The following is a 114,846-nucleotide window of genomic DNA, read 5'->3' as shown; positions in this document are numbered from 1 at the left end:
GAGCACCAGCAGGACCGTCGCGGCCCCGACGTACAGGGCCTGCCCGGCGGCGAAGGCGGACGAGAAGGCGGGGCCCCCGGGGACGGCCAGCGCGGCGGCGCTGCCCAGCAGGGCGCCCGCCGGGGCGCCGACGAGCAGGGTCCGCCCGGCGGCGGCCCGGTCGCCCAGGCCCAGCCAGGAGTAGGCACGGTGGGACAGGGTCTGGTCCCACACCCAGCCGATCAGCGCCCCGGCGAGCAGGGTCAGGGTGCCGGCGGGCAGCCCGAGCCGGTCGGGCGGCCCCTCCAGCAGGGGCGCGCCCAGGATGTAGGCGAGCCCCGGCAGCGCGAAGATCACCCCGCGCAGCAGGCAGCCGGTGAGGGAGACCTTCCACGGGTCGGGGGCCTCGGCCGGTTCGGGGAACGAGCGGGGCACCCGGGCGTACAGCTCCTCGGCCAGCGCGAAGGAGTCGTGGCGGCCGTAGGCGAGCCGGATGTGCTCGTCCGTCATGCCGTCGGATTCGAGGACCGCGGCGATCTCGTCGGGGTGCACGGCGGCGGCGACGAAGGGACCGAACCGCTCGGCGAGTTCGTCCATCGGGTCGGCGGCGGACGCCCCCGGCCCGGCGCGCCGGGGCCGGGGGACGGCGGGCAGCGTGTCGCCGCCGGGGATCTTGAGCCAGAGGGAACCGCTCACCACAGGCTCCCGTCGGCGGCGAGTTCGCGGTACCAGGGGTCGGCGAGGCGCTGGGTCCAGTCGTCACCCGCGTGGACGGGCAGCAGGGGCTGCCCCGCGAGTTCGCGGTAGATGTGCCGGAAGCCGTCCACGGACTGGTGGAGGGTGAACTTCTCCACCACGCGCCGGCGCGAGAGCCGCCCGAGTTCCGCGCGGCGGGCGTCGTCGCGCAGCAGGGCCAGGGTGGCCTTCGCCATCAGTTCGGGTTCGCGGGGCGGCACGACGAGACCGGTGTCGCCGACGGCTTCGCGGACCCCGCCGACGTCGGTGGAGACGGTGGTGCGCCCGCAGGACATGGCCTCGATGATGCTGAAGGGGAAGCCCTCGCTGATGCTGGAGAGCATCACGATGCTGCCCGCCGCGTAGGCCTTCGCGACCTCCTCGATGCGGCCCTCGTAAGAGATCCCGTCGCTCACGCCCAGTTCGGCGGCGAGCTTCTCCAGCCGCAGCCGGTAGTCCTCGCAGCCCGCGGGGACGGGGCCGAAGAGCCGCAGCCGCAGGGCGGGCAGCTCCGCGCGCATGAACGCGTAGGCGCGGATGAGGGTTTCGAGGTCCTTGATCGGGTCGATGCGGCCGCACCAGCTGAGGGTGGGGACCTCGGGTTCGGGCCCGGCGTCGGGGAAGGCGTGCGGATCGACGCCGTTGTAGACCGTGCGGATCTTCTCGGAGGGCGCCCCGCCGCGCTCCTCCCAGCGCCGGTTGTACTGGTTGCACGGGGTGATCAGGTCGGACTCCCGGTACCCCTCGGAGTTCAGCTCGCGGTAGAAGCCGAGCATGAGCGCCTTGACGGGCCAGCGCTGCGCGGCGGTGCGGTAGCCGAGGTAGCGCTCCCGCAGGTAGATGCCGTGCTCGGTGAGCAGGAACGGGACCCCGTCGAGGCGTTTGGCAGCGAGCGCCGGGAGGGTGGCGAGGCCGCTGCTGACGGCGTGCGCGACGCTGTCGGGCGGGATCCGCACCGCGAGCGGGCGCAGCGCGTGCTCCAGCAGGTCGGTGGCGGTGAGCGCGTCGTGGATGGTGGGGGCCGCGCCCGCGGTGGGCAGCTCCGGGCGGGTCCACACGGCCATGAGGGTGCGCAGGACGGTCTCGGAGCGCAGGGCGGTGGCGAGGAGGCCGTTGCGGGCGTGCAGGGCGAGTTCGTGCAGCGCGGCGGAGAAGGCGGCGTTGCCGGGGCCGGGCGCCGGGGCGAGCAGCGAGAGCAGGAACTGCTCGTAGGTCTCGGTGAAGCGGCGGTGGGCCCTGCCCCGCAGGGTCCGGCGGCGGCCGCGGCCGGGGGCCGGTCCCCAGAGGGGCACGGCGGTGTGCCGGTAGACGTTGCGCGGCAGTTCCCAGGTGACCGGCTCGCGACCCGAGCCGGTGAGGGCTATGACGTTGAAGTCGACCTCCGGCATGCCGCGGACGAGCTGGTCGCACCAGGTGCTGACGCCGCCGTGGACGTGCGGGTAGGTGCCTTCGGTGAGCATGGTGACATGACGCCCATGGCTCATGCGGTGTGTCCCCCCAGGACGGAAAAGGGGCCGGCGTCCGTGGGTTCGCGGAGCGCCGGCGCTGTGGTGCTGCGTGTGGGCGGGTGGTGCGAGGCGCTGCCCGCGCCTCGTCGTACGGCCGTGCGGCCGGCGGCCGGGCGGTCCGGCCGGGCAGCGCGGGCGGGTCGGGCGGGACGGGTCAGCTGGGCAGCTTGAGCGTCACGGCGGACTGGAGGACCTCCGGTGAGGTCCAGGCGGAGCGGTTGCCCGCGTAGGCCGTGCCGAAGACGGAGGTGCCGAGCAGCATCTGCTTCCTGGTGCCCTCCGGGGCGGTGACCGGCGCGAGGACCCCGCCGGGGGCCTTGACCGTGACGTCGGTGCCGATGCGGTAGGCGGTGACCTGGCCCGCGGCGAGCGCCCTGTCCCAGGCGGCCCGGCGGCTCAGCTCGACTCCGGAGTCCTTCTGGCTCTGGTTCACGATCGGGGCGCTGGGCGCGTACAGGGTCCGGTAGGTGTCGAGGACCTGGTCGAGGACGGGGTAGAGGGTGCGGTCCTCGGCGAGGTTGGCCTGGTGCACGTAGTGCGGCCGGGGGTCGTTGGAGAGCACGTGCCGCAGGGCGGTGCGGGCCTCCTGGGGGACGATGTAGCTCAGGAACCCGGTGTTCGTGTCGAGGGCGGCGGGCAGGCAGGTGGAGGTCGCCGGGTTGTCCTCGCACGCCCCGCTGCCGCCGTCGGCGCGGCTGGTGTAGATCCAGTTGTACTCGTCGGCCATCTCCGCGTTGGTGCCCGTGTTGTAGTACACGTTCATCGGGTACCGGGGCACGGTCTGGGCGGCGCCGACCGCCCGCATGGCCGGCTCGCGGGAGTTGTCGCTCGCGGTCCACTTCACGCCGTTGTCGGCGAGCGCCGGGGCCAGGTTGGGGTTGTCGACGGGCTGCTGGGGCGCCACCTTGAGGCCCGAGTGCTCGCCGGTGACCAGTTCGGAGCGGTCGGTGGTGATCCCCTTGGACGCGGCCCAGTTGTTGTTGTCGCTGATCTGCTTCGAGATGTCGGCCCTGCTGGTCCACTGGACTGCGCCCAGGGAGTTGGTCTGGCAGGTCCAGGGGTTGGTGGCGACGTTCTGCAGGCACCCGAGGAACAGGTGCGTGTAGGTGTGGTTGACCCAGCGGTACTTCGCCTTGTCCGCGAGGAGCTGGGCGGTGAGCGCGTCGGTGTTGCCGTGCTCGGCCTTCCACTCCTCCCCCGCGCCGGCGTTGAAGACGATGTCGAGCTTGAAGTTCCTGCCCGTCTGCCACTGCGCGAGGTACTGCGCGTCGGCGGCGGTCATCCGGATCTCGCTCTCCTGGCCCTCGCCGCCCGCGCAGGCGTAGTCGCCCGGCGTGCAGTTGAGGTCCTTGCTCCAGCGCGCGTCCGGGGCCAGCACGTCGTCGACGTGGACCGCGAAGTAGCTGCGGCTCTGGCCGAGGTGGACGCCCTGGGTGAGCCACTCGACGATGCCGCGGGCCAGCAGCCGGAACTGCTGCTGGTACTGGTTGTAGCCGAAGGTGACCACCAGTTCCTTGCGGCCGTCGTGGGCGTACTCGCCGACGAGGGAGGCCCGCCCGGCGCCGACCGGGGCGTCCAGGTAGCTGGTGTAGCCCGTCCGCGGCTTGGCCATGAAGCCGTAACTCTCCGGAATCAGCGGCGAGTTGTCCTCGAAGGCGACCTGGCCCCCCAGGTAGCCGAAGGGACCGGCCCTGCCCGCCGCCGTGACGGCCGCCTGCGTGCCGTCGAGCGTGCCGCCGTACCCCCCGTTGTCCGTGTACTCCAGGCCGACCTCCGGGTGCGCCCAGGTGTAGGCGTCGACCTGGCGGATGCCGTACGTCGTCTCGTAGGCGCCGAGCGCGGCCATCTCGGCCGAGCCCGCTCCGAACGGGTTCTCGTTCGGCAGCACGACGCCCTGGAACTTGGCGCGCGGACGGCCGTCGACCGTGTCCGCGAGGTACGCCGCGTCGATCACCGGGCGGCTGCCGCTGCCCAGGTCGACACGGGTGAACGGAACCCCGCTGCTCGCGAGTTCCGCCGTGATCGCCTGGACGGAGCTGCCGCCGTCGTCGACGACCAGCACCTTCAGGTCGATCCGTGGCGCCGTGACCGCCTGCGCGGTCGCGGCGGGTACCGCGACGGACGTGATGGCAGCCGCTGCACACACGGCGGCGAGCCTGTACATCCTGCTCTTACTGACCATTTCGGCCTTCCCCCCGCAGGCATCCCCCGGCTGCGGCCTTGTGGCGGTCGGCCGGTCCGAGGAGGCTCTGTGGAAATCATGCAAAGGGACCCCGCGTCCCCTTGCGAGAGTGGCTCGAGTCTCTCGGACCTGCTCAGGTGTAAACGGGAAACCTGGAACGGAGACCACGGATGGGTGAACCTCCCGGCCTCCGGATCGAACAACTTGACAAACCTTCGAGTGCCGTACGGACGAGCCCGTACGCGTAGGCTCATTTCTGGCGGCCGCCGAGCCGGAATACGATCGCTGCCGGAACGGCCGGCGATCCCGACCCGACCGCAGCCTCACACCACATAGACGGAAGCGAGACTTCACCACCGTGACTGCTCTGACTCTCAGCACTGCCGGCGCTGCGACGCTGCGCGCCGACGCCCTCGTGGTCGGCGTGGCGAAGGGCCCCAAGGGTCCCGTAGTCGCCGCCGGCGCCGAGGCCGCGGACAAGGCGTTCGACGGAAAGCTGGGCGCCGTGCTCGAAGCCCTCGGTGCCTCCGGCGCCGAAGGCGAGATCACCAAGCTGCCCGCCCCGGCCGGCCTGAAGGTCCCGGTCGTGCTGGCGGTCGGGCTCGGCCCGGTTCCGGACACCGACGAGTCGTACGACGAGGAAGCCCTGCGCCGCGCCGCGGGCGCCGCCTCGCGCGCGCTGCACGGCACCAAGAAGGCCGCCTTCGCGCTGCCGCTGGACGACGCCTCCGCCGTGACCGCGGTCGCCGAGGGCGCGCTGCTGGGCGCGTACGCCTTCACCGCCTACCAGGGCGGCGAGAAGAAGGGCGCGAAGAACGGCGGCCCGAAGCTGCCCCTCGCCGAGGTGGCCCTGCTCGGCGCCAAGCCGCGCGACAAGGAGCACAAGGCCGCGGCCGAGCGCGCCGTGATCGTCGCCGCCGAGGTGAACATCGCCCGCGACCTGATCAACACCCCGCCGAACGACCTCACCCCCGAGGCCTTCGCCGCCGTCGCCTCCGCGACCGCGAAGGAGAACGGCATCAAGGTCCAGGTGCTGGACGAGAAGGCGCTCGTCAAGGGTGGCTACGGCGGCATCATGGGCGTCGGCAAGGGCTCCGAGAACCCGCCGCGCCTGGTGAAGCTCTCCTACACCCACGCCAAGGCCGAGAAGACCCTCGCCTTCGTCGGCAAGGGCATCACCTACGACTCGGGCGGCATCTCGCTCAAGCCGGCCGGCCACAACGAGACGATGAAGTGCGACATGTCCGGCGCCGCCGCCGTGTTCGCCGCCGTCGTCGCGGCCGCCAAGCTGGGCCTCCAGGTCAACGTCACCGGCTGGCTCGTGCTCGCCGAGAACATGCCCTCCGGTTCCGCCACCCGCCCGGGCGACGTGCTGCGCATGTACAGCGGCAAGACCGTCGAGGTCCTCAACACGGACGCCGAGGGCCGCCTGGTCCTGGGCGACGCGCTGACCCGCGCCTCGGAGGAGAACCCGGACGCGATCGTCGACGTCGCGACGCTGACCGGCGCGATGGTGCTGGCCCTCGGCAACCGGACCTTCGGCATCATGGCCAACGACGACGCCTTCCGCACCTCGATCCACGAGATCGCCGAGGAGGTCGGCGAGGCCTCCTGGCCGATGCCGCTCCCCGCCGACCTGCGCAAGGGCATGGACTCCCCCACGGCCGACATCGCGAACATGGGCGAGCGCATGGGCGGCGGCCTGGTGGCCGGCCTCTTCCTCCAGGAGTTCGTGGGCGAGGGCATCACCTGGGCGCACCTGGACATCGCGGGTCCCGCCTTCCACGAGGGCGCCCCGTACGGCTACACCCCGAAGGGCGGCACCGGCTCGGCCGTGCGCACCCTGGTGCGGCTGGCCGAGCGGACGGCCACGGGCGACCTGGGCTGACGTACCGCTGCGCGGCGGTGAACCGAGAGTGAGGGGGCGCCCCCGGGACCCGGCCGAGGTCCCGGGGGCGCTGACTTTCGGCGCTGTGTTCACTCTCGACGAAAATCCACGGCTCCGTAGGTTTCTACGCCCGGGTAACCGTCGGTTCGGGCGGAACGACCCGTCGCAGGCCGGGCCCGGCGTCCCGCGTTCCCCCGACAAATGCGAAGATGGGTTCTCGGCAGGACAGGGCCCCCACCACAGGGCCGAAGAAAAGCGGCCGTTACCAGCCGCCGCCCGGTCCCAGAGGGCCGGCGCCCGGCGCACATGCATGGAGGACGTGACGTGGCGAACGACGCCAGCACCGTTTTCGACCTAGTGATCCTCGGCGGTGGCAGTGGCGGTTACGCCGCGGCGCTGCGGGCCTCCCAGCTGGGTCTCGACGTTGCCCTGATCGAGAAGAACAAGCTCGGTGGCACCTGCCTGCACAACGGATGCATCCCCACGAAGGCTCTGCTGCACGCCGGCGAGATCGCCGACCAGGCTCGCGAAGCGGGCCAGTTCGGTGTAAAGGCCACCTTCGAGGGCATCGACATCGCCGGTGTCCACAAGTACAAGGACGAGGTCATCTCGGGCCTGTACAAGGGTCTGCAGGGCCTGGTCGCCTCCCGCAAGGTGACCTACATCGAGGGAGAGGGCCGCCTCTCCTCCCCGACTTCCGTCGACGTCAACGGCCGCCGTGTCCAGGGCCGCCACGTCCTGCTGGCGACCGGCTCCGTGCCGAAGTCGCTGCCGGGCCTGGAGATCGACGGCAACCGCATCATCTCCTCGGACCACGCGCTGGTCCTGGACCGCGTTCCGCAGTCCGCGATCATCCTGGGCGGCGGCGTCATCGGCGTCGAGTTCGCCTCGGCGTGGAAGTCCTTCGGCACCGACGTCACCGTCGTCGAGGGCCTCAAGCACCTCGTCCCGGTCGAGGACGAGAACAGCTCGAAGATCCTGGAGCGCGCGTTCCGCAAGCGCGGCATCAAGTTCAACCTGGGCACCTTCTTCGACAAGGCCGAGTACACCGAGAACGGCGTACGGGTCACCCTCGCCGACGGCAAGACCTTCGAAGCCGAGGTGCTGCTGGTCGCCATCGGCCGCGGCCCGGTCTCGCAGGGTCTGGGCTACGAGGAGCAGGGCGTCGCGATGGACCGCGGCTACGTCCTGGTCGACGAGTACATGCAGACCAACGTGCCGACCATCTCGGCCGTCGGCGACCTCGTCCCGACCCTCCAGCTCGCGCACGTCGGCTTCGCCGAGGGCATCCTGGTGGCGGAGCGTCTGGCCGGTCTCAAGACCGTCCCGATCGACTACGACGGTGTGCCGCGCGTCACGTACTGCCACCCCGAGGTCGCGTCCGTCGGCATCACCGAGGCGAAGGCCAAGGAGCTGTACGGCTCCGACAAGGTCGTGGTGCTCAAGTACAACCTCGCGGGCAACGGCAAGAGCAAGATCCTGAAGACCGCGGGCGAGATCAAGCTCGTCCAGGTCAAGGACGGTGCCGTGGTCGGCGTCCACATGGTCGGCGACCGGATGGGCGAGCAGGTCGGCGAGGCCCAGCTGATCTACAACTGGGAAGCCCTGCCGGCCGAGGTCGCGCAGCTCATCCACGCGCACCCGACCCAGAATGAAGCGCTCGGCGAGGCCCACCTGGCCCTGGCCGGCAAGCCGCTTCACTCCCACGACTAATCCGCAGTCACGGGCGCGACGACCACTTCCGCACTTCCCCAAGCTCTCGACTTCGCTCGAGCTGGGGGAGACCCCACCGTTAGGAGCAACTGAAACCATGTCGGTTTCCGTAACCCTTCCGGCGCTCGGTGAGAGCGTCACTGAGGGCACCGTCACCCGCTGGCTGAAGGCCGAGGGCGAGCGCGTCGAGGCCGACGAGCCGTTGCTCGAGGTCTCGACCGACAAGGTCGACACCGAGATCCCCTCTCCCGTCGCCGGCATCCTCGCGTCCATCAAGGTCGCCGAGGACGAGACCGTCGAGGTCGGCGCCGAGCTGGCCGTCATCGACGACGGCAGCGGCGCCGAGGCCCCGGCCGCGGCCCCCGCCGCCGAGGCCCCCGCGGCTCCGGCCCAGGAGGCCCCGCAGGCTCCCGAGGCCGCTCCGTCCACCGAGGTCGAGACCCCGGCTCCCGCTCCGACGGCCGAAGCGGCCGCCGGCGGCGGTTCCGCCGAGGGCACGGACGTCGTGCTCCCCGCCCTGGGCGAGTCCGTCACCGAGGGCACCGTCACCCGCTGGCTGAAGCAGGTCGGCGAGTCGGTCGAGGCCGACGAGCCGCTGCTGGAGGTGTCGACCGACAAGGTCGACACCGAGATCCCGGCGCCGGTGTCCGGCACCCTGCTGGAGATCCTGGTCGCCGAGGACGAGAACGCCGAGGTCGGCGCGCGTCTGGCCGTCATCGGCGTGGCGGGCGCGGCTCCCGCGGCCGCTCCGGCCGCCCCGGCCCCGGCTCCCGCCGCCCCGGCCCCGGCTGCTCCGGCCCCGGCCGCCCCGGCTCCGGTCGCGGCGCAGGCTCCGGCCGCCGCTCCGGCGCCGCAGGCCGCTCCGGCCGCCCAGGCTCCGGCTCCCGCCGCTCCGGCCCCGGCCGCCCCGGCGCCCGTGGCCGCCGCTCCGGCTCCGGCCGCCCCGGCTCCGGCTCCGGTCGCCGCCGCCGCGCCGGTCACCCCCGCCCCCGCCGCGCCGGCCCCCGCCGGTGACGAGGGCGCGTACGTGACCCCGCTGGTGCGCAAGCTCGCCTCGGAGTCCGGCGTGGACCTGTCCACGGTCTCGGGCACCGGCGTTGGTGGCCGCATCCGCAAGCAGGACGTCCAGGCCGCCGCCGAGGCCGCCAAGGCCGCCGCCGCCGCTCCGGCGCCGGCTGCCGCTCCCGCCGCGAAGGCCCCGGCCGCCGCGGTGTCCGAGCTGCGCGGCCAGACGGTCAAGATGACCCGCATGCGCAAGGTCATCGGCGACAACATGATGAAGGCGCTGCACTCGCAGGCGCAGCTCAGCTCCGTGGTCGAGGTGGACATCACCAAGATCATGAAGCTGCGCGGCCAGGCCAAGGACTCGTTCCTGGCCCGTGAGGGCGTCAAGCTGTCGCCGATGCCGTTCTTCGTCAAGGCCGCGGCCCAGGCGCTGAAGGCCCACGCGGTCGTCAACGCCCGGATCAACGAGGACGAGGGCACCATCACCTACTTCGACTCGGAGAACATCGGCATCGCCGTGGACTCCGAGAAGGGCCTGATGACCCCGGTCATCAAGGGTGCCGGTGACCTCAACCTGGCGGGCATCGCCAAGGCGACCGCCTCGCTGGCCGCCAAGGTCCGCGGCAACAAGATCACGCCGGACGAGCTGTCGGGCGCGACCTTCACCATCAGCAACACCGGCTCGCGCGGTGCGCTGTTCGACACGGTCATCGTGCCGCCGAACCAGGTCGCCATCCTGGGCATCGGTGCCACGGTCAAGCGCCCGGTGGTCATCGAGACCCCCGAGGGCACGAACATCGGCATCCGCGACATGACGTACCTGACCCTGTCCTACGACCACCGCCTGGTGGACGGCGCGGACGCGGCCCGGTACCTCTCGGCCGTCAAGGCGATCCTGGAAGCCGGCGAGTTCGAGGTCGAACTCGGCCTCTAGCAGTGCCGTTGCTGTAACGAGCCTCACCGTCGGCGCCCCCGTCCGGAATACTTCCGGGCGGGGGCGCCGCCGTATTGTCTAGGCACGGCTCCCGCTCCTCCCCACCGCCCGAGTCCGGTCCGCACGGCCCTGTACACCCATCAGGAGATGAAGACCCGATGATCACGCCACCCGTGGTGCACTCGCTGCGCGAGCAGATCCGCGAGCACATCGTGGAGGGCATCGTCAGCGGGCGCTGGAAGCCCGGCGAGCGCATCGTGGAGCGCCGGATCGCCGTCGAGCTGGAGGTCAGCCAGACGCCGGTCCGCGAGGCCCTGCGCGAGCTGGAGACCCTGCGGCTGATCGAGTCGGCGCCCAACAAGGGCGTGCGCGTGCGCAACCTCTCGGCGGCCGACCTGGAGGAGATCTACCCGGTCCGCGCGGGCCTGGAGCAGATCGCCGCGGAGCTGGCGGCGCCGCGCCTGGCGGCCGACTGCACGGCCCTGGAGCCGCACGTGGCGGCCCTGTGGGAGGCCGACCGCAGCGAGGACGGCACCGCGCAGGTGCGGCACACGGTGGGCTTCCACCGGGAGCTGGTGCGGGCCGCGGGGAACAGCGTGCTGCTGCACACCTGGGAGAGCCTGGGCATCGAGGTGTTCACGGCGCTGTCGATCCGGTGGCTGGGGACCGTGCAGAAGTCGTACGCCGAGGAGCACGCGGCGCTGGTGGAGGCCTTCCGCAACCAGGATCCGGAGATCGGTCTCCTGGTGAAGCGGCACGTCCTGGGGTGCGCTCCGCGCGCCTGAGTCAGGCCTCCGCGCGCCTGGGTCAGACCTCCCACAGACCCGCTCCCGCGCCCGGTTCGGCCCGTTTTGCCCGGCACTGCGTGCCCTGAGCATTGGCACGCAGTGCCGACTTTTGCCCTGTGGCCATTTTTTCGCCACTTTCGTTTGATCGATCATCGATCAGCGCTTTACAGTCATCGCGGACCCCAACAGGGTCCGACGACCCTGTCCTGCCCGTCAGGGATTATCTCCACCACCTCTCCTTGTCCGGAAGGCGGCGCACACCGATGTCCGACCCCGTAGGAAAGCTTCCGAGCGAGCTCGACCAGCTCCCGGACCGCGACACCGAGGAGACCGCCGAATGGGCGGCCTCCCTCGACGCCGTCGCCCAGGCCGCCGGTACGCGCCGCGCCGAATACCTGCTCCGCCGCACCCTCCAGCACGCCGAGGCCGCCGGCCTCGCGCTGCCGAAGCTGCTGGAGACGGACTACGTCAACACCATCCCCACCGCCGCGGAACCCGAGTTCCCCGGTGACGAGGCGATGGAAGCCCGGATCACCGCCTGGAACCGCTGGAACGCGGCGGCCATGGTCACCCGCGGCTCCAAGTACGGCGTCGGCGGCCACATCGCCACCTTCGCCTCCGCGGCCTGGCTCTACGAGACCGGCTTCCAGCACTTCTTCCGCGGGAAGGAGGCCGACGGATCGGGCGACCAGCTCTACATCCAGGGCCACGCCTCCCCCGGCATCTACGCCCGCGCCTTCCTCGACGGCCGGATCTCCGAGCAGCAGCTCGACCTCTTCCGCCAGGAGTCCGGCGGCAACGGCCTGCCGTCCTACCCGCACCCGCGGCGCCTGCCGTGGCTGTGGGAGTTCCCGACGGTCTCCATGGGCCTCGGCCCGCTCTCCGCGATCTACCAGGCGCGCTTCAACCGCTACCTGCAGAACCGGAGCATCAAGGACACCGCCAACTCGCACGTCTGGGCCTTCCTGGGCGACGGTGAGATGGACGAGCCCGAGTCGACCGCCGCCCTGGCCCTGGCCTCGCGCGAGCAGCTCGACAACCTGACCTTCGTCATCAACTGCAACCTGCAGCGCCTCGACGGTCCGGTCCGCGCCAACTTCCGCGTGGTGCAGGAGCTGGAAGCCCAGTTCCGCGGCGCCGGCTGGAACGTCATCAAGTCCCTGTGGGGCTCCGCCTGGGACGAGCTGTTCCAGCTGGACACCACGGGCGCCCTGGTGCGCCGCCTGCGCGAGGTGCCCGACGCGCAGTTCCAGACGTACGCGACCCGCGACGTGGCGTACATCCGCCAGCACTTCTTCGGCGCGAACGCCGAGCTGACGCAGCTCGCCGCGGTCCTCACCGACGCGAAGATCGCCGAGTGCTTCCACAGCTCCCGCGGCGGCCACGAGCCCCGCAAGGTCTACGCCGCGTACAAGGCCGCCCTGGAGCACAAGGGCGCGCCGACCGTCATCCTCGCGCAGACCGTCAAGGGCTACACGCTGGGCGCCGGGTTCGAGTCGAAGAACGCGAACCACCAGATGAAGAAGCTGACGGTCGACGAGTTCAAGGACATGCGCGACCTGCTCGGCCTCCCGATCCCGGACAGCGCCTTCGCCGACGGCCAGGTCCCGTACGGCCACCCGGGCGCGAACAGCCCGGAGGTCCAGTACCTGAACGAGCGCCGCGCGGCGCTCGGCGGCCCGGCCCCGGCCCGCAAGGTCAGGCACGTGGCCCTGCCCGCCCCGGCGGACCGTTCCTTCGCCCCGCTGCTCAAGGGCTCCGGCAAGCAGGAGATGGCCACCACCATGGCCTTCGTCCGGCTCGTCAAGGACCTGATGCGGGACAAGGAGACCGGCAAGCGCTGGGTGCCGATCGTCCCCGACGAGGCCCGCACCTTCGGCATGGAATCCCTCTTCCCGTCGGCCGGCATCTACTCGCCGCTGGGCCAGACGTACGAGCCGGTCGACCGCGACCAGCTCATGTACTACAAGGAAGCCAAGGACGGCCAGATCCTCAACGAGGGGATCACCGAGGCCGGCGCCATGGCCGACTTCATCGCCGCCTGTACGTCGTACGCGACGCACGGCGAGCCGATGATCCCCTTCTACATCTTCTACTCGATGTTCGGCTGGCAGCGCACCGCCGACCAGATGTGGCAGCTCGCCGACCAGCTCGGCAAGGGCTTCATCGTCGGCGCCACCGCCGGCCGCACCACGCTGACCGGTGAGGGCCTCCAGCACGCGGACGGCCACTCGCACCTGATCGCGTCCACGAACCCGGCGTCGCTGAACTACGACCCGGCCTTCGCGTACGAGATCGCGGTAATCGTCAAGGACGGTCTGCGCCGGATGTACGGCGAGAAGCCGGAAGACGTCTTCTACTACCTGACGGTCTACAACGAGCCGAAGGTGCAGCCCGCGATGCCCGAGGGCGTCGAGGAGGGCATCCTCAAGGGTCTGTACCGCTTCAACACCGCGGCCGACCTGGCGGAGGCGGCCCCGGCCGCCGACGCGCCCAAGATCCAGCTCATGGCCTCGGGCACGGCGATCCACTGGATCCTCGAGGCGCAGAAGCTGCTCGCCGCCGACTGGAACGTCTCCGCCGACGTCTGGTCCGCCACCTCGTGGGGCGAGCTGCGCCGCGAGGCGCTGGAGTGCGACGAGGCGCTGCTGCGCGGCGAGGTGCGCACCCCGTACGTGACCCGCGCGCTGGAGGGCGCCCAGGGCCCGGTGCTGGCCGTTTCCGACTGGATGCGCCAGGTCCCGGACCAGATCAGCCAGTGGGTCGAGCAGGACTACACCTCGCTGGGCACGGACGGCTTCGGCCTCTCCGACACCCGCGAGGGCGCGCGCCGCCACTTCGGGGTTGACGCCCAGTCGATCGTGGTCGCGTCGCTGGCCCAGCTGGCCCGCCGCGGCGAGGTCCCGGCCTCGTCCGTCAAGGAGGCCCGCGAGCGCTACGGCCTCTGAGCCGTACCGCACGAGCCGCACGCGCGCTGAGCCATAAGGCCGGTGTCCGGCCCCGGAAGGGGCGGACACCGGCCTTTCGCCGTACGCGCGGTGGCGGGTGGGGGGCGCAGCCGTGATGCTGGAGCCGTGATGGACGAGACGGAGTTCTGGGAGATTGTCGACAGCACCCGCGCGGCCGCCGGAGGCGACCCCGAGGAACACGCCGACCTGCTGGTCGAGCGGCTGGTGCGGCTCGACCCGGATTCCGTCCTGGACTTCGCCCGGCACTTCGAGGCCCGGTACAACCGCGCCTACACCTGGGAACTGTGGGGCGCGGCCGCGATCCTGCTGAACGGGGCGAGCGACGACGCCTTCGACTACTTCCGCTGCTGGCTGATCGGCCAGGGCCGGGAGGTCTTCGAAGGCGCCGTGCACGATCCGGACCACCTCGCCGAGCTGCTGGACGAGTTCGACGAGGAGATCGACGGGGACGGCGAGGAGCTGGGGTACGCGGCGGACGAGGCGTACGAGCAGCTGACCGGCGCGGAGCCGCCGGACCTGGGCGTCCCGCAGCAGGCCGCGGAGCCGGAGGGCACCGTGCTCGACCTGGAGGACGAGGCCGCGCTGGCGGAGCACTTCCCCCGGCTGTGGGACCGCTTCGGCGACTGATCCGCCGCGGACGCTCCTTAAGCCGTGCGTGTCGCTTAGTAGTGCGTGCCGCCGTCGATGCGGATCTCCGTACCGGTGATGAAGGCGCCGTCCTCGGAGCCGAGCATCGCGACGACGCCCGCGACGGTCTGCGGTCCGGCGAAGCCCTGGCCGAGGGCCGGGGCGAGCTTCGCGAACAGGCTCCAGTCGGTGTCCTCGGGCAGGCCCGGGCCGTTGCCGGTGGTCATCCCGCTCTCGATGGAGCCTGGGGCGACGGCGACGAAGCGCACGCCCTGCTTGCTGTACTCGGCGGCGAGGGCGTGGGTCATCGACTGGATGCCGCCCTTGCTCGCCGCGTAGGCGGCCATGTAGGGGTGGGCGAAGGACGCCGAGGTGGAGCTGAAGTTGACGACGACCGGCTGGTCGCCCTCGATCAGCGCCGGGATGGCCTCGCGGATCATCAGGAAGGTGCCGGTCAGGTTGACCGTGATGACCTTGTTCCAGAAGTCCAGCGTGGTCTGGTGGGTGTGCGCGGAGCGCAGGATCCCGGCGGCGTTGACGAGTACGTCGAGCCCCCCGAGTTCCGTGACGGCCGCGGCCACGCCCGCCCGTACGGCGGCTTCGTCGGATATGTCGAGGACGGCGGTGGTGAGCGCCGCCGCGTGTCCGTCGGCCGCGGCCTGCTCGGCGGTGGCCTTCAGACCGGCTTCGCTGACGTCCACGGTGTGGACGCGGCCGCCCTCCGAGAGGATGCGGTGGACAGTGGCCCGGCCGATGCCGGAGCCACCGCCGGTGATGAGGACGCGACGTCCTGCGTAACGGTTCATGGGTGCGAGCGTACGACCCCATGACACGTTTTGCCAGAGCGACAATGGATGCACTCCTTCTCCGCGCCCAGGGGTAGGCTTCAGGGGTGAGATCTCCACGCCCGTACGCGCCCCAGCCCGGCCCCGGAGCGCGGTCACTGACCGAACGGCGCAAGGCGGCCACCCAGCTGGACATCGCCCGCGCCGCCTGCGAACTCTTCGCCGAACACGGCCCCGACGGGACCACCGCCGAGGACATCGCGCACCGGGCGGGCGTGGCGTTGCGCACGTTCTACCGCTACTTCCGCAACAAGCAGGAGGCCGTGGCGCCGCTGCTGGCGGGCGGCGGCGACGCGTGGCGGGCCCTGCTCGCCGAGGAGCGGCCCGGCACCCCCCTGGCCGAGGCCCTGGAACGCGCCGTCACCCGCTCCCTCACCGACCTGCTCGCCGTCGGCGAGGGCCTGGCCGTGACCCGGGGCCTGCTGCGCGCCGCGGCGCACGACCCGGCCCTGCGGGCCGTCTGGTACCGGGTCAACCAGGAGTCGGAGGAACAGCTCGTCCCCCTGCTGGCCCGCCTGGCCGGCCCGGAAGCGGACGCCCTGTCGGTCCGCCTCCTCGCCGCGGCGGCCACCGACGCGATCCGCATCGCCCTGGAGGTCTGGTCCACCACGGACGCCCCCACGACGGGCCCCACCTCCCCCGCCTCCCTGGCCCTCCAGTGCCTCCACGACCTGACGAGCGGCATGCCACTGCTCCGCTGACGCGGACCGAGGGCAGCCGGTGGCGCCGGAACGCACGGAGGCCCCCACCCCCTGGATGGCGGGGGTTGGGGGCCTCGGCGGAGACGTCCGTACGTCGGCGGTCGGCGCGACCAGCCGCCCGGGAACGCGTTTCCCGACGCCGTCGCTCCCGTTCCGGGCGACCTCAGCGTTGCGGGTCCTCGCGCACCGCGCCTCCGTCACCCTCCAGCTCGTCGATCGACGCGAGCAGGCGATGGGCGTTCGCACGGCTCCGCAGCAGATGGACGGTTTCCTTCAGCGATTGGTAGTCCTCAAGGGAGACCATGACGACGGGAGCATGTCCGGCGCGGGTGATGACGACCTCCTCACGGTCGTCGATGACGGAATTGAGCACCTCGGCGTACCGGGCTCGGGACTCGGAGTACGTGATCGTCTTCAGGGCTGCGCCACCTTTCTCCGTACAGGAAACTCCAAGAAGACGCGCAGGCGCCACAAGCACCAACGAAAGGCCGCCGCCCGCGGCCCCTTGGCGGGGGCGCGGGCGGCGGCCTTCGGTACAGCCTCGGCGGGCGGTGGCGGGTCGAGCCCGCGGCGCGGCTTAGAGGTCGAAGTACAGCTCGAACTCGTGCGGGTGCGGGCGCAGGGCGATCGGGGCGATCTCGTGCGTGCGCTTGTAGTCGATCCAGGTCTCGATCAGGTCGGAGGTGAAGACGCCACCGGCCTGGAGGTACTCGTTGTCGTCCTCGAGCGCGCGCAGGACGGCGTCGAGCGAGGTCGGGACCTGCGGGACGCTCGCGTGCTCGTCGGGCGAGAGCTCGTAGAGGTCCTTGTCGATCGGCTCCATCGGCTCGATCTTGTTCTTCACGCCGTCGAGGCCCGCGAGCAGCAGCGCCGAGAAGGCGAGGTACGGGTTGGACGACGGGTCCGGGGCGCGGAACTCGACGCGCTTGGCCTTCGGGTTCGAGCCCGTGATCGGGATGCGCATGGCCGCGGAGCGGTTGCGCTGCGAGTAGACCATGTTGACCGGGGCCTCGAAGCCGGGCACCAGACGGTGGTAGGAGTTCACCGTCGGGTTGGTGAACGCCAGCAGCGACGGCGCGTGCTTGAGGATGCCGCCGATGTAGTAGCGGGCGGTGTCCGAGAGGCCCGCGTAGCCGGCCTCGTCGTAGAACAGCGGGTCGCCGTTCGCCCACAGCGACTGGTGCACGTGCATGCCCGAGCCGTTGTCGCCGAAGATCGGCTTCGGCATGAAGGTCGCGGTCTTGCCGTTGCGCCAGGCGACGTTCTTCACGATGTACTTGAAGAGCATCAGGTCGTCGGCCGCGGCGAGCAGCGTGTTGAACTTGTAGTTGATCTCGGCCTGGCCACCGGTGCCGACCTCGTGGTGCTGGCGCTCGACCTGGAGGCCCTGGCGGTCCAGTTCGAGGGAGATCTCGGCGCGCAGGTCGGCGAAGTGGTCGACCGGGGCGACGGGGAAGTAGCCGCCCTTGTAGCGGACCTTGTAGCCGCGGTTGTTCTCGGTCGAGCCCGTGTTCCAGGCGCCGGCCTCGGAGTCGATGTGGTAGAAGCTCTCGTTCGCGCTGGTCGCGAAGCGCACGTTGTCGAACACGTAGAACTCGGCCTCGGGGCCGAAGTACGCGGTGTCGGCGATGCCGGTGGAGGCGAGGTACGCCTCGGCCTTCTTCGCGATGTTGCGCGGGTCGCGGCTGTACGCCTCGCCCGTGATCGGGTCGTGGATGAAGAAGTTGATGTTCAGCGTCTTGTCGCGGCGGAACGGGTCCACACGGGCCGTGGACAGGTCCGCGCGCAGCGCCATGTCCGACTCGTGGATCGCCTGGAAGCCGCGGATCGAGGAGCCGTCGAACGCCAGTTCATCGTCCGGGTTGAAGACGCCTGCCGGGATCGTGAAGTGCTGCATCACTCCGGGCAGGTCGCAGAAGCGGACGTCGACCATCTTGACGTCGTTGTCTGCGATGTACTTCTTCACTTCGTCGGCGTTCTGGAACATCCAACTCCTCCTACTCCCGACCCCCCGGGCGGGGGCGGGCTGCATAGCGCGTGGTGCGTCCAGTGCGGTGGCGCACGCTGACCCGACCATAAGCAGACGGGATTTCTCAAGCATGACCCATTTGTTTCGCACAAGTTAACCAGGGTCCCGGCGAAGGCGCCGGGAACACCACGGGTACCGTGGTCGGGTGGACAACAGGCAAGCAATCGGATCGTGGCTCTCCGGCCCGCGCGCGGCCGCCGAGGAGATGGGCGCCGACTTCGGTTACCCGGGCCAGCGGCTCGGCCTCCCCCAGGAGGGACCGGGCTCCGTGGCGCGGTTCGGCCGCCGGCTGGGAGCCGTGGCCATCGACTGGATCGGCTGCCAGATCATCGCGTACGGCCTGATCACGCGGGGCGGCGCGAGCGCGACGGGCAACTGGACGCTGGCGCTCTTCGTCACCCTGGCCGTCCTCACGGTGGGCACCGTGGGCTTCACCCCCGGCAAGCGGATCCTCGGCCTCCGGGTGATCTCGGAGGACGGCGGCCGCCTCGGCCTCGGGCGCGTGGTGCTCCGTACCCTGCTGCTGGCCCTGGTCATCCCGGCGGTCATCTGGGACCGCGACGCCCGCGGCCTGCACGACCGCCTCTCCCGCGCGGTCCAGGTCCGCATCTGAAGAGAAGCAGGACGAGCACGTGGGGCGCCCCCGGTCATCGACCGGGGGCGCCCCACGTGGCGTGTGTCGTCTTGTATGCAATGCGCGCGGATCAGCCGCGCGGCGGCCGCTGACCGCCCCGGGCGCCGCGGCCGGGGAGCGGACCCTTCGGGATGGGCATGTTGCTCATCAGGTCGCCCATGGCGCGGAGCTTGTCGTTCACCGCGGTGATCTGCGGGCCCTGCAGGACGCGCGGGAGCTTGAGGAGCGTCGTGCGCACCTTCTTCAGCGGCACCTCGCCCTCGCCCGTGCCGACGATCACGGTGTGCACCGGGATGTCCGGCATGATGCGCGCCAGTTTCTTCTTCTCGGCGGCGAGCAGGCTCTTCACCCGGTTCGGGTTGCCCTCGGCCACCAGCACGACGCCCGCCTTGCCGACGGCGCGGTGCACGATGTCCTGCTGGCGGCTCATCGCGATGGCGGGGGTGGTGGTCCAGCCCCGTCCCACGTTGTCCAGTACCGCCGCGGCCGCGCCGGGCTGGCCCTCCATCTGTCCGAAGGCGGCGGCCTCGGCACGCCGTCCGAAGATGATCGCCATCGCCAGGAACGCCACCAGGAGACCCAGGATGCCCAGATAGACCGGGTGACCGATCAGGAAGCCGATCCCGAGGAAGACACCAAAGGTGACGATTCCCACGCCCGCGACGATGAGGCCGACCTTGGGGTCGGCCTTACGGGTCATCTTGTACGTCAGGGCGATCTGCTTCAGTCGCCCGGGGTTCGCAGCAGTCTCTGCGTTTGACTTCCTCGCCATGCAGCGAAGTTTACGTGGCCTGCGGGGTCCGGGTCGCCGCGGCCTCGAGTACGTGCTCGGTTTCGACCCGGTCCTTGGCCCTGCGGCGGTCTTCCAGGACCGCCGTCCAGGCGTTGCGACGCGCGCCGCTCATGAGCAGCGACTCGATGCCCCGGAAGGCATCGGTGAACGACGGGATGGCGATGGCGCGAACGGGCGCGGCCTGCATGTCGATCCCTCTCTGGTGCTCTCGTCGATGGAGCTGCGTGGTTCCGCGGTGCGGAACGGGGTGGTGCGCGGTGGTGCGGGGGTGGTGCTCGTGCGCCGGGGCGTGCGCCGCACGCGCTCGCCGCGTACGGCGCGTGTGCGGTGCGTGGATCCAGCGTCACTGATTGGTGTTACCAGGGCATGACCGACTGGTCAAACGGTGATGAAACATTGACGCGGCCCACCAGGTGTCTCCCTTGAGAGAGCCTAGGGGCCGCGTCGCCGTGGTGTTACTGCCTGGTAAGACTTTGTGCGCGAATTCACACAGTCGTGCGGTGGTCCATCGCCTGCTGGTACAGCCGGCCGGCGCGGTACGAGGACCGCACCAGCGGACCCGACATGACGCCGGAGAAACCGATGTCCTCGGCCTCCTTGGCCAGCTCCACGAACTCGGCCGGCTTCACCCAGCGCTCCACGGGGTGGTGCCGCGGCGAGGGCCGCAGGTACTGGGTGATCGTGATGAGTTCGCAACCCGCGCCGTGCAGGTCCTTGAGCGCCTGGGTGACTTCCTCGCGCTCCTCGCCCATGCCGAGGATCAGGTTCGACTTGGTGACCAGGCCGTACTCGCGCGCCTTGGTGATCACGTCCAGCGAGCGCTCGTAGCGGAAGCCGGGGCGGATCCGCTTGAAGATCCGCGGGACCGTCTCGACGTTGTGCGCGAAGACCTCGGGGCGGGAGGCGAAGACCTCCTCCAGCAGCTCCGGGACGGCGTTGAAGTCCGGGGCGAGCAGCTCGACCTTGGTGTGGCCGCCTTCGCGGCCCGCCGTCTGCTGGTGGATCTGGCGCACCGTCTCGGCGTACAGCCAGGCACCGCCGTCCGGCAGGTCGTCGCGGGCGACGCCGGTGATGGTCGCGTAGTTCAGGTCCATGGTGACCACGGACTCGCCCACACGACGCGGCTCGTCGCGGTCCAGGGCCTCGGGCTTGCCCGTGTCGATCTGGCAGAAGTCGCAGCGCCGGGTGCACTGGTCGCCGCCGATGAGGAAGGTGGCCTCGCGGTCCTCCCAGCATTCGTAGATGTTCGGACAGCCCGCTTCCTGGCACACCGTGTGCAGTCCTTCGCCCTTCACCAGGGCCTGCATCTTGGTGTACTCGGGGCCCATCTTCGCCCGGGTCTTGATCCACTCGGGCTTGCGCTCGATGGGCGTCTGGGCGTTACGGACCTCAAGGCGCAGCATCTTGCGTCCGTCGGGTGCGACTGCGGACACGACCGGCTCCCTGTGACTTCGATTCTTCGGCGCCCACCAGGGTACGCCCGTAATTTCATACGTTCTTACGTCGGCCAACCTGCGGGCGGCCGGGCTCATTCCCCGCGGCTACGGCGCCGCGGGCTCGATGACGCGGGGCCGCGGCTCCGCGCCCGTGAGGACGTCCCTGAGATGGCCCTCGACGACCGGCAGCACCTCGGCGATGGTGATCTCGCGGCCCAGTTCGCAGGAGAGCGAGGTCACACCGGCGTCGCGGATGCCGCAGGGGACGATCCGGTCGAACCAGGTGTTGTCGGGGTTCACGTTGATCGCGAAGCCGTGCATCGTGACGCCCTTGGCGACGCGGATGCCGATGGCGGCGAGCTTGCGGTCCTCGCGTCGCTGGCCGGCGTTGGACGGCGCGTACTCGGGCCCGTTCAGCCGGGGGTCGAACTCCTCGTCCGCCAGCCGCGGGTCGAAGTCCAGCGACAGGCCGCCGGTCTTCGGCCGGTCCTCGACGGGGTCGCCGAGCACCCAGACGCCGGAGCGGCCCTCGACCCGCGTGGTCTCCAGACCGAAGTCGGCGGCGGTGCGGATCAGCGCGTCCTCCAGCCGCCGGACGTGGGCGACCACGTCCACCGGGCGGGGCAGCTTCATGATCGGGTAGCCGACGAGCTGGCCGGGTCCGTGCCAGGTGATCTTGCCGCCGCGGTCCACGTCGACCACCGGGGTGCCGTCCAGGGGGCGCTCGCTGTCGGCCGTGCGCCGTCCCGCCGTGTAGACGGGCGGGTGCTCCAGCAGCAGGCAGGTGTCCTCGGTCTCGTCGGCGAAGCGCGCGGCGTGGACCCGCCGCTGCTCTTCCCAGGCCTCCGTGTACTCGACGGCATCCGGCCCGAAGCCCAGATGGACAAACCGCAGCTCAGCCACCGCAGCGCCTCCTCGTTGAACCCGCTGTGCGTGCATATCGCACCCATATCGCACCCACCCAGCGTACGGCGCTCCCGCCACCGCTCGGCAGGCCCCCTACGCGGGCCCCGCGGCCGGGCCCTGCGGCGGCCCGGGCGGCGGGCCCAGCGGCCCGGGCGGCGCCGCCGGCGGCCGGCGGGTCCTGCGGCGGCCCCGGGACGGGCGGTCCGGGTCCTCGTCGGCCCGCGGCAGCCGCCGGTGCCCCTCGGAGTGGTCGTTCACCCAGCCGCACACCCCGCAGGCGTAGCGCCCGTCGAGCCCGGCGATCAGCGTGCCGCACCGCCGGCACTCGGCTTCGGTTATCTCGGGCGCGGGAAGCGGTGCGGTCGATTCCGGCGCGGCGTCCGGGGCGGTGTCCGGGGCGGCATCCGCGACGGCTTCCGGTACGGAACGCCGCTCCTGGGGCGAGCGGGTCATACCGGCAGCTTATGCGCGGGGGTGGCGGAGGCGTCCGTAAAGCGCCTGCCCGGTTCTTCGCACGATCGGATGAATGTGGGATAGAAGGGGCGGTCCGGGCGGAGCCGACCGCTACATTCACGCCGTTCACAGGGCCGGGACACCGGTCCGTCACGTCAGGAGACCGTGGAGCCGATGACGGAACGACCTGCCCAGCGCGTCCCCAACCGGCAGCTCGCGGCACTGATCGCCGAGGCCGGGTTCTCCAATGCCGGGCTCGCCCGCCGCGTCGACCAGCTAGGGCTGGAGCACGGTCTCGATCTGCGGTACGACAAAACCTCCGTCACCCGGTGGCTGCGCGGCCAGCAACCGCGCGGGACCACCCCCGCGCTGATCGCCGAGGTGTTCACCCGGCGGCTCGGCCGGCGGCTCTCGGCGCAGGACCTCGGGCTGGACGCCTGCGCTCCGGTCTACGCCGGGCTGGAGTTCGCGGCCACCCCCGAGGAGGCGGTGGACATCGCGAGCGGCCTGTGGCGCAAGGACTCCGGTTCGCACGCCGAGCTGCGGAAGATCGCCTTCACCCCGGCCGGGCTCGTCGTGCCCAGCCGGGACTGGCTGATCGGCCGGGCCGACGAGCGGGTCGGCCGCGGCGCGGACGCGGACGCCTCCCGGATCCCGGCCCAGGGCCGGTCCACCGTGCCCCGCCAGCGCCAGACCGACCGGGGACCCGGCCAACGGGTCACCTCCGGGGACATCGCGGCGCTCAGATCGGTCGGCGACCTCTTCCGGGCCCTGGACCACGCCTACGGCGGCGGCCACGCCCGCCAGGCCCTGGTGCGCTACCTGGAGCACGAGGCCGAACCGATGCTGCGCGGCACCTACAGCGAGAACTCCGGCCGGCGGCTCTTCGCGGCCGCCGCCGACCTGACCCGGCTGGCGGGCTGGACCTCGTACGACATCGCCGCCCACGGGCTGGCCCAGCGCTACTTCGTGCAGGCCCTGCGCCTCGCCCAGGCCGCCGGGGACCGGCCCTACGGCGCCTACGTCCTGGTCACCATGAGCCGCCAGGCGGTCTACCTCGGCCACGGGCGCGAGGCCGTCCAGCTGGCCCGGGTCGCCCAGCAGGGCGTCGGCTCGGGCCCGCCCCAGGTGGTCCAGGGGCTGCTGCACGCGGCGGAGGCCCGGGGGCACGCGGTGCTGGGCGAGGTACGGGCGGCCACCGCCTCCCTCGTCCGGGCGGAGCGGGCGCTCGGCGCGGCGCGCCCCGGGGACGACGTGCCGCACTGGGCGCGCACCTTCGACGAGGGGGAGCTGGCCGACGAGTTCGGGCACTGCCACCGCGACCTCCAGCAGTACCGGGCCTCGGCGCAGCACGCCGAGCGCGCGCTCCAGCTGCGGGCGCCGGCCTTCGCGCGCTCGCGGCTGTTCTGCCGCGTGGTGCTGGCCACGGCCCGGCTGGGGCTGGGCGAGCTGGACCAGGCCTGCGCGCTGGGCGCGGAGGCGGCGCAGCAGGCGACGGAGATGCGCTCGGCGCGCGCGGTGGAGTACGTACGGGACTTCGAGCGGCGGCTGGAGCCCTACCGGGACGCGGCGGCCGTACGGACCTACCGGGACCGGGTGGCGTCGCTGGCGTAGGCGTCGCTCGCGTAGGCGCCCCCGGCCCGGGGCGCACCGGGGGCCCGGCTCCCGGGAGGGAACCGGGCCCCGCACCGGGTGGTTTCAGGCCGCCGCCGGGACGGCGGGCGTGGCGGCCGGCACCGGGATGCCGAAGTCGCGCAGGACGGCGGTCGTCGCGCGGCGCGCCGAATGCAGTGCGCCCTGGACCGTGTTGGTGTCCCGGTGGTCGCCGCACACGTACAGCCCGGCCAGCACCCGGACCGTGCGCCGCGTGTCGTAGGGCGCGGGCATGGCCGGAACGGCCTCGGGCGTGTGGTGGACGGCGAGCAGCTCCCAGTCCCGGGTGGAGGTCTCGTAGAGCCGGGCGAGGCGGGAGGCCACCGTCCGGGCGGGCGGCGGCGGACCGAGGACGGTGGTGCTGACGAGCGACCGCCCGGCCGGGGCGCGGCTCGGGTCGACGGCGCTCATCACGGTGGTGTGGGCGACCGGCCACCGGGGATCGCCGTCGAGCAGGAGCGAGCCGTCCCAGGGCAGTACGGCGGCGGTCGCGTGGTGGATGACGGTGACCTGGTGGAAGCGGGGCACCCGCAGGCCGGGCAGCAGCTCGGCCGCGGCGCGGGCGCCGGTGGCGAGCAGGACGGAGCGGCAGGCGAAGTCGCCGTGCTCCTCGGTGGTCACCAGGTTGGTGGCCACCGAGCGCACGCGCACGCCGGTGCGCACGGTGCCGGGCGGCAGGCCGGCCGCGAGGAGCGCGGGCAGCGCGGCGGCGCCGCCCTGGGGCACCGCGAGGCGGCCGCGGGCGAAGCGGCGCAACGCGAGGTCGGCGACGCGGCTGGAGGTGGTGAGGTCCGGGTCGCAGAGCAGGGTGGCGAGCAGCGGCCGCAGGACTCCGGCGACCGTGCGCGGGGGCAGGGTCCGGGTGCGCAGCGCGGCGAGCGCGGTGCGCTCGGGCCGGGCCAGGATCCGTTCCTCGGGCAGTGCGGCGAGACGGCCGAGCGCGGCGCTGAGCCGGGCCTGGTCGAACGAGCCGCTGGCGAGGGCGCGGGCCGGGGTGAGGGCTCCGGCCCGGACCTGTTTGCCATCGGTGTGGACGAGGACGCCGGGCGCGAAGGGCCGCAGGACCAGGTCCTCCAGGGCGGGTGTGCGGGCGAGTTCCGGGTACGAGGTGTTGAGGAGCTGACCGACCCGGTCCAGCCGGAATCCGTCGGTCCGCTCGGTGGCCATCCGGCCGCCGGGATCGTCGGCGGCCTCCAGGACGGTGACGCTGACCCCCGCTGCGATCAGATGGTGTGCCGCCGTGAGTCCTGAGACTCCGGCTCCTACGATGACTACGTCCGCATGGTGTGCGCTGCTGAGCACGTGCCCCTCCCCGAGGTCGGCGCGGCTTGTCTGGTCCTCCTTCCCCCAACCGGCTCCAGCAGAACCCGAGTTGGACGCGCTTTTTCGAACAGTTCCCGTTGCGTACCGGTCGCACTGCGGACACATCCGGGTCGCATGGGGGTCACGAACGGTCGCACGGGCAGGGGCGGCCGCCCGGCGGTGCGCCCCGGGTCCGCCCGGGCCCGTGCGAGGGGAGGGCCTACGCCAGCGCGGCCCGGATCGCGTCCTCGATCCCGGGGTGGCGGAAGACGAATCCGGACTCCAGCAGCCGTGCGGGGCGCACCCGCTGACTGCCCAGCACGTCCTCGGCGAACTCCCCCAGCGCGAGCCGCATCGCCGCGGCCGGTACGGCGCAGACGGTCGGCCGCCGCAGTACGCGCCCCATCGCCGCGGTCACCTCGCGGTTGGTCAGGGGCTCCGGAGCGGTCAGGTTCACCGGGCCGGACAGGGCGGGGGTGTCGATCAGGTGGCGCAGGGCCGCGATCTCGTCGTGCAGGGAGATGTACGACCAGTACTGGCGGCCGTCGCCGAGGCGGCCGCCGAGGCCGGCCCGGAACACCGGGAAGAGCTTGCCCCAGGCGCCGCCCTCGGCCGCGACGACCAGGCCCGTACGGGCGAAGACGGTCCGTACGCCGGCGGCGTGGGCGGGGGCGGCGGCCGCCTCCCACTCGACGCAGACGGAGGGCAGGAAGCCGGTGCCCGCCGGGGCGCTCTCGTCCACGGCCCGCTGCCCGGTGTCGCCGTAGTAGCCGATGGCGGAGCCGCAGACCAGTACGGCGGGGGGCCGCTCCGCTGCCGCGACGGCCGTGGCGATCGCGGTGGTGCCGAGCACGCGGCTCTCCCGGATCTCCCGCTTGTACGCCGCGGACCAGCGGTGGTCCCCGACGCCCGCCCCGGCGAGGTGCACGACGGCGTCGGCGCCGACGAGGGCGCCGGGGGCGACGTGTCCGCGGCGCGGGTCCCATTCGGCCTCGTCCGCGGCGGCGGGGGCGCGGCGGACGAGGCGCACGATGTCGTGGCCGTCCGTGCGGAGCGAACGGACGAGGGCCGACCCGATGAGACCGGCCGAGCCGGTGACCACGATGCGCATCCCCCCATCCTGCCCCGCCTTCCCCGGGGGCACCGCCACCAAGCCCCCCGGGCCCCGTCACCCAACCCCCTCAGCCCCACGGCCGACCCCCTCAGCCCCGCCGGCGTTTGAGGCGCGGGTCCGGGCGGAGCCCGGGGCGGCCCGCCAGGGCCGTTGTCCCCTGCGGGGCCCCTGGGGCTCCGCCCCAGACCCCGCGCCTCAAACGCCGGCGAGGCTGAAGGCGGGGGCGACCCCGGGATGGGCCCGGGACCCGCGCCTCAAACGCCGGCGAGGCTGAGAGGTACCCGGCAAGGGTGGGTGGGGCCGGACCAAGGCGGGGTACGCCCGGCCCGGAGGGCCCGAGGCGGGCACGGGCCCACGGGGCCGCGGAGGCCGGAATCGGACGGGCGCCCCCCGCCAGGGGTTACGTGGAGCCCAGCCAGGTGCCCACCGCGTAGGTGACGGCCATGGCCACGGCGCCGCCGGCCACGTTCCGCAGGACCGCCCGCCCCACGGCGGCCGCCCCCAGCCGCGCACTCACCCACCCGCACAGCGCCAGCGCACACAGCACCGCCCCCGCCGTCACCGGCACCCGCGACCCCGCCCCCGGCAACACGATCGCCAGCAGCGGCAGCACCGCCCCGACCGTGAACGCGACCAGGCTCGCCAGCGCCGCGTGCCACGGGTTCGCCAGCTCGTCGGGGTTGATCCCGAGCTCCACCCGGGCATGGGCCCGCAGCGCGTCCCGCTCCGTCAGCTGCTGCGCGGCCTCCCGCGCCACCGCCTCGCTCAGCCCCCGCGCCTCCAGCAGCCCCGCCAGCTCGGCCAGCTCCGCTTCGGGGTCCTCAGCCAGTTCCCGCCGCTCCAGCTCCAGCGCGGCCCGCTCCGAGTCCCGCTGGGAGCTGACGGACACGTACTCCCCCGCCGCCATCGACAGCGAGCCCGCCAGCAGCCCGGCGATCCCGGCCGTCAGGATCTCCGGGCGGCTCGTCGTCGCCCCGGCGACGCCCACCACCAGTCCGGCGGTGGAAATGATCCCGTCGTTGGCGCCGAGCACCCCGGCCCGCAGCCAATTGAGCCGGGTGCTCATGGCCCCGCTCTGCGTTTCCTCGTCGTTGTACGTCACCGGTCCACTCTCGGTCACGCGACGGCCCGGCGTGCGCGTCCACGCCCCGTCGACCAGGGTGGAGTGGTGAGACGCGGACGCGAGGAACCGGGCTGGCTGCGCGGGGCACCACCACCGCGCTGGGCCCGGTTCGCGCCCGCGGTGGCCCTGGTGGTGCTCGTCGCCGCCCAGGGCCTGACCCCGGGCAACGTGGAGCTGGGCTTCTTCCTGGCCGGACTGCCCCCGGTCGCGGCGTTCTCGTACGGAGCCGCCGGCACCGCGTTCTTCGCCGCCCTGGTCCTCGGCCTGCTCGGCCTGCCGGGCCTCGGCGTCGGCCACGCCAAGGGCGCCGACCTCGCGACGGTGGCCGCGATCGGCCTGCTCAGCGTGGTCATCGCCTGGGTGCGCAAGCGCCGGGACGCCCAGCTGGTCAGCGTACGGACGGTCGCGGAGGCGGCCCAGCTCGCCGTGCTCCCGCCGGTACCGCCCGAGGTGGGGCCGGTGCGGTGCGCCGGGCTGTACCGGGCGGCCCAGCGCGGCACCCTGGTCGGAGGCGATTTGTACGACGTACGGGCGGGCCCGCACGGCATCCGCGCCCTCGTCGGGGACGTCCAGGGGCACGGCCTGGCCGCGGTCGCCACGGTGGCGGCGCTGCTCGGCGCGTTCCGCGAGGGCGTGCTGGACGACGGCGGCCTGACGGCGGTCGCGGCCCGCCTGGACCGCCGGCTGCGCACGGACGCCGAGAACGCGGTCTACGCCGAAGTGTTCGCGACCGCCCTGCTGCTGGAGTTCACGCCCGCGCTGGACCTCGTACGGGTCGTGTCCTGCGGCCATCCCTCGGCGCTGCTGCTGCGCCACGGCTCGGTGACGGAACTGGAGGTGGAGCCGGGCCCTCCGCTGGGGCTGGGGCTCGCGGGCCTGGCGCCGCCGCCGGTCGCCGTCACGCCGCTGCGGCCCGGAGACCGGTTGCTGCTGTACACCGACGGGGTGACCGAGGCCCGGGACGCGATCGGGGCGTTCTACCCGCTGGCCGACCGCGTCCCCGCGCTGCTGGCGGGGGGCCCGGCGGACCTCTCGGGGCTCGCGGACGCGGTGTGGCGGGACCTCGTCCGGTTCACCGACGGTGGCCCCAGGGACGACGTGGCCCTGCTCGTCCTCTCCGCCCCCGGGTCCGCGGACCCGGCGATCCGCGGGGGAAGTGCAGCCCCCGCGGACCGCCGGTGAGGCTCAGCCGGCCTGGCGGATGAACGTCCGGACCATCTTGCAGGTGACGTTGGACGGCCGGTGGATCCCGACGCGCGCCGCCATGCTCCGGATCTTCCGGTTCGTCGCGCGCTGTGCGTCATACGTCCCCGTGTCGAGCAGGGATATCGCCAGCCGCATCGCCTTGAGACGGCGGTTGTGGCTCTCGTACCACTCACGGGGCAGACCCGCGGGCAGTGGCTTCTTCTTGGGCATCGAAATGATCGCGGCAGCGGCCATCTACAGCCTCCCAAACGGTAGTTGGCTTCCTGTCGTGCTCCCTCGATTTTACCGGGGACCACTGACAAAAGCCCCTGGCCAGACAGGCTCGGTAGGCTTCCGCCCATGGAGATCTGGATCAATCCCGCCTGCTCGAAGTGCCGCAGCGCGCTCACCCTCCTCGACGCCGAGGGGGCCGACTACACGGTGCGGCGCTACCTGGACGACGTACCGTCCGAGGACGAGATCCGCGCGGTGCTCGGCCGCCTCGGCCTGGAGCCCTGGGACATCACGCGTACGTCCGACCCGCTCGCCAAGGAAACCGGCGTACGGGAGCTGCCGCGCGAGGCGACGGACGCCGCGCGGGCCCGCTGGATCACCCATCTGGCCGCGCACCCCCAGCTCATCCAGCGCCCGATCATCACGGCCGACGACGGCACGGCGGTCGTGGCCCGCACGGACGAGGCCGTCCGCGACGCGCTCTCCCGCCAGGCGTAATCCCCTGGCCCGGCGCCCCGGCCGGCACGTAGCGTCGGCGGGCGTGACTCCTTCGCTGCGCACCGCCCGCCTCGCCCTGGATCCGTACACGCCGGAGGACGAAGAGGACTTCGTCGCGCTCTTCCAGGACGAGCGCGTCTCACGGTGGATGGGCGACGGCGGACCGGTGCCGGAGCCGCAGGACCGCGCGCTGTTCGGCCGGATCTTCACGAAGGTCTACGCCGACGGCCTCTTCGACGTCTGGGCCGTCCGCCGCGCAGGCCGCTTCATCGGGCACGCGGAGATCAAACCGACCACCGAGACCGGTGGCCACGAAATCATCTACGCCCTGTCCCCCGCAGCCTGGGGCGAGGGCCTCGGCACGGAACTCGCCGAAGCCCTCGTCGCCTACGGCTTCACCACCCTCGCCCTCCCCGAAGTCCACGCCACGGTGGCCGCCGAAAACAAAGCGTCCCTGACCCTCCTGACCCGCATCGGCTTCACCCACACCGCAGACGTCCAAGAACCGGACGGCAGCGTGACGCGGGTGCTGGGGAGGGTGCGTTGAGGTGGGGGCCCGGCTGCGCCGGTCATGGGTAGGTTTCGCGCTTCGGGGTCGGTGATGCTCCGGGGGCTGCCCGTCAGTTCCACTGTCTTCCCGTGCCGGGGCGTCCTGTCAAGAGCGCTCCTTCGTCGCGTCGCTTCGCGATGGCCTGCGGCCACCCTTGACAGGACACCCCGTCCCGAAAAGCCAAGAACTGTCGGGCCGCCCCCGGGGGAGGCAGGGGGGAGGGTGCCCGTTCCTGCCGGTCTGCGCCCGGCCGCAGGCCGAGTGGGGCCGATACGCCGCCCTTTGGGCGGAAAGAGCGCCCCTAATCGCTACGCGCTCCTCCGAGAGAAGCGTCAGCGGGCTGCGTGGGGCTGAGACTTCGCTCAGATGGATGTTGGTGCGGGTCTGGCAGCCGTCCGCCCCAAGAGTGGCGTTCCAAACCGCAACAAAAGGGGCGTCTTGAGAGGCTGTTGAGTGTCGACGGCTGCTTGACCCGAGTGGACTCTCGTCTGGCCGAGCTTTGAGCCCCGCCGCGCCCCTCACCAGCCCAGAACAGGCCGCAGACGCTTCTCTCGGAGAAGCGCGTAGCGATTGAGTGCGTTCTTGCCGCCCGCAGGGCGGGGCATCGGGCCCACTCGGGCTGCGGCCGGGCGCCGGACCGCAACGAATCGATCCCCTCCCCCCTGCCTCCCCCCGGGGGCGGCCCGACAGTTCTTGGCTTTCCGGGACGGGGTGGCATGTCAAGAGTGGCCGCAGGCCATCGCGCAGCGACGCGACGAAGGAGCGCTCTTGACAGGACGCCCCGGCACGGGAAGACAGTTGAACTGACGGGCAGCCCCCGGAACCACCCCGACCCCGACGCTCGAAACCTACCCACGAGCGGCGAAGCCGCGCCCCGGCGCAGCCGGGGTCACCAGCACCCCCAACCCCCCACCACCTCCCCCGCCCCCACCAACAGCAGCGAGTGGTGGGAGAGGCCCGGGAGTACGCGGACCACCGCGTCCGGGACCGCCGCGGTGGCGGCGCGGGCGGCTCGGGCGGGGTCGTGGCAGCGGGCGTTTCCGGCGAAGAGTGCGAGCAGCGGCAGTCCCCGCGCCGCCCCCGCACCCAGGACCGGCCGGGCGCCGGTCACCGGGCGGGCGGTCGGGAGTGCGGCGGCGGCCGTGCGGACCCGCATCCAGGCCGGGTCCAGGACGGCGCCCCCGGTCTCCCAGGCCAGGAAGGAACGGACCCGATCGGGCGTGGGCCGCAGCAGCATCGGCAGGGCCCGCACCACGTAGGCCGGGCGCAGCCCGGCGAACACCTGGGTGGGGTCCAGCAGCACCAGCCGCCGCAGGCGTTCCGGCCGCCGGGCGGCGTAGTGCGCGGCGATCCACCCGCCGTAGGAATACCCGGCCAGCTCCACCACCCCTCCCCCCACACCCTGGCCGTCGAGAACCCCGTCGACTACCCCGTCGAGGACCGCGTCCAGCCACTCCGTCAGGTCGTCGACCGTGCGGAGCGGCCGCCCCGCGGCCGGGACGCTCATCCCCGGTTCCCCCACGAGGTCCACGGCGTGCACCCGCCGTTCCCGCGCGAGCCCGGCCCGCAGGCACTCCCCCCACACCAGCGACGTCGTTCCACCGCCGGGGAGCAGCACGAGCGGCGGGGCGCCCCGCGGACCGGTGCTGTTGATCCGGGTGGCACCGAAAGGAGTGTCGACCACGCGGGCGTCGACCGGCCCCGGGCCGGCCCACCGGCCGAGGGCGTCGTCGTAAGCGGCGCGGAATGCCTCGTAAGCGATGTCGTAAGCGATGTCGTGAGCGATGTCGTGAGCGATGTCGTGAGCGATGTCGTGAGCGGTGCGGACGGCCTCCACCGGGTCCCTCCTCAGCTGCCGAGCTGCCGAGCTGCCGGGCATTCCCCGGCCTCTTCCACAGCGATAATCTCGCTGAGCGAGATATCCTCGCCCTACCGGATCCTAGGTGGAGTCCCCATGCCCCACAACCCACCCCCCGCCCCCCAACCGGCCCCTCAACCCGACCCCCTGGAGCTGGTCCACCTGCTCCGTGCCACCTCCGTCGAATTCGGTTTGCGGCAAGCGGAGTTCGGGGCGGCTCACGGCATGCACCCCACCGATGTGCGCGCCCTGGTCTGCCTGCTGGACGCGGCGCGGGCGGGCGAGAGTGCCACGGCGGGGCTGCTGGGCGCGCGGCTCGGTCTCAACTCGGCCGGTACGACCGCCGTGATCGACCGGCTGGAGCGCCTCGGCCACGTCCTGCGGACCCGGGACGCCGCCGACCGGCGCCGGGTGGTGCTCCAGGTCTCGCCCGAGGCCGTGCGGCTGGGCCAGGCCTTCTTCGGCCCGCTGATCGACGGCCTGGTCGGCGTGCTCGGCACCTTCGGGCCGGCCGAAGTGGCCGCCGTCCGCACCTTCCTGACCTGCGCACGTACGGCCCTCACCCCGTGACCGCCCACCCGGCCCAGGACTCGGCCCCCGCCCCCGCCCCCGACGACAGCCCGCCCGACGGCCCCGCACCCCACGACTCCACACCCGGCGCCCACCCGGCCTCCCGCGGCAGCGACCTGCACCTCGACCTGCCCTCCCAAGGCTCCCGCCGCGCCGCGCTCGCGCAGGCGCTGCGCGAGGCCGTCCGCGGCGGTCGCCTCGCGGCCGGGACCCGGCTGCCGCCCTACCGTTCGCTCGCCGAAGACCTCGGGGTGGCCCGCGGCACGGTCGCCGACGCCTACGCCGAGCTGGTCGCCGAGGGGTGGTTCACCGCCCGCCAGGGGTCCGGCACCCGGGTCGCGGAGGGGGTGCCGGTGCGTCCGGAGCGGGCCGCGCCGGGACCGGCGCCCGCGCGCCCGGCGCACCGGTTCGACCTGACCCAGGGCAAGCCCGACCCGGCGTCCTTCCCGCGCGGCGCCTGGTCCGCGAGCGTCCGGCGGGCCCTGGCCACCGCCCCCGCCGACGCCTTCGGGCCCGGGGATCCGCGCGGACGCCCCGAGCTGCGGCGGGCGTTGGCCCAGTACCTGGCCCGGGCCCGGGGGGTGCGTACCGACGCCGAGCACATCGTCGTCTGCGCGGGTTTCGCCAACGGCCTGCGCCTGCTGGCGGGGCTGCGACCCCGGGACTGGGCGGTGGAGGCCTACGGCCTGCCCTTCCACCAGGGGATCCTGGCCGCCGCGGGCGTGCGCCCGTACGCCGTCCCCATCGACGCGGACGGCGTCCGCACCGACGCCCTGCCCGCCCGGGCGCGGACGGCCCTGCTGACCCCGGCCCACCAGTTCCCCACCGGCGGGCCGCTGCTCCCGGCCCGCCGGACGGCCGCCGTGGAGTGGGCCCGCTCCACCGGCGGCGTGATCCTGGAGGACGACTACGACGGGGAGTTCCGCTACGACCGCAAGCCGGTCGGCGCCCTCCAGGGGCTGGCTCCGGACCTGGTGGTCTACGCGGGCTCGCTGAGCAAGAGCCTCTCCCCCGCCCTCCGGCTGGGCTGGCTGGTGCTGCCCGACGCGCTGACCGGCCAGGTCGTGGCGGCGAAGGGGCTGCGGGAGTCCTGGACGAGCGCGGTGGACCAGCTGACCTTCGCCGACTTCCTGGAGTCGGGCGCGTACGACCGTCACGTCCGCCGCATGCGCCACCGCTACCGCGCGCGCCGCGACCTGCTGGCCGCCGCCCTGGCGGAGCGCGTCCCGGGCGTGCGGGTGACGGGCATCTCGGCGGGGCTCCACGCGGTCCTGGAACTCCCCCCGGGGACCGAGTCCGCGGCCCTGGCGGCGGCGCGGCGGGCGGGGCTGCTGCTGGACGGGCTGTCGGAGTACCGCCACCCCGCGGCCGGGGCGGCGCACGGGGGCCGGACCGGCGCCGACCGCCAGGGGCTGGTCGTGGGGTACGCGGGTCTGGGCGAGCGGCAGTTCAAGGAGGCGGTGGGGGTGTTGACGGGGGCGCTGCGGTCGGCTCTCGGGGCGACTGCACCGCCCGCCCCTTCCGGCCGGGATGCCGTGCCGTCCACCACTTCTCATCTGGATTGATCTTGCGTGTACCAGATTTCATCCGGCATGCTTGCCTTCATGCCGAAGAATGTTCGGCGCGCGCCGAAGGGAAGGACGCCCCATGGCCAGCGAGCAGCCCGCGCTGTACGAGATGTTCGACGAGCGGTTCCGCACCGGGCGGTGCATGAACGGCGACGACGGTCTCGAAGTCCTCCACACCGGCTGCCGCTGGGCCGAGGGGCCCGTCTACGTGCCCGCCTGGCGGCAGCTGGTCTGGAGCGACATCCCCAACGACCGGATGCTCCGCTGGGACGAGGAGACCGGCGCCGTCAGCGTCTTCCGGCGCTCCGCCGGGCACACCAACGGCAACACCCTCGACCGCCAGGGCCGGCTGATCACCTGCGAGCAGGGCAACCGCCGGGTGACCCGGACCGAACACGACGGCACCGTCACGGTGCTGGCCGACCGCTGGCAGGGCAAGCGCCTGAACAGCCCGAACGACGCGGCGGTGCGCTCCGACGGCTCGGTCTGGTTCTCCGACCCCAACTTCGGCATCACCAGCGACTACGAGGGCCACCGCGCCGAGAGCGAGATCGGCGCCAACAACGTCTACCGCATCGACCCGGTCAGCGGCGAAGTCCGCCTGGTGGCCGATGGTTTCGGCGCCCCGAACGGCCTGGTCTTCTCCGCCGACGAGCGGCAGCTCTTCGTCTCCGACACGCGCGCGGGCTGCATCCGGGTCTTCGACGTCCGCGAGGACGGCACCCTCTCGGACGGTGCGCTCTTCGCCGAGGCGGGCGCCCGCGGCGCGGCCCGTTTCGACAACCTGCGCTTCGACGACGGCGGCCGGCTCTGGGCGGCCGCGATGGCCGACGGCGTGCACTGCTACGACCCGGACGGCACGCTGATCGGGCGGCTCGTCGTGCCCGAGACGGTGGCCAACATCGCCTGGGGCGGGGCCAAGCGCAACCGGCTCTTCATCACGGCGCGGACCAGCCTCTACTCCCTGGTCATGGGCGTGACGGGCACCCACCCCACCGGCCCGGGCCACCGCCCCTGGCCCGACGCGGGCACCCGGTGACCCCCGACCGGGCCGGCGAACCCAGCGGTCCCGACGGAGCCGACCCCGCCGCGGACTGGGCCGCGACCCGCGCCTGGGTGGCCGCCGCCCTGTCCCCCGGCGAGCGCATCGAGGCGGTGACGCGGCTGCGCGGCGGCTGGACCTCGCGGATGCGCCGGCTGGAGATCGCCGGGCCGGACGGCCGGCGTGCGCTCGCCCTGCGCTCGTTCGTCAAGCCGTTCTACCTGCGGCACGCGGACGGCCTGCTGCGGCGCGAGGCCGACGTCCTGCGCCTGCTGGAGACCACGGCCGTCCCCGCGGCCGGGCTCGTGGCCGTGGACGCGACGGCGCGGCACTGCGACCACCCGTCCCTGCTGATGACCCTGCTGCCCGGCACCGTGCGCACCGACGACGCGGGCGCCGCCGACCGCGCCGCCCTGCTGGCCCGGCAGTTGGCCGACGTCCACCGGCTGCCGGTGCCCGCGGCGGCGCGGCCCCGCGCCTACGAGGCGTGGACCTCCGCCGAGCGGGTGCGCCCGCCCGCGGACACCCGGCGGCCCGGCCTGTGGGAGCGTGCCGTGGACGTCATCCGGCGGGACCCGCCCGCGCACCGGCCCTGCTTCCTGCACCGGGACTTCCACCCGGGCAACGTCCTCTTCACGGGCGGCGGCGCAGGGCTGCGGATCAGCGGGGTCGTCGACTGGGTGGAGACGTCCTGGGGCCCGGCCGACCTGGACGTGGCCCACTGCTCGTCGGCGCTGGCCCTGCTGCACGGCGTCCCGGCGGGCATCGGCTTCGCCGACCGGTACGCGGCGGCGGGCGGCGCCCTGGCCGAGGAACGCGCCGACCACCTCTACTGGCGGCTGCTCGACGCGCTGGCCTTCGCGCCGGACGCGGAGAAGGTGGCCGTGCCCTGGCGCGAACTCGGCCGCACCGATCTGACGCCGGAGGTGCTGACGGGGCGCCTGGAGGAGTACCTGGAGGCCCTTTTCGACCGGTACGGCTGAGCGGGGCGCGTCCGGTCCGCGGGACGCCGGCGACACCCCGGCGACACCATGTGCGGTGGCGGCGCCCGCCGTTGCATCCTTGGCCCCGACATGAAGATCGGACAGGGGGATGCGCGATGTGGACGGTGGTGTCGTCGGAGGGGCTGCCCGCGGACGAGCGGTTCGACTGGTTCTCGGACCTGGTGTCGCGCGAGGTGATGCCCACCGCGATCAGCAGCGAGCAGCCGGGCTCCTTCCGCGCGGAGGCCGCCGCGCTGGGCCTGGGGGACCTGCACGTGTCGCGCCTCGCGTACGCTCCCCTGCGCTCGCGCCGCACCCCCGCCCTGATCCGGCGGAGCGATCCGGAGCAGTACCAGCTGGCGTGGGTGGCCGCGGGCGCGATGGGGATGTCGCAGCACGGGAACGACGGCCTCGCCGGGGTCGGCGACCTGGTGTTCTGGGACACGTCCAAGCCGTCCGACGCGGTTTCCCCGGCCGGCAGCGGGCAGGACCAGCAGCTGGTGATCCTGCAACTGCCGCGCAGCGCCCTGCCGGTGCGCCCGCGGCTGCTGGAGCGCCTGCTGGCCCGCCCGATCCCGGGCGGGACGGGGATGGCGGCGGTCCTCTCCTCGTTCATGCGCAGCCTGGTGGGCCACGGCGACCAGTGCGCGCCCGCGCAGCTGCGGCACCTCGGCGCGGTGGCCGCTGATCTGGCGGCCGCCTGCCTGGCCGAGCACCTGGACGCCGAGGAGCACCTCCCCGCCGAAATCCGCAAGCGGGCCCTGCTCCAGCGGATCCACGCCTTCATCGAGCACAACCTGGGCGATCCCCAGCTGGATCCCGGCGCCGTCGCCGCCCGCCACAACATTTCGGTGCGCACCCTCCACCAGCTCTTCCAGGGCCTGGGCGAGGGCGTCAACGCCCGGATCCGTCGGCGCAGGCTGGAGCAGTGCCGCGCCGATCTCGCCCGGCCCGGTTCCGCCGGGGTCCCGGTGCACCTGATCGCCGCCCGCTGGGGCTTCAGCGGGCCGGCCGTCTTCAGCCGGTCCTTCCGGGAGGCGTACGGCCTGAGCCCCACCGAGTTCCGTGCGCTGAGCCTCGCGTGCGCCCGCCCCGGCGGCGCCCGGGCGGCGGGTGACCTCGTACGCTGAACACCGCAAAGGGGACTTCGACCCACAAAAGGACACCCATGAGCGACCTCACCTCCCCGGCCCCCGCCCCCGCGTCGCCGCCCCCGCTGCCGCGCGCCCGCCGGGGCGCCGACTGGATGTTCGGCGGGGTGTACGGGACGGTGCTGGCCAGCGGGCTACTGGCGGCGCTGGACCAGAAGGGGGGCGCGTACACCCCGTACTACGACGCAGCCTGGGTCCTGGTGACCGCCGCGACGGCCGCGCTCGCACACGGGTACTCGCACCACATGGCGACCCACCCGGACGGCTCGGCTGGTCACCGCTGGCGGCTGCTGGGCCGGGCGGTGCGGAACGAGTGGCCGATGATCGCGGCCACCCTGCCCACCGTGCTGCTGCTGGTGCTGGCCGGGCTGATCGGGTGGGACTCGTACGGGGTGACGGCGGTCGGGCTCGGGGTGAACACCGCGCTGCTGTTCGGGTGGGGCGCGGTGGTCGCGCTCCGGGTCGGCTACCGGCCGGCCCCGGCGCTGCTGATCGGAGCGGCGGACGCCACGATCGGACTGGTGATCATCGTGGCGAACGCGCTCATCAAGTGATCCGTCAGATCCGGTCCTCAGGCGGGCCCGCCAGTTCCTCCGCCTCGGCCAGGATCTCCGTCAGACGCGCCCCGAAGGCCGCGTCGCGCGGGTCGGGGACGCCCGTACGCGCCGCCGCCAGGAGGGCGTCGAGGGCGCGGCCGTAGGCGCCCGGCACGTCGCTCCAGTCGGGCAGGGAGTGGACCCCGGCCGCGCCGCGCAGCTCCAGGCCCACCCCGGCGGCCGCGCTCGGAGCGCCCAGGCTGAGGACGGCGGTGCTGGCCGCGCCGGAGGCGTGGCGCAGGGCCAGCTGGACGACGTCGGAGGGGCCGCGCGTAGCGCTGACCCGGACCACGTCGCCGAGGACGGGGATGAGGACGGAGAGGGCGTGCGGGCCCACGTCCCACAGGCCGCCCTTCTCCTTGCGCCAGGGCGAGTCGGCGTAGGCGCTGGGCGCGCCGTCGGGCGGGAAGACCGCGCCGAGCCAGTGCGCGGCGGCGGTGAACCAGCCGTCGCGGGCGGCCTGTTCCTCGACCCAGTCCGCGGTCGGCCGGGCGAAGCGCAGGGTGAGGAAGACGACGGAGGCGACCTGGTGGCGGGCGGCCGCGTCGGCCACGGCGCGGGCCTGTCGGACGTCGGTGGCCACCGGCTTGTCGAGCAGCAGGTGGCATCCGGCGGCGGCGGCGCGGACGGCGAGCGGGGCCTGGACGTCGGGGGGCAGCGCGAAGGACACGACGTCGCAGTCCGCGAAGAGCGCGTCGGGGTCTTCGTACACCTTCACGCCGTGGGCATACGCCAGTTCGGCGGCGGCTTCGGGCCGCCGTCCCCACACGCCGGCGAAGGTGGAGCCGGTGTGGGCGGCCAGGGCGGGGGCGTGGGTGCGGGCGGCCCAGGGGCCCGTACCGAGCAGGCCGACGCGGGGAAGGGGTCCGCCGGGCAGGCCGGAACCGTCGTTCGCTGACGTCAAATCATACGAAATGGTCACGCGCCCAGTCTGCCCCACGCGGCCGCCGTTCGGGAGGACACGCTTCCACGCGCTGCCCCCTGTGACCATCCCACGGCTCCGCCCGCCCCGGCGCGCCCGCACAACCCGCCCCGCCCACGCCGTAAACGCCGGTAACACGGGGTTCACACACGGGCAACGGAAGAGAAATCGCGAGCGGGCACGCTGCGGTCATCACCGCAGCACCCGCAGAGTCTGAGGACGGTCCCGTGAGCTACAAGGCTGAGTACATCTGGATCGACGGCACCGAGCCGACGGCCAAGCTCCGCTCCAAGACGAAGATCATGACCGACGGCGACGAGCTGCCGATCTGGGGCTTCGACGGATCGAGTACGAACCAGGCCGAGGGCCACGCCTCCGACCGGGTGCTCCAGCCGGTGTTCTCCTGCCCGGACCCGATCCGCGGCGGCGCCAACCTCCTCGTCCTGTGCGAGGTGCTGAACATCGACATGACCCCGCACGAGTCGAACACCCGCGCCCTGCTGCGCCCGGTCGCCGAGGAGCACGCCGCGCAGGAGCCGATCTTCGGCATCGAGCAGGAGTACACCTTCTTCGACGGCATCCGCCCCCTCGGCTTCCCGGTCGGCGGCTTCCCCGCCGCGCAGGGCGGCTACTACTGCGGCGTGGGCTCCGACGAGATCTTCGGCCGCGAGATCGTCGAGAAGCACCTCGACCACTGCCTCGCGGCGGGGCTGAGCATCTCCGGCATCAACGCCGAGGTCATGCCCGGCCAGTGGGAGTTCCAGGTGGGCCCCGTCGGCCCGCTGGAGGTCTCCGACCAGCTGTGGATCGCGCGGTGGCTGCTCTACCGCACGGCCGAGGACTTCAACGTCTCGGCGACCCTGAACCCGAAGCCGGTCAAGGGCGACTGGAACGGCGCGGGCGCGCACACCAACTTCTCGACGAAGGCGATGCGCGCCGACTACCGCGCGATCATCTCGGCGTGCGAGTCGCTCGGCGAGGGCTCCAAGCCGCTGGACCACGTCAAGCACTACGGCGCGGGCATCGACGAGCGGCTGACCGGCCTGCACGAGACCGCCCCGTGGAACGAGTACAGCTACGGCGTCTCCGACCGCGGCGCCTCGGTCCGCATCCCGTGGCAGGTGGAGAAGGACGGCAAGGGCTACATCGAGGACCGCCGCCCGAACGCGAACGTGGACCCCTACGTGGTGACCCGCCTGATCGTGGACACCTGCTGCACCGCTCTGGAGAAGGACGGCCTGGTCTGACCTCGGACGGATGACCGGCTCCCGCGCCCGCCGTGCCCCCGTCCGGGGGCACGGCGGGCGCCGTTGTCAGTGGGCCGTGTCACCGTGGTTCCCATGACGGGGACACGGGCGGGGACGGACACGGCGCCGACGGCGCCGGGATCATCGGCGTCGGCATCGGCGTTGGCGATCCGGATCGGGACGGAGAGCGGCGAGGCCCATGTGCGGCCCGCGCCCTTCACGTTGGAGAGGCTGGCGGAGCGCATCGGCGCGGAGGGGGACCGTTTCCTCGTCGTCGAGCGGCTCCCGAGCGACCCGGACGTCTACATACAGGTGTGGCACGACGTGGCGGACGTCGGCGCGCAGGGTTACCAGCTCGAACACCGCGACGGCGCGCCCGACCGGCACTTCCGCGCCTTCCTGCGCAGCGCGTCCGAGGTCGGTGAGGTGATGGCCGCCTGGGCGCGCGGGGACGAGGGCTGGGACCGGGGCCCGGCCTGGGAACGCGTCGCCTTCCGCACAGAGGAGGCGCCGCCCCTCGACCCCGCCGTGCGGGCGCAGGTGGAGGAGCGGGTGCGGCTCGCGCTGCGGTGCGGGTACGCGGGGCGGGCGGAATTGGCCGAGCTGGCCGAGGACCACCTGGTGAGCGGCGAGGTCCGTCCCGTCTCGGCAGCGCAGGCGCACGAGCTGGCGGTACGGCTGTGGCGGGAGCGGCTGGCGGAACAGGCGGAGTGGACCGGCGAGACGGATCCGGAGCGGCTGTCCCGGGCGTTCGCGGCGCTGGAGGCCGGCGGGATCACGGCGCGGGAGAACTTCGCCTGCTGCCGCGGCTGCGCTCTGGCGGAGATCCGGGGCGACGGCGCCGAGGACGCGCGGGGGTTCGTGTTCTTCCACCGCCAGTGCACCGAGGGCGCGGCGGAGGGCGGGGACCTCTTCCTGTACTACGGGGCGTACCCGGAGGCGGCGGACGGGGAGACCGCGGAGGGCCCGGAGGCCGAGGGGGCCGAGGGGGCCGAGGGGGCCGCCGTGGCCGACGAGGCGGTGGGCCGGGAGGTCACGGCCGCCCTCGACGGGGTGGGTCTGCGCTGGCAGTGGGACGGATCCGCCCACGATGCGATACGCGTGACCGGCCTGGACTGGCGCAAACGGCTGGCTCATTGACGGTTTGTCCGGTATTGACCGGGAGCCGTGCAGCCATGATCACGGAATTTGAGATTCCGATCCAGCAGGTGAGACGGGGTCTGCCCCGGGCCCGGGACATCTGCTTGAATGGCCGCATGGCCGGCTACCCGCAGCACTCCTCGACAGGTCGCAGCGACCTCGAGCCGTTCTGGCCTTCCCGTCAGGATCACGATTTCGACCGGGTGTGTTGCCGCGCGAAGAACGCGCCGGCCCTCTAAAGCCTTACGGAACCTCTGCACCAGACCTTCCGAAGGCCTTCGGTCTGCGCGGTACGACGACGACGTACGTCTCCTGCCGACTCTCCGCGTGAAAGAGCTGACCACTCATGGCGAACACCCGTCCCTTCTCGACCGCTGCCTCCACCGCGACCGCCCACCGCCCCTACCCGCCCAGTACGATCCCCAGCCCCCGCCAGCGGCTGCGCGCGGTCGAGCGGGACGAGGTCGCCCGCGTGGTGGACCTCCTGCCGCCGGGCGCCACCTGGCTGCCCGCGCCCCAGCACACCCTCCCGACACTGCCGGGCCAGCCGCCGATGATCGGCTACCTGGTCCTCGTACCGGCCGATCACCAGCAGCCGGCGGTCACGCTCGCGCCCTCCCCGTTCGCGACGGCCCCCTACGGTCCGGGCACGCCGTCCGCCGCCCCGGCCGCCATCACCGGTGACGCGCTCGTGCGCATCGACTCCGAGCAGCGCACGGCGGAGGTCGACGGCGAGGTACTGGACCTGACGTACCTCGAATTCGAGCTGCTGGCCCACCTGGTGGCCCACCCGCACCGGGTGCACAGCCGTGACCAGCTGGTCACCACCGTGTGGGGCTACGGACACGTCGGCGACGGCCGGACCGTGGACGTCCACATCGCCCGGCTGCGCCGCAAGCTGGGCGCGGCGCACCGCGGCGCCATCCAGACCGTGCGCCGGGTGGGCTACAAGTACGCCCCCTGAGCGCTCGTGCGCAGTCGGCCGAAGTGAACTGAACTGGTACCGACGGTGGGCCCGCGCTTCGCGAGGGGAGGCACGGGTCCACCGTCGGCTCGCGCCGCGGCTAGGCGCTCGGCGCCTCCGCCTCCGCCTCCTGCGCCTCCTGCGCCTGCACCGTCGGGTGGGACCGGCCCCGGCGGGCCACCGCGCCGAGCACCATGTCCACCGCCAGGAAGCACAGCAGGCTGATCCCGAGCAGCGGCACGAACCAGCCCACCAGGGCCGTCGCCGCGACCAGCGGCAGCAGCAGCGTCACCGGCGCCTTCCGCCAGGCACCGCGCGGCTGGGCCCGGCCCACGGACAGCGTCCGGTCCTTGGTCGGCCGGCGCAGCCACCACATGCGGTAGCCCCAGAAGACCAGGAACATCACCGCGAGGGCGAGCGCCGCCAGCGCCAGCTGGTTGACCGCGCCGAAGAGCAGGCCCATGTGGCCGTCGATGCCGAAGCGGGTCAGCTTGGCGAGCAACGGGTAGTCGGAGAAGCGAAGTTCGTCGATGACCGTGCCGTCGGCGGGGTCGACGGAGACCGCGTCGAGGTGGACCGGGACCGTGCGGTCCCGCTCCTTGACCACGTACCCCTTGCCCTGGGCGGGCATGGTCACCTGGAGCTGCTCGGTGACCCCGGCCGCGCGGGCCGCCTCGACGGCCCGGTCTATGCCGACGTCGGGGCCGACGGGCATGACCATCTGGCCGTTGGCGTCGATCGTGTGGTTCGCGTGCTCGTCCCCGCCGCCGTCGGCGCCGCCCTTGAGCGCGGCGGACACGGACGGGGTGGCGCCGCCCAGCCGGTCCTGGAGCTGACCGATGTTCTCACCGGCGTACTTCGACCAGGTCAGACCGGTCGCCGACAGGGCGACCAGACCCGCGGCGGCCCACAGGCCGACGGTCCCGTGCCAGGACAGCGTGCGGCGCCGCCCGCTCGCCGCGCGGTCCGGAAGGACCAGCTCCGCCCGGCGCTTGCGCGCCCGGCCGATCCACAGCGCGAGCCCGCCGAGGGCGACGACCCAGAGCCAGCTCGCGGCCAGCTCGCTGTAGCCGCGGCCCACCTCGCCGAGCTGGAGGTTGGAGTGGAAGGCGCTGAGCCAGGACCGCAGCGGCAGCGCGTCCCCGGTCGTGGTCAGCTGCCCGCGGACGTCGGCGGTGTAGGGGTCGACGAAGACGGTGAGCGTCTCGCCGTCCGCGAGCCCCGGGCTCTTCATGACGACGCGGGTCGTGGCGTCCGCCTCGGGCGCGGGCCAGACCGCGGTGACGTCACCGCGGGGCGCGGCTTCCATGGCGGCGGCGACCTGGTCGCCGAGCGGCAGCGCGCGCTCTCCCACGTGGGCGACGGTCAGTTCGTCGGAGTAGACGATCTTCTCCGCCTGGAAGGAGAGGGCGTACATGAGCCCGGTCGCGGCGGCGACGAAGAGCAGCGGGGCGATCAGCAGCCCGGCGTAGAAGTGCACGCGCAGGACGAGCGGGCGCAGGGCCGCCCAGGTGCCACGCCTCCGGACCTCCCCCGCGCGGGCGGGCGTGTGATCCGGTTCGGGGGCGTCGGCGGGGACGGGGGTGTCGGCAGGGACACGGGCGTCCCTGATGTCTTCAACGGACATGGTGGTCCTCGGGGTTGGCGAGACATGGGGAAACCGGCCCCAGGGCTCGCCGGATCGCCGGTCAGGCGAAGGCAGGACGGCCGGGGGCCGTGGCGCGGGTGTGCGACGGCCCAGGCGGTCCCCGCCTGACGGCGACGTGGGCGTGTACGGCTCCGCGCAGCGCGCGCGGCGGCTTCGGCGTGCGCGGGCGTGCGGAGCGGGCGGGCGTCCGGGGGCGGTGCGCCCGTACGAGCCCCAGCGCCCGGCGCAGCGGCGCGGCCGCGACCACGGCGAGCGTCCCCAGCGCGCGGGCGAGCCGGAAGGCCGCGGCCTCCCCCCGGGCGAGCCAGAGCGCGCAGAGCAGCGCGGCGAGCAGGTGGGCGGCGATCATGCCGAGCCCGCCGTGCCCGGCCATGGCGTCCATCCCGGGCATGGCGTGCATGCCGGGCATCGCGTCCATCCCCGGGAGCGCGGCCAGGTCCGTCACGGCGGCCGGATCCGTCGCGGCGCCGTGGTCCATGCCCCGCATGGACGCCATCCCCGGCATGTCCGCCATGTCCGGCACTCCTGCGGCGGAGGCGGTTCCGGCAGCGCCCGGGCGCCCTCCCCCCGGAGCCGAGTGGGACCCGGGGTCCCCGACGGCGGAGAAGAGCAGGTGCAGCACGCCCTGTACGGCGACCAGCGCGCCGCCGATAGCCACGCCACCGCGGCGGCGCCCGGCGCCCAGCCAGGCGAGGCCGCCGGTCACCCCGAAGGTGGCCAGAAGACCAGGAAAGGGAAGATCATGGCCAGACATGTACGAATGCCCCAGAGCGGCCAATGCGACACACACCGCCGCGAACATCGCGGCCCGCGTGCGGCGCAGCGGCGCCGGGGCTGGTGACATGGTCCGCTCATGGTCCCATCCGGCGCCCCGTCCGGGAACGGCGGTACCGGTTGCGCGGGCCACGCACCCATGGCCGATCATGATCGGGTGAATCCACTACTGCTGGGGCCGGTCTACACCGGCGGGGTCCAGCTCGGCGCGTACGCGCTGGAGCGGCTGGAGCGGCTGGAGCGCGAGCGGGTGCTGCGCGGATGTTCGACCAATGTCGACAATCTCGCCGCCGGGCGCTGGGAGACGCTGCTGAGCAGCGCCTTCGTGGTCGAGGAGCCGATGCCACTGCCGTACGCGCTGCTGCTGCTCGCCGTCCTCGGGTACGCCGAATACGCGTACGGCGCCTGGTGGACCGCCGGGGTGTTCCTGCTCGGGCACGCCGGGGCCACGCTGCTCGTCTACGGAGCGCTGCGGCTGCGCCGGACCGGGCCGGTGACGCGGCGGGCGGTGGACGTGGGCACCAGCTACGGCTTCAACGCGGTCCTGGGTGCCCTCACCTCGGCGCTGCCGCGCGGGGGCGTGCGCGGCCTCGCGCGGGCGGGTCTGCTGGCGGTGGCAGTGTCGCCGGTGCTGCGGCGGGAGCGGACCTTCACGGACGCCGGGCACCTGGCCGCCCTGGGTATCGGGATCGGGATCTCCCTGGCCGTCGATTACCTGTCCCGCCCGAAACACCCGAAAATGGCCTGAACGCGACGCATGCAGCGCTCGCCCGCCCCACGCTGGAGTTGCCCACGATGACCGCCACCCCGTCCACCACCGTCGCCAACTTCCGCGACCTCGGCGGCACCCGTGTGGCCGGTGGCCGTACGGTGCGCCCGGGGCTGGCGCTCCGCTCCGGCCAGCTCGACCGGCTCGACCTCGCCGCCGATCCCGCCGTGGCGGCGCTCGGCCTGCGGACGGTCATCGACTTCCGCACGGCGGCCGAACGCGCCGACCACCCGGACGTGGTGCCGCAGGGCGCCCGGATGCTGGTCGCCGACGTCCTGGCCGACAAGGTCAACTCGGGCCGCATGCCGGCCGCCGCGCAGCTCAAGGACCTGCTGGCCGACCCGGCGGTGGCGCAGCGGCACCTCGGCGGCGGCAAGGCGCAGGCCCTCTTCGCGGAGACCTACCGGTCCTTCGTCAGCTCCGGGTCCGGGCGGGAGGCGTACCGGACGCTGCTGACGGAGCTGGCGGACGAGGGGTCCGGGCCGCTGCTCTTCCACTGCACGGCGGGCAAGGACCGCACCGGGTGGGGGGCGACCGTCGTCCTGTCGCTGCTCGGGGCGGACGACGAGACCCTGATGACGGAGTACCTGTCGGTGAACCCGGCCGTCCGGGCCGCCTTCGCGCCGCTGATCGAGGGGTTCACGGCGGCGGGCGGGGATCCGGAGATCGCGCTGGCGCTGATCGGGGTCGTACCGGAGTACCTGGCGGCGGCGCTGGACGAGGTGGCGGTGCGGTACGGCTCCATGGAGAAGTACGCCCGCGAAGGCCTCGGCGTCCCGGACGCCACCATCGCCGCCCTCCGCGCCCGCCTGACCACCTGACCCCGGCCCCGCGGCCGCCCCTCCCCGGGCTCCGCCCGGACCCGCCGCCTCACACGCCGGCGAGGCTGCCATCCCGCAGCCCGCGACTCGGCTTCCCGGGCTCCGCCCGGACCCGCGCCTCAAACGCCGGCGAGGCTGGAGTGGCGCGCCCACGGACCGCCCTTGTCCGGAAGCACCCGCTCCCGGAGACCCCCCTCAAGCCCGTCCGGCGTTTGAGGACCGGGTCCGGGCGGAGCCCGGGACGCCCAGCCGCAGGCGACCACCACGCCCACCGGCGCCCGCGGGCCGCCCTCCTGGGCTCCGCCCAGACCCGCGCCTCAAACGCCGGCGAGGCTGGAATGCCCCTGGGCCGGATGGCCGGTGCGTCGGCGAGGCTGGAATGCCCCCAGGGCCGAATGATCGGCACGCCGGCGAGGCCGAACTGCCCCGCCGGTGGACCGCCCCCGCCTCCGCGGGACACCCTCAAGCCCGTCCGGCGATTGAGGACCGGGTCCAGGCAGAGCCCGGGACGCCCAGCCGCAGGCGACCACCACGCCCACGGGCGCCCGCGGCCCGGCGGCGGGGTGACCATACGGGGATTCGCTCGTTCTGCTGAACGTGACTGCGCCGGACACCGCCACCCGCCCCCGCCCGCACCCCCTCGACGCCGGGGTCGACGTCGAGCGCGCCGAGGCCGCCATCGTCGAGCACTATCCGCGCCTGGTGCGCCTCGCGTACCTCGTGCTGCCGCCCGCGCTGGGCCGCAACCGCCGGGTGCTGACCGCGCATTCGCTCGCCCAGCGGGCCCTGCCGCGCGGCCGGGAGGCCTCCGGCGCTCAGGGCCTCGTGCCGTTCCAGCGCGGCGCGCAGGATGCGGATCCGGCCGCCGACGCCGGATACGCCTACGTCCGGCTGCGGGTGCTGCGCGCCGCGCTGGAGGCCGGGCTGCCGCTGACCTTCCGCGCCCTGCCCCGCCGCGCGCAGCTGCCGCCCGCGCTGCCGCAGGTGTGGGGCCTGCGGCTGTTCCCCCGGTCCGGCGGAGCGGAGGAGCTGGCGCTGGACCAGTGGCTGGCCACCCTCGACGGCCCCGCCCGCGCCGCCTGCGCGCTGCGCGCGGTGGAGGGGCTGGACGGCCAGGAGGTGCTGCTGGTGCTGACCGAGGCGGGGGTGGTGGATCCGGAGGCCGCGCTGGCCGCCGCCGGGGGGCCGGAGAACGACGCCCTGTTCGCCTCCCCCGAGTTCGACCCCTGCGTGCTGCAGGCCCGCCCCACGGATCTGCTGCGCCGCCGCCGCTGGGTGCGGGGTTCGCTCGCGGCGGGCGCGGCGCTGCTGGTGTGCGGGGCGCTGCTCGGGCTCCCGGGCGGGGGCTGGGGTTCCGACGGAGCCGCCGCGCCCGCGTCCGCCCGTAACGCCGCGGCCGAGCAGGCCCTGGACCCGGCGAAGGTGACCCGCGCGGGGGCCGCGGACTGGCGCACCGCCGACCGCTCCGACTTCTCCGTGTGGCCCGCGCGCGGCGACCGCGCCGACGACCGGGAGCTGCTGCGCCGCGCGCTGGCCGTGTGGGCCCGCCCCGGCGCCTCGGTGGTGGTGTCGGCGACGCCCGGCACCCCGGCGGGCCCGCCGATGGGATCGCCGCAGCTGCTGTTCGCGGGCGCGGTCGACCAGGCGGTCGTGGTGCTGATGCACGACGGGCTGCGCGTGGTGCGTTACGCCGAGCCGCTGTCCGGGACCGCGGGCGCGGCCCTGGACTTCGCCCGCACGGACGGCGCGGCGGCGGAGACGGCGACGGCCCTGGTGCTGAGCCGGGTGGACGGCAACGTCCGCTACCTGACGGCGCCTTGGGTGACGGGCGCGACCGTACGGGACCTGCTCAAGCCGGCCGACGCCCCGACCCCGCTGCGGCTGAAGGACGGGGTCACCGCCCCGGTGGCCGGTCCGGCCCCGGCGGGTTCCTGTACCGCGTGGAACGCGCTGGCCCTGGAGACGGCCGCCGGTCACCGGCTGGTGACGGACCTCGGCGAACTGACCCCGGCCCGGCTCACGTCCGGCGCGCCGGGCGCGGCGCGGGACGTGACGCAGGCGGCGGAGCTGAGCGAGTGGTCGCGGATCGCGTGCCTGCTGCCGGCGGTCCGCTCGCACGGGGTGCGGTCGGTCAACTCGTGGGCGTACGCGCGCCAGCCGCTGCCGGAGAACAACGGCACGGCGGCCTGGCTGTGCACCCGGGCCGAGACCTGGCGGGGCACGGCGGACCGGGTGCAGGCGCAGTTCCTGGCGCCGGGCGCGCAGGTCGCGGCGCAGGCGGCCAAGGCGGAGGGTTCCCCGGCGTGCGGGCCGCGGGAGCCCCGGGTGCTGGCGGGCGTGCTGTGGAAGTCGCAGGGCGGCCACTGGTACGTGCTGGCGGCGGGCACGGCGCAGTTCACGTCGCTGTCGGTGACCGGCGGGGCGACGGGGTCGGCGGCCGGGAACCGGCTGGCGGTGAAGGCGGCGGAGGGCGCGCAGGTGGAGCTGTCCGGGAAGCTGACGGACGGCACGCGGGCGGGCGTCCTGCGGTAGGCGCGGCGGGGGCGGCGCCGGAATCCGTGCACGGGGGTGTTGCGGGCGGCCTACCCCTCAGTACATTGACGCCATGTCTAATACGCCGTCCGCACCTGCACCCGCACCCGTGGCGTCGGAGCACATACCGCTCAAGGCCCGGAACGTGTCCTTCTCCTGGGAGGACACCCCGCTCCACTGGCTGCCCGGCGACCCGTTCGCCGGGCACACGATGAACGTGCTGCACCTGCTGCTCCCGGCGGGCGAGCGCTGGTTCGTGCACGTGTACAAGCAGGTGCTGCCCCACATCACGGACGAGCGCCTGCGCGCGGACGTGGTCGGCTTCATCGGCCAGGAGGCGATGCACGCGGCCGCCCACGACGACGTGCTGCCGCACCTCAAGCGGCTGGGCCTGGACCCGACCCCCTACACCGCGCAGGTCGACTGGCTCTTCGAGAAGCTCCTCGGGGACCGCACGCTGCCGCCGGGCCGGGCCCGCGAGTGGTGGCTCAAGGAGCGGGTGGCGACGATCGCGGCGATCGAGCACTACACCGCCTTCCTCGGCAACTGGATCCTGAACGCCGACGAGCTGGACCGGCGGGGCGCGGACCCGGTGATGCTGGACCTGCTGCGCTGGCACGGGGCGGAGGAGGTCGAGCACCGGGCGGTGGCCTTCGAGCTGTTCATGCACATCGACGGCGGCTACCGGCGCCGGGCCAGGACCTGGGCGACGGCCTTCACGGCGCTGGTGTTCCTCTGGCAGCGCGGCGCCCGCTTCTTCATGGAGAACGATCCCGGCCTGCCGCACGCGAAGGCCTCCTTCGGCCAGTTCTTCCGGGCCGGACAGCAGGGCGTCCTGCCCTCGACGGGCGCGATGCTGAAGTCGATCCCCTCCTACCTGTCCCGTACGTACCACCCCTCGCAGGAGGGTTCGACGGCCCAGGCCGAGGCGTACCTCGCCACCTCCCCCGGCGCGAACGGCGGTGCCCGGTGAGTCCGTTGAGCCCCCTCGGTGCGGCGGGCCCGCTGGGCGCGGCGGCGCGCCGTGCGACCACCGTGACCGCCGTGGCCGGGGCCGCCTGGCTGGCCCGGCGGGCGCTGCGGCGCCGGATAGCGCGATCCCCGCTGTGGCCGCTCCCCGCCCTGGAGCACCCGGTGTCCGGGTACTCGCCGCGCCGCGCGCTGCGCGCGAGGGTCGTCTCGCGCACGGAGCCGGCCGAGGGGGTGCTCCGACTGGATCTGGAATCAGGCGAGTTGCCCGCGTGGACCCCGGGCGCGCACATCGACGTCACGCTGCCGTCCGGACTGGTGCGCCAGTACTCGCTGTGCGGGGACCCGGCGGACGCGGGCCGCTACACGATCGCGGTCCGCCTGGTCGAGGACGGCCGCGGCGGCTCGCGCGAGGCGCACGCGCTCCTGGCGGAGGGCGCGGAGCTGGAACTGCGGCCGCCGCGCAACCGGTTCACCCTGCTCCCGGCCCCCTCCTACGTTTTCGTCGCGGGCGGGATCGGGATCACCCCGATCCTGCCGATGCTGCGCGCGGCCACGGCGGCCGGTGCGCGGTGGACCCTCCTCTACGGGGGGCGGAGCCGGGCCTCGATGCCCTTCCTGGAGGAGCTGGCGGCGTACGGGGAGCGGGTGACGGTGGTCCCCGAGGACGAGGCGGGCCGCCCCGACCTGGGCGTCCTGGCCGGCGTCCCGGCGGGCACGCTGGTCTACTGCTGCGGCCCGGAGCCCCTGATGGCGGCGGTGACGGCGGCGGCCCCGCCGGGCGTGGAGGTCAGGCTGGAGCGGTTCGCTCCGGACCCGGCCGCGGCCCCGGGCGGGGAGGCACCGTTCACCGTGACCCTGGCCCGCTCGGGCCGCACGGTCGAGGTTCCGGCGGACGGCACGACGCTGGCGGCGGTCCTGCGGGAACTGCCGAACACCCCGTACTCCTGCGGGCAGGGTTTCTGCGGCACCTGCCGGCACACGGTACTGGCGGGCGAGGTGGACCACCGCGACGACCTGCTGACGGACGGGGAGCGGGAGACGTCGATGCTGCTGTGCGTGTCCCGGGCCCGGGGGGAGCACCTGACGCTGGACCTGTAGTGCGTTCTACTGAACGCGTTCAAGACCGCGGATGCCGTCGGCCGCGCACTACCCGTAGGGTGTTCGCATGACAACCGGGGTGCGACGCAGGATGGGTGTCGAGGAGCGGCGGCAGCAGCTGATCGGGGTGGCGCTGGACCTCTTCAGCCACCGGTCGCCCGACGAGGTGTCGATCGACGAGATCGCGGCGGCCGCCGGGATATCGCGGCCACTCGTCTATCACTACTTTCCGGGCAAGTTGAGCCTGTACGAGGCCGCGCTGCGGCGGGCCGCCGACGAGTTGGCGGCCCGCTTCCACGAGCCGGCCGAAGGCCCCCTGGGCGCACGGCTGCTGCGCGTGATGGGCCGCTACTTCGCCTTCGTCGACGAGCACGGGCCGGGCTTCTCGGCCCTGATGCGCGGCGGCCCCGCGGTCGGCTCCAGTCGCACCAACGCGATGATCGACGAGGTCCGCCAGGCCGCCTACGAGCAGATCCTCGGCCATCTCGGGGTCGAGCGGCCGCCCGCGCGGCTCGAACTGGTCGTGCGCTCCTGGGTGTCGCTCGCCGAGTCCACCGCCCTGATCTGGCTGGACGGGCGCAGGATCCCGCGCGCCGAGCTGGAGCTGCAACTGGTGCACGACTTCGCCGCGCTGGCCGCCGTGAGCGCCGCCTACGACGAGGAGATGGCCGCCCTGCTGGTGCGGATCGTCGCGGACGAGCCCGTGGACGGGCCGTTCGGTGAACTGGTGCGACGGCTCGCGGCGTTCGCGCCGGGCCTGGCCGTCACGCCGCACCGGCCGGTGCCGGGGCCGCGGTCATAATGACCGCGTGATCATTGACGACGGGATCTTGTTCCGGCAGGCCGAGGAGAAGGACGCCGGCACGCTGGTGGCCCTGTACGACCAGGCCGCCCGGTGGATGCGGGCGCGGGGCATCGAGCAGTGGGAGCCGGGCGAGAAGGACACCGCGCACTTCCGCGCCCGGATGAAGGACGGCGAGGTGTGGATCGGCGCCGACGCGGACGGGCGCGTGTGCGGGGCGTACGAACTGTGGTGGTCCGACTAGGAGGCCTGGGGCGTCCAGCCGCCGGTCGCCGGGTACGTGCACCGGCTGATGGTCGAGCGCGAGGCCGCGCCCGCCGGGGCCGGGCGGCGGCTGCTCGAACACGCGGAGCGGCGCATCGCCCGGGCCGGCCTGGAGCGGGCGCGGCTGGACTGCGTCTCCACCAACCCCCGGCTGCTCGCGTACTACCAGGGCGCGGGCTACCGGGTGGTCGGGGAGTTCCCGTCCAAGCAGGCCACGGACGGGCGGATGTACGGGGTGATCCTGCTGGAGAAGCGGCTGGACCGCCTCAGCGTGGTGTGACCGTGAGCGGGCCCGCCGGGGTCGGCGGGCACACCCGGGTCAGCGGGCCCACCCGGGTCGGCGGGCCCGCCGGGCTCAGCGGCCTCCCCCCGCGGCCGCGGCCTTCGCCGTGAAGACCGCCACCGTGCGGGCCGGGACGGTGAAGCCGCCGCTCCCCGCGTCGTACGCCGCCGCCTTGACCACCGGGTCGGCGCCCGCCGCTTGGCGCGGGTGCAGGACGTAGGGCCGTCCGGCCAGCGCGGGCACCCGCTGCTGCTGCGCGGTCGGCGTGGCGTTGAAGACCACGACCAGATCGCCCAAGGTCATGGTGATGACGCCGGGCGTCTCCGCCGGGCCGGCCAGCGGGAAGGCCAGCCGGTCCTGGACCGCGGCCGTGCTGGTCAGGGCGAAGGAGGCCTCCGAGGTACGGATGCCCAGCAGGTCCCGGTAGGCGGCCGAGGCTCCGGTGACGTCCGCGCAGGACGGGCCGGGGGTGGTGAGCAGCGGCGCCGCGTACGGCCACTTCGCACGGTTGTCGGCGGCGGGCGGCAGGCCCCGGCCGAAGCCATTCGCGCTGCCGGCGCCGTTCGCGCAGGTCCAGTGGATGGCGTTGAACCAGTCGCCGCTGTCGAAGGAGTTGCGGTCCAGGGACTTGGAGCGCAGCAGGTCGGTCCCGGCCTGGGAGAGGGACGGGCCCTGGGAGAGGGTGGCCGTGGCCATCGCAAGGACCTGCATCCGCGCCTGGTCGGCGGCGGACGTGGCGGGCGGGAGCTTGTACTTCAGGGCGTCGTACAGCGATTCGTTGTCGTGGGCGTCCGCGTAGGCGAGGGCGTCGCCCGGCGCCGCCGCGTATCCGGCGCCCTGGCCGTTGTAGTCCAGCTGGGCGCCGGTGACGGTCCGCCCGGTGGCGTCGGTGAAGCGGTAGTCCGCCAGGTTGCCGGTGAGGCCGACCTTGATCAGGTCCTGGGCGTGCCGGAGCCGGGCCAGCTGCTCCTGGGGCGTGCCGTTCGCGGCCGCGCCGTTGGGGTCGGTGGCGAGGCCGGAGGCGAAGCCCTGGACGCGCGGGTCCTCGTCGAAGGGGCCGCCGCCGCGGACGGCGTCGCGGGCCCGGTCGGAGAAGGTGGCGATGCCCGTGCCCGCCATGTTCTTCTGGGTGGCCTGGACGAAGCGGGCGTCGTCGGCGACCTCGCCGAAGTTCCAGCCCTCGCCGTAAAGGATGATCTTCTTCCCGTCGACCCCGTCCTTGGCGGGGGTCAGCCGGTCCAGCGCCGCCCGCACGGCCAGGATGTTCGCCTTGGGCTGGTGGCCCATGAGGTCGAAGCGGAAGCCGTCGACCTTGTACTCCTTGGCCCAGGTGACCACGGAGTCCACGACGAGGCGGCCCATCATGGCGTTCTCGGTGGCGGTGTTGGAGCAGCAGCTGCTGGTGGCGACGGAGCCGTCGGCGAGCAGCCGCTGGTAGTAGCCGGGGACCACGCGGTCCAGGACGGACTGCGGCGACTGCCCGGAGGCCGCGGTGTGGTTGTAGACGACGTCCATCACGGTGCGCAGGCCCGCGCCGTTGAGGGACTGGACCATGCGGCGGAACTCCACGGTGCGGGCGGTGCCGTCGGGGTCGCTCGCGTACGAGCCTTCCGGGACGGTGTAGTGCAGCGGGTCGTAGCCCCAGTTGTAGGCGTCCTTCGCGGCGGCGGCCGCCACGCAGGCCTGCTGCTCCTGCGAGTCGGGGGCGTAGACGGTGAGGTCGCAGGCGGGGGTGGTGCGGTGCGCCGGGTCCTCGGGGATGGTGGCGATGTCGAAGGCCGGGAGGAGGTGGACGTAGGAGGTGCCGGCCGCGGCGAGGGAGCGCAGGTGCTTCATGCCGGCCGAGTCGGTGTCGGTGAAGGCCAGGTACTGGCCGGGGTGCCGGCTGGTCGGGTCGGCCACCGAGAAGTCCCGGATGTGGAGTTCCTGGATCTGGGCGGAGGTGAAGGGGACGGGGGCGGGCTTCTTCAGGTCGCGCCAGCCGGGCGGCTGGAGCGCGGGCGCGGCCAGGTCGGTGACCAGGCTGTAGGTCGAATCGGTGGTCAGGCCGGTGGAGTAGGGGTCGGTGACCAGGTTGCGGACCACCTGCCCCGTGCTCGGCGCCCAGACGGTCACGGCGTAGCGGTAGCGCTTGCCGGTCCAGGAGCGGTCGCCGTCCGCCGACCAGACGCCGGTGGCGTCGTCGCGGCGCATGGGGACGGTGCGGGCGCCGCCGTCGAGTTCGAGGGAGACCTGCTGGGCGGTGGGCGCCCAGAGCGCGAGCCGCGGGCCGCGGGCGGAGAAGGTGGGGCCGAGCGGGGTGGTGTTGGCGTACAAGTCGTCCAGTACGCCCGCCAGTTGGACGCCGGTGGCGGCGAGCACGGCGCCGTTGGCGGCGCGGGCGCTCGCGACGACCTGACCGCGCAGCGCCTCGCGCACCCGGTCGCGGTCGCGCGGGTCGACGGTGAAGGCGGTGTACGCCGCCAGGTGCGGGAACTTCTTCTTCTGTACGTCGCTCAGCGCGCCCGGGGTCAGCCGCAGCCAGCGGGCCTTCGCGGTGCCGGTGAGGGCGCCGTCCGCGGCCTTGACCGCGCCCTCGCGGGAGGCCAGGAGCTGGACGGAGGCGGCGGCGGGCGGGGCGTTCCAGGCGAGGGTGTCGCGGTCGATCCAGACGGCCTCGGCCTTGGTCAGGTCGAGGGCGGCGGCGGATCCGGCGGCCTGCGGCAGCAGGTAGGTCTGCTGCCCGGCCAGCAGCCAGGCCTCGTGGCCGGTGGCCTTGAGGTCGAGGGACTGGTCGGTGGGCAGGTCCTTCTCGTCGCCCTTGTGGAGGATGTAGCTCAGCGAGGTGGCGCCCGGGGCGAGCGGGACCTCGTAGACCGCGCCGTAGGAGTCGGTGCGGACGGGGAGCAGCGGCTTGGACCAGTCGGTGGGGGCGGCGGCGCCGGTCCACACGTGCAGGCCCCAGCCGTCGTAGGCGCCGTCGGCGCGGTTCAGGTGGAGGACGGCCTTGGACTGGTCCTGCGGCGGGTGGGCGGGGCGGTCGGTGCCGGCGGGCTCCTCGCCCTGCTCCAGCCAGATCTCGCCGGTCTTCGTCACGTCCATGGTGCGGTCGGCGGCGACGTCCTTGGTGCCGTCCTTGTCGATGACGAGGTAGTTGACGGCGCTCGCGCCGGGCTTGAGCCTGACGTAGGCGAAGGCCCCGTAGGCGTCGCGGCCGGTGAAGTCGTGCCCGGCCGGCCAGGTGGTGGCTTCGCCGTCGGCGAGGTCGCCCCAGGCGTAGAGCCGCCAGTTCGTGTAGTCGCCGTCGGGGCGGTGGTAGTGCACGACGGCGTGGTCGCGCTGGACGGCGGTGGGGACCTCGGGGGGCGGGGTCTGGCCTGCGGTGGAGGCGGCCAGGGCGCTCGCGGTGCGGCCGGAGGCGTCGACGACGACCGCCTTGTAGCGCAGCGGGGTGCCCGGCGGGGCGGTGACCTGCTGGGTGACCGTGTAGGGGGCGTGGTCGGCGGAGCCGAGGACCTGCCACTTGTCGTTGCCGCTCTGGGCGGCGAAGACGACGCGGTTCAGGCCGCCGCCGGTGACGGTGGCCGACAGCTCGACGGTGCCGGTGGCGCCGGGGGCGGGCGGGATGAGGGTCAGCGCGGGGCGGGTGGCGGGGGCCGGGATGGGGGTGGTGCCCTTGAGGACCACGCTGCCGAGGGCGGGGGCGGTGACGGAGAGCTTGCCGGTGGAGGAGGCCCAGACGGTGGTGGTGCCCGCGCCGCCGTAGAGGACGGTGTAGGCGGCGCCGGCCGGGGCGTCGAGTTCCACGGTGCGCGGGGCGGACCCGTTGTTGGCGGCGACCAGGTACTCGGTGCGGGTGCGGGGGTCCGTACGGGCGAAGGCGTAGAGGGAGCCGTCGGCGAGGCGCTCGCTCTGGACGCCGTCCCGCAGGGCGGGGTGCGCCTTGGTCAGCTTCGAGAGAGCACTGATCTGCTGGTAGAGCGGGTGTCCCGGATCGTAAGCATCGCTCGCGTGTGTGCGCACCGTTCCGAGCTGGTCGTCGTCGAGGTAGTCCGGCGTCGTGGAGGCGAAGAGCGACTGGCGGGCGTCCTTGTCGCCGCCCGCGCCCGTGAAGCCCTGTTCGTCGCCGTAGTAGACCACCGGGTTGCCGCGGGAGAAGAACATCAGCTCGTTGGCCAGCCGGTAGCGGTCGAGCAGCTCCTGCTCCCCCGCCCCCGGCCGGTCCTGCTTCAGGAAGGAGCCGAACCGCCCCATGTCGTGGTTGCCGAGGAAGGTCACCTGCTCGTAGGCGTTCGCCTTGTCGCTGGTGTACCGGTAGTCGGCTCCGAGGACGGAGGCCAGCCGCCCGGCCCCGGCGCCCTGGGCGGCGTACGCGCGGATCGCGTCCTGGAGCGGGAAGTCGAGGGTGGCGTCGAGGCGCCCCCGGGTGACGTAGGGCGAGGTGACCGCCGTGTCCGCGGAGTACACCTCGCCGAACATGAAGAACTTCGGCCGCCCCTGCCGGGCGGCGTAGGCGTCGAGGGCGGTCGCCCACTGGGTCCAGAACGGCAGGTCGACGTGTTTGACGGTGTCGATACGGAAGCCGTCGATGCGGAAGTCCCGGACCCACTTCTCGTAGATCTTCTCCATCCCGGAGACGACCTCGGGACGCTCGGTCCACAGGTCGTCGAGCCCGGAGAAGTCGCCGTGCCCGGCGGACTCGCCCGCGAAGGTGGAGTCACCCCGGTTGTGGTACATCGTCGGATCGTTCAGCCAGGCCGGGACCTTGGCGTTGCGTTTGTCGGCGGGGACGAGCGGGGTGCGCGGGAAGGACCCCGGGCCGACCGCGGGGAAGTCCTTCTTCCCCGCGGCGGCCGCGGCGGCGTAGTCCGAGTCGTCGAAGGCCACCCCGTCCTTGGTCAGGTAGGGGAAGGCGCCCTTGGAGAGGTACGAGTACGACTTCTCCCGGTAGTCGATGACATCGGCCGTGTGGTTGGTGATGACGTCGAAGAAGACCTTCATCCCCTTCCCGTGCGCCTTGTCGATCAGCCGCTCCAGGTCGGCGTTGGTCCCGAAGTGCGGGTCGACCTGGGTGAAGTCGGTGATCCAGTAACCGTGGTAGCCCGCCGAGGCGTTCGCGCCCTCGCCCTGCACCGGCTGGTTCTTGAAGATGGGCGCCATCCAGATGGCGGTGGTGCCCAGCCCCTTGATGTAGTCGAGCCGGTCGGTCAGCCCCTTGAGGTCGCCGCCCTGGTAGAAGCCCTTGTCCGTCGGGTCCAGCCCCGTCCGGAGGCGGCTGCCGGTGAGACCGCCCCGGTCGTTGCGCGGATCGCCGTTCGCGAACCGGTCCGGGAGCACGAAGTAGAACTGCTCCCGGGTCAGGTCGTGCCGGGCGGGCTCGGCCGCCAGTTTCGCGTCCGGAGGCGGAGCGGGGGCCTTGACGGCGGCCGCCGCGGGCAGGGCGGGCAGGAGGGTCACGGCCAGGGCGGCGGCGACGATTCCTGCGGCTGGGCGTATCAAGGCGGGGTCTCCTCGGCGGGTCGGGGCGGGGGCGGGCGGGGGTCGGTTGCGCCGGGTGTCGTTCAGCTGCGCCAGGTGTCGCTCAGCGCGACCTTCCCGCTCGCGGGGACGGTGGCCGTACGGTTGGCGCCGCTCTCCCAGGTGACGTTGCCCGCGGCGTCCTTGCGGACGTACTTGTAGGCGAAGGACGTGCCCGCGGGCAGGGCGACGTCGAGCTTCCAGACCGGGTAGGCGGCCGGGTCGAGCTTCAGCGCGGAGGCGGTGTTCCAGTTCCCGAGCGCGCTCTGGTCACCGGTGACGTAGACGTTCTGGCCGGGCACGGTGGTGGCGTTGACGGCGAACGAGGCGCCGGCCGCCGCGGGCGGCGGGGTGGTCGTCCCGCCGGAGCAGGTACGGGAGTTGACGTGCAGGGCGACGGCGGTGTCCGGCCCGAGCGTCGCCGTGAACTGTCCGGAGCCGTTCACCGTGACTCCGCGCCCGCTCTGCACGTCGCAGTAGTCCCCGGCCGGGAGCGAGGTCTGGAAGGTCCGGGTCAGCGCCGACGCCTCGTGGTTGATGGCCACGTACGCCTTGGCGCCGCGCCCGAAGGCAATCTGGTCGCCGCCGTTGTCCCACCAGTTGGTGACGCCCTGCCCGCGCGCCGCGTTGTGGAAGCCCACCATCGAGGAGATCTCGCGCCAGGCGTGCTGACAGGTCCACCCGTCGGCGTAACAGGACTGCACGGCACCGCCGTTGGGCGGGCCGGCGTCGCGGTCGGTGAAGGAGTAGCCCGAGTGCACGTCGGGCGAGCCGTAGGGCCAGGCCAGCATGAAGACGTTGGCGAGCGTGTAACCGGCGCCCGCCGTGTAGTTGAGGGTGTCGCCGCCGCGCTCGGTGTCGTGGTTGTCGACGAAGACGGCGGCCTGGCCGCCGGGCAGGTAGCCCCACGCCTCGCCGAAGGTCTTCAGGGAGGCGAGGTTCTCGTTCTGGAAGATCCGCTTGAGGTCGCGGCCGTAGCGGAACTCCTGCACGTCGCCCGTGCCGAGGTACTCGTTCGGCGAGACGGCCTCGCCCGCGCCGTGGATCGCCTCCTGCTTCCAGTAGGCGCCCGGTGAGGTCAGCCGCGACTTGATGTCGGCGAGGTCGGCGGCGGGCATGTGCTTGGCGCCGTCGATGCGGAACCCGTCGACCCCGAGGGTGAGCAGGTCGTTCAGGTACCCGGCGATCCGGCCCCGGACGTAGTCCTCGCCCGTGTCGAGGTCCGCGAGCTGCACCAGCTCGCAGTTCTGGACGTTGGCGCGGTCCTGGTAGTTGGAGACGGTGGCGCGGCAGTCGTCCATGTCGGCGCCGGAGTAGATCCCGGGGTAGTTGTACTTCGTGTACGAACTGCCCCCCGTTCCGGTGCCGTCGGAGGCGGCCATGTGGTTGATGACGGAGTCGGCGACCACCTTGACCCCCGCCGCGTGGCAGGTGTCGACCATGGCCTTGAAGGCGGTCCGGTCACCGAGCCGCCCGGCGATCTTGTAGCTGACGGGCTGGTACGAGGTCCACCACTGGGGGCCCTGGATGTGCTCCTGGGGAGGCGAGACCTGGACGTAGCCGTAGCCGGCGGGACCGAGCGTGTCGGTGCAGGCCTTGGCGACGGACGGGAAGTTCCACTCGAAGAGGACGGCGGTGACGTCCCGTTCGGCGGGCGGCGAGGCGTCGGCCGACGGCGCCTGCCAGGTGCCGACGGCGGCGGCGAGGGAGAGGGCGGCGCACGCGACCACGGCTCTGTGGATGCGGGGCATGGGGGCCTCCTGGCGGAGAGGTGGGGAGGTGACGAGGTGGGGATTGTCGCGACCGTAGGGCGCGGCCAGGAGTGTTGCAAGAGTTTGCGCAAGAGATTGCAGAATTGTTTCCGGGCAGTCCCCGGCGGAGCGGCTCGGTAGGGTCCCCCGGGGCACACGGGCACGGCCCCCGGCACGCAGGAGGAACGCCATGGCGACGGACATCGTGATCGCGCAGACGACCATCGACGACGAGGACGCCGCGCGGGAGCTGGCGCGCGGCGCGGTGGCGGCCCGCCTGGCCGCCTGCGCGCACATCGACGCGCCCCTGACCGCCGTCTACCGGTGGCAGGGCGCGGTGGAGACGGCCACCGAGTGGCGCATCTCCTACAAGACGACCCGCGTCCGCCTGCCCGCCCTGACCGCCTGGGTGGCCGGGCAGCACGGCTACGACGTACCGGAGTGGATCGTGCTCCCTGTGGACGGCGGCTCGGACACCTACCTGTCGTGGGTCACCGAAGAGACCACGCCGCAGTAGGCGTTACGGCCGGGCAGCGCGGCCCCCCGCGCCCGCGTGACGCCGAACCCCCGCCTCCCCCGGGGCTACGGCACCTGGGCCGTCGAGCCGCGGACGACCAGTTCCGGCTGGAAGACGTACTCCGTGCGCTGGACCGGGGTGCCGCCCACCGCTTCCAGCAGGGCGCCCACCGCCGCCGTCGCCATCGCCCGGACCGGCTGGCGGACCGTCGTCAGCGGCGGGTCCGTGAACGCGATCAGCGGGGAGTCGTCGAAGCCGACCACCGAGACGTCCTCCGGGACGCGCAGCCCCCGCTCGCGGGCCGCCCGTATGACGCCCAGCGCCATCGGATCGCTCCCGCACACGATCCCCGTGCACCCGCGGTCCAGCAGCGCGCCCCCCGCCGCGTGCCCGCCCTCCACCGTGAACAGGGTGCGCTGGATCAGCCCCTCCGCCTCGGCCGAGGGAAGGGCCGCCAGGAAGCCCTGCTCCTTGCGGGCCGAGGGGACGTAGCGCGTCGGCCCGATCGCCAGCCCGATCCGCCGGTGGCCGAGGTCTTCCAGGTGCCGCACCGCCATGTCCGCCGCCGCCCGGTCGTCGGGCGAGATGAAGGGCGCGTTGACCTGCTCGTTGAATCCGTTGATCAGCACGAAGGGGACCCCGCGCGCGGCCAGGCGCCGGTAGCGCGCCGGATCCGCCAGGGAATCCGCGTGGAGCCCCGACAGGAACACGATCCCCGTCACCCCCCGCTCCTCCAGCTGCTCCACCAGCTCGTCCTCGGTGGCCCCGCCGGGCGTCTGCGTGCACAGCACCGGCGTGTACCCGTGCCCCGCCAGCGCCTGCTCGATGACCTGCGCGAACGCCGGGAAGATCGGGTTGGTCAGCTCGGGGATGAGCAGCCCGACGAGCCCGTTGCTGCGCCGCCGCAGCCGTACGGGCCGTTCGTAGCCGAGCAGGTCGAGCGCGGCCAGCACCTTGTGCCGGGTGCCGGCCGCCACGCCCGCCTTGCCGTTGAGCACACGGCTGACGGTCGCCTCGCTGACCCGGGCCTGCGCGGCGATGTCCGTCAGCCGCAGCGGGGAGGTCACCCCTGCCACCACACCGCCGTGTCGGCCGGGAGCAGATCCGGGTCGGCCAGCGGGCCGCTCGCCAGCAGCACGGTGCCGGGCGCGGGCATGCGGACCGCCTCGCCCCCCGTGTTCACGGTGCACACGAACTCACCGCGCCGGAAGGCCAGCACCCCGGCCGGGGCCGGCAGCCACTCCACCGCGTCCCCCGCGCCCAGGTCGGCGCGCTCGCGCCGGATCCGCAGCGCGGCCCGGTACAGCTCCAGGGTGGAGTGCGGATCGCCGGTCTGGGCGGCCACGCTCAGCCCCGCCCACTCCGCCGGCTGCGGCAGCCAGCTCCCGCCGGTCCCGAACCCGTACGGGGCCTCCTCGCCCGACCACGGGATCGGCACCCGGCAGCCGTCGCGCAGTCCGTCCTGCCCGGCGCTGCGCGTGAACGCCGGGTCCTGGCGCACCTCGGCCGGAAGGTCGACGACCTCGGGCAGGCCGAGCTCCTCGCCCTGGTACACGTACGCCGACCCCGGCAGCGCCAGCATCAGCATCGCCGCCGCCCGCGCCCGCGCGAGGCCCTGCGCGCCGCCGCCGTAGCGGGTCACGTGCCGCACCACGTCGTGGTTCGACAGCACCCACGTCGTCGGAGCGCCCACGGGCCGCATCGCGTCGAGCGATTCGTCGATGGTGGCGCGCAGCGCCTCGGCGTCCCAACCGGTGTTCAGGTACTGGAAGTTGAAGGCCTGGTGCAGCTCGTCGGGGCGCAGGTAGAGCGCGGTGCGGTCCGCGCTCGGGGTCCACGCCTCGGCGACGCCGATCCGGTCACCGGCGTACTCCTCCAGCACGGTCCGCCAGGAGCGGTAGATCTCGTGGACCCCGTCCTGGTCGAAGAAGGGCAGCACCTGGTTGCCCAGCAGCTTGAGCTGCTCGTCGCGGCCGAGGTCGGGCAGCCCGGCCGCCTTGACCAGGCCGTGGGCGACGTCGATCCGGAAGCCGTCGGCGCCGAGGTCCAGCCAGAACCGCAGGATCGAGCGGAACTCGTCCTGGACGGCGGCGTGTTCCCAGTTGAAGTCGGGCTGCTCGGGGGCGAAGAGGTGCAGGTACCACTCGCCGTCGGCCACCCGCGTCCAGGCCGGGCCGCCGAAGATGGACTCCCAGTCGTTGGGCGGCAGTTCACCGGCCGCGCCGCGCCCGGGGCGGAAGTGGAAGCGTTCGCGCAGCGGGCTGCCGGGGCCCTCCCGCAGGGCCTGCTTGAACCATTCGTGCTGGTCGGAGCAGTGGTTGGGGACGAGGTCCACGATGATCCGCAGGTCCAGCGCGTGGGCTTCGCGGATCACGGCGTCGGCGTCGTGGAGGGTGCCGAACATCGGGTCGATGGCCCGGTAGTCGGCGACGTCGTAGCCCGCGTCGGCCTGCGGGGAGGCGTAGAACGGGCTGAGCCAGACGGCGTCGACGCCGAGTTCCTTGAGGTAGGGCAGCCGGGTCCGGATCCCTTCGAGGTCTCCCATCCCGTCCCCGTTGCTGTCGGCGAAACTGCGCGGGTAGACCTGGTAGATCACCGCTTCCCGCCACCAGCCGGGCTGGGTGCCGGTCGCGGTGGGAAGGGCGTCGGCGAGGTGCTGGGTCATGTCGTCCTTGGAGAGATCGGGCCGGTGTACACGTCGGGAAGGGGGGTCAGCCCTTGGTCGCGCCCGCGGTCATACCGGCGACGAGGTGACGCTGGGCGAAGACGAAGAAGATCGCCGCGGGGATGGCGATGAGGACGGAAGCCGCCGTCATCGGGCCCCAGTTGGCGGTGTACTGGGTGACGAAGGTCTGCAGACCTCCGGCCAGGGTGAGGTTGTCGTCGCCGACCAGGAAGGCGGAGGCGTACGCGACCTCGCCCCAGGCGGTGATGAACGAGTAGAAGGCGGTGACCGCGAGGCCCGGCCGGGCCAGCGGGAGGATCAGCCGCCAGAAGGTCCCGAAGGGGTTGAGCCCGTCGACCCGGCCCGATTCGTCGATCTCGATCGGGATGGTGTCGAAGAAGCCCTTCATCATCCAGGCGCAGAACGGCACCGCGATGGTGAGGTAGGTGATGATCAGGCCGAGCGGCTGGTTGAGCAGCCCCAGCTCCCCCATCAGGTTGTAGAGCGGGACGATGAGGATGGCCATGGGGAACATCTGGGTGACGAGCAGGGTCCACATCAGCGGCTTCATGCCGGGGAACCTGAACCGGCTGACCGCGTACCCGGTGGTCGCGGCGATGAACACGCCGAGGACCGTGGTGATGCCCGCGACCAGGACCGAGTTGCCGAACCAGGTGAAGAAGGACGTGTGGTCCACCAGGTAGCGGTAGTTGTCGAGCGTGGGGTCCTTGATGAAGTCGGTGCTGACCGCCTGCTGCGGCGGCTTGAGCGAGGTCAGCAGGATCCACAGCACGGGGAAGACGGCGATGACGGCCGCCACGACCAGGGTGGCGTGCAGGGCGACGGAGGCGAGCGGTCCGCGCTGTCCGCGCGGCCGCACCCCCTTGGCGGTGCTGGCGGTGGTCACGGTCACCACACCTCTCCCTGCTTGCGCAGCGCACGCCGGTAGACCAGCGCGAAGATCATGAGCAGGGCGAGGATCAGGACGCCCCAGGTCGCGGACCCGGCGAAGTCGCGCGGGCTGGTCACGAACGCCTGCCGGAAGGCCTGGGTCACCAGGATCTCCGTGGAGTCGCCCGGGCCGCCCCGCGTGAGCAGGAAGATCACCGGGAACATGTTGAAGGTCCAGATGGTGGAGAGCAGCACCACCGTCATGCTGACCGTGCGCAGCCCCGGCAGGGTGATGTGCCGGAAGCGCTGCCAGGGGCTCGCGCCGTCCATCTCGGCGGCCTCGTACAGCTCGCCGGGGATGGACTGGAGGCCGCCGAGCAGGGCGACCATGATGAAGGGGATGCCGAGCCAGACGTTGACGGTGATGACGGCGAGCTTGGCCCAGGTGGGGTCGTCGAGCCACGGGACGGCGGAGATCCCGCCGCCTTCGAGGACCTTGTTCAGGATGCCGTTGTCGCGGTTGAAGAGGAACCGCCAGGCGAAGACGGAGACGAAGCCGGGGACGGCCCAGGGCAGGATGAGCGCCATCCGGTAGGCGGCGCGGCCCCGGAACTCCCGGTTCAGGATGGTGGCGAGGCCGAGACCGAGCGTGAAGGTGATGGACACGCACGCGACGGTCCAGATCACCGTCCACACCAGCCGGTCCAGGAAGACCGGGTCGCTCAGCGCGGCGGTGTAGTTGTCGAGCCCGACGAACTCGTACGTCGCGTCGATCGTGTTGGGGCCGATCGTACGGGCGACGTTGCGCTCGTTGGCGTTGGTCAGCGACAGGTAGATCCCGCGGACCAGCGGCCACCCGATGATCACGCCGAGGACGAGCACCACGGGGGTGATCATCGCCCAGGCGTACCAGTGGGTGGCCAGCGCGCGCCGGATCCGGCCGGGGCGGGCCCCGGGCTTGCGGTCAGTCCCGCGGCTCCGGCCGCGGGCGACGTCGTCGCCCGCGGCCTTCACCACTGACTGGCTGGTCTCAGCAGCCATCGTCGTGCTACTTCCAGCCCTTGAGGATCTTGCGGAACTCGACGCCGGCCGCCTTGGCCGCGTCCTCCGGGCTCGACGTCCCGGTGACCGCCTTGGTGAACTGGAGCTTGAGGGGCTCGAAGAGGGAGCCGTTCTCCGGGATCCAGGCGCGCTCGACGGCCTTGTCCACGGCGGGCTTGAAGAACGCGACCATCTCGTTGCCCTTGACCTCCGGCACCTCGTAGGCGGCGGTGCGGGTCGGCAGCAGGCTCAGTTCCTTGGTGGCCTGGACCTGCACCTCCTGGGAGGTCATGTAGTCGACGAAGGCGTGCGCGGCGGTGCGGTTCTTGGAACCGGCGTAGACGGCCAGGTCGTGGCCGCCCTGCGGGGCGCCCGCCTTGACGGAGCCGGCCGGGACCGGGGTGATGCCGAGGTTGGCCTTGTCGGCGAACTGGGCACCGGCGTAGGTGTCCTTGACCGCCCACGGACCGTTGACCATCATCGCGACCTCGCCCGACTTGAAGGCGGTCTGCATGTTGTCGTAGCCGTCGGTGGCGTTGGTGACCGCCGCACCGGAGGTGATCAGGTCGCGGGCGGCCTTGAAGGCCTTGACGCCCGCCGCGTTGTCGATGGTGACCGTCTTGTTCTTGGCGTCGACGAGGTCGCCGCCCTCGCCGTAGATGAAGGGGAGGGACCAGTAGGAGTCGTCGCCGCGCAGGTAGAGGCCGGTCTTGCCGGTCTTCGCCTTGATCGCGGCGGCCGCGGTCTTGACCTCTTCGAGGGTGGTCGGGGGCTTGACGCCCGCGTCCGCCAGCATCTTCTTGTTGTAGAAGAGGCCGAGGGAGTCGATGACCTGCGGGACGGCATAGAGCTGGTTCTCGTACGTGCCGCTGGCCGCCGCCTGGGGCAGGAAGTCCGCGGTGACCTTCTTGGCCGTGTCCGCGGGGACCTTGTCCAGGTAGCCGAGCGAGGCGAAGTCGGCGACCCAGCCGACGTCGGCGCGGATGACGTCCGGGGCCTCGGCGCCGCTGCTGAAGGCGTTCTTGACCTTGTTCTGCGCGTCGCCGTACGGAACGTTGACGTACTTGACGGTGACCTTCGGGTGCTGGGTGGTGAACGCCTCGGCGAGCTTCTGGAAGGTCGCCTTCTCCGTGTCGTTGGAGGTGTCCCACCAGGTGACCGTGCCGGAGATCTCGCCACCGGCGCTGTCCCCGCCGCCGTTGTCGTTCTTGTCGCCGCCGCAAGCCGTCGCCGCGAGCGCCAGAGCCGCGACCAGCGCGGTGGCCGCTATGCCACGCCGCATATGAACTCCTTCGATGATCCCGGCCGCGCCCTCGCGGTGCCGAGTTGCCAGGAACGTAACAAGCCTGAAAGCCGACGGAAAGACCTTGCGGCAATTTTCTGCAAGACCTGGTGATCGTTACATCCGTGTGTCCGTACGGTTGCCGCAGCTTGCTGTTAGTTCGAACCGTCTTCGGGTGAACGGGCCCGCAACCAGGCCCGGGGTCCGGACGTTGACCCCGATATGACCCCTGAGCTGACCGCCTCCCGGCTTGCAAGCGCTTCCAGCGACGTCACCCCGAGCGGCGACTGGTGGCGCGATGCCGTCATCTATCAGGTGTACGTCCGCTCCTTCGGTGACGGCGACGGAGACGGCGTGGGCGACCTGCGCGGAGTCCGCGAGCGGCTCCCGCACCTGGCCCGGCTCGGGGTGGACGCCTTGTGGCTCACCCCCTTCTACGTGTCCCCGCAGGCGGACGGCGGCTACGACGTCGCGGACCACCGGGCGGTCGACCCCCTCTTCGGGGACCTCGCCGACGCGGACGACCTGGTACGGGCCGCCCACGCGCTGGGGCTGCGCGTGATCGTCGACGTGGTGCCTAACCACACCTCCGAGCGGCACCCCTGGTTCCGGGCGGCGCTCGCCGGGGCGCCCGGCGGCCCGGAGCGGGCGCGCTACCACTTCCGCCCGGGGCGGGGGACGGCCGGGGAGCTGCCGCCGAACGACTGGCAGTCGGTCTTCGGCGGCCCGGCCTGGACCCGGGCGGCCGACGGGGAGTGGTACCTGCACCTGTTCGCCGCCGAGCAGCCGGACCTGAACTGGGAGCACTCCGGGGTGCGGGAGGAGTTCGAGTCCGTCCTGCGGTTCTGGCTGGACCTGGGGGTGGACGGCTTCCGGATCGACGTCGCGCACGGCATGGTCAAGGCGGCCGGGCTGCCGGACCTGGGGCGCGAGGCGCAGGTCACCCTGATCGGCGCCGAGCCGCTGCCCTTCTTCGACCAGGACGGGGTCCACGAGATCCACCGGTCCTGGCGCCGCTTGCTGGACGGGTACGAGGGCGCGCGGATCGGGGTCGCGGAGGCCTGGGCACCGACGTCGGAGCGCCTGGCCCTGTACGTGCGCCCCGACGAGCTGCACCAGGCCTTCAACTTCCGGTTCCTGAAGTGTCCCTGGGACGCGGGGGCGATGCGGACGGTCATCGACGAGTCCCTGGCGGCCACCGCCTCGGTGGGTGCTCCGACGACGTGGGTGCTCTCCAACCACGATGTGGTGCGGCACGTGACGCGTTATGGGGGTGGGGCGCAGGGCCTCGCGCGGGCGCGGGCGGCGGCGATGCTGATGCTGGCGCTGCCGGGGTCGGCGTACGTGTACCAGGGCGAGGAGCTCGGCCTGCCCGAGGTCGTCGACCTTCCGGCCGAGGTGCGCCAGGACCCGGCGTTCACGCGCAGCGCCGGGCAGGACGGACTGCGCGACGGCTGCCGGGTGCCGATCCCGTGGTCGGGCGAGGAGGCCCCGTACGGGTTCGGGACCGGGGGGAGCTGGCTGCCGCAGCCGGCGGAGTGGGCGGGGCTGAGCGTGGCCGCCCAGACCGGTGATCCGCACTCCACCCTGGAGCTGTACCGGGCGGCCATCGAGCTGCGCCGGGCGATGCCGGGGCTGGGGGCGCCGGAGCCGGGCGGGACCGGGATGCGGTGGCTGGAGGGGCCGCAGGGGGTGCTCGTCTTCGCCCGCCCGGACTTCGTCTGCACGCTCAACACCCGGTCGGCGCCGGTCGCGCTGCCGGCGCCCGGCAGGCCCGTCCTGTCCAGCTCTCCGGTGGAGACGGACGGGCGCGAGGTCGTGCTGCCGCCGGCCACGTGCACGTGGTGGGCAATGTGACGTGCGACCGGTACAGTCCATTTCCATGACCGCACGGCTTGCCGACATCGCAGCTCAGGCGGGGGTCAGCGAAGCCACGGTCAGCCGGGTCCTCAACGGCAAGCCAGGTGTGGCCGCGGGCACCCGCGAATCGGTGCTGGCCGCGCTCGACGTCCTCGGTTACGAGCGCCCCGTGCGGCTGCGCCAGCGCAGCGCCGGCCTCGTCGGGCTGATAACGCCCGAGCTGGACAATCCCATCTTTCCCGCGCTCGCGCAGGTCATCGGGCAGGCCCTCACCCGGCAGGGGTACACGCCGGTGCTGGCCACCCAGACCCCCGGCGGATCCACCGAGGACGAGCTGACCGAGATGCTCGTGGACCGCGGGGTCTCCGGCATCATCTTCGTCTCCGGTCTGCACGCGGACACCACGGCCGACATGGGGCGCTACGACCAACTCCGCGGCCAGGGCGTTCCGTACGTCCTGATCAACGGGTTCTCCGACAAGGTGCAGGCTCCCTTCGTCTCCCCCGACGACCGGGCCGCGATGCAGCTCGCGGTGACCCACCTGACGGCGCTCGGCCACACCCGGATCGGGCTGGCGGTGGGGCCCAAGCGGTTCGTGCCCGTGCTCCGCAAGATCGAGGGCTTCCGGCTGGGCATGCGCGAGCGCCTCGGGCTGGACGACGCCGCGATCGAGGAGCTGGTCCAGCACTCCCTGTACACGCTGGAGGGCGGCCAGGCCGCGGCCACCGCGCTCATCGCCCGCGGCTGTACGGCCATCGTGTGCGCGAGCGACATGATGGCGCTCGGCGCCGTACGGGCGGCCCGCCAGCAGGGGCTGCGGGTGCCGCAGGACGTCTCGGTGGTCGGCTTCGACGACTCCCCGCTCATAGCCTTCACCGACCCGCCGCTGACCACCATCCGCCAGCCGGTCCAGGCGATGGGGCAGGCCGCCGTGCGGACCCTGCTGGAGGAGATCGGCGGGACCCCCGCACCGCACAGCGAGTTCGTCTTCCTCCCCGAGCTGGTGGTGCGCGGGTCCACGGCCTCCGGCCGTCCCGCCGAACGCCCCTGACCTGCCGCTTCTTCCCGCGCGATCCTCCGCAGGTCTGATGCCCGCGCGGGCAGGACCGTCCGGGGGGATGATCGGAGCAGGCGCGCCATCTGACAGACTCTTTCCCCATGGGTGAAGTGAGTGTGAAGGCACTGGATACCAGGACGGACATCTCGTCACCCGCCGTGCCCGAGGACGGGAGCCCCCGGGACCGCCGGGGACCGGCCGGGTCCGCCGGCGGGCTGCTGGGGCGGCTGCGGGCGCCGCGGCGGCCGCGGATCTGGTTCGAGGTCCTGCTGCTCGCGATCAGCTACTGGACGTACTCGCTGATCCGCAACTCGGTCCCCGAGGAGAAGGCGGCCGCCCTCGCGAACGCCGACTGGATCTGGCGCGTGGAGCGCACCCTCGGCATCGCCGTGGAGCGCAGCGTCAACCACGCCGTCGACTCGGTGACGTGGCTGATCGTGGGCATGAACTATTACTACGCCACCTTGCACTTCATCGTGACGATCGCCGTCCTGGTGTGGATCTACCGGTTCCATCCGGGGCGGTACGCGGCCGCCCGCCTGGTCCTCTTCGCCACCACCGGCGTGGCCCTGGTCGGCTACTACCTGTTCCCGCTGGCGCCGCCCCGGCTGATGAACGGCACCGCCTTCATCGACACCGTGCTCAAGCACCACACCTGGGGCTCCATGGCCTCCGGGGACCTCAAGCACATGTCGAACCAGTACGCGGCGATGCCCTCGATGCACATCGGCTGGTCGCTCTGGTGCGGGCTGACCGTCTTCGCCGTCGCGTCCGCGCCGTGGGCCCGGATCCTGGGCCTGCTGTACCCCACCGCGACCCTCGTCGTGATCGTGGCCACCGCCAACCACTTCTGGCTCGACGCGGCGGGCGGAGCGCTGTGCCTGGCCTTCGGCTACACCGTCTCCCGCGCCTGGTACGGGGCCCTGCCCCACCGGCTGCCGCGCCACCCGCTGCACACGGGTCCGCACCCGGCGTCGGCGGCGCTGCTGCGCCGCGTCGACCGGTTCCGCCGGGTGCGCTCGGGCGCCTGAGCGCGGCCGGGCTCTTCCCGGCGGCTCGGTCAGCGTCCGGCGACGAACCACCGGGCCGGAAGTTCGACGAGCGATCCGTCGGCCCGTACCTCGCTCATCACGAGCGTGGTGGAGCCCTGCTCCAGGATCCGCAGCCCGGCCCCGCGCAGCAGCTCCGCGACCTCGCCGTCGGCCACCCGGCCCGGGCGCAGGTCGTGCTCCCGTACCCGCAGCAGCTTCGGGGTCGGACCCACGGTGCGCATCACCGCCTCGGCCTCGTCGGTGGGCTCCAGCACCAGCGCCCGCCCCCTGTCCCCGAGGAGGGCGGCGACCGCGGCGGCGACGGCGGGGCGGTCCTCGGGGTCGCTCTGGTGCAGGACGGCCCGCAGGTAGACGTGGGCGTCGCCGAGGCGTGCGTGCAGGGCCCGGGCGCCCGGCCCGTCGGTCAGGTCGAGCTGCTCGTACGAGGCCACCCCGGCCGGGTCGGCGCGGCGGGCGTGGGCCACGGCGGCCGCGGCGAGGTCCACGCCGACGGCGGCGGCGAAGCGGGTGGCGAGGAAGCGGGTCTGGGTGCCGTTGCCGCAGCCGAGGTCGGCGATGGGGAGCGCGGGATCGGCGTGCGGTTCCAGGAGCGCGACGTCCCGCCCGGCCGTCACGGCGGCCCCGGCGTCCCAGAAGGGCTCGCCCTCGACCCCGGAGCTCTGCTCCCAGTAGCCGTCCCAGGCCGTGCGGTAGCGGTCGGACAGTGCCATGCGGTTCTCCTCGGGCGGGCGGGGTGGGGTGGGGCGGGGCGTGGTCGGGCCGGGCGGTGCGCCTGCCCCCTACCCGTGGAGCACCCCGGGGACTCCCCGTTCCCCCGGTCCCCCGGTCGGCCGAGCTGGCCCCGGTGCCGTGGCGCGCCACAATGGAGGAAGGACGCGTCGGCCGTTGCGGAGAGGCGGGACGTCGTGGCGATGTACATGGCCGTGACCGCCCTGAGCCATGTCGGGCTGGTCCGCGATCAGAACGAGGACAGCCTCGTGGTGGGGCCGTGGACGCTGTGCGGGACCACGACCCGCAGCCCGCAGACCCTCCTGTTCCCCGTCGGCAGACCCCTCGTGGTGGCGGTGGCCGACGGGCTCGGCGGGCACCCGGCGGGCGAGATCGCCAGCGAGCTGGTCGTGCGCCAGCTCGCCCTGCTCGGCCCGTCCCTGGACGGCGCCCGGGCCGTCGAGGACGCGCTGAACGTCTGCAACCGCGCGGTGCACTCGGCCACCGCGGGCCGTCCGGAGCTGACCGCGATGGGGACGACCGTCGCCGGGGCCCTCGTCACGGACCGGTCGCTGCTGTCGTTCAACGTCGGCGACAGCAAGGTGTTCCGCGCGGCGCCGGACGGGCTGCGGCAGATCAGCGTGGACGACAGGCCGCCGCCGCTGCCGGGGCGCCGGGCGGCGTCGGCCGTCACGCAGACGATCGGCGGCAGCCGCGCGCCGCACGTCCTGACCCCGCACGTGGCGTCCTTCCCGCTGTCCCCGGGCGATCGCTACCTGGTGTGCAGCGACGGGCTGACCGACCCCGTGCCGCAGGAGACCATCGGCGAGGTGCTGCGGGTGCGGGACGACGGCGAAGCCGCGTTCGCCCTCTGGAAAGCCGCCATCCACGCCGGCGCCCCGGACAACATCACCCTGGCCCTGATCCGCATCGGATCCTGACCCCGTTGCCGGCCCGACCCGGCGGTCGGCATGCGCGGCCCGCCAAAACCAGCCCCGCCGGCCTGCGCGGGCCAATTTCAGCGCGGTCGGCATGCGCGGCCCGCCAAAACCAGCCCCGCCGGCCTGCGCGGGCCAATTTCAGCCCCGCCGGCGTTTGAGGCGCCGCCGGAGGCACCACCGGCGGGCGGCCGGGGTCCGACGTCGGCTCTCCGCCGGATCGCCCTCCGGGGGCGCCTCAAACGCCGGCGAGGCTGAAAATGGCCAGATGCGCCTGGCCGGGGGTGTGACCTCGGGCCGAAGAGTCAGAGCCCTGGCTCCCGGGGCCCCCGGGGCCGGAACAAGGCCCCGGGTCAGGCGGAGCCGTAGAAGAGTTCGTCGACCACCGCACGGGCACGACGGGTGATCCGGCGGTAGTCGTCGAGCATCTCCCCCACCCGCCCCGGCGGGTACCCGAGGTAGCGCCCCACCGCCGCCAGCTCCCGCGCATCGGCGGGAAACGTGTCCCCGGCCCGCCCCCGCACCAGCATCACCGCATTGCGGACCCGCGTCGCCAGGACCCACGCCTCGTCCAGCGTCTGGGCCTCCTCGGTCGGGATCAGCCCGGCCGCGTGCGCCGCGGCGAGCGCCTCCCGGGTGCGCGTGGTCCGCAGCCCCGGCTCCGCCCACGCGTGCCGCATCTGCATCAGCTGGACCGTCCACTCGACGTCGCTGAGCCCGCCGCGGCCCAGCTTCGTGTGCAGGGTCGGGTCGGCGCCGCGCGGCAGCCGTTCCGATTCCATCCGTGCCTTGAGCCGCCGGATCTCGCGGACCGCGTCCTCGCCGAGCCCTTCGACGGGGTAGCGCAAGGGGTCGATCAGGTCGATGAAGCGGGCGCCGAGCTCCGGGTCCCCCGCGACCGGCTCGGCCCGCAGCAGCGCCTGGCTCTCCCAGGTCAGGGCCCAGCGCCGGTAGTAGGCGGCGTAGGAGGGCAGGGTCCGTACGAGCGGCCCGGACCGTCCCTCGGGCCGCAGGTCGGCGTCGATGAGCAGCGGCGGGTCGGCGGTGGGCAGCTGGAGCAGCCGGCGCATCTCGGAGACGACGGCCTGCGCGGCCTTGGCGGCTTCCTGTTCGTCGACGCCCGCGCGGGGTTCGTGGACGAAGAGGACGTCGGCGTCGGAGCCGTAGCCCAGTTCGTGGCCGCCGAAGCGGCCGACGCCGATGACCGCGAACCGGGTGGGCAGCATGTCGCCCCACTGGGCGCGGACGGCGGCGCGCAGGGCGCCGGCGATGGTGGCGGCGGTCAGGTCGGAGACGGCGTTGCCGACCCGGTCGACGAGGGCGCCGGGGTCCTCCTCGGCCGGGTTGTCCTCCGTACCGTAGGAGCCGATGATGTCGGCCGCGGTGGTGCGGAAGAGTTCGCGCCGGCGCACGCCGCGGGCCGCGGCGACCCCGGCTTCGGGCCGGTCGGCGCGGTTGACGGCGGCCAGCACCTCCTGGGTGAGCGCCTCCTGCGTACGGGGTTCCAGGCCCCCGGTGTCGCCGAGCAGGGCCACCGCTTCGGGGGCCCGCATCAGCAGGTCGGGGGCGAGCCGCCCGGCGGAGAGCACGCGGGCGAGGTTCTCGGCGGCGGCGCCCTCGTCCCGCAGCAGCCGCAGGTACCAGGGGGTCTTGCCGAGGGCGTCGGACACCTTGCGGAAGCCGAGCAGCCCGGCGTCGGGGTCGGCGGAGTCCGCGAACCAGCCCAGCAGCACGGGCAGCAGCGTCCGCTGGATGGCGGCCTTGCGGCTGACCCCGGAGGAGAGGGCCTCCAGGTGGCGCAGGGCGGCGACCGGGTCGGCGTACCCGAGGGCTTCGAGGCGCTGCCCGGCGGCGCGCGGGGAGAGCCGGGTCTCGCCGGGGGCGAGTTGGGCGACGGCGTCCAGGAGCGGCCGGTAGAAGAGCTTCTCGTGCAGGCGGCGGACCACGGAGGCGTGGCGGCGCCAGGCCTTGTGGAGTTCGGCGACGGGTTCGGTGCGCAGGCCCATGGAGCGGCCCAGGCGCCGCAGGTCGGCCTCGTCCTCGGGGACGAGGTGGGTGCGGCGCAGCCGGTAGAGCTGGATGCGGTGTTCCATGGCGCGCAGGAAGCGGTACGCGTCCCCGAGCTGGGCGGCGTCGGTGCGGCCGACGTAGCCGCCGGCGGCGAGGGCCTGGAGGGCGTCGAGGGTGGTGCCGGAGTGCAGGGTGGCGTCGCTGCGGCCGTGCACGAGCTGGAGGAGCTGGACGGCGAACTCGACGTCGCGCAGGCCGCCGGGGCCGAGTTTCAGTTCGCGTTCGACCTGGGCGGCGGGGATGTTGTCGACGACGCGGCGGCGCATCTTCTGGACGTCGGCGACGAAGTTGTCGCGTTCGGCGGCCTGCCAGACGAGGGGCGTTATGGCGTCGATGTACTGCGCCCCGAGGTCGGGGTCGCCGGCGACGGCGCGGGCCTTCAGGAGCGCCTGGAACTCCCAGGTCTTGGCCCAGCGCTGGTAGTAGGCGAGGTGGGAGGCGAGGGTGCGGACCAGCGGACCGTTCCTGCCCTCGGGGCGGAGGTTCGCGTCGACGGGCCAGATGGTGCCTTCGACGGTGGTCTCGGAGCAGATCCGCATGAGGTGGGAGGCGAGCCGGGTGGCGGCCTGGACGGCCTTGCCCTCGTCGGCTCCGGGGGCGGTGTCGCCGACGAAGATGACGTCGACGTCGGAGACGTAGTTCAGCTCGTGGCCGCCGCACTTGCCCATGGCGATGACGGCGAGCCGGCACTGGGCGGCGTCGTCGGGGGCGGCGGCGGTCGCGATGCGCAGGGCGGCGCGGAGGGTGGCGGTGGCGAGGTCGGCCAGTTCCGCGGCGGCCTGGGCGACGTCGGTGGTGCCGCAGACGTCCCGGGCGGCGATGGAGAGCAGGCAGCGGCGGTAGGAGACCCGCAGGGCGACGGGGTCGGCGGCGTCCGCGAGGCCGCGCTCGAACTCGGCGAGGCCGGGGTGCAGGTCGGCGGACTCGTAGGTGACCAGGGCGCGCCAGTCGTGGGGGTGGCGGGCGAGGTGGTCGGCGAGCGCCTCGGAGGCGCCGAGCACGCCGAGCAGGCGGTCCCGCAGGGGTTTGGCGCTGACGAGGGTGTCGAGGAGCAGGGGCAGGTCCTCGGGCGACTGCGCCTCGGCGAGCCGGACGAGGCCGAGCAGGGCGAGGTCGGGGTCGGCGGTCGCGCCGAGGGCGTCGAGGAGCACGGGGTCGCTGTGCACGGCGGCCAGGGCGGGCGCGTCGAGCAGCCGCCCGGCGGTCGAGGGGTCGGTGAATCCGGCGCGCACCAGCCGGATGAAGGTACTGCTCCTGCGTCCGGGAACCGTCATCCCGCCGCCTCCCGCTCCTGCCACGACGCAGAGTCTGCCCTGGCTCTGCCTCGGTCGACCTTATCGGGATCGGGGGCGCGGCTCACCGATGTGTGGGTGGGGGCGGTGAATGGGGGGGCGGGGGCGCCGGGTGGGTGGGAGCGGGGGGTCGGGGGTGCGCGCGGTCGGGCTCGGGTGGCGGGCCCGGTTCCGTGCCGAGCCGCTCGGAGCGGTGGCGACGGCGCGCGGCTGCCGCGCGGACCCGGCGGTGGTGGGGAGGCCGGTGCGGCCTGCGGCCCCGCGCCGAGCCGCCCGGCGCCTGGGCAACGGCCTGCGGCCGTGGCCCACAGCGCTGGCGCCGATGCAGGTGCCGGTGCCAGTGCCAGTGCGGGCGCCCGTACCGCGCCGCGACGCTTGGCAACCCGGCGAGGGCATGCAGCCCCGGCCGGACGCTGGCACCGCATGCGGGGGCCGCCGCGGCCACGGGCGGCCCGTTGCGGCCCGGGCCCCGGGGGGCACCGCCCGCAGCCTCCCGCACGGCACGGCCCCGCGGCCCCGCGGCCCCGCGGCCCGTGATGCCGGGTCCCTCTCGGCCAGCCGGATCGCCGCCTTCGGCGCGCTCCCGCCGAGCGGTCGGCGCAGCCTCACGTACGCCCGTACGCCTCACCACCCCGCGCACGCCCCCAGGCGCCCCCCGAAGCGGCGGAGTTCGGCCACGAACGGGGCGCCGAGCGCACCGGAGTCGGCGGATCCGGTGGCCGCCCCGGCCCCGGCAGCGCGTCCGGCCGCATGGACGTGTCCGACATCACAGACCCGGGACCGGATGCGCGGCTTCGGCGCGGGGAGCGCCACCAGGTGCCCTGCGGACCGGCGTTCGGTCGGCGGTGAGCCGGGGTCGGATGCCGGAGCGGGGCGTACGCGGGGGCGTACGGCGCCGACGTGCGCGGGGTCGCGCTCCGGCGCTCCGGGTCGGCCGGAACCCGGTCGGCCCGGCGCCGCGACCAGCGGGAACCCGACCGGCCCCGCGATCCGGGCCGTTGCGGGGGCCGCCCGCACCACCGCACCCGGCCCCGCACCCCGCCCCCGTGACGGACGCCCGCGGCGAATCGCCCGCGCCCCCCACCACCGCCCACCCCGCGGACGCCACCGGCGTGACGCTGACCACGCACCAAACCGGTCAATTCACCACGACTGGGGCGCTTGAGCCCACACGCGCCGCGTCCACATTCTGATCATTTTCCGCCCCCGCCCAGCCACGGGGCACAATCAAAACCGGTCACGACCGGAAGCAGTGGAGTCATCGGTGAAATCGGTGAACCAAGTTCGCCGCATTGACCTCTATCTGACTACACGGCGGTTCTTCCGCACCCGAACGACCCCAAGGCGTGACCCATGCCTGTTTCTCGCCGCATACGCCTGGCGACCCTGCTCACCGCGCTCACCGCCGGTGCCACCGGTGTGTTCGCGGTCGCCTACGGCGAGGACCTCACCGCCGGAGGGGGCGCCGGCTCCGGCGCACCCGGCGCGGCCCGGCAGGCCGCGGTCGCCCCGCCGAGCACCACCGGCGGATCGGTGCTGCAGATCGTCGCCCACCCCGATGACGACCTCTACTTCATGAACCCGGATCTGAGCCGCTCGCTGCTCTCCGGACGCAAGGTCACCACCGCGTACCTCACCTCGGGCGAGGCCGACGGCAAGAACGAGGCGGTCGGGGCGTCCTTCAACGACCCGTCCCAGCCCGCCGACCGGGCCCGCTACGCCGAGGCCCGGCAGAACGGCATCCGCTCCGCCTACGCCCAGATGGCCACCGGCGACCGCACCAGCGCCTGGAAGCGCTCGGTCGTCCCGACCGCCGGGGGCGGCTGGGCCGAGCAGGACGTCCTGGTCGCCAAGCCGCAGATCAACCTCGTCTGGATGCAGCTGACCGAGGCCCGCAACGTCAACGACGAGCGCCCCGAGAGCCTGCGCGGCCTGTGGAACGGCGAAGCCGCCGCCCTGCCTTCGCTGCTGACCTCCGGCACGCCGGTGAAGCAGACCTTCAGCTACACCAAAGAGCAGACGATACAGGCGATAACGGGCATTCTGGAGCAGTACCAGCCGACGACGATACGGATGCAGGATCCGACGCCGGGCCGGTACGCGAACGGGAAGATAACCGACCACCAGGACCACATGTACGGCGCCCGCTTCGTCCACGCGGCCACCGAGCGCTACGCCGAGGTCACCGCGCGGCCGCACTTCTCGGTGCAGAACTACCTCGGCTACGGCAACAGCGTCCTGCCCCACTCCCTCGACCCCGAGACGGTCGAGGCGAAGGTCTCCTACCTCAAGACGTACGCGTGGCTGGACCGCACCGACTACTGCGGCAGCCCGTACGGCTGCGGCGACCGCAAGGTCGCCCCCCGCATCACCGGGCACAACTGGGCGCAGAGCATCCGCTACTCGCGCGGCGAGGAGACCTCCTGGCTGACCGAGGGCGTGAGCGGGCGCTTCTGGGCCTTCTCGGTCCTGGACGGCCGCATGGCGTACTGGACCCGCAGCGGCGCGGAGGCCCAGTGGGCGGGCCCGGAGCTGCTGCCCGGTTCCGGCATGGACCAGGGCGCGACGACCGTCCGGCTCCCGGACGGCCGGGTCGCGGTGTTCGGCACCCGCACCACCGCGGACACCCGCCCGCAGGACTACCGCCGCGAGGTCGTGTACGCCGTCCAGGGCGCCCCCGACGGCCCGTTCGGCCCGTGGCAGGTGCTGGGCACCCCCGAGGTCTCCGACGAGGCCGGCACCTCGGACATCGGCGGCCCCGCGGTCGTGGTCGCCCCCGACGGCCGCCTCGGCGTGTACGTCCGTGACGCGCAGCACACCCTGCGCGCCCGCGAGCAGCAGACCCCGGGCGGCGGCTTCGGGCCGTGGCAGAAGCTCGGCGGCGCGGACCTCCAGGGCGATCCGGTCGCGGTGACCGACGCCGCCGGCCGCCACCACGTGTACGCCGCCACCTCCAAGTCGGTCCTGGCCTGGACCCGGCCGACCGTGGACGGCCCTCTTCAGGGACCCGCGGCGACCGGCCTGCCGCCCACCACCGGCCCGGTGTCGGCGATCGCCGAGGGTGAGGGCGTACGGCTGTACTTCCGCCGCCCCGATTCGGGCACCGTGCGCAGCGTGCTGATCACGGCGGGCGGGGCGAAGCCGGTCGTCTCGTCCGTGGTGGAGGTGGGCGGGCGCGCCGGGTACGGCGCGGTGAGCGTCGCGGGCCGGCTGCTGACGGGACGCGCCGACACCGGCACCATCAGCACCACCGGTCTCGGCGCGGAGCCCCTCTGGACGGAGTCCCAGATGCTGTACGCCGGCGCCCCGGCCAGCATCCTGGACGCGGCGGGGGCCACCACCACGGCGGTCCTGGGCCTGGACGCGGACCTGCACGTCACGACCACCCTGCCGGACATCGCCGACCTGAGCCGCGTCTCGCGCACCGTCTGGCGCCCGGCGGTCACGCGCCCCTGAGACCGTTTCCTCCCGGAACGTCTTGCCACGCCCCGAACCGTCAGGCAAAGATCAGCGGGTCCGCATCACGATCTGACACGCGACGCCGCGCCATGACGCTCCGTCATGAGGGCGTCGCACGGGGGGAACACACGATGAAGACGGCGAAGACACGCATACCTGGGCACGGAGGCGGGGACGGACGCGGGCGCGGGTCCGGGCGCGGGCGCGGCCTGCTGCGCACGGCGGCCCTGCTGGCCATGGTCCTCCCGGCGGCCGCCGGACTGCTCGGCGGCGGCGCCGTCGCGCACGCCGCGCCGGTCGGGAACAGCTCGTTCGTATGGGTCGGCGACCCGGGCGCGGGCGGCGACGACCAGTCCCGCTCCTACGACTCGATGAGCGGTGACGTCTTCGGCGCGACCGCCGCCGCCGACCACGGCTCGGTCTCGGTGAGCATCAACCGGCCGGGCGACCCGTGGACCGTCGACCTGGCCGCGCCCGCGGGCCAGGAGCTGGCCGTGGGCTCGTACGCGGACGCGGTCCGCTTCCCGGAGACGGGCGAACGTCCCGCCGTACCGAGCATGCTCGTCAACGGCTACCGCGGCGGCTGCGCCACCCTGACCGGCAGCTTCACCATCACCAAGCTGGAGTGGGGCGCGGGCCGGACGCTGAAGTCGCTGGTGGCGGAGTACAGCGAGGACTGCGACGACCGCAACGTCCTGTTCGGGCAGCTGGAGATCACGCCGACGCCCGTCCCGGCCGCCCTCGTCCTCGGCCTGACCATCGCGGCCGACGGCCGGGCCACCGGCCCGACCGATCGCGCCACCGTGCACGGTACGGCGACGTGCTCCAAGCCCGTCACGATGTACCTCAGCGGCACCGCGGTCCAGCAGCTCAAGCACACCACGACCAGCGGCATCGTGGGCGCCGTCGAGATCGTGTGCACCCCCGGCCGGCCGGCCCCCTGGACGGCCCGGGCCTGGACCCTCGGGGACACCCCCGTCCCCTTCGTCAAGGGCCGGGTCACCCTCGACCTGACGGCCCGCGCCCAGGACCCGAACGGCGCCCGCATCGTCTCGGCAACCAAGACCGCCCTGGTAACCCTGCGCACCCCCTGACCACCCGGCCCCACCCACGCACACGCGAACGGGCCCGCCCCCCATACCGGGGGCGGGCCCGTCCCACGTACACCTGCGCGCTACAGCACCGGCATCATCTTGCGCAGCTCGAAGGCCGTGACCTCGGAGCGGTACTCCTCCCACTCCTGCTTCTTGTTGCGCAGGAAGAAGTCGAAGACGTGCTCGCCCAGGGTCTCGGCGACCAGTTCGCTGCGTTCCATCAGGGAGATGGCCTCGCCGAGGTTCTGCGGGAGGGGTTCGATGCCCATCGCGCGGCGTTCCGCGTCCGAGAGGGCCCAGACGTCGTCGTCGGCGCCGGCCGGGAGTTCGTAGCCCTCCTCGATGCCCTTGAGGCCCGCCGCCAGGAGGACGGCGTACGTCAGGTAGGGGTTGGCGCCCGAGTCGATCGAGCGGACCTCGATGCGGGAGGAGCCCGTCTTGCCCGGCTTGTACATCGGGACGCGGATCAGGGCCGAGCGGTTGTTGTGGCCCCAGCAGATGTACGAGGGGGCCTCGCCGCCGGAGCCGGCGGTGCGGGAGGAGCCGCCCCAGATGCGCTTGTAGGAGTTCACCCACTGGTTGGTGACCGCCGCCGTCTCGGCGGCGTGGCGCAGCAGGCCCGCGATGAAGGAGCGGCCGACCTTCGAGAGCTGGTATTCCGCGCCCGACTCGTAGAAGGCGTTGCGGTCGCCCTCGAAGAGGGACAGGTGGGTGTGCATGCCCGAACCGGGGTACTCCGAGAACGGCTTGGGCATGAAGGTGGCGTGCACGCCCTGTTCCAGGGCCACCTGCTTCATGACCAGGCGGAAGGTCATGATGTTGTCGGCCGTGGAGAGCGCGTCCGCGTAGCGCAGGTCGATCTCCTGCTGGCCCGGGGCGCCCTCGTGGTGGCTGAACTCCACGGAGATGCCCATGGATTCGAGCATGGTGATCGCCTGGCGGCGGAAGTCCATGCCGACGTTCTGCGGGGTGTGGTCGAAGTAGCCCGAGTTGTCGGCCGGGACCGGCCGGGTGCCGTCCAGCGGCTTGTCCTTCAGCAGGAAGAACTCGATCTCCGGGTGGGTGTAGAAGGTGAAGCCCAGGTCGGAGGTCTTGTTCAGGATGCGCTTGAGGACGTACCGCGGGTCCGCGTAGGAGGGGGAGCCGTCCGGCATCAGGATGTCGCAGAACATCCTCGCGGTGCCCGGGGCCTCCGCGCGCCACGGCAGTATCTGGAAGGTGCTCGGGTCCGGCTTCGCGATCATGTCCGACTCGTAGACCCGGGCGAAGCCCTCGATCGCCGAGCCGTCGAAGCCGATGCCCTCGTCGAAGGCCTGCTCCAGCTCCGCGGGGGCGACCGCGACGGACTTCAGGAAGCCCAGTACGTCGGTGAACCACAGGCGCACGAAGCGGATGTCGCGCTCCTCGAGCGTCCGGAGGACGAATTCCTGCTGCTTGTCCATGCCTTCATCCTCGCAGTTCAGATGGCCTGTGCACCACATCCGGCGGCCGTGGGGCACGGTGGGGCGGACCCAGTATCGCGAGCGGTGGTTTCCGCCAGATTACGCACCTTGGCAAGCTCGCGGCACCCCCGCACTGACCGTGGACCGGTCATGAGCATTACCATCTGCGCCCATAGGGGTCCCCCCGCCCGCCCCTCTCCGCAGAAGGACTGACATGGCGAGCAAGTCCAGCAGCACCCAGGACCACTCCCGCAAGGCGCGCATAGCCGACATGCGCCGGGCCGACAAGTCCCGCGACCGGCGCAAGAAGATCCTCGTCGTCACGGTGTCCACCGTCCTCGTCGCGGGCCTCGTCGGCTTCGGCGGGTACGTGCTCAAGGAGCGGATGGACAAGAAGGACGCTCCCCCGGCCTCCACCATGGACACGGTGACCGGCGTGGCGAGCTGGGACGCGAAGAAGCTGGGGCGCCAGCACGTGGACACCCCCGTGACGTACCCGATGAACCCCCCGGTCGGCGGTGACCACAGCCCGCGCTGGATGAACTGCAACGGTGACGTCTACAAGAACCCGCTGCCCGAGGTGAACGCCGTCCACTCGCTGGAGCACGGCGCGGTCTGGGTCACCTACAACGAGAAGGCCGCCAAGGCCGATGTGGACGCGCTCGCGGCGAAGGTGGCCAAGACCCCGTACACGCTGATGAGCCCGGACAAGGAGCAGTCCGGCGCGATCATGCTCAGCGCCTGGGGCAAGCAGCTCAGCGTGACCAGCGCGACGGATCCGCGCGTGGACACATTCTTCAGTACGTACGTCCAGGGCGCCCAGACCCCGGAACCCGGCGCGGCCTGCACGAGCGGCCTGGACCAGAAGTGAGCCGTACGTACTGGGCGGCGGGCGGCGCCGTCGTCCTGGCGCTGTTCTTCGCGGCGGCGGCGGTGATGATCGCGGCCGTGGGCGGCGGCACCGCGGACGCGGCCGACGGCGCCGGACGGGCGCCCGGCGTGTCCTCGCCGGACGCCGGGTTCGCCCGGGACATGGCCGTGCACCACCAGCAGGCCGTGGAGATGTCCTTCATCGTGCGCGACCGCACCGGGGACGAGGCCGTCCGCAGCCTGGCCTACGACATCGCCAACACGCAGGCGAACCAGCGCGGGATGCTGCTGGGCTGGCTGGACCTGTGGGGGCTGCCGAAGGTCACGCCCGGCGAGCCGCCGATGTCCTGGATGACCGCCGGCGCGGCGGGCGGCCACGACATGGCGGGCATGCACGCCGCGCCCGGTACGGAAGAGGCCGCCACGCCCAGTACGGAAGGGGCCGCCCAGGGCGGCGCCGTGACCAAGCCCGGCGCGCTGATGCCCGGCATGGCCACCAAGGAGGAGCTGGCCCGGCTGGACACCCTGCGGGACCGGGACGCCGAGGTGCTCTACCTCCAGCTGATGACCGACCACCACAAGGGCGGGGTGGCGATGGCGCTGGGCTGCGCGCGGCTGTGCCGGACCCCGGCCGAGCAGAAGCTGGCCCAGGGCATGGCCGAGGCGCAGCGTTCGGAGCTGTCGCTGATGGCCGACATGCTCGGCAAGCGCGGGGCCGCGCCGCGTCCCTGAGGGACGCCGCGCGACGTCACCCGTTCGGCCCCGCGTGCCCGCACCCGGCGGCGCGCGCGCCGTCGGCCGCCGGCGCGTCCAGGACCGCCCGGGCCACCTGGTCCGGGCGGTCCAGCATGACCATGTGACCCGAGGGATCGGCGACCTCGAAGCGCGCGCCGAGGCGCTCGGCGAGGTCCGCCTGGCGGCCGAGCCAGCGCCGCGCGGCGGGCCGCTCGCAGCCGTCCGCCCCCGCGAGGACGGTCGCGGGGGCCCGCAGCGGGTGCGCGGCGCGCAGGGCGAGCACCTCGGCGGCCTGGTCGCGGTAGCGGGCGTTCTCCCGCAGGGTGCCCTGCCAGACGCGGCCGGTGCGGTAGCAGCGGCGTACGGACTCCCGCGCGGCCGGGTCGGCGCCGCCGGTCCGGGAGGCCCGTACGCCGGCGCCGCGCAGCAGCGGGCCGAGCGCGGCCGGCAGCCCGGCGGCCGTGAGGGCCCGCCCCAGCGCCCCCGCCGCGACGTCGCGCACGGCGGCCGGGAGCAGCGGCGGCCGGGCGCTCTCCTCGACGCTGCTGTCGAGCAGGACCAGCGCGGCGGTGCGGGCCGGGTACAGCCGGGCGAAGGCCTCGGCGTGGAACCCGGCGATGGAGTGGCCGACGACGGTGGCGGGGGCGCGGCCGGCCGGGCCGAGGGCGTCCAGCAGGGCGGCGATCCGGCGGGCCTCCCCCGCGGCGGTCGGCGGCGCGGCGGCGGGAGCGCTGAGCCCGTGGCCGGGGCGGTCGAAGCGGACGACCGTGCGGTGCGGGGCCAGCAGGGCGGCCACCGGGTCCCAGTCGAACCAGCCGAGCCCGAGTCCGGCGGCGAGGACGCAGAGCGGGCCGGCGCCCTCGACGACCACGTGCAGGGGCACGCCGTCGGCGGGCCGCACGAAGCCCTCGTACCGCGCCGGCGGCCGGCCGCTCACGTGCGCCGTTCCCGGTGGACGGAGTACGCGAGCAGGCCGAGCCAGAGCGCGACGAACAGCACCTGGAGCCGCTGGCCCGCGCCGAGCGCCCAGGTCCCGCGCCCGGCGGTGAACAGGGCGATCGCGCTCAGGGTCCAGACCGTGGCGAGGAGTTCGAGCGCCACCAGCATCGGGCCGTAGCGGGCGAGCGGGGCCCACCAGCCGTGGCGGCGGGCGGTGACGGTGAGCGCCACCAGGGCGACCAGGGCTCCGGTCATGGCGAGGCTGCTGCTGATGGCGTGGGCCTGGTGGGTGGCGGGGACCAGGCCGGCGGTCTCCCGGGAGGCGCACACCGGGTCGGCCGTCGGGGTGCAGCTGAGCGGCAGCCAGGCGTCGGCGGCGGTGGCCGCGCCGAAGAGGGCGACGCCCACCCAGCCGATGACCGCCCACGGGCGGCGGGATCCGGGATGGGAGCGGATCCGCAGGAGGGCGAACAGGCCGCCCGCGAGGGCCAGCAGGCCCGCGGTGAAGTCGGTCGCCCGGAAGAGGCCGCCGAGCGGCTGGTCCTGGGCGGCGAGTTCGCTGACGTAGGTCTCGACGGGGTCGAGGCCGGTGGACAGGACGACTTCGAGCACCCATGCGGTGTAGGCCGCGGCGCCGAGGCCGAGGAGGGCGGCGACCCGCCGCGTGCCGTTGGTGGACATGGTGGGACCAATCCTAAGCAGGGCGGGGCCGATCGACCGGACGCATACCCACCCGGGGTAAGCTGCCGCGCATGACGGACGCCGCCCGCAGGACGCAGCGAGCCGCCCGGTGGTCCCGGGTGCTGCTGCTCGCCGCACTGCTGCTGGGCATCGTCACCATGCACACGCTGGGCCACCCGGACGGCTCCCCCGCCGGACGGGACGCTCCGCCCGCCCACTCCGGCGCCCACGCGATGCCCGCGCCGCCCGCCGACGCCCCGGCCGTCGCGCCCGCCCCCGAGGGGGACGCTGCGGCCCGCGGGCGCCTGCTGGGCGATCCGGCGGACGGCCGGATGGCCATGGACCCGATGTCCGTGTGCCTGGCCGTGCTGCTGACCGGGATCACCCTGCTGGGCGCGCTCGCGCTCGCGCGGGCCGCCGCCGGGTCCGGTCCGGCCGCGCGGCGCGGGGTCCGGGGCGGCCGCGTGCGCGGTGGGCCGGACCCGCCCGGGGGCCGGGAGCTCCTCACCCTGCTGGCGGTGCTGCGCGTATAGGACGGGCCCGCCGCCGCTCCCGCGCGCCCGCGGGAGGCGGCGGACCGCGCCCGCCCGTCCACGCGACACCACACCACGAGGTGCACTTCCATGCGCGCTCCCACATCGACGACCCCTCCTTCCCCCCGGCCCTCCCCCTCCCCCTCGGGCCTCCCCTCCCGGCGCGCGGTGCTCGGCGCCGGCGCGGCGGTGGCCGGATCCGCCCTGCTCGCCGCCTGCTCCGGCGGTTCAGGCACGGACCACGGCTCCATGGACCACGGCTCCATGGGCCACGGCTCCCCGGACAGCGGCTCCTCCGCCCGCCCGGCGCCCGGCGGTTACGTCGACCCCGCCGGGCCCGAGGTCCGGGCGGCCGAGGCGGCCCGCCGGGCCACCGGCCCGGTCGCCGAGGTCGCCCTGACCGCCACCGCGGGCCCGCTGGACCTCGGCGCGGGCCGCACCGTGCGCTCCTGGGCGTACGGCGACCGGCTGCCCGGCCGGGAGGTCCGGGTCACCGCGGGCGGCACCCTCGCCCTGACCCTGGCCAACCACCTGCCCGCGGCGACCTCCCTGCACTGGCACGGCCTGGCCCTGCGCAACGACATGGACGGGGTGCCGGGGCTCACCCAGCGGGACATCGCCCCGGGCGCCTCCTTCACGTACCGCTTCGCCGTGCCGCACCCGGGGACGTACTGGTTCCACCCGCACTCCGGGGTCCAGCAGGACCGCGGGCTGTACGCCCCGCTGATCGTCGAGGACCCCCGGGAGCCCCTCTCCTACGACAAGGAGTGGGTGGTGGTCCTGGACGACTGGCTGGACGGGGTCGACGGCTCCACCCCGGACGCCGTCCTCGCCGAACTCCGCGGGGGCATGCGGGAAGGAGCCGGTCACGGTGGCCACGGCGGCCACGACGCGGGTGCCGGGGCGGCCTCCCCCACCGCTCCCGCCGGGCCCTCGCGCATGCTCATGGGCGGCGGGGGCAGCTCCGTCCTCGGCAAGGACGCGGGTGACGTCGGCTACCCGCACTACCTGGTCAACGGCCGCCTCCCGGAGGACCCTTCGGTCTTCGCGGCCCGCCCGGGCGACCGGATCCGGCTGCGGATCGTCAACGCGGGCGGCGACACCGCCTTCCGCATCGCCCTCGGCGGCCACGAACTGACGGTCACGCACACCGACGGCTTCCCGGTCGAGCACGCGAAGACCGGCTCGCTGCTCCTCGGTATGGGCGAGCGGTACGACGTCCTCGTCACGGCCGGGGACGGGGTGTTCCCGCTCACCGCGCTGGCCGAGGGCAAGGGAACGGCCGCCTCGGCGCTCGCGCTGCTGCGCACCGGGAGCGGAGCGGCGCCCACCGCCGCGACCCGGCCCGCCGAACTGGCCGGACCGCCCCTGACCGCGGACCGGTTGCGGGCGGCCGAGGGCGCGGCCCTCGCCGCCCGGGCCCCCGACCGGACGGTGCGGATCAAGCTGACGGGCGGCATGGCGGCGTACGACTGGGCCTTCGACGGGGAGCCGTACGCGCCGGACCGGCGGCACCCGGTGAAGGCGGGCGAACGGGTCCGGCTGGAGTTCACCAACTCCACAACGATGTGGCACCCGCTGCACCTGCACGGCCACACCTTCGCCCTCGGCGGGCAGCCGGGCGGGGTCCGCAAGGACACCGCGGCGATCCTCCCCGGGGCCACCTTGACGGCCGACTTCGACGCCGACAACCCGGGCCTGTGGATGGTGCATTGTCACAACGTCTACCACGCGGAGGCCGGGATGATGACGGTGCTGGGCTACCAGCGCTAGCGCTGCGGGGACCGGCTCCCGGGCGCTGAACCGGGAGCCGGCAATCCGGTTGGCCGGGGGTGCGGCGCGTGGCAGGGTGGAAGATCACCGCGCCGCCATCCCTACATGAGGATTTTCGTTGGATCTGAGCAAGCCCTCGCACCCGTCGGCCGACCGGCCGGCCCCGGCCGACGACAGGCCGTCCGCGGCCGTCCCGTCCGGACCCCCGACGGAACCCGAGGGCACGCCCACGTCCGCGGACGCGCCCGCGGACGCCCCCACCGACACGCCCGTGCACGACGCGGCGACCGTGATCGGCACCCCGGCCGTCCCGCCGCAGGCCGCACCGGCTCCGCAGACCGCGCAGACGTTCGCACCCCCGTCGCCGTCCCCGTCGCCCTTCGCCGCCCACGGCGCGCCCGGCGCGCCCCCGTACGGCCCGCCGCAGCCGCCGTCCGCGAACCCGTGGGGCCCGCCGCCCGGCGGGTACGTCAACATGCCCTACCCGGGCGCCCCGGCTGCCCCGCAGAACAACGGCATGGCGATCGCCGCCCTCGTCCTCGGCATCGTCGGCATCCCGCTCGGCTTCACGCCGTTCCTCTTCTGGGGCGGCGCGCTGGTGGCGCTGGTCGCCATCGGCCTCGGCATCGCGGGCATGGTCCAGGCCTCCAAGGGCGCGCCGCGCAAGGCGATGGCCGTCGCCGGCACGGTGCTCGGCGTGCTCGGCCTGTGCGCGGGGACGTACTTCACCGGCCGGATCCTCCACGAGATCAACGACCGGGTGAACAAGGGCCTGCCGCCCTCGCACAGCAGCCCGTACGACGACGAGTACGACGACGACTACGACGACGAGAGCCCGAGCCCGCGCCCCAGCGACGTCCCCGGCAAGACGTCCCCGCTGCCCTTCGGCCGGACCTTCACCTACGACGACGGCGTCGAGGTCACGGTGAAGGAGGCCACCGGGTACACCCCGGAGCCCAACAAGTACGACCCGGGCCGCCCGAAGTTCGCCGCGAAGGTGACCGTCACCATCACCAACAAGACGAACGAGAAGGTCGAGCTGCGCGCCGCGCTGCCCTCCGCGCGCGACGACAAGGGGCTGGAGTCGAAGCGGATGTACGACTTCACCGTGGAGCACCCGTTCTCGGGTTCGCTGCTGCCCGGGCAGTCGGCCACCGGCGTCTTCGCCTTCGGCCTGCCCGAGGGCACCAAGGGGATCCAGTTCGAGATCGCGCCCGGCATCGGCAAGTACGACGGCGCCATCTGGAGCGGCACCCTGGGCTGAGCGGGCTCCGCTTCCCCGGCGCTCCCCCCGGCGCGATGTCCCGGAACACCCCGCGTTCCGGGACATCGCGTCAGAACGACGATTAGTGGCTAGAGTGGGGACGTGCCTCAACTTCGTCTCGCTCTGCTGCAGATCGACGCGCACGTCGGCGACATCGCCGCCAACGCCGAATCGATCGTCCACTGGACCCGGCACGCCGCCGAACAGGGCGCCCACCTGGTGGCGTTCCCCGAGATGGCGCTGACCGGATATCCCGTCGAGGACCTCGCCCTGCGCGGTTCCTTCGTCGAGGCCTCGCGCACCGCGCTCCTCGCGCTCGCCGAGCGGCTGGCCGCCGAGGGCTTCGGTGAGCTGCCGGTGGTCGTCGGCTACCTGGACCGGACCGGCCACGCCGTGCCGCGCCTCGGCCGCCCGGCCGGTTCCCCGGAGAACGCGGCGGCCGTCCTGCACGGCGGACGGGTCGCCCTGCGCTTCGCCAAGCACCACCTGCCCAACTACGGGGTCTTCGACGAGTTCCGGTACTTCGTGCCGGGCGACACCCAGCCGGTGATCCGGGTGCGCGGCGTGGACGTGGCCCTGGCCATCTGCGAGGACCTCTGGCAGGACGGCGGCCGGGTCCCGGCCACCCGGTCCGCCGGGGCGGGCCTGCTGCTCTCCGTCAACGCCTCCCCGTACGAGCGCGACAAGGACGACGTGCGCCTCGAACTGGTGCGCACGCGCGCCCGGGAGGCCGGCTGCACCCTCGCCTACCTGGCGATGATCGGTGGCCAGGACGAGCTGGTCTTCGACGGCGACTCGATCGTCGTCGGCGCGGACGGCGAGGTGATCGCGCGCGCCCCGCAGTTCTCCGAGGGCTGCGTGCTGGTCGACCTGGAGCTGCCCGCCGCCTCCGCGACCCCGGTCGAGGGCGTGGTGGACGACGGCCTGCGGATCGACCGGGTGATCCTGTCCGAGGAGCCGGTGGAACCGTACGAACCGGTGGTCGCGGGCGGGTACGCCGAGCGGCTCGACGACGACGAGGAGGTCTACGACGCGCTGGTCGTGGGGCTGCGCGCCTACGTCCGCAAGAACGGTTTCCGCTCGGTCCTGATCGGGCTCTCCGGCGGCATCGACTCCGCGCTGGTCGCCGCGATCGCCTGCGACGCGATCGGCGCGCAGAACGTGTACGGCGTCTCGATGCCCTCGAAGTACTCCTCCGAGCACTCCAAGGGGGACGCGGCCGACCTGGCCGAACGCACCGGGCTGCACCTGCGGACCGTCTCGATCGAGCCGATGTTCGACGCCTACATGGGGGCGCTGGGACTGACCGGCCTCGCCGAGGAGAACCTCCAGTCCCGGCTGCGCGGCACGACGCTGATGGCGCTGTCCAACCAGGAGGGCCACATCGTGCTCGCCCCGGGGAACAAGTCGGAGCTGGCCGTCGGCTACTCGACCCTGTACGGGGACTCCGTCGGCGCCTACGGCCCGATCAAGGACGTCTACAAGACGGACGTCTTCCGCCTGGCCCGCTACCGCAACCGGGCGGCCGCCGAGCGCGGCGAGACCCCGCCGATCCCGGTCTCCTCGATCGAGAAGCCGCCGAGCGCCGAGCTGCGCCCGGGCCAGGTGGACACGGATTCGCTGCCCGACTACCCGGTGCTGGACGCGATCCTGGCGCTGTACGTCGACCGGGACCAGGGCCTGGAGGCGATCGTGGCGGCCGGGTTCGACCGCGCGCTGGTCGCCAGGATCCTGCGGATGGTGGACACCGCCGAGTACAAGAGGCGCCAGTACCCGCCGGGCACCAAGATCTCCGCGAAGGGCTTCGGCAAGGACCGGCGGCTGCCGATCACCAACGGCTGGCACGAGCGGGGCTGAGCCCGCGGCCGCGGCTTCCCCCTCGGGCCGTACCCGCCGAGGGGAAAGCCGCGGGCAGCGGTGTTACGGCCGGACCGTGAGCCGGGCCGCGATCGGCAGGTGGTCGCTGCCGGTGCGCGGCAGGGTCCAGGAGGCCTCGGGCTTGATGCCGCGGACCATGATCTGGTCGATGCGGGCCATCGGGAAGGCGGCCGGCCAGCTGAAGCCGAAGCCGTCGCCCGCCGCGCCCTGCGTGGAGCGCATCTGCGAGGTGACCTCGGACAGGGCGCGGTCGTTCATCGTGCCGTTGAGGTCGCCGAGCAGGACGACCTTCTTCAGCGGTTCGCCCGCCAGCGCGGCGCCGAGCGCCCCGGCGCTGTTGTCGCGCTGGTTGGCGGTGAATCCCGCGTTCAGCTTCACCCGGACCGAGGGCAGGTGCGCGACGTAGGCGGCGACCTGGCCGGAGGGGGTGTCGACGGTGGTCCGCATGGCGCGGGTCCAGCCCATCTTGATATCGACGGGCCGGCTGGAGGACAGCGGGTACTTGCTCCACACGCCGACGGTGCCCTCGACCGCGTGGTACTTGTACGTGCCGGCGAGCACCTCCTCGTAGGCCGGGACGGCGCCCGCCTTCAGCTCGGTCAGCGCCAGGACGTCGGCGCCCGACTTCGCGACCGAGGCGGCGGTGCCGCGCGGGTCGGCGTTGTCGGCGTCGACGTTGTGGCTGGCGACCACGAGGTTGCCGCCGGAGCCGGACTTGTCGCTGATCAGCCCGCCGAAGAGGTGCACCCAGACCACGGAGGGCAGGACGAGCGCGATCAGCGCGGTCGCGGACTTGCGGACGACGCCGATGACCAGCAGCACGACGATGAGCACGCCCAGCCAGGGCAGGAACGTCTCGATGAGGCTGCCGAGGTTGCCGACGTCGTTGGGCAGCCGGGCGTGGAAGATCATCACGAGGGCGATCAGCAGGGCCGCGGCGGCGGTCGCGATGCCGCGCCGCCAGATCCCCGGGTCCTTGCGCAGGGCGGCCAGCCGGCTGCGGGGCCCGGATCCGGAGGGCTCGGGCTCCGGACCGCCGTTCCCCGTCTCCGCCACGTACGCCTGTGCCATGCCATGCCCTCACTGCCGTGCTCGCGCTCCGTCCCCGCCCCTTGACCCTAGGCGATGACCGAAGCCATGCGCGCCGTCCTTCCCGGCACGCACAACCCGGAGGACGAACGGCCGTACGGGGAAGGTTCCGCTTGTCACGAAACGCGCACATAGGCTCGGGCGTGCCTCGCGGGCGGCCGGTGCGGCCGCGGGACCCCGGAGCGGGTGTGACGGACCGCGCGGCGCAGCACTACCGCCCCGGGCCGCGATGGTGCCACCATGGTGGGTGAGTCCGGGGACGCCGTGAGGGTGCCTCGAGATGACACAAGGAGCAGTTGCCATGACGCATGCCGTTTCGCCTGCCCGCGAAACCTCCGCCCCGACCCTGTACGGGGGCAAGGGCAGCCGCCGCATCACGGTCCGCGACCTCGGCCTCGCCAAGGAACGCGGCGAGAAGTGGCCCATGCTCACCGCTTACGACGCGATGACGGCGTCCGTCTTCGACGAGGCCGGGATCCCGGTCATGCTCGTCGGCGACTCGATGGGCAACTGTCACCTCGGCTACGAGACCACCGTCCCGGTGACGATGGACGAGATGACCCTGCTGTCGGCGGCGGTCGTCCGGGGCACCAGCCGGGCCCTGATCGTCGGGGACCTGCCCTTCGGCTCCTACCAGGAAGGCGCGGTCCAGGCGCTGCGCAGCGCGACGCGCCTGGTCAAGGAGGCGGGGGTCGGCGCGGTCAAGCTGGAGGGCGGCGAGCGGTCGCTGGCCCAGACCGAGCTGATCGTGCAGTCCGGCATCCCGGTCATGTCCCACCTGGGGCTGACCCCGCAGTCGGTGAACGCCATGGGCTACCGGGTGCAGGGGCGCGGTGACGAGGCCGCGCACCAGCTGCTGCGGGACGCGAAGGCGGCGCAGGACGCGGGCGCGTTCGCGGTGGTGCTGGAGCTGGTGCCGGCGGAGCTGGCCGCGGAGGTCACCCGGTCGCTGCACATTCCGACGGTCGGCATCGGCGCGGGCCCGGAGTGCGACGCGCAGGTGCTGGTCTGGACGGACATGATGGGCCTGACCGGCGGGAAGATGCCGCGCTTCGTGAAGCAGTACGCGAACCTGCGCGCGACGATGTCCGACGCGGCGAAGGCCTTCGCCGAGGACGTCGTGGGCGGAACGTTCCCGCTGGAAGAGCACAGCGTCCACTGATCCCGGCGCCACCGACAGCCGGCCGACGGCCCCCCACGGGCGCTGTCGGTCGGCTGTCGGTGCTTTGTCAGTGGCCTCTGGTCCCCTGTGGGACATGACGCGAAACGACAACACCCCCGGCCGTGGGGCACACGGCACCCACGCGGTAGAGGTACGGGGACTGGTCAAGCACTACGGCGAGACCAAGGCCCTGGACGGCGTGGACCTCGATGTCCGCGAGGGCACGGTCCTCGGGGTCCTCGGCCCGAACGGCGCCGGGAAGACCACCCTGGTCCGCTGCCTCTCCACCCTGATCACCCCGGACGCGGGCACCGCGGTCGTCGCGGGCTACGACGTGGTCCGCCAGCCGCGGCAGCTGCGCCGCACCATCGGCCTCACCGGCCAGTACGCCTCGGTCGACGAGAAGCTCTCCGGCTGGGAGAACCTCTACATGATCGGGCGGCTGCTGGACCTCCCCCGCAAGGACGCCCGCCGCCGCGCGGACGACCTGCTGGAGCGGTTCTCGCTGACCGAGGCGGCCAAGAAGGCCGTCATGAACTACTCCGGCGGCATGCGGCGGCGCCTGGACCTCGCCGCGTCCATGATCGGCAGCCCGGCGGTCCTGTACCTGGACGAGCCGACCACCGGCCTGGACCCCCGCACCCGCAACGAGGTGTGGGACGAGGTGCAGCGGATGGTCGCCGAGGGCGCCACCGTCCTGCTCACCACCCAGTACATGGAGGAGGCCGAGCAGCTCGCCAGTGAGCTGACGGTCATCGACCACGGCAAGGTCATCGCCAACGGCAAGGTGGACGAGCTGAAGGCGCGCGTCGGCGGCCGCACCCTCAAGATCCGCCCGGCGGACCCGGCGGACCTGCCCGCGATGGCCCGTGCGCTGGCCGAGACCGGCCTGGACGGCGTCGCCGGTTCCCAGGCGGTGCCGGACGAGGGCGTCCTGCTGGTCCCGATCCTGAGCGACGAGCAGCTGACCGCGGTGGTCGGGCTGCTGGCCGCCCGCGGCTACGCCATCGCCGACCTGGGCACCTACCTGCCCAGCCTGGACGAGGTCTTCCTCGCCATCACCGGCCACAAGGCCACGCCCGTCGACGCCCACCAGACCGAGGAGGTAGCGGCATGAGCACCGTCACCACGAAACCCGCCCCCACCCGCTCCGCCCCGGCCTCCGGTCCGGCGGCGGTGAGCGACGAGGGCCGCCTGGGCCTGCGCGCCCACCTGCGCCACATCGGCGCGCTGGCCCGCCGCAACGTCCTGCAGATCAAGCAGGACCCCGAGTCGATGTTCGACGTCCTGCTGATGCCGATCATCTTCACGCTGCTCTTCGTGTTCGTCTTCGGCGGCGCGATCTCCGGCAAGGGAAACCAGCAGGAGTACGTCAACTACGTGGTGCCCGGCCTGATGGCCATGATGGGCATGAACATCGCGATGGGCGTCGGGACCGGCGTCAACGACGACTTCAAGAAGGGCGTGATGGACCGCTTCCGGTCCATGCCCATCGCCCGGTCCTCGGTGCTCATCGCCAAGATCGTGGTCGAGGTCGGCCGCATGATGGTCGCCATCGCGATCCTGCTGGCCGTCGGCTTCATGCTGGGCCTGTCCATCAAGACCTCGGTCCTGGACCTGCTGGCGTCCATCGGTCTGGCGGCCGTCTTCGGCGCCTCCCTGATGTGGATCTTCATCCTGCTCGGTCTCACCATGAAGACCGCGCAGGCCGTGCAGGGCATGGCGATGCTGGTCCTGATGCCGCTCCAGTTCGGCAGCTCGATCTTCGCCCCGCCGACCACGATGCCCGGCTGGCTGCAGTCCTTCACCGACTACAACCCGCTGTCCAACCTGGCCGACGCCGCCCGCGCGCTGATCAACGGCACGCCGATCGGCAACTCGGTGTGGATCACCCTGGCCTGGTCGGTGGGCATCACCCTGGTCACCATGCCGATCGCCGTCCGCAAGTTCCGCGACAAGACCTGACGACCTGATCCGGGCGGGACCGGATCGCGTCCCGGACCCGCAGCGGGTCAGACCAGGGCGGTGGCCTCCTCCAGGGTGAGGCCGCCGCCCTCGGCGTGCGCCGCCTCGTAGGCGGCGTCGCCCAGCACCGCCCGCGCCCGCTCGTCGGCCCGGGCGACGCCCGCGCGTTCCGTGCCGACGGGCACGTGGGCCGGCGGCAGCAGCGCCCGGTAGGCGCCGACCAGCAGGGCCGCCGTACGGGCGTGCTCCGCGCCGCCGAGTCCCGCGTGCGCCTCGGCCGCGGCCAGCAGGTACACGGCGGGCATCTGCGGCGCGATCATCATGGACAGCGGTTCCCCGGCGGCGCCGAGGGCGATCCTGACCTGCGCGAGGGCGTCCTCGTACTTGCCGTCCTGGTTGTCCAGCCACGCCATGAGGCCCTGGAGGAACCCGTCGAAGATGGCGTAGGCGCCGTGCGTGAACTCCTCGCGCAGCGCCTGGATCTGGAGGCGGGCCTCGGGGATCCGGCCGGTGGAGCCGAGGCGGGTCGCCAGGAACATCCGGCCGGCGGGCACGGCCTCGTCGCCGAACCGCTGGTCGGCGCCCAGGACCTCGGTGAGGATCTCCTCGGCCTGCTCGCCGCCGCCGTCCTCCAGCAGGGCCCCGGCCATCCGGACCCGCAGCACCAGCACCTGGCCCTTGGCGCCGAGCCGTTCGGCGTGCCCGATGGCCGCCCGGTAGTCCTCGGCGGCCAGGGCGTACTCGCCGCGCTTCTCGCGGGATTCGGCGCGGGCGGAGAGCGCCTCCGCGCAGCCCCAGTCGTCGCCGAGGTCCTCGAAGATGGCCAGGCTCTCCTCGGCGTCGCGGGCCGCGTTGCCGGCCCAGTCGGCGCGGTTGGCCAGGACGTTGGCGCGCAGCTGGAGCGCGGAGCCCAGCTCCCAGCGGTAGCCGAGTCTGCGGGCGGTCTCCACCGTGGTGTCGGTGATCTCCCGGAGCAGCCCGGGGTGTCCGCCGATCATGGCGGCGTAGATCCACAGGGATCCGGGATACCGGCAGGTCTGCGGCAGGCCCGGGTCGTAGACGGCGGCCATGCCGTCGATCAGCGGGCGGACCTCCGGTGCGAACCAGCCCTCGTTGGACTGGTCCAGGGCGGCGAGCTGGAGCAGCCTGATGCCGCGCCAGGCCTCCGTCAGCCGCTCGCCGGTGTACGGCGGGGGCGTGTCCACGATCTGTTCGTACACGGGCCGCGCGCGCTCGGCGGGCGCCGCGAAGGGATCCGGTCCCAGGGCCGCCACGGCGTCGGTCCAGTGGCGCATCTCGGTGCGCAGGTCCCGCATCTGCCAGTACCAGACCAGCGCGTGGACCAGGCACAGCGCCTCGCCCGTGTCGCGGGTGGCGACGGCGCGGCGCAGGGCGGTGCGCAGGTTCTCGTACTCGGTGGCGAGCCGCCGGGCCGCCTCGCGCTGGCCGCGCCCGCGCAGCAGGGGGTCGGTGGTGCGGGCGAGTTCGCGGTAGTGGACGAGGTGGCGGCGGCCGGTGGCCTCCTGGTCGTCGGCGGTCGCCGCGAGGCGCTCGGCGGCGTACTCGCCGACGGTCTCCAGCAGCCGGTAGCGCATGTCGCCGTCGGGTCCGGGGGCGGCGACGACCAGGGACTTGTCGACGAGCGAGCCGAGCACGTCGGCGACGTCGCCCACGTCGCCGGCGCCGTCCTCCCCGTCGCCGTCGTCGGCGCAGACGGCTTCGGCGGCGGTGAGGTCGCAGCCGCCCGCGAAGACGGACAGCCGGGCCAGGACCGTACGTTCGGACGCGTCCAGCAGCTCCCAGGACCAGTCGACCACCGCCCGCAGGGTCTGCTGGCGCGGCAGCACCGTACGGCTCCCACTGGTCAGCAGACGGAAACGGTTGTCCAGCCGGTCCGCGATCTGCCGCGGGGTCAGCAGCCGCAACCGCGCCGCCGCCAGCTCGATGGCCAGCGGCAGACCGTCCAGACGACGGCAGATCTCGGCGGCCGCGGCCGGATCGTCGGCGACGGCGAAGCCGGGCCGGGCAGCGGCCCCGCGCTCCGCGAACAGCCGCACCGCCATGGGGTCCGGCAGCGGTTCCACCGGCCGCAGCAGCTCCCCCGGCACGCCGAGGGGTTCGCGGCTGGTGGCCAGGATCTGCACGCCGGGGCAATGGGTGAGGAGCCGCTCGGCCAGTTCGGCGGCGGCGCCGATGACGTGCTCGCAGTTGTCCAGGAGGAGGAGCATGCGGCGCCGGGAGCAGTGTTCGGTGAGCCGGTCCAGGGGGTGGTCGCCGGTCTGCCCGGTGAGCACGCGCAGTTCCTCGGCGGCGGCGCCGCGCAGCTTGGTCTCGCGGGCGCCGAGCGCGGCGAGCGCCGCTTCGACGACGCCGTCCGGGTCGTCGACGGGGGCCAGTTCGACCATCCAGACCCCGTCCGGCCAGTCGGTCGCGGCCGCCGAGTGCGCCTCCGCGGCCTCCTGGGAGAGCCGGGTCTTGCCCGCGCCGCCGGGCCCGAGCAGGGTGACCAGCCGGGCTCCGGCGAGGTCCGATCCGATGACCCGGATGTCCTCCTGGCGGCCGACGAAGGTGGTGAGCCGGGCCCGCAGGTTCCCCGTGGGGGCGGCCGCCACGGGTGTGGGCGGCGGGGCGGCGGCGGGGGCCCGGCCGGCGGGCGCCGGGGCCAGCAGCTGCGTGTGCAGGGCCCGCAGGGCGGGTCCCGGGTCGGCGCCGAGCCGGTCGGCCAGGTCCCGGCGCACGCCGTCGTAGGCGGCCAGCGCCTCGGCGGCGCGGCCCGCGTCGCGCAGGGCCCGGATCCGCAGCACCTGGAGGGGCTCGTCCAGCGGCAGTTCGGCGCACAGGGCGGTCAGCTCGGGCAGCACCCGCTCCGCCTCGCCCAGGGCGAGGGCCGCGCCGAGCCGGCCCCGGCGCGCGTCCAGCCGTACGGTCTCCCAGCGCGCGGCCTCGGCGGCCCCGTCCGGCAGATCCGCGAGGGCGGCCCCGCGCCACAGGGCCAGCGCCTCGTCGTACAGGCCGGCGGCCGCGCCCGGGTCCCCCGCCTCCAGGCGCTGCGCGGCGGTGCGGGCGAGGCGCTCGAAGCGGTAGAGGTCGATGTCGTCGCGCCCGGCGGCCAGCCGGTAGCCGCCCTCCTCGGAGACGACGGCCGCGTGCCCGGCGGCCCGGCGCAGCCGCGCGATCAGGGCCTGCAGGGCGCCGGACGCGTCCTGGGGCGGTTCGTCGCCCCAGACCTCGTCCACCAGGAGCTCGGCCGGCACCACCCGCCCGGGGCGCAGCGCGAGCGCGGTCAGGAGCGCGCGCAGGCGTGCTCCGCCGAGGGCGACGGGGGTCCCGTCGCCGCGGACTGCCTGGGCACTGCCGAGAATCGCGTAACGCACCGGCCCATTGTGACCGCACCGGAGCCCGGACCCACCGGGATTTCGCGGCGGGCCGATGCCCGCGGCCACGGCGGCGGTCCCCGGGGCGGGGCCCCGGACCCCCTGGGATAGGTTTCGGAGCATGGATCATCAGGGCGGCCGCGGCGAGCGGCGGATCAGCGCGGTCTTCCTCGGGATCGCCGCGGTGATGGGCGTCACCGGGTGGGCCGTGTGGACGGGGTACTCGACCAGTACCGGACTGGCCGTCTTCCTCTTCGTCACGTCCGCGTGGATCGTCTCGCTGTGCCTGCACGAGTACGCGCACGCCCGGACCGCCCTGCACGGCGGCGACCTGTCGGTCGGCGCCAAGGGCTATCTGACGCTCAACCCGCTGAAGTACACGCACGCCCTGCTGAGCATCGTGCTGCCGGTGGTCTTCGTGATCCTGGGCGGGCTCGGCCTGCCCGGCGGGGCCGTGTACATCGAGCGCGGGCGGATCCACGGCAGGTGGAAGCACAGCCTGATCTCGGCCGCCGGGCCGCTGGCCAACGTGGCGTTCGCCGTCGTATGCACGGCGCCGTTCTGGCTGGACGCGCTGGACGGGGTGCCGACGGCCTTCCGCTTCGCGCTCGGGTTCCTGGCGCTGCTCCAGGTCTCGGCCGCGATCCTGAACTTCCTGCCGGTCCCGGGCCTGGACGGCTACGGCGTGATCGAGCCGTGGCTGTCGTACCGGGTGCGCCGCGAGGTCGAACCGCTGGCGCCCTTCGGGCTGATCGCGGTCTTCGCCCTGCTGTGGATCCCGGGGGTCAACGCGTTCTTCTTCGACGTCGTGAACGGCGTCCTCGGCGCGCTCGGCGTCTCCGACTTCGAGACCTACTGCGGCCGCGACCTCTACACCTTCTGGCGGGAGGCCGCTGCGGTCTGCTCGGTCAGTTCGCCGCTCGCCGGCTGAGCCGGTCCTTGCGCAGGTAGAACCACGCCATGTTCGAGGTCACGCCCGCCAGCAGCACCCAGACGATGCCGAGGAAGCTGCCCTCCACGAAGGCGACGACGGCCGCGGCCACGGACAGGGCGCAGACGATCAGGGCGAACACGGCAAGGCGGGGCATGGGCCGAACTCCTCGGGGACACTGAACGGGGCCGATCCCCTCCAGTGTCCCCCATGGTGGCGGGCGCTCATATCCGGACCTTTTTCGGCCGAACCCGCGCGTTTCGCGCGACGGCGGGTCTACGGTGCGCCCAGCGCGCCTCTCAGCGCGCACGAACAGAGCGACGGCCCGGCCCGCTCGGCCCGGTGACGGACGGCACCGGGCCAGTGGGGGGACGGACATGCAGGAGATCGCCAAGGGCGCGAACGTCAGTCTGACGGCGCTGAGCGAGGACGTCGGGGCGGTCGTGGTGAGCCTCGGCTGGAGCAGTGCCTCGGGGGCGGGGGACGCCGACGTGTCGGTCCTGCTCGTGGACGAGGACGGCAAGGTCCGCGACGAGAACGACTTCTACTTCTACAACCACACCGCCGCCGCGGACGGCAGCGTGCAGCTGCTCGGCAAGACGCCGACCGACAACGGCGACGAGGACCGCATCAGCGTGGACCTGACCGCGGTGCGGGCGGACGTCGCGCGGATCGTGATCGCGGCCAGCCAGTACGGCGGGACGTGCTTCGGGGACCTGGACGACCTGCGGATGACGGTCGCGGACCGCTCGGGCGAGCCGCTGGTCGGGTTCTCCATCAAGGACGCGAGCGTGGAGACGGCCTTCATCTTCGGCGAGCTCTACCGGCGGGGCGAGGAGTGGAAGTTCCGCGCGGTGGGCCAGGGCTACGAGACCGGGCTGACCGGGCTGACCAACGACTTCGGCCACGCGCTCCCCGAGGACCCGGACGAGCAGGCGGGCCCCTCGGACGCGGAGGAGGCGCAGGCGGGCGCCGTGGCGGTGGGCGTCGTGGAGGCGGGCGTCGCACAGGGCACGGCGGTCGGCCCGGCAGCGGCGGACGCCGGGGCGACAACGGATCCCACCGGGACGGCGGACCCGGCGGTTCCGGCCGCGGCGGTCGGAGCGGCAGGCGGCGCGGTCGCCCCCGCGGCGGCCGACGCCGTGCCCGCCCAGACCCGCGGCCGGGCCCCGCGCACCACCAAGAAGAAGATCACGCTGCCGCGCGTGCCCAGGACCACGCTCGCCGAGAACGAATCCTGGCGCCCGGCCCGGCTGTTCCCCGTCCCCTCCCTGAAGAGCGACGCCGAGCGCGAGGTGCGGGCCACCTCGGTGCTGCTGTCCGTGATGGCGCAGGTACCGGAGCTGGGCCGCAGGCTGACGGCCGGCTTCGGCGCGCCCGCCGGGCGGATGGAGACCTTCACCGAAGTGTCCCTGCCGCACGGCGACTCCCCGAAGCGGCCGGACGGGGTGATCCGGGTGGAGCGCGCGGGCAAGCTGTGGACGGCGCTCGTGGAGACGAAGACGAACGGCAACCCGCTCAAGGCGGAGCAGGTGCAGCAGTACATGGACATCGCCGCGCGGCGCGGCTACGAAGCCGTGATCACGCTCTCCAACGACGTGGCCCTCGAAGGCGCCGCCATGGTGGACGTCAAGATCGACGGGCGGCGCAAGCACAAGGTCGGCCTCTGGCACCTCTCCTGGGCCGAGGTCGCCCACCAGGCGCAGATGCTCATCCGGCACGAGGGCGTGGGCAACGCCGCGCACGCCTGGCTGCTCCAGGAGCTGCTGGAGTACCTCCGGCACGAGAACTCCGGCTGCCACGGCTTCCAGAACATGGGGCCCGCCTGGGTGCCCGTGCGCAAGGGCATCGAGGACGAGACCCTCGGCGCGGACGACCCGCGGGCCGTCGAGGTGGTCGGCAGCTGGGAGCGGCTGATCCGCCAGGTCTGCCTGCGCCTCGGCGGGGAGCTGGGCCAGAAGGCGCTGCCGGTGCAGCGGGCCCGCCGGGGAAGCGATCCGCAGGCGCGGCGGGCCGCCGCGGCCGCGCGGCTCGCCGCGGAGGGCCGGCTGGCGGCGGAGCTGCGGATCGACGGGACCAGCGTGGTCATCGCGGTCGTCGCCGACCTGCGCACGGCCAAGGTGCGCACGTCGGTCGAGGTGCCGGCGCCGGAGGCCGCGTACCCGCTGGTGGGTGCGAAGCGGCTGCTGAAGCTGCTCGCCGACTCCCCGGCGGACCTGCACGTGGAGACCCTGACCGACGGTGCGGGTCCGGGGCCGCGCGGCACCTTGGAGCGGCTGCGCCCCGAGCCCGGAGACCTGCTGCCCCGGGACGGCGCGGCCGTCACCGGCTACCGGCTGTCGCTGGTCAAGGGGATGGGTAGCACCCGGGGCAATACGGAGTCGGGCTTCATCCGCAGCGTCGACGACGCCGTGGCACGCTTCCACCAGGCCGTCGTGGCGCCCCTGGGCGCCGGGGAGGGGCGTACGGGCCGCCGCGGCTGAGCCGGGCGCGGGCGTACGGGCCCCCGGCCGCCGCCGTGTTCGGGCGGCCGGGGCGCCCGTACGCCCCGGGCGCTCAGACGTCCGTGACGCGCAGGCCCGCGTGGGCCTTGTAGCGGCGGTTGACCGAGATCAGGTTGGCGACCAGGGACTCCACCTGGTGGGCGTTGCGCAGCCGCCCGGCGAAGACGCCGCGCATGCCCGGGATGCGGGCGGCGAGGGCCTGGACGATGTCGGTGTCGGCGCGGACCTCGCCGAGGACCATCACGTCGGTGTCGATCTCCTCCACCGACGCGTCCTGGAGCAGGACGGCCGACAGGTGGTGGAACGCGGCGGTTACCCGCGAGTCCGGCAGCAGCAGCGCGGCCTGCTGCGCGGCGCTGCCCTCGTCGGGCTTCAGCGCGTAGGCACCCTGCTTGTCGAAGCCGAGCGGGTTGACGCAGTCGACGACGAGCTTGCCCGCCAGCTCCTCGCGCAGCGCCTCCAGGGTCTTGGCGTGGCCGTCCCACGGCACCGCGACGATGACGATGTCGCTGCGCCGGGCGCACTCGGCGTTGTCCGCGCCCTCCACGCCGAGGCCCAGTTCCGCGGCGGCGGCCCCGGCCCGGTCGGCGGCGCGCGAGCCGATGATCACCTTCTGGCCCGCCCGGGCGAGCCGGTAGGCGAGGCCGCGGCCCTGGTCCCCGGTGCCGCCGAGGACGCCGACGACCAGGCCGGAGACGTCGGGCAGGTCCCGGGGGTCCTTCGCCGGAGCCTTCTGGGTGCTGTCTGTGGAAGTCATGAGGGCGAGGGTACTGCCGGGTAGCTCAAGGCCGAACGGGTGAGCGTGCGCCGGACGCCCCCGGTTGCTCCGTCCGTGGTGCAGGATGCCGCCCATGGATGCCGTCAGAGTCTCCCTGCTGCGCGACGTGCTCGCCGGCACGCAGTGGCCCGCCGCCGCCCGCCGCTTCGCGGGAGCGCTGCGCGCCTCGGTGGTCCCGGCGGGCGGGAACCTGCTCCTGGTGGGCACCGAGGAGTACGAGCCCTGGCACCTGGCCGCCCACCTCGTCGACGAGGCGGCCTGGTCGGGACTGCCCGCCCTGGCACCGACGCTGGTGCGTCACCGGGTGCTGCCCGGGGAGCCGCCGCACCTGTCGGTGGGCCTGGGGCGGCTGGCGGCGGCCCGGCGCGGCCACACGCTGCTGGTGGTGGCTCCGCAGCGGCCCGGCGCGGGGCTGCTGGAGCGGGTGCACGACGCGCGGCGCGCGGGGGCGACCGTCCTGTCCCTGGACGGCGGGGACCGGGAGCTGGCCGCGCTGGCGCACGACGCGCTGTCGGTGCCCGACGGCGCGGAGCTGGACCTGGACACGGCGGCGCACCTGGTCAGCGCGGCGGCCGGGGAGAACAGCGTGCCCGCGCAGCGCACCCCGCGCCGCTTCCGGGACCGGCTGGCGCGGCTGGCCGAGCAGCTGACCGCGCCGCCGCCCAGCCGCTGGTAGCCGGGCGGCGCGGGTCGGGCCGGGTCCTGCGGGAGTTCCGGGACCTACGGCGCGCTCCGGGCCTCTCCCTCCCCTTCCTCCCGGGACGCGTCGTTCCACTTGGGGTCGTTCTGCCACTCCAGGTTCCGCTCCTGGGCGGTCTCCATCGCGTGGTTGGCCTCTTCGGGCGTGGCGTAGGGCCCGAAGCGGTCCTTGGCGGGACAGTCCGGCCCCTCCTCGACCTTCTTGTGGACGAGGCAGTAATACCATTCGCCCGGTTTGCCCACTTGACGCTTCTTGAACAGAGCCATTCGGCGCTCCTTCCTGTGCCGCCATGCTGCCCGATCCCCGCTGGATACACTCGTTCGCATGTCTGGCCAGTCACTGCTCGTTCCAGGCGAGCTCTCCCCCGCCCTTTCCGTTCCCGGAAACATCCGCCGCCCCGAGTACGTGGGCAAGCCCGCGCCCACTCCGTACACCGGGCCCGAGGTGCAGACGGCCGAGACCATCGAGGCGATGCGCATCGCCGGCCGCATCGCCGCCCGGGCGATGGAGGAGGCCGCCAAGCTGATCGCCCCCGGGGTGACCACCGACGCGCTGGACCGGGTCGCGCACGCGTACATGTGCGACCACGGCGCCTACCCGTCGACCCTGGGCTACCGCGGTTTCCCCAAGTCCCTCTGCGCCTCCGTCAACGAGGTCATCTGCCACGGCATCCCGGACTCCACGGTGCTGCGCGACGGTGACATCGTGAACCTCGACGTCACGGCGTACATCGGCGGCGTGCACGGCGACAACAACGCCACCTACCTGTGCGGCGACGTCGACGAGGAGTCGCGCCTGCTGGTGGAGCGCACCCGCGAGGCGCTGAACCGCGCCATCAAGGCCGTCAAGCCGGGCCGCCAGATCAACGTCATCGGCCGGGTCATCGAGTCGTACGCCAAGCGCTTCGGCTACGGCGTGGTCCGGGACTTCACCGGGCACGGCATCAACTCGTCCTTCCACTCCGGCCTGATCGTCCCGCACTACGACAGCCCGCACGCCACCACCGTCATCGAGCCCGGCATGACCTTCACCATCGAGCCGATGCTGACGCTGGGCACCCACGAGTACGACATGTGGAAGGACGGCTGGACGGTCGTCACGAAGGACCGCAAGCGCACGGCGCAGTTCGAGCACACGCTGGCGGTGACGGACACCGGCGCGGACATCCTCACGCTGCCGTAGCCGGGCGCGCGGCAGGCGCCGGTGACAGGGCGGCGGGTACGGCGTACCTTTTTACCGACAGGGCGTCGGCAACCGACCGGCTCGGGTCAGCCCGAGCAGGAGGACCCGGCGCACGCCCGCCCGCCCCCGGCCCCCGGAGGTCCGCCTTGGACACCTTCTCCACGGTCATCCGCGTCGCCTCCCACGCGCAGCACACGGAGGCCGAGACCTCGTCCTTCATGAGCGACCTGCTCGGCGGCCGGCTCGGTGTGGACGCCTACGCGCGCTACACCGAGCAGCTCTGGTTCGTGTACCGGGCGCTGGAGGACGCGGCCGGGTCCCTTCAGGACGATCCGGTCGCGGGCCCGTTCATCCGGCCCGAACTGATGCGCGTCCCCGAGATCGAGCGCGACCTGGCCCACCTCCTCGGCCCCGGCTGGCGCGAGCGCGTCGCGGCGCTGCCCGCGACCCGCGCGTACGCCGACCGGGTGGCCGCCTGCGCCGCCGAGTGGCCCGGCGGGTACGTCGCCCACCACTACACCCGCTACCTCGGCGACCTCTCCGGCGGCCAGATCATCCGCGACAAGGCGGAGCGCACCTGGGGCTTCGCACGCAAGGGCGACGGCGTCCGGTTCTACGTCTTCGAGGCCATCGCCAACCCGGCCGCCTTCAAGCGGAGCTACCGCGAACTCCTGGACGCCATCGACGCGGACGACCTGGAGAAGCAGCGGATCGTCGACGAGTGCAAACGGGCCTTCGACTTCAACGGGGCCGTCTTCCGCGAACTGGGCGAACGCTTCCCGCTCAGCGCCTGAGCCGCTCAGCGCCCGAGCCGCCCGCCGCGGGGCGGCGCCGGTGCGCGGCGGCCGCCCGGGCGGGGGCTCAGTTCCCGCCCGGCGACTGCGCGGCGAAGCGCACCCGGCCGCCGATGTCGATCGTGCCGTCCGGGCCCGGGGCGGTGAGGATCTGGGAACCCGCGCCCTGGGTGATGTTCAGCGCCCGGTTCAGCTGGGCCGTCAGCAGCAGCGCCGCCGAGCCCGTGGCCTCGTCCTCCGCGATCGCCCCGTCGGGGCGGCGCGGGAAACCGCGGGCGCGGACCCGGCCCGCCGGCTCGTCCTCCCAGGCCCACGCGTACAGCCAGCCCTCGCCCGGCGGCGGGGCGGGCAGCGCCTCGACCTCGGCCGCGCTCGCGTACTGCTCGGTCCGCTTGCCCTCGACCCATTCGGCGCGGGCGGTGATCCAGGTGAACTCGCCGTCGTCGCGCGCCCACACGGCGCCCGCGGGCGGCCGCAGCTCCTCGATGTCCAGGAGCCAGGCGACCCCGACGAGCGGGTGCCCGGCGAAGGCCATCCGGGTGCCGGGGGTCCGGATGTCGACGATCCCGCGTTCGGGGTCGTCGACGAACACCGTTTCGCTGTAGCCGAGTTCCGCCGCGAGCGCCTGGCGGGACGCGTCGTCGGGACAGCTGCCGCCGTCGCGCACGACGCCGAGCAGGTTGCCGAACCGCCCGTCACCCGCGCAGAACACCCTGAGTACGTCGAGATCGTTCACGACGGCATTCAAGCACGGGCGCGGGCCGCCGCCCGCCCCCCGGCGGCAGCTCCGGCGGCGCCTCGGACGGTGCCTCGGACGGTGCCTCGGACGGTGCCTCGGGCGGTGCCTTCGGCGCCCTGACGCGCCCGTCGGACTTGACCCGCACTTGACCCGGCCATGGGGTACCCATGGGGGCGTTGTGACGGCCCCGTGTCCGGCATCGGCCAATGAGAGCTGAATCACTGGACGAGCGGGCATCGGTCAGGTAAGCCTCGGTTAAGTTAGGTCCGCCTCACCCAGCCTTCGCCTTTTCGCCAGGAGCCTCCATGCGATCCGCCGCCCGCTTCACCGTCGTCACCGCGGCCGCCGCCGTGGCCGCGCTCACCGCCGTCACGGGCTGCGCCCAGAAGAACGACGCGGGCGACGGTGCGATCAAGGTCGCCGCCTCGGACACCGCCTGTGACGTCTCCAAGAAGGAGACGCCCTCGGGCAAGGTGCAGTTCGAGGTGGAGAACAAGGGCTCCAAGGTCACCGAGCTGTACGTCTTCTTCCCGGACGGCCGCATCGTGACCGAGAAGGAGAACATCGGCCCGGGCACCAAGGCCTCCATCACCGCCGAGATCAAGCCCGGCGACTACGAGGTCGCCTGCAAGCCCGGCATGAAGGGCGACGGCATCCGCCAGAAGCTCAAGGTCACCGGCGAGGGCGCCGTGAAGCGCAGCCCCGAGCTGGACGCGGCCGTCGCCGAGTACCGCAAGTACGCGCAGGCGCAGGCCGACGAGACCCTCCCGAAGACGCAGGCCTTCGTGGACGCGGTCAAGGCCGGCGACGTCGAGGCCGCGAAGAAGGCGTACGCCCCCTCCCGCATCGGCTGGGAGCGCACCGAGCCGGTCGCCGAGTCCTTCGGCGACATCGACCCGAAGGTCGACGTCCGTCAGGACGGCCTGGAGGCCGGGCAGAACTGGACCGGCTGGCACCGCCTGGAGAAGGCCCTGTGGGCCGACAACAAGATCGGTGACGAGGAGAAGAAGCTCGCCGACCAGCTGATCACCGACCTCACCGACTGGCAGAAGCGCGTCGGCACCGCGGAGATCACCCCCACCTCGATGGCCAACGGCGCCAAGGAGCTCCTCGACGAGGTCGCCACCGGCAAGGTGACGGGCGAGGAGGAGACCTACAGCCACACCGACCTGGTCGACTTCAAGGCCAACGTCGAGGGAGCGCAGAAGGCGTACGAACTGCTGAAGACGACCGCCGCCAAGAACGACCCGGCGCTCGCCCAGCAGCTGGACACCCAGTTCGCGGCGCTGAACACGCTGCTGGACAAGTACCGCGCGGACAAGACGGGCTACGAGTTCACCTCGTACGACAAGGTCGGCGCCCCCGAGCGCAAGGAGCTCTCGGACGGCGTGAACGCGCTGGCCGAGCCGCTCTCCAAGCTCGCCGCCGCCGTCACGAAGTAAGGGAGGCCCCGATGACCGACCCGACCCCCGACCAGGCACCCGGCTCCATGAGCGCCGCTGACGCCGCCCCGGCCGCCGACACCGCCACCGGCAAGGGCGCGGCGCCCTCGCGCCGTGCCGTCCTCGGCTGGGGCGGTGCCGGGCTCGCGCTCGGCGCCGCCGCGGCGGGCGGTACGGTCGCGGCCCTGAGCGGCGGCTCCGACGCCGTCCCCGCGGCCGCGGCGGGCGCGGCCGTGCCCTTCCACGGCGAGCACCAGGCCGGTATCGCCACCGCCGTCCAGGACCGGCTGCACTTCGCCGCGTTCGACGTGACGACGAAGGACCGCGCCGAGCTGGTCAAGCTGCTCAAGGACTGGACCGAGGCGGCCCGCCTGATGACCGCCGGCCAGGCGGTCGGCGAGGGCGCCTTCGGCGGCCTCGCGCAGGCCCCGCCGGACGACACGGGCGAGGCCGTCGGCCTCAAGCCGTCCCGGCTGACCCTGACCATCGGTTTCGGCCCCGGCCTGTTCGCCAAGGACCGCTTCGGACTGGAGGGCAGGCGCCCCGACGCCCTGGTGGACCTGGAGCTGTTCCCCGGCGACAACCTGGACCCGGCCCGCTCCGGCGGCGACCTGTGCGTCCAGGCCTGCGCCGACGACCCGCAGGTCGCGGTGCACGCCATCCGCAACCTCGCCCGGATCGGCTTCGGCAAGATCGCGGTGCGCTGGTCGCAGCTGGGCTTCGGCAAGACCTCCTCCACGACGCCCGACGCGCAGACCCCGCGCAACATGATGGGCTTCAAGGACGGCACCCGGAACGTCTCGGGCACCGACGAGAAGGCGCTCGCCCAGCACGTGTGGGCGGCCGCGGGCGACGGCAGCGACTGGATGGCCGGGGGCTCGTACCTGGTGGCCCGCCGCATCCGGATGCACATCGAGACCTGGGACCGCACCTCCCTCCAGGAGCAGGAGGACGTCTTCGGCCGCGACAAGGGCGAGGGCGCGCCGGTCGGCAAGGCCAAGGAGCGCGACGAGCCGTTCCTGAAGGCCATGAAGCCGGAGGCGCACGTGCGCCTCGCGCACCCGGACAGCAACAACGGCGCGACGATCCTGCGCCGCGGCTACTCCTTCACCGACGGCACGGACGGGCTGGGCCGGCTCGACGCGGGCCTGTTCTTCCTGGCCTACCAGCGCGACATCCGCAAGGGGTTCGTGCCGGTGCAGCGGAGCCTGTCGAAGAACGACGCGCTCAACGAATACATCCAGCACGTGGGTTCGGCCGTCTTCGCCGTCCCGCCGGGCGTCCGCGACAAGGACGACTGGTGGGGCCGGACGCTGTTCGCCTAGGGCCGGGAAGGAACCGACGTGTTCAGCAACTACCTGATCGGGCTGCGCGAGGGGCTGGAAGCCAGCCTCGTGGTCTGCATCCTCATCGCCTACCTGGTGAAGACCGGCAACAAGGACAGGCTGGGGCCGCTGTGGCTCGGCGTGGGCCTGGCCGCCGCACTGTCCCTGGCCTTCGGCGCGGGGCTGGAGTTCGGCACCTCGGAGCTGACGTTCCAGGCGCAGGAGGCGATCGGCGGCAGCCTCTCGATCATCTCGGTGGGCCTGGTGACCTGGATGGTCTTCTGGATGAAGCGCACCGCGCGGCACCTGAAGAGCGAGCTCCAGGGCAAGCTCGACGCCGCGCTCGCGATGGGCACCGGCGCGCTGGTGACGACCGCGTTCCTGGCGGTCGGCCGGGAGGGCCTGGAGACCTCGCTGTTCGTGTGGCGCTCGGTGCACGCGGCCGGTGACGGCGCGGGCCCGCTGATCGGCGTGCTCCTCGGCATCGGCACGGCGATCGTGCTGGGCTGGCTGTTCTACCGGGGCGCGCTGCGCATCAACCTGGCGAAGTTCTTCAAGTGGACCGGCGGCATGCTCGTCGTCGTCGCCGCGGGCGTGCTCGCGTACGGCGTCCACGACCTCCAGGAGGCGGACTTCCTGCCCGGCCTGAACAGCAGGGCGTTCGACGTCACCGGGGCGGTCCCGCCGGACAGCTGGTACGGCACCCTGCTGAAGGGGACGTTCAACTTCCAGCCGGACCCGACCGTGCTCCAGCTCTGCGTGTGGGCGCTGTACCTGGTGCCCGTCCTGGCGCTCTTCCTCTACTCGGCGAAGTCCCCCGCGCCGGGGAAGACGCCCGTGGGCGCCGACAGGTAGCACCACCGGAGCCGGTCGGCCGCGGCTACCAGAGCCGGTCGACCGTGCCCGGATACAGGCCGATCCGCGTCCCCGCGAAAGCGGCGGCCGGGTCGGCCTCGTGCGTCGGGCCGAAGAAATCGGCCAGCACCACCTTGTCGAAGCCCGGCGCGTCCGTGGCCAGCGGGTCCTGCGGGGTTCCGCCGACCAGCACGGCCCCGGGCAGCCGCCGGAAACCGGCCGCCTCGTAGAAGGCGGCCAGGCCGCGGTCGCAGCTGAACAGGGCCAGGTCCGGCCCCGGCCGCAGCGCCAGCGCGGACCGCGCCGCCGCCACCAGACGGCCGCCGTGGCCGCGCCCGCGCACGTCCTCCCGGGTCACGACCGCGCTCAGCCCGGCGGCCCGGTACGTGCGCCCCGCGTGCCGGATCTCCTTGTGCAGCAGGGTCAGGGCCGCGGCCACCGCCCCCGCCGCGTCCAGGAGCAGCATCGTGCGGGGCGCCAGCGCGGGGTCGTGGCCGGGCGCGGCGCCGGGCCAGGCCCGCGCCTCCAGGGCGGCGGCCTGCGCGGCGAGCGCGGGCGGCAGGTCGGCCTCGGCGTAGGTCGCGATCGTCACGGGATGCGGGCTCCGGTGCCGCCGACCCGGACGCGGGGGTCGCCCGCCCGCAGCTCGACGCTCAGCACGCCCGGGCGGCCCATGTCGGCGCCCTGGTGCAGGGTCAGGACGGTGTCGGTGTCGGCGGGGACCAGGCCCAGCTCGCGCGCGTACGCCCCGAAGGCGGCCGCGGCGGCTCCGGTGGCCGGGTCCTCGACCACCCCGCCGACCGGGAACGGGTCGCGGACGTGGAAGACGTCGGGTGCGGCGCGGTGCACGAGCTGGACCGTGGTGAGGTCCAGGCGGCGCATCAGCGCCTCCAGCCGGGCGAAGTCGTACGAGAGGTCCGCGAGGCGGGCGCGGGTGGCGGCCCCGAGCACCAGGTGCCGGGCCCCGGCGTAGGCGATCTTCGGCGGGAAGGCGGGGTCGAGGTCGGCGGCGGGCCAGTCCAGGGCGGCCAGCGCCTCGGCGAGATCGTCCGCGGTGATCTCCTCCAGGTGCGGCTCGACGCTGGTCAGGGTGGCGCGCAGGCCGCCGTCGACCGCCTGCACCGAGACGGGGACGGTTCCGGCCGGGGTCGCGAACACCAGTTCGCCGGGGCCGGTGCGTTCGGCCAGGGCGATGGCCGCGGCGATGGTGGCGTGGCCGCAGAAGGAGACCTCCGCCTTGGGGCTGAAGTACCGGACGGTGAAGGCGCGGCCGTCGGGGGCGGCGAGCGACTCGGGCGGGGCGGTGAGGAACGCCGTCTCGCTGTACCCCAGCTCGGCGGCGATCTCCAGCATCCGCGCGTCCCCGAGCCCGGTCGCGTCGAGCACGACCCCGGCGGGATTCCCCCCTGCGGGGTCGGCGGAAAAAGCGGTGTACCGAAGCACTTCGTTCGTCATGCCCGCCTCAACCCCCCACCCCGACCACGCATTCCCGCCCCAGGTGCCTCCGGCGGGCCCTCAAACGCCGGGCGGGCTGGACTTCAGCCCCGCCGGCGTTTGAGGCGCGGGTCCGGGCAGCGCCCGGGAAGCCGAGCCGCAGGCAGAGGTCAGCCGCGCCCGATGTACGGCATCGCGGTGGCCATCACCGTCGCGAACTGCACGTTCGCCCCCAACGGCAGCTCCGCCATGTGCAGCACCATCCGCGCCACATCCCCCGCATCCATCACCGGCTCGACCGCCAGCCGCCCGTCGGCCTGCAGGATCCCCGTCCGCATCCGCTCCGTCATCTCGGTCGCCGCGTTCCCGATGTCGATCTGCCCGCAGGCGATCCCGTACGCCCGCCCGTCCAGCGACAGCGACTTCGTCAGCCCGGTCATGGCGTGCTTCGTCGCCGTGTAGGCGATCGAGTTCGGCCGCGGCACGTGCGCCGAGATGGAGCCGTTGTTGATGATCCGGCCGCCCTGCGGGTCCTGTTCCTTCATCATCCGGAAGGCGCCCTGCGCGCAGAGGAAGGACCCGGTGAGGTTGACGTCGACGGCCTGCTTCCAGGCCTCGTAGGTGATGTCCTCCAGCGCGACCCCGCCCGGCCCGAAGGTGCCCGCGTTGTTGAAGAGGAGGTCGAGGCGCCCGTACCGCTCGGCCACGGCGGCGTACAGCGCGTCCACCGCACCGGGGTCACTGACGTCCGTCGGCACGCACAGGACGTCCGCCCCGGCCCCCGCCGCCGCGGCCGTCTCCTCCAGCGCCCCGGACCGCCGGCCCGCCAGGGCGAGGCTCCAGCCCGCACCGGCCAGGGCGAGGGCGACCGTACGCCCGATGCCCGAGCCCGCCCCGGTCACCACGGCGGTCTTCTTCGTGCTTGCGTTCATGAAGCCGCAATGTACGTCAGCCCCCGCTCCGTCCCCCGGACGTTCCGACAGCTGAGAACATGGAGCGGCCAGGGTGTGATGAAACGACAAGAAGAGCGACGAGAAGACGGAGTTTCGTATGCCGGAGAGAGGTCCCGCGACGGTCCCCACACCCACCGGCGGCCCCGCGGCCCCCACGACGGCCGCCGTCGCCGCCGCCCGCCGGACCGGGCTGCTCGTCACCTTCGTCCTCGGCGGGCTCACCGCCCTCCCCCCGCTGTCCATGGACATGTACCTGCCGGCCCTGCCCGCCGTCACCAGTTCCCTGAGCAGCCCGGCCGCCACCGTCCAGCTCACCCTGACCGCCTGCCTCGTCGGCATGGCGCTGGGCCAGCTGGTCATCGGCCCGATGAGCGACAAGTGGGGACGTCGCACCCCGCTGCTGACCGGCATGGTCGTCTACGTCCTGGCCACCGCCGCCTGCGCCTTCGCGCCCACCATCGAGCTGCTCATCGGCTTCCGGCTGCTCCAGGGCCTCGCCGGGGCCGCCGCGATCGTGATCGCGCGGGCCTCCGTGCGCGACCTCTACGACGGCGTCGAGATGGCCCGGTTCTTCTCCACCCTGATGCTCATATCCGGCGCCGCCCCCATCGTCGCGCCGCTCGTCGGCGGCCAGGTGCTGCGCTTCGCCGACTGGCGCGGGGTCTTCCTCGTCCTGACCGGCGTCGGCGCCCTGCTCACCGTCCTGGTCTGGCGCGGCCTCGGCGAGACCCTGCCGCCGGAGCGCCGCCAGACCGGCGGCGTCGGCGCGGCCCTGCACACCATGCGCGGACTGCTCGCCGACCGGGTCTTCGCGGGCTACACCCTGGCGGGCGGCTTCGCCTTCGCCGTCCTCTTCTCCTACATCTCCGCCTCGCCCTTCGTGATCCAGGAGATCTACGGCGCCTCCGCGCAGGAGTTCAGCCTCCTCTTCGGCGTCAACTCCGTCGGCCTGATCATCGTCGGCCAGATCAACGGCAAGCTGCTGGTGGGCCGGGTCAGCCTGGACAAGGCGCTCGCCGTGGGCCTGGCGGTCATCACGGCCGCCTCGGTGGCGCTGCTGGTGATGTCGAGCGGGGTCTTCGGCAAGGCCGGGCTCCTCCCCGTCGCGGCCGCCCTCTTCGTGCTGATGTCCGCGATGGGCCTGCTGCTGCCCAACACCAACGCGCAGGCGCTCATGCGGACCCCGCACGCGGCGGGCTCCGCCTCCGCCCTGCTGGGCACCTCCTCGTTCCTGGTCGGCGCGGTCGCCTCGCCGCTCGTCGGGATCGCGGGCGAGCACACGGCGGTGCCGATGGCCGTCGTCCAGCTGGCCTGCTCGCTGCTCTCCGCCGCCTGCTTCCTTGGCATGTGCCGGCCCTGGCGGCCGCGGGAGCCCCTGGTCGCGGTGGCGCCGTAAACTCAGCGGGTGAACCCCTCCGTACCCACCTCCGCCGACACCCTCCGCTCCGCACTGGGCGGGCTGCTCGACGGTCTCCCGCCGAAGCAGGCCACGGCCGCCGTCGAGCGGCTGATCGCCAACTACCGCGGGCAGACGCCGACGAACGCCCCGGTCCTGCGCGACCGCTCCGACGTCGCGGCGTACGCGGCGTACCGGATGCCGGCGACCTTCGAGGCGGTACGGGCGGCCCTGGACGCCTTGGCGACGGCGGCCCCGGGCTGGGCGCCCGCCTCGCACGTGGACGTCGGCGGCGGCACCGGGGCGGCGGCCTGGGCGGTCGACGCCACCTGGGAGGGGCCCCGCACGACCACCGTCCTCGACTGGGCCGAGCCCGCGCTGACCCTGGGCCGGGAACTGGCCGGATCCTCCTCCTCCGAGGCGCTGCGCGGCGCCGAGTGGCGGCGTGCGGTGATCGGGGCGGGACTGGAGCTGCCCGACGCCGACCTGGTGACGGTGTCGTACGTACTGGGCGAGCTGACCCCGCAGGCGCGCGCCGCCGTGGTCACCGAGGCGGCCCGGGCGGCGGGCACCGTGGTGATCATCGAGCCGGGCACGCCCGACGGGTACCTGCGCGTCCGCGAGGCCCGCGACCTGCTGATCGCGGCCGGCCTGCGGGTCGCGGCCCCCTGCCCGCACGACGGGACCTGCCCGGTCGTGGTCGGCGAGGACTGGTGCCACTTCTCCGCGCGGGTCAGCCGCTCCTCCCTGCACCGCCAGGTCAAGGGCGGTTCGCTGGCCTACGAGGACGAGAAGTTCAGCTACGTCGCCGCGACCCGGGTCCCGGCGGTCCCGGCCACCGCGCGGATCACGCGCAGGCCGCAGATCCGCAAGGGGCTCGTCCTGCTGGACCTGTGCGGCGGACCGGCGGCCTCCGACGCGGCCTCCGACGCGACCGTCGGCGCGGCCGTCGAAGCCGCCGCGCCGGGGCCGGGCCTGTCCCGGGTCACCGTGACCAAGCGCCACGGTGACCTGTACAAGGCGGCGCGGGACGCCGACTGGGGCCAGGAATGGCCGCCGGTCCAGCCGGGCTGAGCCGGGCTGAACCGGGCTGGGACGCCCTGAGCCGGCTTAGGCAGGCGCCTCCTCGACCGCCGGGCGCAGCTCCTGGGTGCAGCACTTCACGCTGCCGCCGCCCTTGAGCAGTTCGGTCAGGTCCATCGGGACCGGCTCGAATCCCCGGGCGCGCAGCGGGGCCAACAGGCCCGCCGCCGCTTGCGGGAGCAGGACGTGCCGGCCGTCGGAGACCGCGTTGAGCCCGAGGGCCGCCGCGTCCTCGCCGGACGCGAGCAGCGCGTCCGGGAAGAGGCGCCGCAGGACGGACCGGCTGCCGGGCGAGAAGGCCTCCGGGTAGTACATGACCTCGTCGCCGTCCAGGACGCAGAGCGCGGTGTCCAGGTGGTAGTAGCGCGGGTCGATCAGGTCGAGGCCGATCACCGGGCGGCCGAAGAACTCCTGGGCCTCGTCGTGGGAGAGCGGGCTGGAGCGGAAGCCCCGGCCCGCGAGGATGTAGGACCGGGTGACCGCGAAGTCCCCCTCGCCCTCGTTGATGTGGGAGGGCTCGTGCACCTGCGTGAAGCCGTGTTCCCTGAACCAGTCCAGGTGCGCCTGGGCCTCGGCGGTGCGTTCCGGATAGGCGAAGCGGGCGCCCAGGACGCGGCCGTCGATGACGGTGGCGCCGTTGGCGGCGAAGACCATGTCGGGCAGGCCGGGTTGCGGCCGGAGCGTCTCGACGGTGTGGCCGAGGGACCGGTAACGGTCCCTCAGGTCTTCCCACTGGGCGAGGGCGAGGGGCAGGTCGACCGGTTTCGTGGGATCCATCCACGGGTTGATCGAGTACGTGACCTTGAAGTGCGCGGGTGGGCACATCAGGTAACGCCGGGGTGTGGCGTCTCTGCGCAAAGAAAGCTCCTCACGGCGGACGTGATCCGAGTGTGAAGAGAATCGTCTCTCCTCGGGGAAGGGCGCGCAGTGGACCGATGGGGTGGTTTTCCGGACGCGTGTCCGTGGCGCGGGCGCCGGAGCGGGGTGGTGGCGAAAGTCACCGGGGCGTACCTGTGCGCGAACGGCCGGGAACCGATGGCTCGAATGAGCCGTTCTGTGGCGGTTCTTGACGGAACGGAGGCCCTCGTCCGGTGACCCCCGGCCGGGGAGCGCGGTCATCCGGGGCGCAGGATGGTGGGACCATGGTGGGATCTGCCGGGGTAACGGTGAGGTGAGGGGATAGATGGGGTCAGAGTCCGACCGCGTCACGCGCGGTCCGCAGAGCAGGATGTCCCGGTGGCTGCGCCGCCGGTCCAAAGCGGCCGCCGAAGATCCCGGGCGCGAGCGTGAAGCGCTGCTCCTGGCCGTCGCCGCCGCGGGTCTGCCGCTCTCCCCCGCCGCCCATCCCGCCGGGTACCGGTGTTCGTGCGACCGCGTCGGCTGTCCGACCCCCGCGCGCCACCCCGTCTCCTTCGCCTGGCAGACGCAGTCGACCACCGACCGCGCGCAGGTCGAACGCTGGGCCCGGAACCAGCCCGAGGCGAACTTCATCACCGCGACCGGCATGGTCCACGACGTGCTGGACGTCCCCCTCGAAGCCGGGCGCAGCGCGCTGGAGCGGCTGCTGGCCGCCGGGGTCGACGTGGGACCGGTCGCCGAGTCCGGCGGTACGGGCGACCACGCCCGGATGCTCTTCTTCACCGCGACGCGGGGGACGCCGGAGGACGAGGACGAGTGGTGGCCGTGCGAGCTGGACTGCCATCCCGAGACCATGGACGAGCACCCCGGGCTGCGGTGGCACTGCCGGGGCAGCTACGTCCTGGTTCCGCCGGCCGTCCTGCCCGGTGACTTCGCGGTCAGCTGGATCCGCGGCATGGAACACGGCCTCCCGGACCCCCTGACCCTCCTGGAGACCCTGACCGACGCCTGCGCCCAGTACGCGGGCACCACCCCCCACACCCCCCAAGCCGTAGCCTGGCCCCTGGGCCGCTGACCCCACCCCCGGGCAGCCACCTCCAGCCCCGCCGGCGTTTGAGGCGCGGGTCCGGGCGGAGCCCGGGACGACAGCCCGCGGCCGAGGACCAACGCCGCCTGCCGCCCGTCGTCCTGGGCTCCGCCCAGACC

Annotated in this window: 94 protein-coding genes and 2 pseudogenes (1 of these 96 cut by a window edge); 55 read left to right on the top strand and 41 right to left on the bottom strand. The window is 73.4% G+C overall.

Annotation, left to right across the window (positions count from 1 at the left end):
• From AC0693_RS08490 to AC0693_RS08480, 3 genes are all read right to left on the bottom strand, one after another.
• Positions 1–675, bottom strand: the 5' end (the start) of a protein-coding gene (locus AC0693_RS08490) for a hypothetical protein (RefSeq protein WP_478801288.1). It extends 858 nt beyond the left edge of the window; only the first 675 of its 1,533 coding nucleotides appear in the window; its start codon is at positions 673–675; the stop codon falls past the left edge of the window.
• Positions 672–2,198 carry a GT4 family glycosyltransferase PelF gene (gene pelF, locus AC0693_RS08485; RefSeq protein WP_356409621.1) on the bottom strand — a complete coding sequence of 509 codons (1,527 nt, stop codon included), beginning with the start codon at positions 2,196–2,198 and terminating at the stop codon, positions 672–674. Before pelF ends, AC0693_RS08490 begins: the two co-directional genes overlap by 4 nt.
• Before the next feature lie 178 nt (positions 2,199–2,376).
• Positions 2,377–4,404, bottom strand: a complete 2,028-nt coding sequence (locus AC0693_RS08480; protein ID WP_469336545.1) for a hypothetical protein — start codon at positions 4,402–4,404, stop codon at positions 2,377–2,379.
• A 358-nt stretch (positions 4,405–4,762) separates the two neighbouring features.
• Between AC0693_RS08480 and AC0693_RS08475 the strand changes: the two genes are divergently transcribed.
• From AC0693_RS08475 to AC0693_RS08450, 6 genes are all read left to right on the top strand, one after another.
• Entirely contained in the window at positions 4,763–6,292 is a 1,530-nt protein-coding gene (locus AC0693_RS08475; RefSeq protein WP_478801287.1) for a leucyl aminopeptidase, read from the top strand.
• 324 nt (positions 6,293–6,616) lie between these two features.
• On the top strand, positions 6,617–8,005 hold the full coding sequence (gene lpdA / locus AC0693_RS08470) for a dihydrolipoyl dehydrogenase (RefSeq protein WP_469319244.1): 1,389 nt from the start codon (positions 6,617–6,619) through the stop codon (positions 8,003–8,005).
• A gap of 97 nt (positions 8,006–8,102) precedes the next feature.
• Positions 8,103–9,944 (top strand): 2-oxoglutarate dehydrogenase, E2 component, dihydrolipoamide succinyltransferase, encoded by a 1,842-nt coding sequence (sucB, locus tag AC0693_RS08465; protein WP_478801286.1) that lies wholly within the window; start codon positions 8,103–8,105, stop codon positions 9,942–9,944.
• A 161-nt stretch (positions 9,945–10,105) separates the two neighbouring features.
• Positions 10,106–10,729, top strand: a complete 624-nt coding sequence (locus tag AC0693_RS08460; RefSeq protein ID WP_356409776.1) for a GntR family transcriptional regulator — start codon at positions 10,106–10,108, stop codon at positions 10,727–10,729.
• A gap of 266 nt (positions 10,730–10,995) precedes the next feature.
• Positions 10,996–13,680 carry a pyruvate dehydrogenase (acetyl-transferring), homodimeric type gene (aceE, locus tag AC0693_RS08455; protein WP_356409606.1) on the top strand — a complete coding sequence of 895 codons (2,685 nt, stop codon included), beginning with the start codon at positions 10,996–10,998 and terminating at the stop codon, positions 13,678–13,680.
• A gap of 129 nt (positions 13,681–13,809) precedes the next feature.
• Positions 13,810–14,328: a DUF4240 domain-containing protein gene (locus tag AC0693_RS08450; protein WP_356409603.1), complete on the top strand. Its 519-nt coding sequence runs from the start codon at positions 13,810–13,812 to the stop codon at positions 14,326–14,328.
• A gap of 35 nt (positions 14,329–14,363) precedes the next feature.
• Here the strand turns inward: AC0693_RS08450 and AC0693_RS08445 are convergent, their stop codons facing one another.
• A complete protein-coding gene (locus tag AC0693_RS08445; protein WP_478801285.1) occupies positions 14,364–15,134 on the bottom strand; it encodes an SDR family NAD(P)-dependent oxidoreductase in 771 nt (256 codons plus the stop codon).
• Between the two features lie 86 nt (positions 15,135–15,220).
• Here AC0693_RS08445 and AC0693_RS08440 point away from each other — a divergent pair, with 86 nt between their 5' ends.
• Positions 15,221–15,874 carry a TetR/AcrR family transcriptional regulator gene (locus tag AC0693_RS08440; protein ID WP_469319246.1) on the top strand — a complete coding sequence of 218 codons (654 nt, stop codon included), beginning with the start codon at positions 15,221–15,223 and terminating at the stop codon, positions 15,872–15,874.
• Positions 15,875–16,037: 163 nt separating this feature from the next.
• Here the strand turns inward: AC0693_RS08440 and AC0693_RS08435 are convergent, their stop codons facing one another.
• Together AC0693_RS08435 and glnA (AC0693_RS08430) are read right to left on the bottom strand one after the other, a co-directional pair.
• Positions 16,038–16,292: a type II toxin-antitoxin system Phd/YefM family antitoxin gene (locus AC0693_RS08435; protein WP_468471187.1), complete on the bottom strand. Its 255-nt coding sequence runs from the start codon at positions 16,290–16,292 to the stop codon at positions 16,038–16,040.
• 159 nt (positions 16,293–16,451) lie between these two features.
• Complete coding sequence (gene glnA / locus AC0693_RS08430; protein ID WP_356409575.1) at positions 16,452–17,861, bottom strand: type I glutamate--ammonia ligase; 1,410 nt, start codon at positions 17,859–17,861, stop codon at positions 16,452–16,454.
• Between the two features lie 187 nt (positions 17,862–18,048).
• Between glnA (AC0693_RS08430) and AC0693_RS08425 the strand changes: the two genes are divergently transcribed.
• Positions 18,049–18,516 (top strand): RDD family protein, encoded by a 468-nt coding sequence (locus tag AC0693_RS08425; protein WP_469336516.1) that lies wholly within the window; start codon positions 18,049–18,051, stop codon positions 18,514–18,516.
• A 91-nt stretch (positions 18,517–18,607) separates the two neighbouring features.
• Here the strand turns inward: AC0693_RS08425 and AC0693_RS08420 are convergent, their stop codons facing one another.
• The 5 genes from AC0693_RS08420 to AC0693_RS08400 form a co-directional block, all read right to left on the bottom strand.
• The gene (locus AC0693_RS08420) at positions 18,608–19,309 is read right to left on the bottom strand and encodes a DUF4191 domain-containing protein (protein WP_356409569.1); all 702 of its coding nucleotides are present in this window, start codon (positions 19,307–19,309) and stop codon (positions 18,608–18,610) included.
• Between the two features lie 10 nt (positions 19,310–19,319).
• A complete protein-coding gene (locus AC0693_RS08415) occupies positions 19,320–19,517 on the bottom strand; it encodes an SCO2195 family GlnR-regulated protein (RefSeq protein ID WP_214937012.1) in 198 nt (65 codons plus the stop codon).
• A 298-nt stretch (positions 19,518–19,815) separates the two neighbouring features.
• Positions 19,816–20,763: a lipoyl synthase gene (lipA, locus tag AC0693_RS08410; protein WP_356409566.1), complete on the bottom strand. Its 948-nt coding sequence runs from the start codon at positions 20,761–20,763 to the stop codon at positions 19,816–19,818.
• A 108-nt stretch (positions 20,764–20,871) separates the two neighbouring features.
• Positions 20,872–21,669 carry a lipoyl(octanoyl) transferase LipB gene (lipB, locus tag AC0693_RS08405; protein WP_469319248.1) on the bottom strand — a complete coding sequence of 266 codons (798 nt, stop codon included), beginning with the start codon at positions 21,667–21,669 and terminating at the stop codon, positions 20,872–20,874.
• 96 nt (positions 21,670–21,765) lie between these two features.
• Entirely contained in the window at positions 21,766–22,125 is a 360-nt protein-coding gene (locus AC0693_RS08400) for a hypothetical protein (RefSeq protein ID WP_478801284.1), read from the bottom strand.
• Between the two features lie 174 nt (positions 22,126–22,299).
• Here AC0693_RS08400 and AC0693_RS08395 point away from each other — a divergent pair, with 174 nt between their 5' ends.
• Entirely contained in the window at positions 22,300–23,739 is a 1,440-nt protein-coding gene (locus AC0693_RS08395) for a regulator (RefSeq protein ID WP_478801283.1), read from the top strand.
• 84 nt (positions 23,740–23,823) lie between these two features.
• Here the strand turns inward: AC0693_RS08395 and AC0693_RS08390 are convergent, their stop codons facing one another.
• From AC0693_RS08390 to AC0693_RS08380, 3 genes are all read right to left on the bottom strand, one after another.
• Entirely contained in the window at positions 23,824–25,080 is a 1,257-nt protein-coding gene (locus tag AC0693_RS08390) for an NAD(P)/FAD-dependent oxidoreductase (RefSeq protein WP_469319251.1), read from the bottom strand.
• A gap of 220 nt (positions 25,081–25,300) precedes the next feature.
• Positions 25,301–26,191 carry a TIGR01777 family oxidoreductase gene (locus AC0693_RS08385; RefSeq protein WP_469319252.1) on the bottom strand — a complete coding sequence of 297 codons (891 nt, stop codon included), beginning with the start codon at positions 26,189–26,191 and terminating at the stop codon, positions 25,301–25,303.
• A gap of 403 nt (positions 26,192–26,594) precedes the next feature.
• Positions 26,595–27,260: a VIT1/CCC1 transporter family protein gene (locus AC0693_RS08380; RefSeq protein WP_356415591.1), complete on the bottom strand. Its 666-nt coding sequence runs from the start codon at positions 27,258–27,260 to the stop codon at positions 26,595–26,597.
• A gap of 102 nt (positions 27,261–27,362) precedes the next feature.
• On the opposite strand from AC0693_RS08380, the gene AC0693_RS08375 reads away from it, so the two are divergent.
• Entirely contained in the window at positions 27,363–28,499 is a 1,137-nt protein-coding gene (locus tag AC0693_RS08375; RefSeq protein WP_478801282.1) for a PP2C family protein-serine/threonine phosphatase, read from the top strand.
• Between the two features lie 3 nt (positions 28,500–28,502).
• On the opposite strand, the gene AC0693_RS08370 is transcribed toward AC0693_RS08375, so the two are convergent.
• Complete coding sequence (locus AC0693_RS08370) at positions 28,503–28,757, bottom strand: hypothetical protein (protein WP_356415577.1); 255 nt, start codon at positions 28,755–28,757, stop codon at positions 28,503–28,505.
• 105 nt (positions 28,758–28,862) lie between these two features.
• On the opposite strand from AC0693_RS08370, the gene AC0693_RS08365 reads away from it, so the two are divergent.
• Together AC0693_RS08365 and AC0693_RS08360 are read left to right on the top strand one after the other, a co-directional pair.
• On the top strand, positions 28,863–29,234 hold the full coding sequence (locus AC0693_RS08365; RefSeq protein ID WP_356415574.1) for an ArsC/Spx/MgsR family protein: 372 nt from the start codon (positions 28,863–28,865) through the stop codon (positions 29,232–29,234).
• Between the two features lie 43 nt (positions 29,235–29,277).
• Complete coding sequence (locus AC0693_RS08360) at positions 29,278–29,781, top strand: GNAT family N-acetyltransferase (RefSeq protein WP_469319254.1); 504 nt, start codon at positions 29,278–29,280, stop codon at positions 29,779–29,781.
• An 892-nt stretch (positions 29,782–30,673) separates the two neighbouring features.
• On the opposite strand, the gene AC0693_RS08355 is transcribed toward AC0693_RS08360, so the two are convergent.
• Entirely contained in the window at positions 30,674–31,621 is a 948-nt protein-coding gene (locus AC0693_RS08355) for an alpha/beta fold hydrolase (RefSeq protein WP_478801281.1), read from the bottom strand.
• A 117-nt stretch (positions 31,622–31,738) separates the two neighbouring features.
• Between AC0693_RS08355 and AC0693_RS08350 the strand changes: the two genes are divergently transcribed.
• From AC0693_RS08350 to AC0693_RS08325, 6 genes are all read left to right on the top strand, one after another.
• Complete coding sequence (locus tag AC0693_RS08350; protein WP_468471137.1) at positions 31,739–32,212, top strand: MarR family transcriptional regulator; 474 nt, start codon at positions 31,739–31,741, stop codon at positions 32,210–32,212.
• A gap of 116 nt (positions 32,213–32,328) precedes the next feature.
• Positions 32,329–33,777, top strand: coding sequence for a MocR-like pyridoxine biosynthesis transcription factor PdxR (gene pdxR, locus AC0693_RS08345; RefSeq protein WP_478801367.1), 1,449 nt, complete (start codon positions 32,329–32,331; stop codon positions 33,775–33,777).
• 82 nt (positions 33,778–33,859) lie between these two features.
• A complete protein-coding gene (locus tag AC0693_RS08340; protein ID WP_478801280.1) occupies positions 33,860–34,819 on the top strand; it encodes an SMP-30/gluconolactonase/LRE family protein in 960 nt (319 codons plus the stop codon).
• Positions 34,816–35,805, top strand: coding sequence for a phosphotransferase family protein (locus tag AC0693_RS08335; protein WP_478801279.1), 990 nt, complete (start codon positions 34,816–34,818; stop codon positions 35,803–35,805). Before AC0693_RS08340 ends, AC0693_RS08335 begins: the two co-directional genes overlap by 4 nt.
• A gap of 116 nt (positions 35,806–35,921) precedes the next feature.
• Positions 35,922–36,935, top strand: coding sequence for an AraC-like ligand-binding domain-containing protein (locus AC0693_RS08330; RefSeq protein WP_469318703.1), 1,014 nt, complete (start codon positions 35,922–35,924; stop codon positions 36,933–36,935).
• Positions 36,936–36,973: 38 nt separating this feature from the next.
• A complete protein-coding gene (locus AC0693_RS08325; RefSeq protein ID WP_468471145.1) occupies positions 36,974–37,510 on the top strand; it encodes a hypothetical protein in 537 nt (178 codons plus the stop codon).
• 4 nt (positions 37,511–37,514) lie between these two features.
• Here AC0693_RS08325 and AC0693_RS08320 read toward each other — a convergent pair whose 3' ends face one another.
• A complete protein-coding gene (locus AC0693_RS08320; RefSeq protein ID WP_478801366.1) occupies positions 37,515–38,468 on the bottom strand; it encodes a Gfo/Idh/MocA family protein in 954 nt (317 codons plus the stop codon).
• A 233-nt stretch (positions 38,469–38,701) separates the two neighbouring features.
• Between AC0693_RS08320 and glnII the strand changes: the two genes are divergently transcribed.
• The 3 genes from glnII to AC0693_RS08305 all read left to right on the top strand — a co-directional run bounded on the left by glnII (position 38,702) and on the right by AC0693_RS08305 (position 41,825).
• Complete coding sequence (gene glnII / locus AC0693_RS08315; RefSeq protein ID WP_356415552.1) at positions 38,702–39,721, top strand: glutamine synthetase; 1,020 nt, start codon at positions 38,702–38,704, stop codon at positions 39,719–39,721.
• A gap of 93 nt (positions 39,722–39,814) precedes the next feature.
• Positions 39,815–40,861 (top strand): DUF6891 domain-containing protein, encoded by a 1,047-nt coding sequence (locus tag AC0693_RS08310; protein ID WP_478801278.1) that lies wholly within the window; start codon positions 39,815–39,817, stop codon positions 40,859–40,861.
• Positions 40,862–41,207: 346 nt separating this feature from the next.
• Positions 41,208–41,825 carry a winged helix-turn-helix domain-containing protein gene (locus AC0693_RS08305; RefSeq protein WP_469318707.1) on the top strand — a complete coding sequence of 206 codons (618 nt, stop codon included), beginning with the start codon at positions 41,208–41,210 and terminating at the stop codon, positions 41,823–41,825.
• Between the two features lie 100 nt (positions 41,826–41,925).
• On the opposite strand, the gene AC0693_RS08300 is transcribed toward AC0693_RS08305, so the two are convergent.
• Both AC0693_RS08300 and AC0693_RS08295 read right to left on the bottom strand, forming a co-directional pair.
• Positions 41,926–43,452: a PepSY-associated TM helix domain-containing protein gene (locus AC0693_RS08300; RefSeq protein ID WP_478801277.1), complete on the bottom strand. Its 1,527-nt coding sequence runs from the start codon at positions 43,450–43,452 to the stop codon at positions 41,926–41,928.
• A 61-nt stretch (positions 43,453–43,513) separates the two neighbouring features.
• A complete protein-coding gene (locus AC0693_RS08295) occupies positions 43,514–44,317 on the bottom strand; it encodes a hypothetical protein (RefSeq protein ID WP_478801276.1) in 804 nt (267 codons plus the stop codon).
• Between the two features lie 87 nt (positions 44,318–44,404).
• On the opposite strand from AC0693_RS08295, the gene AC0693_RS08290 reads away from it, so the two are divergent.
• The 7 genes and pseudogenes from AC0693_RS08290 to AC0693_RS08260 all read left to right on the top strand — a co-directional run bounded on the left by AC0693_RS08290 (position 44,405) and on the right by AC0693_RS08260 (position 51,785).
• Positions 44,405–44,995, top strand: a complete 591-nt coding sequence (locus tag AC0693_RS08290; protein WP_478801275.1) for a rhomboid-like protein — start codon at positions 44,405–44,407, stop codon at positions 44,993–44,995.
• Between the two features lie 47 nt (positions 44,996–45,042).
• Positions 45,043–45,837: a tyrosine-protein phosphatase gene (locus AC0693_RS08285; protein WP_478801274.1), complete on the top strand. Its 795-nt coding sequence runs from the start codon at positions 45,043–45,045 to the stop codon at positions 45,835–45,837.
• A 597-nt stretch (positions 45,838–46,434) separates the two neighbouring features.
• Positions 46,435–48,369: a hypothetical protein gene (locus AC0693_RS08280; RefSeq protein ID WP_478741770.1), complete on the top strand. Its 1,935-nt coding sequence runs from the start codon at positions 46,435–46,437 to the stop codon at positions 48,367–48,369.
• Between the two features lie 73 nt (positions 48,370–48,442).
• Entirely contained in the window at positions 48,443–49,342 is a 900-nt protein-coding gene (locus tag AC0693_RS08275) for a metal-dependent hydrolase (RefSeq protein ID WP_469336484.1), read from the top strand.
• Complete coding sequence (locus AC0693_RS08270) at positions 49,339–50,439, top strand: PDR/VanB family oxidoreductase (RefSeq protein WP_478801273.1); 1,101 nt, start codon at positions 49,339–49,341, stop codon at positions 50,437–50,439. Before AC0693_RS08275 ends, AC0693_RS08270 begins: the two co-directional genes overlap by 4 nt.
• A gap of 67 nt (positions 50,440–50,506) precedes the next feature.
• Positions 50,507–51,241: a TetR/AcrR family transcriptional regulator gene (locus AC0693_RS08265; RefSeq protein WP_469336480.1), complete on the top strand. Its 735-nt coding sequence runs from the start codon at positions 50,507–50,509 to the stop codon at positions 51,239–51,241.
• Positions 51,242–51,248: 7 nt separating this feature from the next.
• A pseudogene (locus tag AC0693_RS08260) lies at positions 51,249–51,785 on the top strand (N-acetyltransferase family protein).
• A 75-nt stretch (positions 51,786–51,860) separates the two neighbouring features.
• On the opposite strand, the gene pulA reads toward AC0693_RS08260, so the two are convergent.
• Positions 51,861–57,266, bottom strand: a complete 5,406-nt coding sequence (gene pulA, locus AC0693_RS08255; RefSeq protein WP_478801272.1) for a pullulanase-type alpha-1,6-glucosidase — start codon at positions 57,264–57,266, stop codon at positions 51,861–51,863.
• A gap of 62 nt (positions 57,267–57,328) precedes the next feature.
• On the bottom strand, positions 57,329–59,035 hold the full coding sequence (locus AC0693_RS08250; protein WP_478801271.1) for a carbohydrate-binding module family 20 domain-containing protein: 1,707 nt from the start codon (positions 59,033–59,035) through the stop codon (positions 57,329–57,331).
• A 190-nt stretch (positions 59,036–59,225) separates the two neighbouring features.
• Between AC0693_RS08250 and cutA the strand changes: the two genes are divergently transcribed.
• Positions 59,226–59,552 (top strand): divalent-cation tolerance protein CutA, encoded by a 327-nt coding sequence (cutA, locus tag AC0693_RS08245; RefSeq protein WP_478801270.1) that lies wholly within the window; start codon positions 59,226–59,228, stop codon positions 59,550–59,552.
• Between the two features lie 65 nt (positions 59,553–59,617).
• Here cutA and AC0693_RS08240 read toward each other — a convergent pair whose 3' ends face one another.
• From AC0693_RS08240 to AC0693_RS08220, 5 genes are read right to left on the bottom strand one after another with little or no spacing between them, the layout of a single operon-like run.
• Positions 59,618–60,628: a LacI family DNA-binding transcriptional regulator gene (locus AC0693_RS08240; protein ID WP_469336471.1), complete on the bottom strand. Its 1,011-nt coding sequence runs from the start codon at positions 60,626–60,628 to the stop codon at positions 59,618–59,620.
• Positions 60,616–62,217 (bottom strand): glycoside hydrolase family 13 protein, encoded by a 1,602-nt coding sequence (locus tag AC0693_RS08235; RefSeq protein ID WP_478801269.1) that lies wholly within the window; start codon positions 62,215–62,217, stop codon positions 60,616–60,618. The genes AC0693_RS08240 and AC0693_RS08235 overlap by 13 nt, the downstream gene beginning before the upstream one ends.
• Positions 62,218–62,263: 46 nt before the next feature.
• Positions 62,264–63,130, bottom strand: a complete 867-nt coding sequence (locus AC0693_RS08230; RefSeq protein ID WP_356416978.1) for a sugar ABC transporter permease — start codon at positions 63,128–63,130, stop codon at positions 62,264–62,266.
• Complete coding sequence (locus AC0693_RS08225; RefSeq protein ID WP_356416976.1) at positions 63,127–64,149, bottom strand: carbohydrate ABC transporter permease; 1,023 nt, start codon at positions 64,147–64,149, stop codon at positions 63,127–63,129. Before AC0693_RS08225 ends, AC0693_RS08230 begins: the two co-directional genes overlap by 4 nt.
• Before the next feature lie 7 nt (positions 64,150–64,156).
• Positions 64,157–65,431 carry an extracellular solute-binding protein gene (locus AC0693_RS08220; RefSeq protein WP_469336469.1) on the bottom strand — a complete coding sequence of 425 codons (1,275 nt, stop codon included), beginning with the start codon at positions 65,429–65,431 and terminating at the stop codon, positions 64,157–64,159.
• 222 nt (positions 65,432–65,653) lie between these two features.
• Here AC0693_RS08220 and AC0693_RS08215 point away from each other — a divergent pair, with 222 nt between their 5' ends.
• The 3 genes from AC0693_RS08215 to AC0693_RS08205 all read left to right on the top strand — a co-directional run bounded on the left by AC0693_RS08215 (position 65,654) and on the right by AC0693_RS08205 (position 69,379).
• Entirely contained in the window at positions 65,654–67,288 is a 1,635-nt protein-coding gene (locus tag AC0693_RS08215) for a glycoside hydrolase family 13 protein (RefSeq protein WP_469336467.1), read from the top strand.
• 25 nt (positions 67,289–67,313) lie between these two features.
• On the top strand, positions 67,314–68,342 hold the full coding sequence (locus AC0693_RS08210; protein ID WP_356411244.1) for a LacI family DNA-binding transcriptional regulator: 1,029 nt from the start codon (positions 67,314–67,316) through the stop codon (positions 68,340–68,342).
• Positions 68,343–68,449: 107 nt separating this feature from the next.
• On the top strand, positions 68,450–69,379 hold the full coding sequence (locus AC0693_RS08205) for a phosphatase PAP2 family protein (RefSeq protein WP_469318723.1): 930 nt from the start codon (positions 68,450–68,452) through the stop codon (positions 69,377–69,379).
• 29 nt (positions 69,380–69,408) lie between these two features.
• On the opposite strand, the gene AC0693_RS08200 is transcribed toward AC0693_RS08205, so the two are convergent.
• On the bottom strand, positions 69,409–70,110 hold the full coding sequence (locus AC0693_RS08200; RefSeq protein ID WP_478801268.1) for a methyltransferase domain-containing protein: 702 nt from the start codon (positions 70,108–70,110) through the stop codon (positions 69,409–69,411).
• 201 nt (positions 70,111–70,311) lie between these two features.
• On the opposite strand from AC0693_RS08200, the gene AC0693_RS08195 reads away from it, so the two are divergent.
• Positions 70,312–71,049, top strand: coding sequence for a PP2C family protein-serine/threonine phosphatase (locus AC0693_RS08195; RefSeq protein ID WP_478801365.1), 738 nt, complete (start codon positions 70,312–70,314; stop codon positions 71,047–71,049).
• Between the two features lie 350 nt (positions 71,050–71,399).
• Here AC0693_RS08195 and AC0693_RS08190 read toward each other — a convergent pair whose 3' ends face one another.
• Positions 71,400–74,390: a bifunctional [glutamine synthetase] adenylyltransferase/[glutamine synthetase]-adenylyl-L-tyrosine phosphorylase gene (locus tag AC0693_RS08190; RefSeq protein ID WP_478801267.1), complete on the bottom strand. Its 2,991-nt coding sequence runs from the start codon at positions 74,388–74,390 to the stop codon at positions 71,400–71,402.
• Between the two features lie 1,371 nt (positions 74,391–75,761).
• Here AC0693_RS08190 and AC0693_RS08185 point away from each other — a divergent pair.
• Both AC0693_RS08185 and AC0693_RS08180 read left to right on the top strand, forming a co-directional pair.
• Complete coding sequence (locus AC0693_RS08185; protein ID WP_478801266.1) at positions 75,762–77,864, top strand: PIG-L family deacetylase; 2,103 nt, start codon at positions 75,762–75,764, stop codon at positions 77,862–77,864.
• A 134-nt stretch (positions 77,865–77,998) separates the two neighbouring features.
• On the top strand, positions 77,999–78,961 hold the full coding sequence (locus AC0693_RS08180; RefSeq protein WP_478801265.1) for a hypothetical protein: 963 nt from the start codon (positions 77,999–78,001) through the stop codon (positions 78,959–78,961).
• 80 nt (positions 78,962–79,041) lie between these two features.
• Here AC0693_RS08180 and glnA (AC0693_RS08175) read toward each other — a convergent pair whose 3' ends face one another.
• Positions 79,042–80,403 (bottom strand): type I glutamate--ammonia ligase, encoded by a 1,362-nt coding sequence (gene glnA, locus AC0693_RS08175; protein WP_356411174.1) that lies wholly within the window; start codon positions 80,401–80,403, stop codon positions 79,042–79,044.
• Between the two features lie 214 nt (positions 80,404–80,617).
• Here glnA (AC0693_RS08175) and AC0693_RS08170 point away from each other — a divergent pair, with 214 nt between their 5' ends.
• Positions 80,618–81,274 (top strand): DUF3105 domain-containing protein, encoded by a 657-nt coding sequence (locus AC0693_RS08170; RefSeq protein WP_469318728.1) that lies wholly within the window; start codon positions 80,618–80,620, stop codon positions 81,272–81,274.
• Positions 81,271–82,005 (top strand): DUF305 domain-containing protein, encoded by a 735-nt coding sequence (locus AC0693_RS08165; protein ID WP_478801264.1) that lies wholly within the window; start codon positions 81,271–81,273, stop codon positions 82,003–82,005. The genes AC0693_RS08170 and AC0693_RS08165 overlap by 4 nt, the downstream gene beginning before the upstream one ends.
• Before the next feature lie 16 nt (positions 82,006–82,021).
• On the opposite strand, the gene AC0693_RS08160 is transcribed toward AC0693_RS08165, so the two are convergent.
• Positions 82,022–82,945, bottom strand: a complete 924-nt coding sequence (locus tag AC0693_RS08160) for an alpha/beta fold hydrolase (protein WP_478801263.1) — start codon at positions 82,943–82,945, stop codon at positions 82,022–82,024.
• A complete protein-coding gene (locus AC0693_RS08155) occupies positions 82,942–83,628 on the bottom strand; it encodes a DUF998 domain-containing protein (protein ID WP_478801262.1) in 687 nt (228 codons plus the stop codon). The genes AC0693_RS08160 and AC0693_RS08155 overlap by 4 nt, the downstream gene beginning before the upstream one ends.
• 71 nt (positions 83,629–83,699) lie before the next feature.
• On the opposite strand from AC0693_RS08155, the gene AC0693_RS08150 reads away from it, so the two are divergent.
• The 4 genes from AC0693_RS08150 (at position 83,700) to AC0693_RS08135 (ending at position 89,055) form a co-directional block, all read left to right on the top strand.
• Positions 83,700–84,161 carry a DUF6153 family protein gene (locus AC0693_RS08150; protein WP_478801261.1) on the top strand — a complete coding sequence of 154 codons (462 nt, stop codon included), beginning with the start codon at positions 83,700–83,702 and terminating at the stop codon, positions 84,159–84,161.
• 90 nt (positions 84,162–84,251) lie between these two features.
• Complete coding sequence (locus AC0693_RS08145; protein ID WP_478801260.1) at positions 84,252–85,934, top strand: multicopper oxidase family protein; 1,683 nt, start codon at positions 84,252–84,254, stop codon at positions 85,932–85,934.
• A gap of 118 nt (positions 85,935–86,052) precedes the next feature.
• On the top strand, positions 86,053–87,198 hold the full coding sequence (locus AC0693_RS08140) for a DUF4190 domain-containing protein (protein ID WP_478801259.1): 1,146 nt from the start codon (positions 86,053–86,055) through the stop codon (positions 87,196–87,198).
• A gap of 102 nt (positions 87,199–87,300) precedes the next feature.
• Positions 87,301–89,055, top strand: coding sequence for an NAD+ synthase (locus AC0693_RS08135; RefSeq protein WP_469318735.1), 1,755 nt, complete (start codon positions 87,301–87,303; stop codon positions 89,053–89,055).
• Between the two features lie 63 nt (positions 89,056–89,118).
• Here the strand turns inward: AC0693_RS08135 and AC0693_RS08130 are convergent, their stop codons facing one another.
• A complete protein-coding gene (locus AC0693_RS08130) occupies positions 89,119–90,147 on the bottom strand; it encodes an endonuclease/exonuclease/phosphatase family protein (protein WP_356411150.1) in 1,029 nt (342 codons plus the stop codon).
• Positions 90,148–90,466: 319 nt separating this feature from the next.
• On the opposite strand from AC0693_RS08130, the gene panB reads away from it, so the two are divergent.
• The 3 genes from panB to AC0693_RS08115 all read left to right on the top strand — a co-directional run bounded on the left by panB (position 90,467) and on the right by AC0693_RS08115 (position 93,292).
• Positions 90,467–91,327: a 3-methyl-2-oxobutanoate hydroxymethyltransferase gene (panB, locus tag AC0693_RS08125; protein WP_478801258.1), complete on the top strand. Its 861-nt coding sequence runs from the start codon at positions 90,467–90,469 to the stop codon at positions 91,325–91,327.
• A gap of 94 nt (positions 91,328–91,421) precedes the next feature.
• Positions 91,422–92,444 (top strand): ATP-binding cassette domain-containing protein, encoded by a 1,023-nt coding sequence (locus AC0693_RS08120; protein WP_478801257.1) that lies wholly within the window; start codon positions 91,422–91,424, stop codon positions 92,442–92,444.
• Positions 92,441–93,292 (top strand): ABC transporter permease, encoded by an 852-nt coding sequence (locus AC0693_RS08115; RefSeq protein WP_356411143.1) that lies wholly within the window; start codon positions 92,441–92,443, stop codon positions 93,290–93,292. The genes AC0693_RS08120 and AC0693_RS08115 overlap by 4 nt, the downstream gene beginning before the upstream one ends.
• Before the next feature lie 47 nt (positions 93,293–93,339).
• Here the strand turns inward: AC0693_RS08115 and AC0693_RS08110 are convergent, their stop codons facing one another.
• Positions 93,340–96,666: a BTAD domain-containing putative transcriptional regulator gene (locus AC0693_RS08110; RefSeq protein WP_478801256.1), complete on the bottom strand. Its 3,327-nt coding sequence runs from the start codon at positions 96,664–96,666 to the stop codon at positions 93,340–93,342.
• Between the two features lie 121 nt (positions 96,667–96,787).
• Between AC0693_RS08110 and AC0693_RS08105 the strand changes: the two genes are divergently transcribed.
• A complete protein-coding gene (locus tag AC0693_RS08105; protein ID WP_356411138.1) occupies positions 96,788–97,597 on the top strand; it encodes a site-2 protease family protein in 810 nt (269 codons plus the stop codon).
• On the opposite strand, the gene AC0693_RS08100 is transcribed toward AC0693_RS08105, so the two are convergent.
• Entirely contained in the window at positions 97,575–97,754 is a 180-nt protein-coding gene (locus tag AC0693_RS08100) for a hypothetical protein (protein WP_356411135.1), read from the bottom strand. The genes AC0693_RS08105 and AC0693_RS08100 overlap by 23 nt on opposite strands.
• Before the next feature lie 220 nt (positions 97,755–97,974).
• On the opposite strand from AC0693_RS08100, the gene AC0693_RS08095 reads away from it, so the two are divergent.
• Positions 97,975–100,080, top strand: coding sequence for a TerD family protein (locus AC0693_RS08095; protein ID WP_478801255.1), 2,106 nt, complete (start codon positions 97,975–97,977; stop codon positions 100,078–100,080).
• A gap of 73 nt (positions 100,081–100,153) precedes the next feature.
• Here AC0693_RS08095 and npdG read toward each other — a convergent pair whose 3' ends face one another.
• On the bottom strand, positions 100,154–100,858 hold the full coding sequence (gene npdG, locus AC0693_RS08090) for an NADPH-dependent F420 reductase (protein ID WP_356411132.1): 705 nt from the start codon (positions 100,856–100,858) through the stop codon (positions 100,154–100,156).
• Between the two features lie 94 nt (positions 100,859–100,952).
• Between npdG and AC0693_RS08085 the strand changes: the two genes are divergently transcribed.
• The gene (locus AC0693_RS08085; RefSeq protein ID WP_478801254.1) at positions 100,953–101,555 is read left to right on the top strand and encodes a hypothetical protein; all 603 of its coding nucleotides are present in this window, start codon (positions 100,953–100,955) and stop codon (positions 101,553–101,555) included.
• Between the two features lie 44 nt (positions 101,556–101,599).
• On the opposite strand, the gene AC0693_RS08080 is transcribed toward AC0693_RS08085, so the two are convergent.
• On the bottom strand, positions 101,600–101,845 hold the full coding sequence (locus AC0693_RS08080) for a hypothetical protein (RefSeq protein ID WP_356411127.1): 246 nt from the start codon (positions 101,843–101,845) through the stop codon (positions 101,600–101,602).
• Positions 101,846–101,903: 58 nt separating this feature from the next.
• Between AC0693_RS08080 and map the strand changes: the two genes are divergently transcribed.
• Together map and AC0693_RS08070 are read left to right on the top strand one after the other, a co-directional pair.
• Positions 101,904–102,761, top strand: coding sequence for a type I methionyl aminopeptidase (map, locus tag AC0693_RS08075; RefSeq protein ID WP_356411124.1), 858 nt, complete (start codon positions 101,904–101,906; stop codon positions 102,759–102,761).
• A gap of 146 nt (positions 102,762–102,907) precedes the next feature.
• The gene (locus tag AC0693_RS08070; RefSeq protein WP_478801253.1) at positions 102,908–103,555 is read left to right on the top strand and encodes a biliverdin-producing heme oxygenase; all 648 of its coding nucleotides are present in this window, start codon (positions 102,908–102,910) and stop codon (positions 103,553–103,555) included.
• Between the two features lie 67 nt (positions 103,556–103,622).
• Here the strand turns inward: AC0693_RS08070 and AC0693_RS08065 are convergent, their stop codons facing one another.
• Positions 103,623–104,291, bottom strand: a complete 669-nt coding sequence (locus tag AC0693_RS08065) for a PhzF family phenazine biosynthesis protein (protein WP_356411118.1) — start codon at positions 104,289–104,291, stop codon at positions 103,623–103,625.
• A gap of 308 nt (positions 104,292–104,599) precedes the next feature.
• Here AC0693_RS08065 and efeO point away from each other — a divergent pair, with 308 nt between their 5' ends.
• Genes efeO through efeU form a run of 3 tightly spaced genes read left to right on the top strand, consistent with a single transcriptional unit; the run spans position 104,600 to position 107,916 of the window.
• A complete protein-coding gene (efeO, locus tag AC0693_RS08060) occupies positions 104,600–105,736 on the top strand; it encodes an iron uptake system protein EfeO (RefSeq protein WP_469336437.1) in 1,137 nt (378 codons plus the stop codon).
• Positions 105,737–105,783: 47 nt separating this feature from the next.
• The gene (gene efeB, locus AC0693_RS08055; protein WP_478801364.1) at positions 105,784–107,061 is read left to right on the top strand and encodes an iron uptake transporter deferrochelatase/peroxidase subunit; all 1,278 of its coding nucleotides are present in this window, start codon (positions 105,784–105,786) and stop codon (positions 107,059–107,061) included.
• 18 nt (positions 107,062–107,079) lie between these two features.
• The gene (gene efeU / locus AC0693_RS08050; RefSeq protein WP_478741805.1) at positions 107,080–107,916 is read left to right on the top strand and encodes an iron uptake transporter permease EfeU; all 837 of its coding nucleotides are present in this window, start codon (positions 107,080–107,082) and stop codon (positions 107,914–107,916) included.
• Positions 107,917–107,941: 25 nt separating this feature from the next.
• Here efeU and AC0693_RS08045 read toward each other — a convergent pair whose 3' ends face one another.
• From AC0693_RS08045 to AC0693_RS08035, 3 genes are all read right to left on the bottom strand, one after another.
• Positions 107,942–108,508 carry a GNAT family N-acetyltransferase gene (locus AC0693_RS08045; protein WP_478801252.1) on the bottom strand — a complete coding sequence of 189 codons (567 nt, stop codon included), beginning with the start codon at positions 108,506–108,508 and terminating at the stop codon, positions 107,942–107,944.
• Positions 108,505–109,371, bottom strand: a complete 867-nt coding sequence (locus AC0693_RS08040) for a PhzF family phenazine biosynthesis protein (protein WP_478801251.1) — start codon at positions 109,369–109,371, stop codon at positions 108,505–108,507. Before AC0693_RS08040 ends, AC0693_RS08045 begins: the two co-directional genes overlap by 4 nt.
• 149 nt (positions 109,372–109,520) lie before the next feature.
• Positions 109,521–110,282, bottom strand: a complete 762-nt coding sequence (locus tag AC0693_RS08035; protein ID WP_468471556.1) for an SDR family oxidoreductase — start codon at positions 110,280–110,282, stop codon at positions 109,521–109,523.
• A gap of 118 nt (positions 110,283–110,400) precedes the next feature.
• Between AC0693_RS08035 and AC0693_RS08030 the strand changes: the two genes are divergently transcribed.
• Positions 110,401–111,699 (top strand): multidrug effflux MFS transporter, encoded by a 1,299-nt coding sequence (locus AC0693_RS08030; protein WP_478801250.1) that lies wholly within the window; start codon positions 110,401–110,403, stop codon positions 111,697–111,699.
• Between the two features lie 9 nt (positions 111,700–111,708).
• Entirely contained in the window at positions 111,709–112,773 is a 1,065-nt protein-coding gene (locus AC0693_RS08025) for a small ribosomal subunit Rsm22 family protein (RefSeq protein WP_478801249.1), read from the top strand.
• 36 nt (positions 112,774–112,809) lie between these two features.
• On the opposite strand, the pseudogene ddaH reads toward AC0693_RS08025, so the two are convergent.
• A pseudogene (gene ddaH, locus AC0693_RS08020) lies at positions 112,810–113,739 on the bottom strand (dimethylargininase); the annotation flags it as partial.
• A 226-nt stretch (positions 113,740–113,965) separates the two neighbouring features.
• On the opposite strand from ddaH, the gene AC0693_RS08015 reads away from it, so the two are divergent.
• On the top strand, positions 113,966–114,715 hold the full coding sequence (locus AC0693_RS08015) for a bifunctional DNA primase/polymerase (protein ID WP_478801248.1): 750 nt from the start codon (positions 113,966–113,968) through the stop codon (positions 114,713–114,715).
• The last annotated feature ends 131 nt before the right edge of the window (positions 114,716–114,846 follow it).

It is taken from the genome of Streptomyces sp. NPDC043876, from assembly GCF_056435825.1.
Note: the sequence above shows the minus strand (reverse complement) of the source record. Positions and strands in the feature narration are given on the sequence as shown.

Bases quoted from the DNA above. Each gene is read 5' to 3' on its own strand.
- pelF (WP_356409621.1), bottom strand. From the start codon at position 2,198: ATGAGCCATGGGCGTCATGTCACCATGCTCACCGAAGGCACCTACCCG.
- AC0693_RS08480 (WP_469336545.1), bottom strand. From the start codon at position 4,404: ATGGTCAGTAAGAGCAGGATGTACAGGCTCGCCGCCGTGTGTGCAGCG.
- sucB (WP_478801286.1), top strand. From the start codon at position 8,103: ATGTCGGTTTCCGTAACCCTTCCGGCGCTCGGTGAGAGCGTCACTGAG.
- aceE (WP_356409606.1), top strand. From the start codon at position 10,996: ATGTCCGACCCCGTAGGAAAGCTTCCGAGCGAGCTCGACCAGCTCCCG.
- AC0693_RS08450 (WP_356409603.1), top strand. From the start codon at position 13,810: ATGGACGAGACGGAGTTCTGGGAGATTGTCGACAGCACCCGCGCGGCC.
- AC0693_RS08445 (WP_478801285.1), bottom strand. From the start codon at position 15,134: ATGAACCGTTACGCAGGACGTCGCGTCCTCATCACCGGCGGTGGCTCC.
- glnA (WP_356409575.1), bottom strand. From the start codon at position 17,861: ATGTTCCAGAACGCCGACGAAGTGAAGAAGTACATCGCAGACAACGAC.
- AC0693_RS08420 (WP_356409569.1), bottom strand. From the start codon at position 19,309: ATGGCGAGGAAGTCAAACGCAGAGACTGCTGCGAACCCCGGGCGACTG.
- AC0693_RS08415 (WP_214937012.1), bottom strand. From the start codon at position 19,517: ATGCAGGCCGCGCCCGTTCGCGCCATCGCCATCCCGTCGTTCACCGAT.
- AC0693_RS08400 (WP_478801284.1), bottom strand. From the start codon at position 22,125: ATGACCCGCTCGCCCCAGGAGCGGCGTTCCGTACCGGAAGCCGTCGCG.
- AC0693_RS08395 (WP_478801283.1), top strand. From the start codon at position 22,300: ATGACGGAACGACCTGCCCAGCGCGTCCCCAACCGGCAGCTCGCGGCA.
- AC0693_RS08385 (WP_469319252.1), bottom strand. From the start codon at position 26,191: ATGCGCATCGTGGTCACCGGCTCGGCCGGTCTCATCGGGTCGGCCCTC.
- AC0693_RS08380 (WP_356415591.1), bottom strand. From the start codon at position 27,260: ATGAGCACCCGGCTCAATTGGCTGCGGGCCGGGGTGCTCGGCGCCAAC.
- AC0693_RS08370 (WP_356415577.1), bottom strand. From the start codon at position 28,757: ATGGCCGCTGCCGCGATCATTTCGATGCCCAAGAAGAAGCCACTGCCC.
- AC0693_RS08365 (WP_356415574.1), top strand. From the start codon at position 28,863: ATGGAGATCTGGATCAATCCCGCCTGCTCGAAGTGCCGCAGCGCGCTC.
- AC0693_RS08350 (WP_468471137.1), top strand. From the start codon at position 31,739: ATGCCCCACAACCCACCCCCCGCCCCCCAACCGGCCCCTCAACCCGAC.
- AC0693_RS08340 (WP_478801280.1), top strand. From the start codon at position 33,860: ATGGCCAGCGAGCAGCCCGCGCTGTACGAGATGTTCGACGAGCGGTTC.
- AC0693_RS08330 (WP_469318703.1), top strand. From the start codon at position 35,922: ATGTGGACGGTGGTGTCGTCGGAGGGGCTGCCCGCGGACGAGCGGTTC.
- AC0693_RS08325 (WP_468471145.1), top strand. From the start codon at position 36,974: ATGAGCGACCTCACCTCCCCGGCCCCCGCCCCCGCGTCGCCGCCCCCG.
- AC0693_RS08310 (WP_478801278.1), top strand. From the start codon at position 39,815: ATGACGGGGACACGGGCGGGGACGGACACGGCGCCGACGGCGCCGGGA.
- AC0693_RS08305 (WP_469318707.1), top strand. From the start codon at position 41,208: ATGGCGAACACCCGTCCCTTCTCGACCGCTGCCTCCACCGCGACCGCC.
- AC0693_RS08300 (WP_478801277.1), bottom strand. From the start codon at position 43,452: ATGTCCGTTGAAGACATCAGGGACGCCCGTGTCCCTGCCGACACCCCC.
- AC0693_RS08295 (WP_478801276.1), bottom strand. From the start codon at position 44,317: ATGTCACCAGCCCCGGCGCCGCTGCGCCGCACGCGGGCCGCGATGTTC.
- AC0693_RS08285 (WP_478801274.1), top strand. From the start codon at position 45,043: ATGACCGCCACCCCGTCCACCACCGTCGCCAACTTCCGCGACCTCGGC.
- AC0693_RS08275 (WP_469336484.1), top strand. From the start codon at position 48,443: ATGTCTAATACGCCGTCCGCACCTGCACCCGCACCCGTGGCGTCGGAG.
- AC0693_RS08265 (WP_469336480.1), top strand. From the start codon at position 50,507: ATGACAACCGGGGTGCGACGCAGGATGGGTGTCGAGGAGCGGCGGCAG.
- AC0693_RS08250 (WP_478801271.1), bottom strand. From the start codon at position 59,035: ATGCCCCGCATCCACAGAGCCGTGGTCGCGTGCGCCGCCCTCTCCCTC.
- cutA (WP_478801270.1), top strand. From the start codon at position 59,226: ATGGCGACGGACATCGTGATCGCGCAGACGACCATCGACGACGAGGAC.
- AC0693_RS08235 (WP_478801269.1), bottom strand. From the start codon at position 62,217: ATGACCCAGCACCTCGCCGACGCCCTTCCCACCGCGACCGGCACCCAG.
- AC0693_RS08225 (WP_356416976.1), bottom strand. From the start codon at position 64,149: ATGGCTGCTGAGACCAGCCAGTCAGTGGTGAAGGCCGCGGGCGACGAC.
- AC0693_RS08220 (WP_469336469.1), bottom strand. From the start codon at position 65,431: ATGCGGCGTGGCATAGCGGCCACCGCGCTGGTCGCGGCTCTGGCGCTC.
- AC0693_RS08215 (WP_469336467.1), top strand. From the start codon at position 65,654: ATGACCCCTGAGCTGACCGCCTCCCGGCTTGCAAGCGCTTCCAGCGAC.
- AC0693_RS08210 (WP_356411244.1), top strand. From the start codon at position 67,314: ATGACCGCACGGCTTGCCGACATCGCAGCTCAGGCGGGGGTCAGCGAA.
- AC0693_RS08205 (WP_469318723.1), top strand. From the start codon at position 68,450: ATGGGTGAAGTGAGTGTGAAGGCACTGGATACCAGGACGGACATCTCG.
- AC0693_RS08200 (WP_478801268.1), bottom strand. From the start codon at position 70,110: ATGGCACTGTCCGACCGCTACCGCACGGCCTGGGACGGCTACTGGGAG.
- AC0693_RS08195 (WP_478801365.1), top strand. From the start codon at position 70,312: ATGTACATGGCCGTGACCGCCCTGAGCCATGTCGGGCTGGTCCGCGAT.
- AC0693_RS08190 (WP_478801267.1), bottom strand. From the start codon at position 74,390: ATGACGGTTCCCGGACGCAGGAGCAGTACCTTCATCCGGCTGGTGCGC.
- AC0693_RS08185 (WP_478801266.1), top strand. From the start codon at position 75,762: ATGCCTGTTTCTCGCCGCATACGCCTGGCGACCCTGCTCACCGCGCTC.
- AC0693_RS08180 (WP_478801265.1), top strand. From the start codon at position 77,999: ATGAAGACGGCGAAGACACGCATACCTGGGCACGGAGGCGGGGACGGA.
- glnA (WP_356411174.1), bottom strand. From the start codon at position 80,403: ATGGACAAGCAGCAGGAATTCGTCCTCCGGACGCTCGAGGAGCGCGAC.
- AC0693_RS08170 (WP_469318728.1), top strand. From the start codon at position 80,618: ATGGCGAGCAAGTCCAGCAGCACCCAGGACCACTCCCGCAAGGCGCGC.
- AC0693_RS08155 (WP_478801262.1), bottom strand. From the start codon at position 83,628: ATGTCCACCAACGGCACGCGGCGGGTCGCCGCCCTCCTCGGCCTCGGC.
- AC0693_RS08150 (WP_478801261.1), top strand. From the start codon at position 83,700: ATGACGGACGCCGCCCGCAGGACGCAGCGAGCCGCCCGGTGGTCCCGG.
- AC0693_RS08145 (WP_478801260.1), top strand. From the start codon at position 84,252: ATGCGCGCTCCCACATCGACGACCCCTCCTTCCCCCCGGCCCTCCCCC.
- AC0693_RS08130 (WP_356411150.1), bottom strand. From the start codon at position 90,147: ATGGCACAGGCGTACGTGGCGGAGACGGGGAACGGCGGTCCGGAGCCC.
- panB (WP_478801258.1), top strand. From the start codon at position 90,467: ATGACGCATGCCGTTTCGCCTGCCCGCGAAACCTCCGCCCCGACCCTG.
- AC0693_RS08120 (WP_478801257.1), top strand. From the start codon at position 91,422: ATGACGCGAAACGACAACACCCCCGGCCGTGGGGCACACGGCACCCAC.
- AC0693_RS08115 (WP_356411143.1), top strand. From the start codon at position 92,441: ATGAGCACCGTCACCACGAAACCCGCCCCCACCCGCTCCGCCCCGGCC.
- AC0693_RS08105 (WP_356411138.1), top strand. From the start codon at position 96,788: ATGGATCATCAGGGCGGCCGCGGCGAGCGGCGGATCAGCGCGGTCTTC.
- AC0693_RS08100 (WP_356411135.1), bottom strand. From the start codon at position 97,754: ATGCCCCGCCTTGCCGTGTTCGCCCTGATCGTCTGCGCCCTGTCCGTG.
- AC0693_RS08095 (WP_478801255.1), top strand. From the start codon at position 97,975: ATGCAGGAGATCGCCAAGGGCGCGAACGTCAGTCTGACGGCGCTGAGC.
- npdG (WP_356411132.1), bottom strand. From the start codon at position 100,858: ATGACTTCCACAGACAGCACCCAGAAGGCTCCGGCGAAGGACCCCCGG.
- AC0693_RS08085 (WP_478801254.1), top strand. From the start codon at position 100,953: ATGGATGCCGTCAGAGTCTCCCTGCTGCGCGACGTGCTCGCCGGCACG.
- AC0693_RS08080 (WP_356411127.1), bottom strand. From the start codon at position 101,845: ATGGCTCTGTTCAAGAAGCGTCAAGTGGGCAAACCGGGCGAATGGTAT.
- map (WP_356411124.1), top strand. From the start codon at position 101,904: ATGTCTGGCCAGTCACTGCTCGTTCCAGGCGAGCTCTCCCCCGCCCTT.
- efeO (WP_469336437.1), top strand. From the start codon at position 104,600: ATGCGATCCGCCGCCCGCTTCACCGTCGTCACCGCGGCCGCCGCCGTG.
- efeB (WP_478801364.1), top strand. From the start codon at position 105,784: ATGAGCGCCGCTGACGCCGCCCCGGCCGCCGACACCGCCACCGGCAAG.
- AC0693_RS08040 (WP_478801251.1), bottom strand. From the start codon at position 109,371: ATGACGAACGAAGTGCTTCGGTACACCGCTTTTTCCGCCGACCCCGCA.
- AC0693_RS08035 (WP_468471556.1), bottom strand. From the start codon at position 110,282: ATGAACGCAAGCACGAAGAAGACCGCCGTGGTGACCGGGGCGGGCTCG.
- AC0693_RS08030 (WP_478801250.1), top strand. From the start codon at position 110,401: ATGCCGGAGAGAGGTCCCGCGACGGTCCCCACACCCACCGGCGGCCCC.
- AC0693_RS08015 (WP_478801248.1), top strand. From the start codon at position 113,966: ATGGGGTCAGAGTCCGACCGCGTCACGCGCGGTCCGCAGAGCAGGATG.